Origin of the sequence: Neorhodopirellula pilleata, from assembly GCF_007859915.1 — a bacterium.
GTDB classification, from domain to species: domain Bacteria; phylum Planctomycetota; class Planctomycetia; order Pirellulales; family Pirellulaceae; genus Rhodopirellula; species Rhodopirellula pilleata.
In genome coordinates, this window is record NZ_SJPM01000001.1 from 1,311,442 (window position 1) to 1,426,784 (window position 115,343).

The 115,343-nt window shown below is 56.0% G+C and carries 82 protein-coding genes (1 of these 82 running past the window's edge); 36 read left to right on the forward strand and 46 right to left on the reverse strand.

From position 1 onward, the window contains the following. Window positions 1–97 precede the first annotated feature (97 nt). The 9 genes from Pla100_RS04185 to Pla100_RS04225 form a co-directional block, all read right to left on the reverse strand. A complete protein-coding gene (locus tag Pla100_RS04185; RefSeq protein WP_146576334.1) occupies window positions 98–652 on the reverse strand; it encodes a dihydrofolate reductase family protein in 555 nt (184 codons plus the stop codon). A gap of 5 nt (window positions 653–657) precedes the next feature. Further along, window positions 658–1,431, reverse strand: coding sequence for a YciI family protein (locus Pla100_RS04190; RefSeq protein ID WP_146576335.1), 774 nt, complete (start codon window positions 1,429–1,431; stop codon window positions 658–660). Continuing rightward, on the reverse strand, window positions 1,428–1,847 hold the full coding sequence (locus Pla100_RS04195) for a DoxX family protein (protein WP_146576336.1): 420 nt from the start codon (window positions 1,845–1,847) through the stop codon (window positions 1,428–1,430). The genes Pla100_RS04190 and Pla100_RS04195 overlap by 4 nt, the downstream gene beginning before the upstream one ends. Before the next feature lie 41 nt (window positions 1,848–1,888). Then, window positions 1,889–2,293, reverse strand: coding sequence for a VOC family protein (locus Pla100_RS04200; protein ID WP_146576337.1), 405 nt, complete (start codon window positions 2,291–2,293; stop codon window positions 1,889–1,891). A 252-nt stretch (window positions 2,294–2,545) separates the two neighbouring features. Further along, window positions 2,546–3,004 carry an SRPBCC family protein gene (locus Pla100_RS04205; protein WP_146576338.1) on the reverse strand — a complete coding sequence of 153 codons (459 nt, stop codon included), beginning with the start codon at window positions 3,002–3,004 and terminating at the stop codon, window positions 2,546–2,548. A gap of 147 nt (window positions 3,005–3,151) precedes the next feature. Then, a complete protein-coding gene (locus Pla100_RS04210; protein WP_231602680.1) occupies window positions 3,152–3,424 on the reverse strand; it encodes a YciI family protein in 273 nt (90 codons plus the stop codon). A 31-nt stretch (window positions 3,425–3,455) separates the two neighbouring features. Next, window positions 3,456–5,606, reverse strand: a complete 2,151-nt coding sequence (locus tag Pla100_RS04215) for an efflux RND transporter permease subunit (protein WP_197167682.1) — start codon at window positions 5,604–5,606, stop codon at window positions 3,456–3,458. Further along, the gene (locus Pla100_RS04220) at window positions 5,603–6,586 is read right to left on the reverse strand and encodes an HlyD family secretion protein (protein WP_146576341.1); all 984 of its coding nucleotides are present in this window, start codon (window positions 6,584–6,586) and stop codon (window positions 5,603–5,605) included. Before Pla100_RS04220 ends, Pla100_RS04215 begins: the two co-directional genes overlap by 4 nt. Before the next feature lie 113 nt (window positions 6,587–6,699). Continuing rightward, window positions 6,700–9,516, reverse strand: coding sequence for a sulfatase-like hydrolase/transferase (locus Pla100_RS04225; RefSeq protein ID WP_231602681.1), 2,817 nt, complete (start codon window positions 9,514–9,516; stop codon window positions 6,700–6,702). Between the two features lie 151 nt (window positions 9,517–9,667). On the opposite strand from Pla100_RS04225, the gene Pla100_RS04230 reads away from it, so the two are divergent. The 3 genes from Pla100_RS04230 (at window position 9,668) to Pla100_RS04240 (ending at window position 15,284) form a co-directional block, all read left to right on the forward strand. Further along, on the forward strand, window positions 9,668–10,213 hold the full coding sequence (locus tag Pla100_RS04230; RefSeq protein ID WP_231602683.1) for a sigma-70 family RNA polymerase sigma factor: 546 nt from the start codon (window positions 9,668–9,670) through the stop codon (window positions 10,211–10,213). A gap of 370 nt (window positions 10,214–10,583) precedes the next feature. Next, window positions 10,584–12,611: a redoxin family protein gene (locus tag Pla100_RS30330; RefSeq protein WP_197167683.1), complete on the forward strand. Its 2,028-nt coding sequence runs from the start codon at window positions 10,584–10,586 to the stop codon at window positions 12,609–12,611. A 147-nt stretch (window positions 12,612–12,758) separates the two neighbouring features. Further along, window positions 12,759–15,284, forward strand: a complete 2,526-nt coding sequence (locus Pla100_RS04240) for a serine/threonine-protein kinase (RefSeq protein ID WP_146576343.1) — start codon at window positions 12,759–12,761, stop codon at window positions 15,282–15,284. A gap of 167 nt (window positions 15,285–15,451) precedes the next feature. On the opposite strand, the gene Pla100_RS04245 is transcribed toward Pla100_RS04240, so the two are convergent. Further along, window positions 15,452–17,797: an FAD-dependent oxidoreductase gene (locus Pla100_RS04245; RefSeq protein WP_146576344.1), complete on the reverse strand. Its 2,346-nt coding sequence runs from the start codon at window positions 17,795–17,797 to the stop codon at window positions 15,452–15,454. A 321-nt stretch (window positions 17,798–18,118) separates the two neighbouring features. Between Pla100_RS04245 and Pla100_RS04250 the strand changes: the two genes are divergently transcribed. From Pla100_RS04250 to Pla100_RS04265, 4 genes are all read left to right on the forward strand, one after another. Beyond that, window positions 18,119–18,958, forward strand: coding sequence for a sulfatase-like hydrolase/transferase (locus Pla100_RS04250; protein ID WP_146576345.1), 840 nt, complete (start codon window positions 18,119–18,121; stop codon window positions 18,956–18,958). Continuing rightward, the gene (locus Pla100_RS04255; protein WP_146576346.1) at window positions 18,955–20,046 is read left to right on the forward strand and encodes a DUF5060 domain-containing protein; all 1,092 of its coding nucleotides are present in this window, start codon (window positions 18,955–18,957) and stop codon (window positions 20,044–20,046) included. Before Pla100_RS04250 ends, Pla100_RS04255 begins: the two co-directional genes overlap by 4 nt. 76 nt (window positions 20,047–20,122) lie before the next feature. Continuing rightward, on the forward strand, window positions 20,123–21,514 hold the full coding sequence (locus tag Pla100_RS04260; RefSeq protein WP_146576347.1) for a sulfatase family protein: 1,392 nt from the start codon (window positions 20,123–20,125) through the stop codon (window positions 21,512–21,514). Window positions 21,515–21,627: 113 nt separating this feature from the next. Continuing rightward, the gene (locus tag Pla100_RS04265; RefSeq protein WP_231602685.1) at window positions 21,628–24,912 is read left to right on the forward strand and encodes a family 16 glycoside hydrolase; all 3,285 of its coding nucleotides are present in this window, start codon (window positions 21,628–21,630) and stop codon (window positions 24,910–24,912) included. A 47-nt stretch (window positions 24,913–24,959) separates the two neighbouring features. Here Pla100_RS04265 and Pla100_RS04270 read toward each other — a convergent pair whose 3' ends face one another. From Pla100_RS04270 to Pla100_RS04280, 3 genes are all read right to left on the reverse strand, one after another. Beyond that, window positions 24,960–26,138: a hypothetical protein gene (locus Pla100_RS04270; RefSeq protein ID WP_146576349.1), complete on the reverse strand. Its 1,179-nt coding sequence runs from the start codon at window positions 26,136–26,138 to the stop codon at window positions 24,960–24,962. Window positions 26,139–26,218: 80 nt separating this feature from the next. After that, complete coding sequence (locus tag Pla100_RS04275; protein WP_231602687.1) at window positions 26,219–27,013, reverse strand: OB-fold-containig protein; 795 nt, start codon at window positions 27,011–27,013, stop codon at window positions 26,219–26,221. Window positions 27,014–27,162: 149 nt separating this feature from the next. Next, a complete protein-coding gene (locus Pla100_RS04280) occupies window positions 27,163–29,229 on the reverse strand; it encodes a prolyl oligopeptidase family serine peptidase (protein WP_146576350.1) in 2,067 nt (688 codons plus the stop codon). A 408-nt stretch (window positions 29,230–29,637) separates the two neighbouring features. Between Pla100_RS04280 and Pla100_RS04285 the strand changes: the two genes are divergently transcribed. Both Pla100_RS04285 and Pla100_RS04290 read left to right on the forward strand, forming a co-directional pair. After that, the gene (locus tag Pla100_RS04285) at window positions 29,638–30,318 is read left to right on the forward strand and encodes a glycine zipper domain-containing protein (RefSeq protein WP_146576351.1); all 681 of its coding nucleotides are present in this window, start codon (window positions 29,638–29,640) and stop codon (window positions 30,316–30,318) included. Between the two features lie 131 nt (window positions 30,319–30,449). Then, window positions 30,450–32,477: a hypothetical protein gene (locus Pla100_RS04290; protein WP_146576352.1), complete on the forward strand. Its 2,028-nt coding sequence runs from the start codon at window positions 30,450–30,452 to the stop codon at window positions 32,475–32,477. 926 nt (window positions 32,478–33,403) lie between these two features. On the opposite strand, the gene Pla100_RS04295 is transcribed toward Pla100_RS04290, so the two are convergent. Both Pla100_RS04295 and efp read right to left on the reverse strand, forming a co-directional pair. Beyond that, the gene (locus tag Pla100_RS04295; protein WP_146576353.1) at window positions 33,404–34,627 is read right to left on the reverse strand and encodes a DUF1559 domain-containing protein; all 1,224 of its coding nucleotides are present in this window, start codon (window positions 34,625–34,627) and stop codon (window positions 33,404–33,406) included. Between the two features lie 744 nt (window positions 34,628–35,371). Further along, entirely contained in the window at window positions 35,372–35,941 is a 570-nt protein-coding gene (gene efp / locus Pla100_RS04300; protein WP_231602689.1) for an elongation factor P, read from the reverse strand. 186 nt (window positions 35,942–36,127) lie between these two features. Here efp and epmB point away from each other — a divergent pair, with 186 nt between their 5' ends. After that, window positions 36,128–37,138: an EF-P beta-lysylation protein EpmB gene (epmB, locus tag Pla100_RS04305; protein ID WP_231602690.1), complete on the forward strand. Its 1,011-nt coding sequence runs from the start codon at window positions 36,128–36,130 to the stop codon at window positions 37,136–37,138. A gap of 35 nt (window positions 37,139–37,173) precedes the next feature. Here the strand turns inward: epmB and Pla100_RS04310 are convergent, their stop codons facing one another. Further along, a complete protein-coding gene (locus Pla100_RS04310) occupies window positions 37,174–37,980 on the reverse strand; it encodes a TIGR00266 family protein (protein ID WP_146576356.1) in 807 nt (268 codons plus the stop codon). Between the two features lie 514 nt (window positions 37,981–38,494). Here Pla100_RS04310 and Pla100_RS04315 point away from each other — a divergent pair. The 3 genes from Pla100_RS04315 to rsgA all read left to right on the forward strand — a co-directional run bounded on the left by Pla100_RS04315 (window position 38,495) and on the right by rsgA (window position 43,560). After that, on the forward strand, window positions 38,495–39,835 hold the full coding sequence (locus Pla100_RS04315; RefSeq protein ID WP_146576357.1) for an outer membrane protein assembly factor BamB family protein: 1,341 nt from the start codon (window positions 38,495–38,497) through the stop codon (window positions 39,833–39,835). A gap of 458 nt (window positions 39,836–40,293) precedes the next feature. Continuing rightward, on the forward strand, window positions 40,294–42,357 hold the full coding sequence (gene ftsH, locus Pla100_RS04320) for an ATP-dependent zinc metalloprotease FtsH (RefSeq protein ID WP_146576358.1): 2,064 nt from the start codon (window positions 40,294–40,296) through the stop codon (window positions 42,355–42,357). Between the two features lie 6 nt (window positions 42,358–42,363). Beyond that, window positions 42,364–43,560: a ribosome small subunit-dependent GTPase A gene (gene rsgA / locus Pla100_RS04325; protein WP_146576359.1), complete on the forward strand. Its 1,197-nt coding sequence runs from the start codon at window positions 42,364–42,366 to the stop codon at window positions 43,558–43,560. A 393-nt stretch (window positions 43,561–43,953) separates the two neighbouring features. Here rsgA and Pla100_RS04330 read toward each other — a convergent pair whose 3' ends face one another. The 4 genes from Pla100_RS04330 to nadC all read right to left on the reverse strand — a co-directional run bounded on the left by Pla100_RS04330 (window position 43,954) and on the right by nadC (window position 48,802). Next, window positions 43,954–44,781, reverse strand: a complete 828-nt coding sequence (locus tag Pla100_RS04330; RefSeq protein ID WP_146576360.1) for a DUF6690 family protein — start codon at window positions 44,779–44,781, stop codon at window positions 43,954–43,956. A 154-nt stretch (window positions 44,782–44,935) separates the two neighbouring features. Continuing rightward, window positions 44,936–45,991, reverse strand: coding sequence for an NAD-dependent epimerase/dehydratase family protein (locus tag Pla100_RS04335; RefSeq protein ID WP_146576361.1), 1,056 nt, complete (start codon window positions 45,989–45,991; stop codon window positions 44,936–44,938). 180 nt (window positions 45,992–46,171) lie between these two features. Next, on the reverse strand, window positions 46,172–47,665 hold the full coding sequence (locus Pla100_RS04340; RefSeq protein ID WP_231602692.1) for an undecaprenyl-phosphate glucose phosphotransferase: 1,494 nt from the start codon (window positions 47,663–47,665) through the stop codon (window positions 46,172–46,174). A 231-nt stretch (window positions 47,666–47,896) separates the two neighbouring features. Beyond that, window positions 47,897–48,802 (reverse strand): carboxylating nicotinate-nucleotide diphosphorylase, encoded by a 906-nt coding sequence (gene nadC, locus Pla100_RS04345; RefSeq protein WP_231602736.1) that lies wholly within the window; start codon window positions 48,800–48,802, stop codon window positions 47,897–47,899. A 100-nt stretch (window positions 48,803–48,902) separates the two neighbouring features. Here nadC and Pla100_RS04350 point away from each other — a divergent pair, with 100 nt between their 5' ends. Together Pla100_RS04350 and Pla100_RS04355 are read left to right on the forward strand one after the other, a co-directional pair. After that, window positions 48,903–49,460, forward strand: coding sequence for a hypothetical protein (locus Pla100_RS04350; protein ID WP_146576363.1), 558 nt, complete (start codon window positions 48,903–48,905; stop codon window positions 49,458–49,460). Between the two features lie 149 nt (window positions 49,461–49,609). After that, window positions 49,610–50,584 (forward strand): hypothetical protein, encoded by a 975-nt coding sequence (locus tag Pla100_RS04355; RefSeq protein WP_231602694.1) that lies wholly within the window; start codon window positions 49,610–49,612, stop codon window positions 50,582–50,584. 143 nt (window positions 50,585–50,727) lie between these two features. Here the strand turns inward: Pla100_RS04355 and Pla100_RS04360 are convergent, their stop codons facing one another. The 3 genes from Pla100_RS04360 to Pla100_RS04370 form a co-directional block, all read right to left on the reverse strand. Next, window positions 50,728–52,140 (reverse strand): MATE family efflux transporter, encoded by a 1,413-nt coding sequence (locus tag Pla100_RS04360; RefSeq protein WP_146576364.1) that lies wholly within the window; start codon window positions 52,138–52,140, stop codon window positions 50,728–50,730. Beyond that, complete coding sequence (gene nusB / locus Pla100_RS04365; RefSeq protein WP_146576365.1) at window positions 52,137–52,559, reverse strand: transcription antitermination factor NusB; 423 nt, start codon at window positions 52,557–52,559, stop codon at window positions 52,137–52,139. Before nusB ends, Pla100_RS04360 begins: the two co-directional genes overlap by 4 nt. Window positions 52,560–52,954: 395 nt before the next feature. Further along, window positions 52,955–53,287 carry a HesB/IscA family protein gene (locus tag Pla100_RS04370; RefSeq protein ID WP_146576366.1) on the reverse strand — a complete coding sequence of 111 codons (333 nt, stop codon included), beginning with the start codon at window positions 53,285–53,287 and terminating at the stop codon, window positions 52,955–52,957. A gap of 150 nt (window positions 53,288–53,437) precedes the next feature. On the opposite strand from Pla100_RS04370, the gene ribD reads away from it, so the two are divergent. Then, window positions 53,438–54,580, forward strand: coding sequence for a bifunctional diaminohydroxyphosphoribosylaminopyrimidine deaminase/5-amino-6-(5-phosphoribosylamino)uracil reductase RibD (ribD, locus tag Pla100_RS04375; protein WP_146576367.1), 1,143 nt, complete (start codon window positions 53,438–53,440; stop codon window positions 54,578–54,580). 119 nt (window positions 54,581–54,699) lie between these two features. Here ribD and Pla100_RS04380 read toward each other — a convergent pair whose 3' ends face one another. Together Pla100_RS04380 and Pla100_RS04385 are read right to left on the reverse strand one after the other, a co-directional pair. Further along, entirely contained in the window at window positions 54,700–59,328 is a 4,629-nt protein-coding gene (locus tag Pla100_RS04380) for a vWA domain-containing protein (RefSeq protein WP_146576368.1), read from the reverse strand. A gap of 354 nt (window positions 59,329–59,682) precedes the next feature. Beyond that, the gene (locus Pla100_RS04385; protein ID WP_231602695.1) at window positions 59,683–59,913 is read right to left on the reverse strand and encodes a DUF4339 domain-containing protein; all 231 of its coding nucleotides are present in this window, start codon (window positions 59,911–59,913) and stop codon (window positions 59,683–59,685) included. 584 nt (window positions 59,914–60,497) lie between these two features. On the opposite strand from Pla100_RS04385, the gene Pla100_RS04390 reads away from it, so the two are divergent. The 3 genes from Pla100_RS04390 (at window position 60,498) to Pla100_RS04400 (ending at window position 65,890) form a co-directional block, all read left to right on the forward strand. Next, complete coding sequence (locus Pla100_RS04390) at window positions 60,498–61,250, forward strand: HEAT repeat domain-containing protein (RefSeq protein WP_146576369.1); 753 nt, start codon at window positions 60,498–60,500, stop codon at window positions 61,248–61,250. Between the two features lie 108 nt (window positions 61,251–61,358). Beyond that, complete coding sequence (locus Pla100_RS04395) at window positions 61,359–64,436, forward strand: PSD1 and planctomycete cytochrome C domain-containing protein (protein ID WP_146576370.1); 3,078 nt, start codon at window positions 61,359–61,361, stop codon at window positions 64,434–64,436. Beyond that, window positions 64,433–65,890 carry a DUF1501 domain-containing protein gene (locus Pla100_RS04400; protein ID WP_146576371.1) on the forward strand — a complete coding sequence of 486 codons (1,458 nt, stop codon included), beginning with the start codon at window positions 64,433–64,435 and terminating at the stop codon, window positions 65,888–65,890. The genes Pla100_RS04395 and Pla100_RS04400 overlap by 4 nt, the downstream gene beginning before the upstream one ends. Window positions 65,891–65,940: 50 nt before the next feature. Here Pla100_RS04400 and Pla100_RS04405 read toward each other — a convergent pair whose 3' ends face one another. After that, window positions 65,941–67,188 carry a hypothetical protein gene (locus Pla100_RS04405; RefSeq protein ID WP_197167684.1) on the reverse strand — a complete coding sequence of 416 codons (1,248 nt, stop codon included), beginning with the start codon at window positions 67,186–67,188 and terminating at the stop codon, window positions 65,941–65,943. Between the two features lie 23 nt (window positions 67,189–67,211). Continuing rightward, window positions 67,212–68,141, reverse strand: a complete 930-nt coding sequence (locus Pla100_RS04410; protein ID WP_197167685.1) for a TIM barrel protein — start codon at window positions 68,139–68,141, stop codon at window positions 67,212–67,214. Between the two features lie 96 nt (window positions 68,142–68,237). Here Pla100_RS04410 and Pla100_RS04415 point away from each other — a divergent pair, with 96 nt between their 5' ends. Then, window positions 68,238–69,122, forward strand: coding sequence for an endonuclease/exonuclease/phosphatase family protein (locus tag Pla100_RS04415; RefSeq protein ID WP_197167686.1), 885 nt, complete (start codon window positions 68,238–68,240; stop codon window positions 69,120–69,122). A 39-nt stretch (window positions 69,123–69,161) separates the two neighbouring features. On the opposite strand, the gene rpoN is transcribed toward Pla100_RS04415, so the two are convergent. The 3 genes from rpoN to Pla100_RS04430 all read right to left on the reverse strand — a co-directional run bounded on the left by rpoN (window position 69,162) and on the right by Pla100_RS04430 (window position 71,725). Beyond that, entirely contained in the window at window positions 69,162–70,652 is a 1,491-nt protein-coding gene (gene rpoN, locus Pla100_RS04420) for an RNA polymerase factor sigma-54 (RefSeq protein ID WP_146576373.1), read from the reverse strand. A gap of 90 nt (window positions 70,653–70,742) precedes the next feature. Further along, the gene (recR, locus tag Pla100_RS04425) at window positions 70,743–71,342 is read right to left on the reverse strand and encodes a recombination mediator RecR (protein ID WP_146576374.1); all 600 of its coding nucleotides are present in this window, start codon (window positions 71,340–71,342) and stop codon (window positions 70,743–70,745) included. Then, complete coding sequence (locus Pla100_RS04430) at window positions 71,339–71,725, reverse strand: YbaB/EbfC family nucleoid-associated protein (protein ID WP_146576375.1); 387 nt, start codon at window positions 71,723–71,725, stop codon at window positions 71,339–71,341. The genes recR and Pla100_RS04430 overlap by 4 nt, the downstream gene beginning before the upstream one ends. 233 nt (window positions 71,726–71,958) lie before the next feature. Here Pla100_RS04430 and Pla100_RS04435 point away from each other — a divergent pair, with 233 nt between their 5' ends. The 8 genes from Pla100_RS04435 to Pla100_RS04470 all read left to right on the forward strand — a co-directional run bounded on the left by Pla100_RS04435 (window position 71,959) and on the right by Pla100_RS04470 (window position 82,391). Beyond that, the gene (locus tag Pla100_RS04435) at window positions 71,959–72,468 is read left to right on the forward strand and encodes an acetolactate synthase (RefSeq protein WP_146576376.1); all 510 of its coding nucleotides are present in this window, start codon (window positions 71,959–71,961) and stop codon (window positions 72,466–72,468) included. Between the two features lie 495 nt (window positions 72,469–72,963). Continuing rightward, window positions 72,964–74,001 carry a ferrochelatase gene (locus Pla100_RS04440; protein ID WP_146576377.1) on the forward strand — a complete coding sequence of 346 codons (1,038 nt, stop codon included), beginning with the start codon at window positions 72,964–72,966 and terminating at the stop codon, window positions 73,999–74,001. Window positions 74,002–74,187: 186 nt separating this feature from the next. Continuing rightward, on the forward strand, window positions 74,188–74,499 hold the full coding sequence (locus Pla100_RS04445) for a Dabb family protein (RefSeq protein ID WP_146576378.1): 312 nt from the start codon (window positions 74,188–74,190) through the stop codon (window positions 74,497–74,499). Between the two features lie 68 nt (window positions 74,500–74,567). Next, window positions 74,568–75,167 carry a peroxiredoxin gene (locus Pla100_RS04450; protein WP_146576379.1) on the forward strand — a complete coding sequence of 200 codons (600 nt, stop codon included), beginning with the start codon at window positions 74,568–74,570 and terminating at the stop codon, window positions 75,165–75,167. A gap of 2 nt (window positions 75,168–75,169) precedes the next feature. After that, window positions 75,170–75,877, forward strand: coding sequence for a hypothetical protein (locus Pla100_RS04455; protein WP_146576380.1), 708 nt, complete (start codon window positions 75,170–75,172; stop codon window positions 75,875–75,877). 204 nt (window positions 75,878–76,081) lie between these two features. Next, on the forward strand, window positions 76,082–78,601 hold the full coding sequence (locus Pla100_RS04460) for a YidC/Oxa1 family insertase periplasmic-domain containing protein (RefSeq protein ID WP_231602696.1): 2,520 nt from the start codon (window positions 76,082–76,084) through the stop codon (window positions 78,599–78,601). Window positions 78,602–79,036: 435 nt separating this feature from the next. After that, entirely contained in the window at window positions 79,037–80,815 is a 1,779-nt protein-coding gene (gene aspS / locus Pla100_RS04465; protein WP_146576382.1) for an aspartate--tRNA ligase, read from the forward strand. A 16-nt stretch (window positions 80,816–80,831) separates the two neighbouring features. Next, window positions 80,832–82,391: a cryptochrome/photolyase family protein gene (locus Pla100_RS04470; protein WP_146576383.1), complete on the forward strand. Its 1,560-nt coding sequence runs from the start codon at window positions 80,832–80,834 to the stop codon at window positions 82,389–82,391. A 254-nt stretch (window positions 82,392–82,645) separates the two neighbouring features. Here Pla100_RS04470 and ilvE read toward each other — a convergent pair whose 3' ends face one another. The 6 genes from ilvE to metG all read right to left on the reverse strand — a co-directional run bounded on the left by ilvE (window position 82,646) and on the right by metG (window position 91,662). Next, a complete protein-coding gene (gene ilvE, locus Pla100_RS04475; RefSeq protein WP_146576384.1) occupies window positions 82,646–83,521 on the reverse strand; it encodes a branched-chain-amino-acid transaminase in 876 nt (291 codons plus the stop codon). A gap of 186 nt (window positions 83,522–83,707) precedes the next feature. Continuing rightward, window positions 83,708–84,544: an enoyl-ACP reductase FabI gene (locus tag Pla100_RS04480; RefSeq protein WP_146576385.1), complete on the reverse strand. Its 837-nt coding sequence runs from the start codon at window positions 84,542–84,544 to the stop codon at window positions 83,708–83,710. Then, window positions 84,541–85,047 carry a 3-hydroxyacyl-ACP dehydratase FabZ family protein gene (locus Pla100_RS04485; RefSeq protein ID WP_146576386.1) on the reverse strand — a complete coding sequence of 169 codons (507 nt, stop codon included), beginning with the start codon at window positions 85,045–85,047 and terminating at the stop codon, window positions 84,541–84,543. The genes Pla100_RS04480 and Pla100_RS04485 overlap by 4 nt, the downstream gene beginning before the upstream one ends. 316 nt (window positions 85,048–85,363) lie before the next feature. Further along, window positions 85,364–87,922, reverse strand: coding sequence for a DEAD/DEAH box helicase (locus tag Pla100_RS04490; protein ID WP_146576387.1), 2,559 nt, complete (start codon window positions 87,920–87,922; stop codon window positions 85,364–85,366). After that, window positions 87,919–89,598: a glycosyltransferase family protein gene (locus tag Pla100_RS04495; RefSeq protein ID WP_146576388.1), complete on the reverse strand. Its 1,680-nt coding sequence runs from the start codon at window positions 89,596–89,598 to the stop codon at window positions 87,919–87,921. The genes Pla100_RS04490 and Pla100_RS04495 overlap by 4 nt, the downstream gene beginning before the upstream one ends. A 24-nt stretch (window positions 89,599–89,622) precedes the next feature. After that, window positions 89,623–91,662 carry a methionine--tRNA ligase gene (gene metG, locus Pla100_RS04500; protein ID WP_146576389.1) on the reverse strand — a complete coding sequence of 680 codons (2,040 nt, stop codon included), beginning with the start codon at window positions 91,660–91,662 and terminating at the stop codon, window positions 89,623–89,625. A 1,034-nt stretch (window positions 91,663–92,696) separates the two neighbouring features. On the opposite strand from metG, the gene Pla100_RS04505 reads away from it, so the two are divergent. Further along, window positions 92,697–93,950: a DUF1559 domain-containing protein gene (locus tag Pla100_RS04505; RefSeq protein ID WP_146576390.1), complete on the forward strand. Its 1,254-nt coding sequence runs from the start codon at window positions 92,697–92,699 to the stop codon at window positions 93,948–93,950. A 69-nt stretch (window positions 93,951–94,019) separates the two neighbouring features. On the opposite strand, the gene Pla100_RS04510 is transcribed toward Pla100_RS04505, so the two are convergent. Continuing rightward, entirely contained in the window at window positions 94,020–94,583 is a 564-nt protein-coding gene (locus Pla100_RS04510) for a GrpB family protein (RefSeq protein ID WP_231602697.1), read from the reverse strand. A 431-nt stretch (window positions 94,584–95,014) separates the two neighbouring features. On the opposite strand from Pla100_RS04510, the gene purE reads away from it, so the two are divergent. Next, on the forward strand, window positions 95,015–95,485 hold the full coding sequence (gene purE / locus Pla100_RS04515; RefSeq protein WP_146576649.1) for a 5-(carboxyamino)imidazole ribonucleotide mutase: 471 nt from the start codon (window positions 95,015–95,017) through the stop codon (window positions 95,483–95,485). Beyond that, entirely contained in the window at window positions 95,485–96,633 is a 1,149-nt protein-coding gene (locus tag Pla100_RS04520) for a 5-(carboxyamino)imidazole ribonucleotide synthase (RefSeq protein ID WP_146576391.1), read from the forward strand. Before purE ends, Pla100_RS04520 begins: the two co-directional genes overlap by 1 nt. Before the next feature lie 239 nt (window positions 96,634–96,872). Here Pla100_RS04520 and Pla100_RS04525 read toward each other — a convergent pair whose 3' ends face one another. The 5 genes from Pla100_RS04525 to Pla100_RS04545 form a co-directional block, all read right to left on the reverse strand. Beyond that, window positions 96,873–98,756, reverse strand: coding sequence for an ATP-binding cassette domain-containing protein (locus Pla100_RS04525; protein WP_146576392.1), 1,884 nt, complete (start codon window positions 98,754–98,756; stop codon window positions 96,873–96,875). Then, window positions 98,753–99,757, reverse strand: coding sequence for an ABC transporter ATP-binding protein (locus tag Pla100_RS04530; protein WP_146576393.1), 1,005 nt, complete (start codon window positions 99,755–99,757; stop codon window positions 98,753–98,755). The genes Pla100_RS04525 and Pla100_RS04530 overlap by 4 nt, the downstream gene beginning before the upstream one ends. Window positions 99,758–99,838: 81 nt before the next feature. Continuing rightward, entirely contained in the window at window positions 99,839–103,399 is a 3,561-nt protein-coding gene (locus Pla100_RS04535; RefSeq protein WP_146576394.1) for a family 16 glycoside hydrolase, read from the reverse strand. A 438-nt stretch (window positions 103,400–103,837) separates the two neighbouring features. Continuing rightward, window positions 103,838–105,358, reverse strand: a complete 1,521-nt coding sequence (locus tag Pla100_RS04540) for a sulfatase family protein (RefSeq protein WP_231602698.1) — start codon at window positions 105,356–105,358, stop codon at window positions 103,838–103,840. Further along, complete coding sequence (locus Pla100_RS04545) at window positions 105,280–106,830, reverse strand: arylsulfatase (RefSeq protein ID WP_390620558.1); 1,551 nt, start codon at window positions 106,828–106,830, stop codon at window positions 105,280–105,282. Before Pla100_RS04545 ends, Pla100_RS04540 begins: the two co-directional genes overlap by 79 nt. A 307-nt stretch (window positions 106,831–107,137) precedes the next feature. Here Pla100_RS04545 and Pla100_RS04550 point away from each other — a divergent pair, with 307 nt between their 5' ends. The 3 genes from Pla100_RS04550 (at window position 107,138) to Pla100_RS04560 (ending at window position 109,519) form a co-directional block, all read left to right on the forward strand. Continuing rightward, window positions 107,138–107,338, forward strand: coding sequence for a small basic protein (locus Pla100_RS04550; protein ID WP_146576395.1), 201 nt, complete (start codon window positions 107,138–107,140; stop codon window positions 107,336–107,338). Window positions 107,339–107,759: 421 nt separating this feature from the next. Next, entirely contained in the window at window positions 107,760–108,740 is a 981-nt protein-coding gene (locus Pla100_RS04555) for an acyl-CoA desaturase (protein WP_231602738.1), read from the forward strand. Then, a complete protein-coding gene (locus Pla100_RS04560) occupies window positions 108,740–109,519 on the forward strand; it encodes an SDR family NAD(P)-dependent oxidoreductase (RefSeq protein WP_146576397.1) in 780 nt (259 codons plus the stop codon). Before Pla100_RS04555 ends, Pla100_RS04560 begins: the two co-directional genes overlap by 1 nt. Before the next feature lie 55 nt (window positions 109,520–109,574). Here Pla100_RS04560 and Pla100_RS04565 read toward each other — a convergent pair whose 3' ends face one another. Both Pla100_RS04565 and Pla100_RS04570 read right to left on the reverse strand, forming a co-directional pair. After that, window positions 109,575–110,057: a dihydrofolate reductase gene (locus Pla100_RS04565; protein ID WP_146576398.1), complete on the reverse strand. Its 483-nt coding sequence runs from the start codon at window positions 110,055–110,057 to the stop codon at window positions 109,575–109,577. Window positions 110,058–110,060: 3 nt separating this feature from the next. Beyond that, entirely contained in the window at window positions 110,061–111,569 is a 1,509-nt protein-coding gene (locus Pla100_RS04570) for a sulfatase family protein (protein WP_146576399.1), read from the reverse strand. A 211-nt stretch (window positions 111,570–111,780) separates the two neighbouring features. On the opposite strand from Pla100_RS04570, the gene Pla100_RS04575 reads away from it, so the two are divergent. Further along, window positions 111,781–112,575: a DUF4058 family protein gene (locus Pla100_RS04575; RefSeq protein WP_146576400.1), complete on the forward strand. Its 795-nt coding sequence runs from the start codon at window positions 111,781–111,783 to the stop codon at window positions 112,573–112,575. Here the strand turns inward: Pla100_RS04575 and Pla100_RS04580 are convergent. Further along, on the reverse strand, window positions 112,511–112,999 hold the full coding sequence (locus Pla100_RS04580; RefSeq protein ID WP_146576401.1) for a hypothetical protein: 489 nt from the start codon (window positions 112,997–112,999) through the stop codon (window positions 112,511–112,513). The two genes, Pla100_RS04575 and Pla100_RS04580, sit on opposite strands and share 65 nt — an antisense overlap. A gap of 69 nt (window positions 113,000–113,068) precedes the next feature. Here Pla100_RS04580 and Pla100_RS04585 point away from each other — a divergent pair, with 69 nt between their 5' ends. Next, the gene (locus Pla100_RS04585; RefSeq protein WP_197167687.1) at window positions 113,069–114,199 is read left to right on the forward strand and encodes an acyltransferase family protein; all 1,131 of its coding nucleotides are present in this window, start codon (window positions 113,069–113,071) and stop codon (window positions 114,197–114,199) included. 6 nt (window positions 114,200–114,205) lie between these two features. Here the strand turns inward: Pla100_RS04585 and Pla100_RS04590 are convergent, their stop codons facing one another. Next, window positions 114,206–115,343, reverse strand: the 3' portion of a protein-coding gene (locus Pla100_RS04590; RefSeq protein WP_231602700.1) for an outer membrane protein assembly factor BamB family protein. Its footprint extends 149 nt past the window's final position; 1,138 of the gene's 1,287 nt are visible here — the last part of the coding sequence; its start codon lies beyond the right edge, outside the window; it ends in the stop codon at window positions 114,206–114,208.

The following is a 115,343-nucleotide window of genomic DNA, read 5'->3' on the forward strand; positions in this document are numbered from 1 at the left end:
ATGAACTGCGGCTAATCGTGGTTTGGAATGGCTCGCCAACGTAATGTGACAGCAACGAACGTTGGGGATCACGGCAGTCGCAGGACGCAATTGCATTTTAGTCGCGTCGGTAGTGCATGGCGACCGCGCCGTTTCGGAGCGGCGTCGCAGAGATTAACTCGAGCCGTCGCGTACTGGTTAGCCCGCTCTGATATAGGGTCGGGCCGTGGCCGGCGATCACAGGATGTACGAGGAATTTGTACTCGTCTATCAGTTCCAGACGGTCCAACTCCGTCGCAAGCTTGCCGCTGCCGAGAATCACGCCGGCTGGGGTTGCGTCCTTGAGTTTTTGCACGCCCATCCGCAGGTCGCCAGCGATGTGGTGGCTGTTGGTCCAAGGGAAGTCCTTTCGCGTCGATGACACAACATACTTCGGCTTGGCCTCCAGACTGACAGCCCACTCGCGGATTGCTGGCGGCACTTCCACGTCACCGCGGGCGACGGAGGGCCAGTAACTCTCCATCATCTCGTAGGTGACGCGGCCCCACAGCATTGCCCCGCCCTCCTCCAAAAGGCGAGTGAAGAAGCCATTTGTTTCGTCGTCAACGATTCCCTTTTGGTGGTCGACACAGCCGTCCAAGGTGACGTTGATGCTGAAGGTTAAGATGCCCACGGTAGCTAGTCTCCTCCGAATTTGTTTTGACGGCTTGAGGGCAAGGGAAAGAGCGGACGAATCTCAGCCGTCCCTCGTAGTGACCCCGGAATTCTGGCGGCGATGGCGATGGCCTCGTCGAGGTTTGCAACACGAATCAGGAAATAGCCGCCGAGTTGTTCTTTTGTTTCGGGAAAAGGACCATCGACAACCGCTCGACTTCCGTTGCGAATCCGCACACAGGTCGCGGTCTCTGGCGACTGAAGAGGCGCTGCCGAAACGAATTGCCCGTTCGCGTGCAGTTGATGGCAGAGGTCGACCGACTCCGCCAGTGCGGGTGCGTGTTCTTCGGGCGGCCAAGCCCCTTCCTCGGCATACATCAGCAGGATGTAGTCCTTCGGTTTTTCCGCATCGGATGGAGGACGTTGGCTTGCGTCTCCCTCCGGGAGCGACAACGAATCGGGTAACGAGAGAAGCGGTCTTATCTCGACTGTTCCTTTCATAGCTGGCGGCAACTTGCTGGCGATTTCGATCGCTTCGTCGCGGTCGCCAACGTCAATGATGTAATATCCGCCAAGTTGTTCGGTCGTTTCCGCATACGGGCCGTCAGTGATCTGACGTTGACCATTCCGAACACGAACACATGTCGCCGCCGTGACCGAATACAAGGGAGAAGAGGCAATGCACTTTCCTTGTACAGCCAAACCATCGCGAATGCTCATGGATTCGAGCATACACTCAGTGCGTTCGTCCTCGCTCCAACAATCCTCGGCTCCATACATAAGCAGCATGTATTTCATGTTTTGCTCACCACTGCTTCACTATTGGCCGCTGGGCGGGAGTCTGTTCCAAACGCCAACTTGAAAATTTCTGGTCGGCGTAATGCGAGTCCGACCCACGCAATTACCCCAACGATTACCGGAAAGTACCACGGTTCGCCAACGCGAAAGTGAGTGAGGACGGCTCCACCGAGGTACCCTGTCATCAAGATTGCTCCCAGAAACGAGGTACGCGGGATCAGGTAAATCAGAGTCACCGTGATCTCCAGCACTGCGATTGTGGGGAGCAAATCAAGTGGCAGCCCGAGTTTGGCCATCATCTCATTCTTACCGGGGAAGTCGGTGAACTTTGGAACGCCGCTGGCACCGATCATGAACAGACCGACAAGTGCGGTAAGCACCCAGCCAGTGATCCTCGCTTTTTTTGATTCACGCATATGATAGTTCCTTTGATTGTTTGTTAGGTTTCATGTCCTCGCTACTCCTGCATCCCGCTTAGATCCATCCACATCATTTCCCAAACGTGACCGTCCAAGTCAGCCAAATTACGGTTGTACATGAAGCCCAAATCCTGCGTTGGATTGATGTCGGCAGTGCCACCGTTCTTCGCCGCCAACTCGTTTAGTTTGTCCACCGCTTCCCGATCATCGCATGATAGAGCCAGCATCACTTCGCTGGAATCCGTTGAAGGGATTGGGCGACTGGTAAAAGTCCGCCATTTCTCGTGAGTCAACAACATGACGTGAATTGACTCGCTCCACACCATGCACGCGGCTGTTTCATCAGTGAACTGCGGATTATTCTCGAATCCCAGTGCCTCATAGAAGGCCATTGATGCCTTCAGGTCAGCGACAGGTAAATTTACGAAAATCATTTTTGACATTTGTTTCTCCCAAAAGATTAAGTTGTTCTGTTCTATTTAATCAGTAGTCGAATGGCCCACATACAAATCGACACAGAGTTGAGACTTTATTTGTCCCTGAAGCTTACACCGATATTGAGTTGACCGGCCTACCCTCGCAATCGGCTCTACTCTGTCGCTCTTGCAGAATGTTCGCAATTAGACAGCATCTTTCGCCGGTCGCTTTTCTGCATTCGGAAATAGCTTCAGGTAGTTGTGGCTCTCGTAAGAAGTTCAAGCACCTTCTGGAATTTCCGGCTCGACAAGATTCGCCAGTTGCAATAGCGACTCCTGCCACCCGAGGTAACACATCTCAGTCGGAATCACATCGGGAATTCCTTCCTGCACGACACTGATTTCGGTCCCGCATAACACCTCACGAAGAGTGATGGTGTTCGTCATTTCGCCGGGCAGTCCGGGAGCGTCGAACTTAGTCGTGTATCGGATCAATTCGCCCGGCGTGAGTTCGACGTAATTGGCAGTAAATGAGTGGGCATTGCCGGTTCCAAAATTTGTGAACGACATCCGATAGCCGCCTCCGACTTTCGCGTCTATTTCATGGACCTTGCCGGTGAATCCGTAAGGCGGGAGCCATCGAGCCAGCGCATCGGGGTCGAGGAAGGCCTTGTAAATTCGCTCCGCAGGGGCACGAAGAACTCGGTGAAGCTTGACGGTGTTTTTTGAATCGGTCATGGAGTGTTTTCCTCAAAGTAATAGTTGTTTATGGTTAGTCGAACGAACATCGCTGAAATCGACATCTCTGTCAAATTTTATGCCAAAATCAGTCTTCTGGGCCGATGAATGGCAATTTGAACCCTACCTCCATTCCTCTACAAGTCTTCATTTCCGCTCATCGTTAGCCGCTTGATGTTTCTCAAACATTCGGCTAACTCCTTCATCAGCGGCGCGAATTTCAAACGGCCCAGCTTTCAGACCAGGATGCGTCGACATCAGAGCAATCGCGTGGTTCAAATCGCGAGCTTCCAGTACGTTGAATCCGGCGAGGACTTCCTTTGTTTCGGCGTACGGACCGTCTTTGACATCGACCGCCCCGTCCTTCAGTCGCAGCGTGGCAGTATTGCGACTCGAATCGAGCGCTTCGCCACCTAACACGTGCCCACGACGATGCAGATCGTTGTGGTAGTTAACGCACTCGCAATTGCACTTCGTGGCGGCCTCGTTGAAGTCGCATGGCTTCTTCGCCGTAATAGGACGCTCGCACGGTACTGGAAAGTTCGGCCAGCGATACGCCCATCGCCTTGGCGTCTTCTTTGATTTGTAGGCGGTATTCCCATTTTCCGGGCCGTCCGCCTGCGGTTACGTCGTGAACGCCGGGGTACTTTTCTAGTTGCTCAACGCAGGCCGTGACGGCGGCTTCGAGTTGCGGAATGTCTTCGCTGCGAGCCAGCAGTGAGAATTCAATCGGCAACCCGGCCAGACCGCGTGGTCCGGAACCGAACGAGACAATATCGGCTCCCAGAAAGTCGCCCGCCTTCTTTCGCCAGCGTTGCACGAACTCCTGGCTGGTGAGTTGTCGATCGCCGACTTCGATCAACTGCACTGTCAAGCTGCCGACGTGGCTACCCGATGAAACATCGCCGTCGGTGCTGGCTCCGTAGCCGACCGTTCGATGCAGTGCGCTGACGACGCCATCGGGATTTTGTGTCAGTCCTTCGTCAATGGATTCCTGATTGATCTGCTGAACAGCTTTTTCGAGCCATCTGGTGGCTTCGTCCGCGATGCGTTCCGGAGTGCCGTCCGGGAAAGCGATCATGACGGTGCAGAAGTTGGAATCGATCTGCGGCAAAACGATGTAAGGAACGATACCGCTGCGAATTGTGCCGACGGTCACCATCAAAAGCGTGATCGCACAGCAAACGACGAGCGCCGGAAATCGCAGCGAGAGTCTGAGTGAGGGCAAATACAGTTTTTCGATAAACACATTCAGGACGGAGGAGACAACTCGATTGATGTATTGAATGCCGACCGCCAGAAACCGAAACGGACGGAACAACCATGTCGCCGTTCGCATTCCCGCTCCATCTTTGTGGGCGAGGTGCGAGGGCAGAACGGTGAGTGCTTCGGCGAGTGAAAACAGCAGGATCGCGATCATCGCGAACGGCAGGACTTCTGTAAATCTCGCCAGTCGTCCGGTCATGAACAGCATCGGCAGAAATGCGAGAATCGTGGTGAGTACGCTGGTGACTACCGATGGCATAACTTCGACAGTGCCGTCGATCGCCGCGTCGCGAAGTGACTTGCCCATTTGACGGTGCACGTAAATGTTCTCTCCGATCACGATCGCATCGTCGACCATGATGCCCAACGCAATCAGAAAGGCGAACATTGACGTCATGTTCAACGTTTGATCGGAAAAGTACATCACCGCCAATGCACCGGCGATGGATAATGGGATGCCCATCGACACCCATATCGCCAAACGCAATTCCAGGAACAGCGTCAGCAAAACGAACACCAGCAGCAAGCCCTGCCAGCCGTTTTTGACCAGCAGCAAGAGTCGAGCTTTCACGTCATCGGTGCGATCGCGGAAATAGATGAGTTCGTAACCAGGAGGTGCGTCGTAGTTGTCAACAAATTGTTTGACAGCGTCCCCCACATTGATGATGTCTTCTGTTTTGGCCGAGTCGATTTGCACGGCCAAGCCGGGGCGTCCGTTGATGCGACTGATCGCGGAATCGTCGGTGAATTCGTCACGGACCTCGCCAAGATCACCGATGGTCAGGACGACTCCGCCAGCGTCTTTGATCAGTGGAATCGCAGCGATCGTTGACCCGGTCGACTGCCGATTGCTGCCTCGCAGAAGAATGTCCTGCGATGACGTCTTCAGCGTTCCTCCCGGGACTTCGATGTTTTCGGAGCGGACGACTTCGGCAACCTGCGACAGCGTTAGGTTGTATTGGCGAAGCACGTCTTCATTGATTTCGACGTCGATTTGGTAGTCGGGAACTCCAACGACTTCCGCTTGCGAAACATCGTCTCTTAGAAGAACCTCATCGCGAACTTTTTCGGCCAGTTCACGCAGGGCCAGGCTTGCCTGAACGGAATCATCGTCTGGTCCCACGACGCCGATGCTGAGTGCGGTTGTGCGTGGTTGCTGACGCTGAACGACGGGTTGTTCGGCGAGTGCAGGGAAGCTCGGGATATTGTCGACTCGCGAACGGACTTCGCCGAGGATTTCCTGCACGTCCGCTTCGTCGACGCCAGAATCTAATTCGACCATGACATTGCCAGCGCCTTCGCGAGCAACCGACGTGATCCGGTAAACGCCGGTCACGCTGTCCGTGTCGATTGGTCCAGGCCGAGTCCGTCCTGACGACTTAGAACACCATCCCAGGCGTACGTGCGGCCACCTCGTTCGTATTCAATCGTCACCGGAACCGGTGGGAGTTCGTAGGCGTTCTCACTGGTTGAATCAGGAGCTTGCAGGAATGGCATATCTTCACTGCGAAGGCTGCACCGAACTTCGACGCTGGACGTATCTTCCAGCATTGCGACCATCGCCCCCGGAACAAGGTTCGCGTTTTGTTCAACACGCGCTGCAATCACGACACCTGAAAACGGAGCGACGATTTCCGTGCGATCAAGATCCAGTCTGGCTCTCTGAAGCTGCAGTGATGCGAGTTCGCGGGCCATCTTCAACGCCTTCGCACGCGTATCAAAACCGCGAATCTCATTTTCCTGAGTCGTGGTTTGTTGCATCGCCGTCAACAGCGCCAGTTCGACCGCATCCATTTCGGATGCCGATGTCGCACTATTTCTGCGCAGTTGGTCCATGCGGGCAACTTCGCGTTGTCGAACGGTTACGACATCGCGGCTGATCTTGATCAACCGCTCGGCATTTTCGATGTCGATTTTCAGGCGTTCGAGTTCGACGTCGGCACGTGCGACTTCCTGTTCAAGACGAGCAACTTCCAACCGGTAGTCGCTGTCGTCGATACGCAGAAGTATCTCGCCCTGGTTGACGTAGCGTCCGGGGCTGAGCGAGTTCGATTTGAAGACCACTTCACCGCCAACGCGAGCCGAAAGTTCGACTTCGCGATGCGGAATCACCACTCCGCTGGCAATGATGTTCAGAGCTCCGGTGTGAGGCCGGGCCTGGACCACTTCGACGGGCACCGACTTGCGGACTGGCGGCTTTTTTTGTTGCGGTTTGTCACGGAGACCCATTGCAAAAATAAACCAGCCACCACAAAGCAGCACCGCGATCGGTGCAACCCAATGGAAGAGGATGGTGTTTATGGCAGGCTGTTTCATTTGAAATTCTTTATCGCAATACGCTCTAAATGCCTGCCACGAATCTCACGAACTTTCACGAATCAAAACTCTTCCACATTCGTGTCGATTCGTGAAATTCGTGGCCTAAAACGTTACCTCGTCCGACGTCCGCGACCGTTCTTCGGATCAACTTCACCCCAGTAGCCGCCGATGATGTGCGGGAACTTACCTGGCGTGACGTGATAGTGTGGGCCACGCTCTTCGTCCGTGTGCAGGTTGAACTCGTTGAGCGGATTGTCTTTGTCGTCCTTCGCCAGCAATCCGTCCGCTTCGTACGGTCCGTAAACCGGAAAGCCGTCGAACGCGAACCCGATCACCGACGAGTGCATTCGGCCTTCGTCACTCCATGGCGTTTTCACGCAAACAGGATACTTGTGATAGTGATAGGCACTTTGCGGACTTGGGTGACCACAGCAGCGATCCAATCGCCACACGGCATCGGTCTCAAAGATGTGGTCAAACGGGTTGAAGAAGATCACGCCGTTAGTTGCCACACCGATTGGTCCCATGGGAAGTCCGCCGTTGGAATTCTGGGAGTCCATCGCGATCGGATCTTTTGCCAGCTTCGGATACTTTGGCAAATACCACGTGTTGGCCTTTTCCTGAATGTACGAAGGATTGCTGTCCAACATTCTCCACTTGTCAGGGAACGTCGCGGTGGGATGATTCGGCAAGTTGCGGCTTTGCATCACAATGTGATCATCGGTGACCGTAATCACGACCGAGTCTGGCTTGTACTCATCTTTCTCAACTAAGTTGCCATCAATATCCTTATAGCCGGCTCGCAACCACGAAGACATGTTGCCAACGAAAGGAGCTTCAAAGCGACCCGATTTGTAAAGCAGCTGATCAGAGTTCTTGTAGTTGAACTGCTTTGGGACGTCCTTGTTGCCGCCTTGCGGATCGTAGTACCAACGGCCACCGAGCGCGACGAGTGAGTCGATGTTCGGTTGCGGGAAATGACGGTCCGCGGCTGCCGGCGGTTGATAGTCGGTCGGCGTTGCGATCGAACGCAGGTTCATCGACTGCACCCAGAACTCCGCCTTCTTACCTTTGCCCTTCCCGTCAGAAAACCCGACGCTTAGTTTGACCGAATCGACTTCAGCAAACGGCGTGTGAAAATCCATCGCGTAGGTTCGCCAAATCGCATGACCGAGACTGTCGTTTGTCGATTCGTCTCGAAAGTCTTTTCGTTCTCGCTGAACCTGCGGGTAGATGCGAGTTTTGATCAGGTCCAGAGAATCAGTGCCATCCCTTTGAAAGAACTCGACCTTCAGATAAAGATTGTCGTTGTCGACATCAAAACCGTCTTGAGCCAGGCCAGTAATATCAAAGCGATACCAGCGGCTTTTCGGCGAGACTTCGGAGCTGACCATGGAAACCTGACCGGCCATTTCGCCATCACCGTTCTTGTCTGTGCCAGAGAACAGTCGCACTCTGCGGCCGTTGGATTCGACCAATCGGTCGCCAAGGATGTTGTATTCGGCATCGCCTAGAAGTTCCGCGTCGGCCAGCGACGAACCTTCTTGAGTAGCGACGTCGGCAGAGACAAGGATCATTGGCTGCGGTTGGGCACGGCTGTCGAACGGCTGGTCAGCCGCGACTCGTTGCTTGAACAAATTCAACTCGTCAGCAAGATGATTCGCGATCGCGTTGCGTTGTCCGGCAAGATTGTTTTCTTCGTTGGGGTCGTGAACGATGTCGTAGAGCTCCCGGTCGCCGTCATCAGATACAATCAGCTTCCACTGATCGCGGAAGATCGCGAAGTCTGCTTCAGCAATCACCAGTGTTCGCGATTTCACTACATCGTTAACAAGATTCCCCCAAACGTTTGCACCATCAAGCGGCTTGGTTGTTTTCAGTGAAACGCCTGCCGCTCCAGCGAGTGTGGGCAACAGATCATGAATTGCGACGAATTGCTGCGACTTCGTGCCAGCCTTTGTCGCGCCGGGAGCCTTCACGACACAGGGAACGCGAATTCCGCCTTCGTACACTTTACGCTTTTGGCCTCGAAGCGGTGCGTTGGTTCCCGTTCGTGCCGCGCCATTGTCTGAAGCAAAGACAACGATTGTTTCATGACTCATGCCCTGCTTCTCAATCGTTTCAAGAATTTCACCAATGCCTTGATCCAGAGAATCCACCATCGCGGCGTAAGTTGCGTTCCGCTCGTCCAGCTTGTTGCTGTATTTGGCGATCAGGTCTTCAGGAGCCTGAAACGGAGTGTGCGGTGCGTTGTAGGCAACGACCATGAACAGCGGCTTTCGCTTGTCGCGTTTCTCAATCAGTTCAACGGCTTCACGCGTCAAAAGGTCCGTTGCGTAGCCATCTTCCGTAACCGTTTTCCCATTGCGCTGCCAATCCGTTCGGTCGCGAATCCCTGTATGTTTGTAGTAGTCGATATGCGCATCCATGAACCCGTAGAAGTGATCGAACCCGCGGCGATTCGGATTGCGTGCCATATCGTCGGAGACACCAAGGTGCCACTTGCCGATCAGTGCCGTTTGATAGCCCGCATCCTGGAAGTCTGATACGAGCAAACGTTCTGTTAGTGGCAGGCCTTCGTCTCGAGGTCGCACGGGACCACTAATTCCGTAACGCCCGGGAAAACGCCCCGTCAACATCGCTGCGCGAGCCGGACTGCATGCGGGGTAGGCGTAAAAGCGTTCCAGTTCCAAACCCTCGTTTGCGAGCTTATCGATGTTGGGAGTCTCGGCGACTCCACCGTGAAACCCGACGTCCCCCCAGCCAAGGTCGTCCGCGAGCAGCACGACGATGTGCTTCAGTGGGCTCGTCGTTTTCGTGGCCTCCTGTTGAGCTCGCAGAGATGTGGCGTGCGAAAACAGGGTGCATAAGACTACCGACACCATCAGGAGTTGGCGGGGTTGAATAAAGAATGTGTTGATTCTCATAAGGAGTCTCGACTGATAAACTGTTGTTTGGATGGTCTTGCCTTAAGAAACCCGCCAATTCTCAGCAATCTACAGCCACGACAAAAAAAGTTTCATGCTTGATGACCTCCAACAACGACTGGCTGATGGCGACACAAGTGTATTCGGAGAATTGTTCACGATTCACCGTTCAAGGTTGTGGCAGATCGTCCACTTTAGACTCAGCGATAAAATCCGCGGGCGCGTTGACACGGACGATGTCGTACAGGAAATTTATCTAGAAGCGGAACAACGGCTGAGACATTACGTCGATGGCGACTTTCCATCCCTCTTTTTGTGGCTACGTCTCATCGTCGGCCAAACGCTCAGCAAGATTCACCGTACACACCTTAAAACCGAATCGCGATCTGTGCTGCGTGAAGCGAATTCCGGTCGTTCAGGCCTGTGGGGCAACACGTCGCTGTGCCTGTCTCAGCGTTTCATCGCCCATATCACATCGCCCAGCCAGGTCGCTGTCAAAGGTGAGCTGATTGACGAAGTGCGACAAGCTCTGGACGGCATGAGCGAAATGGATCAGGAAGTTCTCGCCCTGCGGCACTTCGAAGAACTGACCAACCAGGAAGTCGCCATCGAATTGGGTATCAAACCCAAAGCCGCCAGTATCCGCTACATGCGTGCGCTGGAACGGTTGCGAGGTGTGCTGGAAATGATTGAATGATTCGTGGCAAAAAACCTTCTCCCGTCTGTAGATTCGATTGCCCGCCGGGGTTTAAGACTAAGAACCTATCCGAAAACCTATTTGCCCTCGCGATGATTAAGAACTTTGACTTCGTCTCAAGGCACGACGACGAGGCAATGAACATTTATTGTCGAGAAGGAGTAACGAAGAGAGAAGTCAAAAGTCTAATCATCCCTTTGGGTTACGTAGACTGTCAGTTTTTCTCGTCGTCATTTCTCATCGACGATGAATGGTCATCGCCTCTTCGAAAAGTTCCTAGAGCCAAACTAACAGTCTTAACGTAACGCGAGTGAAGAGGTTTTTGGATAGGCTCTAAGAACCCATTCTCCAAACCCCGCGAGACCATCCAATGCGCCGCACTGCACTTTTAATCGCCGTTTATTGCCTGACGTTTTTTGTTGCCGATTCAATCGCGCAAGCTCAGCCACCCGGAAGACCAGGAGGTCCCAGTCAACAAGGGCGTGGCGCTGGCGGGCAGTTTGGTGGGCCCGGTGGAGGTCAGGGGGGACAGGCTGGGCAACAGGCTCCGCCGTGGCTGGCAATTTTTGATGCCGATTCCGATGGTGAAATTTCAGCCGATGAAATCAAAAACGCAACGGCTTCACTACTTAAGCTCGATCGCAATCGTGACGGCCGGTTAACAGGTGAAGAACTTCGTCCAAACGGAGGCTCAGGCGCACAAGGCCGACCCGGTGGTCCGGGCGGCGGACAGCAGATGCGGGAACAACAGGGGCAACGCGGCGGCCCCGGTGGCGCACGCCAGGGTTCAGGAAATGCCGGAGGTCCTGGTGGGCGTGGCCCGGGCAGTGGCGCCCCAGGAGGTGGCGGACGTGGCGGCGACCCTGCACAAGGGGATGCGGCATTTGCGGCTCAGGTCCTGACGCTTGATACGAACAAAGACGGGCTGATGACGCTTGACGAACTTCCCGGACACATGCACGACGCGTTCGAAATCGCCGACGCGGATAAGAACGGATCACTCAACGATAAAGAGCTGCTCGTACTTGCGTCACAGTTTCGCCGAGGCGCGCTGAACCCCGACGCTGACCAGGAAATGAAGAACCCACCGACTCAGGGCCGCCAACCAGCTCAGGGCGGTCGCGGGGCTGGACAAAGTCCAGGACGAGGTGGACAGGGCCAAAGTGGACAGGGCCAAAGTGGACAGGGCCAAAGTGGTGGACGAGGTGGTCAGCGCGGAGGTGCCGGCGGTGGTCAGGCGTCTCGTGGTGCTGAGCGCCAACGGCCTCGTGACAGAGTAAGTCCTCGTGACGCGCAATTCAATGAGAAGCTTCCGATCGGCTCAACGCTGCCGGACTCGTTGCAGCTTTACAATGTTGACCGCAAGTTGGTTGCTGCCAACAGCATCTTCGACGCTAAGTACACCGTCGTCGTCGGCGGGTGTCTAACATGTCCTGAATTTCGCAATTCCTATCCGGAGATCGAAGCGGTCGCCGCCGACTATCGCGACAAAGGTGTGCAGTTCTACTTTCTGTTTCAATCGCTCACTCACCCGGAAAACTGGGGCTATGTGCAGCCGACATCGATTCAGGAACGCTTCGCTCAGGTTGATCACGCGAAAGAGTTGCTCAAGACGTCGATTCCCTGGCTGACTGACACGATGAATGGCGAGATGAAGCAGCATTTCGGGATGACGCCAAATTCACAGTTCGTGTTCGATCGCGATGGCAAAATTGTGCATCGAGCTTCGTGGGGGCGAGGATCCAGTCTGCGTGAGTCACTTGAAGAACTGGTCGGACCGTCTGAAAAAGTCACAACAGTCGCTGAACTGAATCTGCCTCAGTTTACTTCACAACGAACCAACCCCAACGACATGCTTTTTGAACGCAAGACGCTCGAGGGCATTGCCGCTCCACTGAAGGTCGTGGCTGGTGGCGAAGAGATGCAAGCCGAAAGTTTGAAGTCGCTCGATTTCACAGAATCCAATCGCTACGCCAAGTTGCGTCCTGAAGCCGATCAGCAACTGCTGCGAACTGGAAGCGGGCAACTGTACCTCGGTTTCCGACAGGATCCGATTCTGGGAGCCGAATGGAACAACCTGGCAACTCCGCCAAAGTATCGCATCACGGCCGATGGCGTCACCATCACACCGGCGATGGCCGAAGCTGAAAAGCTCAGCGTTGAATCCGACACCGAACCGCGTGAGTTTCTGGTCGATGTTAAGAACTGGGAAGCTGGCAAGCCCATCAAGGTTGAGATTCAATACTTCGCCTGCAACAAGAAAAAGGGCTGGTGTAAACCCGTTACACAAGAGTTCACAGTGTGGCTGGAGCAAGATCGCACGGCTGGCATGGTCGCAGGTCGAAGCCATTTTCCAGGTGGCGGAGGACGAGGCGACGGTCAGCGTCGAGGTCAGTAAGTTCCCGCAGCGGAACTCGTCAGGAGTTTCGGCATTTCGCAATCTGTGCAGACCGACGGTCTCTGCGGCTTCTGATACGATGCAACCCCAATCATGATGGCTTCTGCATGCACCGCTCGATTGCAACCAACTGATGCAACCAACTGAATGAAAGTTTCCGAACCTACTGACGACGTTCTTGAGTTGGTCGATGTCCATGCAAGCGACTTTATTGCCCGCTACCGCAACGGTGATCGGCCGACGGTTGAGGAATACGCAAATCGGCATCCTGAGCTCAGCGATTCGATCCGTCGCATGTTCCCACTTGTCGCGTCCATCGAACGTATCAAGGTGAATGAGCAGGTCGAAGCAAGCGGCGGGGCGACTCTGGCCGGTCGTGAAATTTCGCAACTCGGCGACTACCGCATCATTCGCGAAATCGGGCGAGGCGGGATGGGGGTCGTCTTTGAAGCTCATCAGGAATCACTGGACCGAGTTGTCGCCATCAAGGTTCTGCCGAAGCAAAGCCTGTTGGACGACGAAGCACTGAAACGCTTTCGCAGGGAGGCGACAACGGCCGCGGCGATGCATCACACCAACATCGTGCCGATCTATGGAACCGGCGAATCGGATGGCTCGCACTATCTGGTGATGCAACTTATTGATGGAAAGTCACTGGACTCTGCGAACACTACCGACACAGAAACATCCTGCACCGACGTGGCTCGCATCGGCGAACAAGTTGCCGATGCGATTTCGTATGCTCATGCCAGCGGAGTGATCCACCGAGACATCAAGCCCGCCAACATTTTGATTGAAGCGAACGGAACCGCGCAAGTCACCGACTTTGGGCTCGCGAAGAACGTCAACAACGACATCACCAACACTCGCACGGTCAGCGGAAGCCTGCGGTATATGGCTCCCGAGCGATTCTCTGGAGTATCCAACAAAGCTGGCGATATCTATGGCATCGGAATCACGCTTTACGAATTGCTTGCCGGTCGACCAGCCTTCGACGCGACCGATGCCGAACACCTGATCAGCTCGATCACAGGTGCGAGCCTGAAGCCCATCCACGCCGTCCGACCAGACGTACCGACGGATCTCTCGACCATTGTTGGCAAGGCGATCCATGTCGACCCGTCGCAGCGCTACCAATCCGCCGCCGAACTGCGAGACGATCTGCAACGATTTCTTGCTGATGAACCCATCAAAGCCAGACGGATCTCACTTTGGGGCCGACTCGTTCGCTGGGTACGCCGCAATCCCAAGCTTGCCGCTGCGGTTGGAACGTCGGCTTTCGCGCTGATCGCCGCAACCATCGTTTCAACGATTGCCTTTCTCGTCACGTCAGAAGCGAATCAGCGTTCTGTCGATACTTTGCAAGCGTCTGAGCAAACTGTCGATCTCGCGCTGCAGTCACTCAATGGTGTGGTTGATGTCGTCTCGCAAACACCAAATTCTGCCGACCTTCCGCTTGGGGAAGTATTCGAAGACGACGACTTGTTGCCGAATGTCGGCATTGAACCTTCCCCCACTTCCGCCAAGATTCTGGAACGTCTCCAACCGATCTACGAACGACTGTCGCAGCAATCGCCCACTCGCAGCGACATCATTTTGCAAAGTGTCGATTCCAGTATTCAACTCGCGCGAATTCAGCATAGCCTGGGGCGAACGTCGGTCAGTATGGAGACGCTTAAATCCAGCATCACGTTGCTGAATGAACGTGGCAAGCCCGCGTCGATTCCGGCTGACGATTTGCAACTGCGACTTGCACGTTTGAACAACGAACTCGGAGCCTTGTACGCCACCGATTTCAATCGGACGGAGTCGATGCAATGTTTCGAAGTCGCAGTCGCCGCCGTGTCTCGGCTTGACGATTCCAACACAGCCGGACAGACGGAACTCGCCCGAGCCCACTTGAATCTGGGAAGCCGTCCGCCGCAGCTTCGTCGCGGCGAATCGCTTACGCCCGAGCAGCGAGCCGATGATCTTCAGCATATTCAAAGTGCTATTCAGATTCTTGAGGAATTGAAGAACTCTCAATCGCAAACCAGGACGACCAACATCTTGTATGCGAACTCGCTATTAGGTCGATCGCGTCTGGCAACGACTCCACGAAGTAGACACACAGACTTCCGAGCGGCAGTCTCAATTCTTCGCGATCAATTGCATGCAACGCCGGACGATGCCGTCGTGCGATTCGAACTTGTCGAAGCGCTTGCGGATGTTAATCTTCGAGGTCAGCGTTCGCCACGACAGTTCAACGAATCCGAAGGTCGCCTAAAAGACGCGTTAGCAGAAATCGCAACGCTTCGTGCGAGCAGCCCGGACAATGCGGTGTATCTCGCAACCGAAGTCCACCTACGTCACAAACTGTCGCGAATCGCCAGCATGCAATCGCGTTTGGATGATGCCGACGTTCAGTTGAGCGAAGCGATCCAGCTACAAACCAGGCTCATTCAGACGTGGCCCACCAGCGTTCGACATCGTTGCTGGCGGGCAATGCTGTATCGCAGTCAGTCGACGTTGTACCGACAATGGCAGAAGCCCGACGCGGCCAACGCAGCAATCGCCATGGCGCAGGCCGACATCGACGCGATCGACCCCCAATTCACAGACCACCCTCTCGTTGCCAACACACGCGACTTGATTCGCGAGTTTGCCAACACACAACCGGAGCTCAGGCAATAACCCAACATTGCACTCGCCCCATGTTCGCAGCCGCATCAACGTGGCTGCTGACTCAAGGCCGTTATTTGGCATCGCGATTCTGTCCGCATGTGACAACCCAAATCTTGCCAAACGACGCGAAAGTGGCTCGACGAGTGCAATGGTTCGACACTTCGCTGAAGCCGCGTTCAGGGCTTCAGCTTTTGACCATCGGCCACTAGCCGCTCGCGCAGTTGGGTATAGTCGACGTCCTGAACGGGAATATCCTGCTCGACCGCCACTGCGGCCGCAGCCCCTGCGGATTGCCCCAGAACCATGTAGACCGGCTCCATTCGGATCGATCCGTAGGCGGCATGAGAGGCCGACAGACAAACGGGCACCAATAGATTCTTGCATTCACTTTTGCGGGGCCGAATCGAGCGGTAACTGATCGGATAATTGAAACGCTTTTTCCAAAAGCCACCTTCCTCTCGAACCTTGCCGTCGGTGTCGACAAAGCGACTGACCAAGTGCGAATCAAACCAATAGCTCCCCACGCCAATGGGGTCGTCGCAAGTACGCTTGCCCCTGATGTCCTGTTCGATCATGACATAGTCGCTTTGCATGCGGCGAGCCTCGCGAACGTAGATCTGGTAGGGAAAGTTATCCGTATCGGTGAACTCATCTTTGGGCAATCCGTACTGTGACATCTTCTCGCGGAGGGACTCAGGTACGCGCGGGTCGTTCTGCAGAAACCAAACTTTTCCAAGTGCATAGTCCTTGTGCATTTGGGCGAGCTCGGCCCGCCGTTCGTAACCTGCTTCCGGCCACTCGAAGTTCGCTCCGACAAAATCGCAGTGATTGATATCGGTCTTTCGATTGGGCATCGGCGTTACGGTGATGATTCCCGTATTCACGCCGGCCTGAGGATTTAACGCCAGCGTGCGAGCGTAATGCTCGAACCAGAGCGGATTGTAATTGGCTGGCTTGAAGATCGGCCGCATGTTGTCTGGCGCATCAGTCAGCGTCATGCGGTAGCAGTACGCCTGAATTCGGTTGTCGCCTTCCCCGACCTTGCCAGGAACTTCGTGCAGCAGATATGGCAGGTAACCGGAATCGGGATCGTTTTCAATAACGTACGGACTGATAGAGACACCATCTTTGCCAACGACATCTCCGGGCACGATCCCGTTAAGCGTCTCGCCGTATTGACTGTTCGGTTCTCGACCAACCGTGTAGGACACCCCAGCCTTGGCCAACAAATCGCCTTCGTAAGTGGCGTCGATGAAAATGCGACCGGACACTTCGCGTCCGCTTTCCAGACGCACCGCGTGAATCGATCCGTCGACCATCCTGACCCCATCCGAAAGGTCCAGCCGTTCGTTGCGAATGATCTCGACGCCAGCTTCATCCAGCATGTTCTCGAACACAGATCGGGCCACGCTGGGCTCAAAGACCCACATCATCTTCAGTTTCAGATTGCGTCCGGTGAAGACTCGGCGCGTGATCGAATCGAAATAGGGCTCGGGCTTGTCTCGTGTCCATGCGGCTGGATCGGAATAGTGATTGAAGATGCGTTGGTAAAACTCACGCGAAATCCCACCAATCGATTCGTGATCGGGGATGTCCGTCGCGCTGAGCCCCGATCCAGTCATGCCGCCCACCTTCCCATGCGGGCAGATCATTTTGACCGTCAATCCCATCCGCGCCGCCTGCACCGCAGACGCGATGCCCGCAGACGTACCACCATAGACGACAACATCTGCCTCATTACTGTCGCCGCTGAGCAATCGGCTGAGTTTCGCCGGATAGGTTTGTCCCGTGGCAGTGCCCGCACCTTGAAGATGGCTGCCGAACGTAATGCTGTCTCCCAGGCATACGATCACGTCACCTTGCTTTACACGTGGCCGGATGACTTGCGCGATTTCTTTGGCAAGTTCCAAACCACCATGTGCAGTGAGGTGATTGCCGTCACGCGCCCCAGAATTGGCGACGCCTCGTATCAACGAGCCTTGGCGGTCCGAAACCGTTGACGCGACATCCTGGTTTGGGCTCAGAGCAATGATGCGGGCATTCCAGTCGACCAGCAATGCTTGTTCGCGTTCCGCAATTTCACGCACTGCGCTGTTGTATTTTTCGAGATGTGCCTGCAAGCTTTCACGAGCTGGATGTGTCGGATGCCTCTCCTTCAGATAATCGGTGTTCACGGGATGGTTCGTCACCAGCGCAACCGTCTGGGCTCCAACCCGGCGCCACTGCTTAATAAGCGCCGTTAAATTCTGCGAATACTTGTCAATGCTGACGAGTTTTCTTGAGTTCATCGCGTCATTCATGCCAAGCATGATCACGACATGGGTCGGCTGATCAGCTTCGAGGCGCCCGCTGCGAATCAGCGTTTCACTTGAGTTTTCGCCCGGAACGCCGCGATTAAGAACCGTGACCTCACGCGTTGACGATTTCTGGCCAGACACGGGATCCGCTGCGGCGACGTACAACTGCGCGCAGATAGCAATCCAAACGGCCAAGGCAAATCGAATCTTGTGGATAATTTCCATAATAGCAAGCTGCAGTAAGAATTGAGGAGGGTGTGGTTCGTCCAGGATAAGGCACAGATGAAGGGCAGAATCAATCCGTCCTGCGTTTTCGTGATGCAGGATTTTCTATGATACTAATCAAAGCGTCAGACTAGGTTTCGCGGAAACGAGCGAAAACGTAGTGGCACTCAAATCTGCGACTCTGCGTGCGATAAGCAGATGGATAGATTCCGATTCCGGCAACCGGTTCGTTTATGTTGGCGTTCTAAAGTTCTTTTGCGAGTGAGCAAGTGAAAAACCGAAAACCCAGCCTGACCTCGGCGCGAGCCCCTCCATACCGCACTGCAAGCCCGTCAAGAATCGTTAGACAAATTTGAAGCCAAGTCGGCTGGAAAGCAACATAAAGACCCTCTTTATGCCGGTTGTATGTACGACTTGGATGACAGTGTTGGCATTCTCCTTAAGAAATTAGATGAACTCGGCTTGGCCAGCAACACGCTGGTCGTCTTTACCAGCGACAATGGTGCCACCGGAGGTTCGCTTCAGGAACCGTTACGCGGTAACAAAGGATGCTATCACGAAGGAGGGATTCGTGAGCCGTTCATTGTTCGCTGGCCGGGCATGGTGAAACCGGGATCACGCTGTGACGTGCCCGTCATCAGCGTCGATCTATTTCCAACCTTTCTCGCAGCAGCTGGGGCCGACGTTCCTGAGGGCAAGGTTCTCGATGGCGAGAGCTTGTTACCGCTACTGAAGGAAACCGGGCCGCTTCAACGCCATTCCATCTTCTGGCACTTCCCAGGCTATCTCGACTCGCCAGTAACCCGGGGCCGCGATCCAGTCTTTCGCTCCCGTCCGGTGAGCGTAATCAATAAGGATCATTGGAAACTGTACCTCTACCACGAAGAATGGCAGCTCGACGGAGGAAGGGAGAAGCTGGCTACCAATCGCGCGGTCGAGTTGTACAACCTCAAAGAGGACATCGGCGAACGACAAGAGCTTGCGAATATTAAAACGGACAAGCGGGATGAGTTGTTGGACGAAATGCTCCAATGGTTCGACAAGACAGACGCGAAACTTCCAACCGAAGTCAACCCTGACTACGACCCAGGGACTGAATCACAAGGTAAGGGCAAGCGAAAGAAGCCCAAAGGCAATAGGACAAAGGGGAACAACGAATGATTGTTACTCTGATTTATAGTCGGACTTACGCGGTAGCGATCTCTGCCGTCGCTGCGTTACTGGCCTTGCCCAGCTTCGTCCATGGAACTGCACGAGCCGACGAAAATGTGTCCGCTATTTGTTGGCAGCCACATGACTTTGCCTTCACGGCAAACACTGCGATTGGCAATCCATTTCAGACTCAATTGACCGCATTGGTGAACGGCCCCAATGGAACGTCGTTCACGATACCAGGATTCTACGCCGGAGATGGCACATGGAAGATTCGTGTCGCACCTACTTCGGAAGGTAATTGGTCGCTTACGACAAAATCCGGCGTCTCTGAACTGAACGGAAGAACGGTATCGTTTTCGTGCATCAAGAATTCAAACCCGAACGTCAAAGGCGTTTTGCAGGTCGACAAAGCTTATCCACACCACTTTATTCTTGCCGACGGCACGCGTTTCTTCATGCAGGCATACGAGTACGACTGGCTGTGGGCTCTCGACATGGGCAAGCCTGACGTCCCCACGGTTGAGAAGTCGTTGGATTTGTTGGCTCGACACGGATTCATCTACGTCATTCTCAATACCTATGCTCATGACACGAAGTGGCGAAAGGGCAAGAGTGGTCCCGACGACTACGGTCCGCCAGAACTCTTTCCGTGGGAAGGAAGCAACGAGTCGCCCGATCATTCGCGGATGAACGTCGATTATTGGCAACACTACGATCGCGTAATGACGGCAATCATGGAGCGAGGCATCCAAGCCCACATTCTGATCAAGGTTTACAACAAGTCGGTGACATGGCCGGAGAAAGGCAGCCCGGAACTCGAACCCTCGGACACGCTCGTCAGCAACGGATATTGTCTGGCACAGCCTGGCCGTGAATACATCGCTTTCCGGGCCAATGCTCAGTCCTTCACCCTGAACATTGCCGGTGCACCCTCTACGTTGACCGGCGAATGGTTTCATCCACTGACAGGCAATCGCAGCTCTGCGGGAAAATTCGAGAACGGTCTCGCCAAGGTTGACCCACCGACCGATTCCGGCTCCGCTCCTCTCGTCCTGCATGTATTCACAACGCCAAAGAAAACCAGTGATCGATAGTTCCTTGTTGATCGAACTAACATCCATTTCTTCGCAATTACCAACGCCATCCAACTAAGAAGCGAAACATCCACCCATGATCCGAACACAAATTGTCGCTCTGGTGGCATTCGTCGCGTTCGCTTCTGTTGCAGGAGCAGATCAGCCACCCAACATCGTTTTGATTCTTTCCGATGATCAATCATGGACCGACTACGGCTTTATGGGGCATGACGCCATTCAGACCCCGAATCTGGACAAGCTGGCAAGGGACAGTGCCAGGTTCCGACGCGGCTATGTGCCAACTGCACTGTGTCGGCCGTCGTTGATGACGCTGATCACGGGGCTGTATTCGCATCAAAATCTCGTTACAGGAAACGATCCGGCTGCAACGGATGCTAATCGAGCACATGCCACTAAAGCAGGAGAAAGTGCTCGCGAATTGCTGATCTCCAACATCGACAAGCATCCGACCGTGCCGAGAATGCTGGCTGAAAAAGGCTACCTCAGCTTTCAGTCCGGTAAGTGGTGGGAAGGCAGCTTTCAACGAGGCGGGTTTACTCACGGAATGACTCGCGGCTACCCGGAAAAGGGCGGACGGCATGGCGACGACGGCTTGAAGATCGGTCGCGAAGGGATGCAGCCCGTTAACGATTTCATCGACACGGCCGTCGATATGAAGAAACCCTTCTTCCTATGGTACGCGCCGTTCCTGCCGCACACGCCTCACAACCCGCCGGAACGGATTCTGAAGAAGTACCAGCAGGAGGGGCGGACGGAATCTGTCGCGAAGTATTACGCCATGTGCGAATGGTTTGATGAAACCTGCGGTCAACTGCTGGGCCGGCTTGATGCAAAAGGCATCGCTGACAAAACGCTCGTCGTGTATGTCACTGATAATGGCTGGGTTCAGGATCCCAACTCGAAAGGCTACGCAGCGAGGTCCAAACGCAGTCCCTACGAAGCGGGAACTCGCACACCCATTATGTTTCGGTGGCCTGCACAAATCCATCCTGCCGATCGGCCGGAATTGTGTAGCAGCATTGATATCGTTCCCACGATGCTGGCCGCAGCCGGTGCAGACATACCGGCGAACCTGCCCGGTCTCAACCTGTTGCCCAACCTAAAATCGGAAACGCCGATCGCTCGAGATACCATCTTCGGTGAATCGTTTGCTCACGATATCGCGGACATCGAAAACCCGGAAGCATCGCTTCTGTACCGCTGGGTAATTGAAGATCAAACCAAGCTGCTGCTGACGTATGACGGTGCCCCGGGCAAGATGAAGTTTCCGCCGTCCGGTGGCGAGCCGCAGTTGTTCGACCTGAAGAACGATCCGCACGAAAAAGTGAATCTCGCGGCTCAACAACCTCAGGTTGTGAAGGAACTCAGAGGTCGGCTGATCGACTGGTATCCGGTAACGCAACGCAAGCAAGACACAGTTGCTTCGGCTGAGAAGGCGAACGAAAAGACACGTCGAGCAAAATAACCATTCACGATTCAGAATCGCAGGAAGAAAGCTTGGGGCCGGTTAATTTCCGAACGCAGTACTTCTGCCGCTAACCAATACACCCTATCCAACAACATTGAATGAAGACGACGATGAAACACACACTGTCACTGATCCTCTTTGCACTTCTCACAACCTCCACAGCGCGGGCTGCTGATTTGGAAACGCTGTTCAACGGCAAGGATCTGTCCAGCTGGAAAGGGCTGGCTGGTTTCTGGAGTGTTCAGGACGGCGTGATCGTTGGCGAGACAACTCGCGACAACACGATCGATGCCAACACATTCCTGGTATGGCAGGGCGGCGATGTCGCCGACTTTGAATTCACGGCGAAGGTTCGATTCAAGGGAAATAACTCGGGCGTCCAGTACCGCAGCCAATTCATCGACGAGCCAAACTTGGCGTTGATGGGGTACCAAATGGATTTGCACCCGGCCGAAAAGTTCTTCGGCATGTTGTATGGCGAGAAGTACGGAAGTCGAGGCAAGATTGCGACTCGTGGGCAGAAGGTCGAGATCGACGCGAACGCCGCAGTGAAGCAAACCGGCAAAATGGGTAACGAGCAGAAGTTCGCCGACTGGCAGTGGAACGAAATCCGTATCATCGCCGTCGGCAGCCGATTGATTCATCAAGTTGGCGGCGTGACGACCATTGATGTCACCGATCAGCATCCAGACGCGATGACCAGTGGCAAGCTGGGGCTTCAACTGCACAAGGGGCCGCCAATGCGAGTCGAATTCAAAGATCTGCGGTTGCGAAAGCTTGGTCTGCAAGAGGGCAAGCAGCTTATCGCGACAGTGTCTCCCCAAACCAGCGACAATACTGACACGAAGAAAGACGCCGCAGCTCCCGCCGCGACGCAGTCGCAAGCAGGAGGTGGATCAAGAAACCGAAAGACCGATGCCGGCAGTTTGCGTGTCGCGAAGGGATTCAAGGTGGAAACGGTGTACTCGGTCCCGCAGGAAACTGAGGGATCATGGGTTTCTATGACCATCGATGACCAAGGCCGGTTGATTGCATCCGATCAAGGCGGACTGGGTTTGTTCCGAGTCACAATCAAAGGCAACAGTGAACCACACGTCGAAAAGCTGCCAGTTGACTTGTCGAGCGCGCAGGGACTGCTGTGGAAGTCAGGGTGCTTGTACGCGTCGATCACAGGCAAAGGAATGTATCGCGTGACCGATTCGGACGGCGATGATTTGCCAGATCACGCCGAACTGCTATCGGAATATTTTGGCAAGGGCGAACATGGCAATCACGCGTTGGTCGACACGGAAGACGGCAATCAGATTTATGCGGTTTCCGGAAACCAGACTCCATTGCCGTCCGCGGATAGCATCGTTCGTCGACGCAATCCATCGCATCAGGAAGACTTGTTGCTGCCACGGCAGTGGGATCCGCGAGGCCACGCAGCCGGCATCCTGGCACCCGGCGGATGGATCACGCGATTTGATCCCGCCAGCAGAACACACGATCTGTTCTGTGCGGGTTTTCGCAACGAATACGATGCCGCTTTAAATGCCCACGGTGACTTGTTTACATACGATGCCGACATGGAATGGGATCTTGGTCTGCCGTGGTATCGACCGACTCGAATCTGCCACGCGGTCAGCGGAGGAGACTTCGGCTGGCGCAGTGGTTCGGGCAAGTGGAAGGAATACTACGAAGACAGCCTGCCCCCGTTGGTCAACATTGGCCCGGGGTCACCCACTGGAGTCGTCAGCGGTCGCGGCACGAAGTTTCCCGCGAAGTACCAGCACGCGGTGTTTGCGCTGGATTGGACGTACGGTCGCATCCTGGCAATTCACTTGACTCCTGATGGAGCAAGCTACGCAGCGGAATCCGAAGAGTTTGTTGCCGGGCCGGCTTTGCCTGTGACTGATGCTGTCGTGGGTGCCGACGGCGCACTTTACTTTGCAACTGGCGGGCGGGGAACGAAATCGGAACTGATGCGAGTGGTCTACACGGGGAAGGCTTCGACGGCCCCGGCAGCGCCCGCCGCGTTGCCGGAGGCTGCGAAGACGCGGCGAAAGCTGGAAGCATTTCATGGTATCAGTAATCCTGTCGCCGTCGAAATCGCTTGGCCCTATCTTGCCAGTGACGATCGTTTCCTGCGACATGCCGCAAGAATCGCGATCGAATCACAACCCGTTAATGAGTGGGCTGCCAAAGTTTTTCCCGAATCCTACCCGCAAGCAAGAATTACGTCCGCAGTGGCGCTGGCTCGCAGGGGTAATGGTGGTCATCGCGAGCCGTTGCTCGCGAGTTTGAATGAGCTGCCATTTGGTGAACTCGATGTTGCAAAACAACTCGGCCTACTGCGAGCCTACGCTCTCGTACTGGAGCGACTGGGCAGTCCGGCCAAAACACAACGCGAGCAGCTGATCGCGAGGCTCGATCCACTCTTGCCGTCATCGGACGCAGACGTCAATCATGAACTGCTACGACTACTGGTGTTCTTGCGGGCACCTACTGCGGCAGCGAAGGGCATGCAGTTGATTGCGAGTCGAGGTACCGGCCGACCGGTTTCTTGGAGTGGTGTGGAAAAATTGAATGCTCGCTATGGCAACACGTTGAAGCAGATCACAAAGAATCCGCCACCGACTGACGCAATCGACGTCGCTCTCACGCTTAGAAGTCTTCGCAACGGATGGACCCCCGAACTTAGGCGACAGTACTTTACGTTCCTGAACCTGGCGGCGAAAGCCAACGGAGGGGCCAGCTATCCCGGCTACCTGACCAATATTCGCGACGAAGCACTTTCGACATGCAGCGACACAGAACGTCTGGCGCTCACCGAACTGACAGGCGAAAACTTTAACCCGATTCCCGATTTCCCGATCGTTCCACCGACCGGGCCTGGCCGAGAATGGACTCTCGAAGCCGCAATCGCTGCCGTCGACACGAAAAACTCCAACAAGCTGGATTTCAATCGAGGGCGTAGTTTGTTCCACGCGGTTAATTGCGGAACATGCCATCGCTTTAGCGGTCTCGGCGGTGGTGTCGGACCCGATCTGACCAGCGTGCCCAACAAGTTTACCCGCAAATATCTATTGGAAGCCATCGTTGATCCCAGCAAGGACATCTCCGACCAGTATCAATCGTCGATGGTGTTGCTCGACAGCGGCAAAGTGCTCAATGGATTGGTCGTTGACAAGGACGACGAGACGATCATGGTCTATGGATCCGATCCCCGATCAGAACCGACGATGGTGAAACGATCCGAAATCGAAGACCTGAGCGTGTCTCAGATATCACAAATGCCCACAGGCTTACTGAACCAAATGAACCCTGACGAGATTCGAGACCTTGTCGCGTACATCATGTCAGGCGGAAACGATCACCACAAAGTTTATCTTGGCCGCGTTAGAAAGAAATAATCGCTGCTTTCACTCACAATGGCCGCAATCCACGGGAACAAAGCCTATTACGCGGCGTGGCGTTGGCGTTTTGAGGTTGGTTCTAGCCAGGTTTGCATCGATGATAGATCCTCTTGCCAATTCGAACCGGTTCGTCGGTCGCAGAACGAACGGAACATGCCGTCGACGGTATCACACAGCGTTCGGACGGCGTCGATTCGGTCTTCGGGGCCGAAGTCGTCGTCGTCTTCGTCTAAATGTATCTTCGCCCCGCTGATGCCGAAGGTTTCCGCTTGCAAGGTCAGATCAAATTGCTGCCCGTCGCGGACAATCGTCATGCCTGTTTTACGTGGTAGCTTGCCGCTTTGAATCGCTTGCATCGCTTCGGGCAACTTGTTCGGGCATTCAGCCGAGATGGTTTCTTTGCCGTTCTCGCCGACGGGGCATTCGAGCGACAAGGTCTTGGCCAACATCACCGTCACTTCGCCCTGCTCATCGGGTAACGCGATCGTGTCGGATTCGTTCTCGAGTTTCCACCATAACCACAACAAGAACTCATTACCCAAGAAATCTGGCGAGGCCGAATGCTCGTTCGCCCAGGCGACCATCGAATGCGATTGATGGGCGACAAAGTTGGCCGGGACAACATCGTCCATTTCGGCGTATCGCCCGGCGTCGGTGGCCCAGTCCAGGGCGATCGTTCCGGCGCTGACGTGGCCGAGTTGAACCTGAAAAACGAGTTCGATTAAGTCCGCACAGTGGCCACTGGCCGTTCCGGCGGTGCCGCCGAAGTACAGCATTTCGTAGCCGATGTCCCACAACAATGAGTACGGTTGGAACTTGCGATACTTGCCCGTCGCCGCTTCGACTTCGCATCGTTGCTCGACGGCTTCCTTGGCTTCCTTACGCTGTGCCTTTGTCGGCACGCCGCTGGGGTTGTCTTTGGCCAATGCTGCCAGCTCCATCGACAACCAGGCGTTCTTGATCGCCGAAGGGACTTGATTGGTGTCGATCCGAATCCCGAAATGGACGGCTTCATTGATGACGTTTTTATTCAAGTCAAAATCTTGATCGAAAAGGTGCGCACCGCCCAAGAATCCGGTGTGAATGTTCTCGGTCGAACTCGTTTCGGTTCTTCCGGCAACGTACTGTTGCATCCGCTCAAGGTGCTCTTGGTCAAACGTCTCTGACGCAAAATTCTCGACCCGAAAACGCTCGAACGATAGACTACCGGACAGGAACGGCATGAAAGCAACCTCAACAGAAACGACGAGATGAAACGCGTGTCGAGGGCTTATCGTCTCATCGCCGACCGAATATCCGGCCGTCAGTCGGGACTCGTCGCCGTCGTGATAACCGGTGCATCCTGCTCAACCAGATAAACCTTTTTCCCGGGGTCGTAGGCCAGTAGTTTCACGCGCGAACCTTTGGGAATCACTTCGCCGGCGGTGCGAATGTTAATCAATAACGGTGCCGCGTTGGTCGCATAGCGAGCCCGCCCGAACGATCCGTCGACTTGGCGGGTTTCCACCGAAGCGGTGCCGCCGACCAATGTCTCACGATGGTAGTGCGTCGGCGGGACCAACAAGCGATGCAGTGGCGATGTTAAGAATCGCGTCAACACGACCGCGATCACACCGTTGCGAATCGCCAGCAAAACACTGGGCAACCATATCGGGGCGTATCGCCGGGAATCAAATTCGAACCACATCACATACGTGACGACCCAAAACAGCAGACTGAAGACCGCCAGCCAAATCAACAACGGCACTCGATCCAGATGCACCGCTTTCAACGTCGCCGCGGCGAATCCGCCCAGGAAATCACCGTGAACATCGTGTCCCGGATCGACCGAAGCGTCGGTGTTCAACCCTGCATCCACCTCGACTCCAGGATCGATATCGACTCCAGTATCAACGTTGATATCGGGACCGCCGAAGCCGAAATCCGGAGTGAAGAACCCGAGCAACGAAATCAGCACGAACGCCCACACGAACATCGCCAGCAGCGTCGCCGGCCACATCGGACCGATGAAGAGGTGCTCGACAAAGCGGTCTGACCAATGCGAGGTCAGCAATGCATCGGCCAACGTCGGCGTTTGAACCGAAAACCAAGTCAACACGGAACTAATTCCTTGAGAGTAAGCATTCTAGTCCCGGCAATGCGGGAGTATTTCTCCAGGCCCGAGTCGAATGATCTCGGGGCGCAGCGACCTCGCATGATTCTAACAAGCTTTTCCGAATGCGGGTTAACGCATCGGGTTGCCCTCACTTAAGGAAGCCATGTTTCGTCGAAAAAACCGACCGCCGAGAGCACACCGGGTAGCTGCGTTGTCGCCCCGCCCCGCACATCGATCAAAGCCCAATCGGGAAGTTTGGGCGTTTGCCGAGCATTGTTGAGGTAGTCGTATTCTCGATACGTGAAACCACTATTAAGCACCACGTAGCGGTTCGGTGAGACCGGATTGGGGTAAATCATGGCCGCAACGTGGCCCGCGCTGGGGACCGAATGATCGCCGATTTGGATGGTTTCGCCGTCCCATCGGATCGGCATCAGATCGATCAAACGCTTGATCAACGTATTGGATTGATAGTCGCCGAACAGGATCAAGTGATTCGATTCCATCATCGCCGGGTCCACTTCCTCATCCTGGACTGCTCGTATGTCGCCACGAAAGTGTCTTTGCCATTGGTCCATTGCGTGGTGCGACTCGTCTTCGATCCACTTTTGAACGACAGGATCGTTGCTCTTGCCGCTCGGAAGGACGAACAAGAACGAGTCCATCAGCGCGTCATCGATCGGGCCCTGCAACCCCGGACGCTTCACCAAACCTGCGGGGGCGAACGCCTCGACGAGCGACCAATGGTCTTGATCACGCTGAAGATGAGCCTGCCATGATCGATCCGACCGGACGAGCGGTCCGTTCAATGTTTGTCCGCCGATCTGGATAAGGACCTCGCCTGATTTTTTTCCTGGCCAACGGCCCGGCTCAAATCGCAGCGACAATCGAGTGACATTGTTGGCTTGCACTTCGATGGTATCGTCCCTGATGATTCTTGCATCGATGTTAGCCATCTTCCAGTGTTGTTCTAAACCTTGGATGTCGATCCAGTGCATCTGGTGGTAGCGCAGCGTCGGGGTGGCGAAGCGGACACGTCGTGGTGTGGCATTGTCAGCCACGCGTGACAACGAATCCATTCGCCGCTCGATCTCGATCCGCGATTGCGGATGGATGCTGTGCCCGGTCTCCGGTCCGATGACGTGGACCATGTCGATGTCGAGTTCACGCAGCGCCGTCTCCATCGCGTCGGCGGCTTGTTTTTGTCGATCAATCGCGCCGCTGTAGGCGACCAACGGGCAGTTGGTTAGGTTCACTGCGAGTGGCGGGTTGTCGTAGAGCTGCCACAGTGTTTGCTGAAACAGCGGCATCGTTTCGCGAACATTCTCGCCCTGAAACGTCCGCAAGAACTCCGCCGTTTCAGAAAAACCCGCTCCAGGATTGGCGGCAAACCAACGATCGGCGTAGCGGGTCGCGAACTGCCAGCACCCCGCTCCGCCCATCGAGAACCCTCGGACACTAATGCGGTCGCCATCGACGGGTAAACGCGATTGAACGTGGGCGAGCGCTTCGAGCACGTCGATTTCGCCGGCGAATCGAAACGCGTTGCAGTACCGACCGTAGGGATGCAAGACGATCGTGTCGGAGGGCGTGAAGGACTGCCCGGGATGGAACTTGCCAACGAGTTCACTTTGTTTGGCCAAGAATGCGACCTCGCTCTGCGTTTCGCCACGGCCGTGAAACCAAACGTCCAGCCGACGGGGTCGAACGTCGTTCTGTCCTAATCCCTGAGGAATGATGACCGAGTAAGGCTGCAGCGAACCGTCGATCCGCGAACGATAGCCACCGATCAGCTCTCGTTGAGAGCTACCGTCACGAATCCCCATGACGGCCGCCCAATCGCCGCCACCACGCACGACGTCGATCCGGCGTTCGGCTTCGCCGAGCAACTTGGCCGCCCAATCGGCTTCGCGGACGTGATAGAACTGGTTGAACTCAATCGCCATTTCGACCGCGCGGGGTAACACGAGCACTTCGCTTTCTAAGTGGCGGCGACTTTCAGTCGCCGTTTCAGGACTTGGCGACTGAAAGTCGCCACCACCTGTTTTTCCCGCGATGCTCAACGAACGCCAATCCGACCGGATCGCTTCACATCGGCGTCGGAGTGATTCGATCACTGCGGGCTCGATCTTGATCCCCGGCGGCGGGATCGGGCGAACCTGATCGGCCTGATTATCAGCGGGTCCGTCGGAGAACGCGGGGGTAATCAAACTTGCCAAGAGGCAAAAAAATCCGAAAAAACGTGATGGGGAGAGCACGCTGGTGAGTTCCTTTGAGTGTGAATTTTTCCATTTGAGCTAAAGGGTAGCGAAACTCGCCAAGAATTGGGGCAGGGACCCGCAATCACCGAAAGTCTTGGCGTCTTTCGCTGCGCCCTAACCCTAAGAACGTATCCGAAAAGGGTTCTGACCCTTTGGAGGCGAGTCGTTATTCATTCGTTTGAGGGTATCGCCCGAGAGGGTCAGACCCCTTTTCGGATAGGTTCTTAAATCGAGGCCGTTCTGAACGGTATCTTCTGATTTTTTGGCGTTGATTCCCCGCCAACTGCCGATTTACAAGGAATACTTCTCGAACGGTTTTTCCGTTTTTCCAAATCAACCATCGCTTTGGTCCCGCAGGTAAATCCCATGTTGACCGTCTATCCGTTTCGTCGCTGCATGGCCCCCATCGTCGTCGTCGCCATCCTGGCGACGAACGCTACCCCCGCCAAAGCGCAGCACAACACCCAACGCGGGGCCACCTTCGGCGGCATCACCGGCGCGATCGCCGGTGCCATCATCGGCGAAAACAATAACGAAGCCGGCGCGGGAGCCGCGATCGGCGGCGCGATCGGTGCCGTCGCCGGCGGTTTGTTGGGTAACGCCGCTGATAAAGACAACGCACTGCGGCAACAACAATACTACCAGTCACGCCAACAATACGCCGCACCGGTCTATGCCGCACCGCAACCCGTCGGCGCGGTTTCCTTCACCGATGTAATCTCGATGAGCCGCAGTGGTGTGGGCGACAACGTGATCTTGAATCAAATCCAATCTCGTGGTGTGCAGCGACAACCGGTCGTTTCAGACATCATTTCGTTGCACCAACAGGGCGTCAGTGAAACGGTGATTGCGGCTATGCAACAAGCCCCCACGGGCAGCCAATTGGCGTCCGCGCCGCAAGTCGTCGCCCAGCCGACGATCGTCGAATCGCCCGTCATCGTACAGCCTCGCATCCACACTTACGGTGTGCCGGTTTATCACGGCTATCCGCATCGTGGACACGTCTACCGGGCCCGGCCGAGCTACCACATCCACTACGGTCACTGAGCCGGCGGATCGGTTTTTCCTATTTTCCGCTTCGATCAGCCTTTACCTGCCAACCCATCGGCCGATATTCTGACGCGTGAAACCCGATCTCTCGATCGGACAATGGAACCAACGCAGCAAAGGATTGTGCCATGGGTGGCGCTGTGATGTTATTGATCGCCGCGACCGTAGGAGTCACCTACGGCTGGACTCCCGACGGCGGCCGGGGGGTGAAGTACATCATCCAGATTCCGCCCGATCAAGTCGAACAAGTCGTCCGCAGCGGTGAAATCGCCAGCCGCATTCCGACGGAAATTCAGGGCCACGTCAGTGAAGTCGTCGTTCGGGTCGGTAACGGAACCTTGCCCCGCGTCACGCCCAGCAATCTGGCACGGGCAGATTTCCAGGCCGTCGAGCCCAACCAAATCAGCGGGCCCAATCAAGCTGGCGCGTCCCGGCATTCGGACGGAGGCCCGATCTCGTCGCTAGCGTCCGACGATTGCGCGCCATTGCCGATTCCGGCGATGAATAGCCCGATGGAGCTCTCGCCGATTCGCAATCCGGACGCCGCCACAGCGATGATGAAGCCCGCACCTCAAGGTGGTGGCATGAATTTGCCGGGTAGCCTCGGTGTTTCGCAATCGAATACGCCCCGACCGTCCACCAATCCGTTATCCAACCCATTAACCGGCCCCTCGACCACCTCCTTAGCCGCTCCGCCAACAATGAATTCGGCCGCCAGTGGGTTGGCTGGCAACGGATCAACGAGCAACCTGGCAACCGGCAACGGGATGAACTTCAATTTGCAACAGACCGCCCGGGACGTACTCGGAAATGCCACCGATGCGGCGCGCAGCACGATCAATAATGCCGTCGATCGTGCCACCGGCAACGACGACCCACGCAGTCGCTTGAGCCAACCTGTCACCTCAACGCGGAACCCCGCAGCCACTTCGCAGAGCGAACAAGATTGGTACGACTTGCGGAACGGTTCACGCCGTCGTCCGTCGACCGATCCGGTCGAAACCAACGTCGCATCCAACGGCCAGGACGCGTCTCGTAGCCCAAGCTTGTTAGAAAACTCCAACTTCGGACGTTTGCCCTCGGGCCTGGACAACTACAACGGCGCGGATGCGAACGCCTCGGCATCCAATCCCCGTTATTCGAATGATTCGCAAACGATCGATCCGAATCGCAACGTCAACACACAAAACGTTTCAACGCGTCAACCCAACACCCAAACCACCCCTCGCAGCGAATACAGCGATCCGTCTCGCAGCGGTGCCGATCGCAGTTCCAGTTACGATTACGATCCGAAACTGACGATTGCCCAAGCACAGCAACTACCAATCAACGGATACAGTTTCGACTCGCAAGGTTATCCGATCGATCGACAAGGCTATCGCCTGAATCGTTTCGGCCAACGACTCGACGATGCCAACCGAACGACGGTCGCGACCAACGAAAATTCCAGCGGGTACGACTCCACCAACCGATATCCGTCCGGTTCGAATCTAACCGATGTCAACCGCAACCAACCGGCTTACAACACGCAGACCGGCAACGGAACTCAGTACACGCAGAACGCGGGGAACCCGGCTCTGGTACAGCCGCCGTTGGCTCCAGCACCCGGGCAAACCGCCGCCACGGGAGCCTATCCACAGGGACCCTTTGCGCCGGGAACCTATCCGCAAGGTACCTACGGGCAGGGCAATCTTGCCAACGTGAATAACCCATACGGCTATCCCGCTAACAGCGGATCGGGTTTGATTCCTCAATACAGCGATCCGCAATACAGCGATCCTCGCTACAGTGATCCGAGATACACGCAGTTGGTCGGCAACCCCTCGACGACCGTGAACCCGAATCTGCCGTCCGGGCTGGCACCGATCGGTGACCCGACCACGCGTTCCGGTTCGCCTACGCGGACCACCGCCGACGATGAACCACGCTCCAGTTCTGATGCGACCGGCATCTCGACGGTCGATCGATATCGCGAAGCTTTGCAGAACCCCGAGCAAGTGGCCGCCCAACCGATCTTCAACGCGATGCTGTTACTGTCGGTGGTCACGAACGCATACTTGCTCTTCTGGCTAAAGAACTTACGTATGCAGTTCCGTGACACCGTGGCCGCCAAGCGTTCGTCCAACAGTGCCGGGTCCTTAGCGGCGAGCGTTTAGAACGTTCCCGTTGATGATGTCTCTCTGCGACCCTTTCAGGGTCGAGAGATCGCGCAGATCACTGACCGGAGGTGTTCGCTGCGCTCAAACCTCCGGCTAATGGCTATCATCCCTTCGGGATATAAACTTGCGCGAACCGAAACGCCCGCAACACCAACCTTTTGCTAGTCCAGTTAATATCGGCTAATTGCTGTAAATCGGCATGCGACTAAATCAACAGCCCTAGTGCTTCAACCACATTTGACTTTAGGGTGTCAGCAACGTGGCTCGACGGTCCTCCGTCGAGAATCACGGTGGGGACCACCGTGCCACGTTTTAAGCCAACCCTCATTTTAAATATTGACGACGGCACTGCCGGGGCTATCAAAAAGTTGGTGTTGGGGCGACTTCGGGTTGCGCAAGTTTGGTACCACGCCTTTCGGCGAAGCGAGCGGAGGTCAGTGCGGTTTTCGTGCCAACGGCCCATCCGTTTGCCTAGCCGAGTCCGAAGGGCTGGGTGATCGATGGCACGTTACCTGGTAGGACAACGGTCCGGCCGTTTGTTCACGTCACTAGCAAACGGCCGGACCTTCGGCCCTACATGGATCGCTCGCCCATTCAACCCAGCCCTGCGGGCTGGGCTAGGTAAACTGCCGGGCCTTTCGCCCTGAAAGACTGCCCCGACATTCGTTAGAGGTCGGAGCCAAGCCGGCATGCGGAACAGAAATAAATCTTGGAAAGCTCGTGTCGACACCAACCTTTTAGAGGGCAAGCATGGTGGGTGGCACCATTCGGCGATTCGCTAACGAATGTCGCAGCAGAATCTCAGGGCTAAACCAAGCCATTTGCCGAGCCCAGCCCGCAGGGCTGGGTCGACTGGGTGGGCACAAAAAAAGGCGGCATCCGAAGATGCCGCCTTTGGTTTAAGTATAGAGAATACGTTATTCTCAATAAGCGTCATCATCGAGAATAAATTCTGGCCAAGGCACATCGCTACTTTTCCCTCGCGGGGTGAGCAAGGCCTGATAAACACGGTAGTCAATTGAATCTGCGACGAAGCGAGTTCCCCCATCGGCCATTCCACAGTTGACTCCGTCGGTATGGGCCGATGAAGGTCTCGCAAGGTCTTCTGCATTTGCGGCGGTCATCTGCTCAACAAAGATGTCTTCAGCAACGCTATTTCCACCGCCATTAATTAGGTGTTTTTTATTGATCGCACTGGGCGAACCGTTCGACCAAGCGTATGTGGTCGAAGCGCTATCCTTGTCTTCATAATGCCACACCATGCCTTGAGTGAAGCTTGCATACGTGCCGCCATTACCCACCGAGAATGTAATGTCTTGGGACGGTGCGGCACCCGTTGGTGTTAGGTCAGTATCAGCTGCCGCATCGTACAGGAACCCAACACGGTGCCAAGGCATTGCCTGAACGTTCTCACTGAACAGGATCGTGTTTCCTTGACCGTCCTTGAAGTCATCTAATCGGACCTTAGGACCGATCGGTGCTCGTTCGATTGGAGGACCTACGGCGGTTACGCCAGCGAACTTGTTATTGAACGCACCATTCGCTCTATCCATTGCGTCTTCAAAATTTACCGTTCCACCGCCAGAGGATGCAGAGTTATTAAAGCTACGCAGCCCATTATTAGAGATGTAGCTGTTCCTGCCGTTCGCCGAATCATCATTGGGATTGCTGGGGCACTGCATGATGGCGAGGTTGGGTGACGCGAGTTGGTGAAAGCCTTCTCCAGCCTGTCCACTTGTAGCTTCAAACTCGCCGCCGGTGCTATCGAGGATCGGGTATCTGTCTTCGGTCCAATGCTCATAGGTTGGTTGAGCATCAAGCCATGGGAGCAGTGAGACGACCCAAGAGCCAAGCTTTACGTGCCTGGCTGCTCCAGCGGTTGCCGTTGGGTCAGTAGGATCGAATGGAGCTGCTGCTGGCGTTTCGTAGAAACCGAAAACCTGGGCATATCCTGGCAGTTCTCCCTTTGCATTCTCGAACTGAATTGCAGCCAAAGCCAAGTTTTTGACCTGCGTGCTGCACTGGTTCCGTCGTGCTGTTTCTCTCGCGGCGTTGACGGCGGGGATGAGGAGGCCCATCAGGATGCCGATGATCGTGATCACGACCAACAGCTCGACGAGCGTGAATCCGGAGCGTTGAGTTTTCATTGTTTTTCAATCCAGTGCAGAAGGTGGCCAATCCAGAAAAGTGGCGGCGATGCGGAGGTGAGAAGGACGGCGAATCGGGATGGTCCGATCCCCGTTGCCGCAGTTGCATGCTTGATTATTCCACAGACCTAACGAACATGCAACTCAAACCCGTGCTTTATTGGCCGGTGAAGGACGTTATTCTCACGTTAATCGCTGGCTCCTGAGCCCCCAGCCGGGTGGATCCGCAACGATGAAATCTCTGTTTTGATCACCCCAGGGTGCTCTCGAACGTCAGCTGGTTGAACCGGAACGGGCTGGACGCGGCCGCACGGCGAACTGGACAGCTGGGCAAGCCAGAGTGTTTGGCCACTTTCACATCGTGGGCCGCTCTCGGCCTGTTGATTGAATGATCCGACGGTGCTAACGGGCTGTTGATTTAGTTTGCATCGTAACCCGAAGCGTGAGCGAGGGATACATACAGAGGACTTAATGGCGTTTAATCCCTCGCTCACGCTTCGGGTTACGATTAAATCAACACGCCGTCATGCATCGGGTTACGATTAAATCAACAGTCCGCTTTTCGGCTCACAAAAACTGACGAACGCACTCAATCAACACGCCGCTGTGGGGGGCAGTGAAACTCGTCAAGAGTTTTCGCCCCGCCGGTAGATACCCGAAAGATTAGCCGGCTCCCGAAAGTCTTGGCGACTTTCACTACGGCGGAAAACGGCCGAGCCTAAACCTGGACAGCGGAATCTACGCCTAGTTACTGACCCGTTCGACGTAATCGCCGCTGATCGTGTTGATCTTGACCACGTTTCCTTCTTTGATGAATCCGGGCACGAGGAACTCGGCACCGGTTTCCATCTTGGCGGGCTTGGTGACGTTCGTCGCCGTGTCACCTTTGGTACCCGGTTGGGTTTCGACAACGAGCAACTCGACGTGCTGGGGCGGCTCGACGATGATGGCCACGCCGTTATAGAGCGTCATCGAACACTCCATGCCGTCTTTAATGTATTTCCAGATATCACCGGCAACGTCGCTGACCACTTCGTACTGTTCAAACGTCTTGCCGTCCATGAACACGTAATCTTCGCCCTGGCGGTAGAGGAACTGCACGGAAGTCGTTTCCACGTCTGCCGATTCGAGCGAATCGCCGCCTTTGTACGTGCGGTCGAGCGTCGTGCCGCGAATGAGATTCTTCATCTTGCATTTGTACAACGCATTGCCCTTGCCGGGCTTGACGAACATCATTTCGGTCATCAGGTAAGGTTCACCGTCAATTTGGACTTTCAGGCCTTTGCGAAAATCGCTGGTGTTGTACGTTGCCACGGCGGGCTTCACTCCATACGGAAAAGAAGAGGGTTAATCAGGGCGATGCGGAGAACCAGTTTAACGACCCGGCGGCATGTTGTCCCGCCCCACTGCGATAAAGAAATCAGACGCGGCCAAGAAATCAGACGCTCGGACATCGGTGGTGAGCCAGCATACGCCGACGAGCGGGCATGGTTGGACTCGATGAAAAACGCAATCCGGTCGGCCGGACTCTTACGAGAATGCTTAGGTCTGCCCCTCGAACAGACGGGTGAGTTGGTGCCGGGCGAGGTTTCTTCGACCACCGAAACTTGTTCGAACACGAATGCTTCCATCGCTGCGGCCGACTACGGTTTTCCGATCTTTGTTACCCGCGAGTTCGTTTCGCGAATGCGACCGGGCGACCCGAACGATCCGTTGCTGCGTCAGGTGCTGCCGGTTTCCGACGAAGCCGCCGTGGTCGACGGGTTCGGCAGCGACCCGGTCGGCGATTTGCACGCCAACGTGGCTCCCGGCGTACTACACAAGTATCACGGCCGGGCCCTCGTGGTAACGACGGGCGCGTGCGGAATTCATTGTCGGTACTGTTTTCGGCGCGAGTTCCCCTATGCGGCGGCGGGATCGCGGGGTCAAGCCTTCGAGCCCTCCCTGCAATACCTCCGCGAGCATGATGATATCGAGGAGGTCATCTTGAGCGGCGGTGATCCTTTGACGATGACGGACGCGGCGATCGATTCGCTTGTTGAACGAATCGAAGGCATCGATCATGTGACAAGATTGCGGATTCACACGCGAATGCCGATCGTCGTTCCGTCGCGGGTGACACTGGGTTTGATCGAGCGTCTACGCAGCTCACGCCTGAACGTTTGGGTGGTCGTCCATGTCAATCACGCGTCGGAAATCGACACACCAACCCAGGCGGCGTTGGAACGTTTCGTCGATGCGGGAATTCCGACGTTGAACCAATCGGTATTACTCGCGGGAGTCAACGACGATGCCGCGACGCTCGAACGTTTGTCACGACGGCTGATGGAATGTCGGGTGATGCCGTATTACCTTCACCAACTCGACCGGGTCACCGGTGCGGCTCATTTCGAAGTCTCGCCGGAGCGGGGCCGAGAGTTGATTGCGGAACTGGAAACCAGGCTGCCTGGGTTCGCGGTGCCACGTTACGTCGCGGAGTTGGCCGGGCGGGCATCGAAGACGCGGATCTAGGTAGCGAAACTCGCCAAGCGTTTCGGAAGTACGCTTCAATCCCCGTCCAACAGATTGCCGAGCGAACCGAGGATCGAACCTTCACCGCCGCTGCCACCGGTGCCGCCGGCGGTGCCGACGATCCGTTCGGCGAGTCGACGCATCGGCAGACTTTGCAACCAAACACGACCGGTGCCGCGCAGCGTCGCCAAAAACAATCCCTCTCCGCCGAGGAACATGCTTTTCAAGTTCCCGGCCCGTTCGATGTTGTATTCGATGTGCGGTTCGAAAGCGACCAAGCATCCCGTGTCGACCCGCAACGTTTCATTCTGCAGCGTTCGCTCGATGACGGTGCCGCCGGCGTGAATGCACGCCAAACCATCGCCGACAAGTTTTTGCAAAATGAACCCTTCGCCACCGAACAACCCGGTACCGAGTTTCCGCTGGAAAGCGATCGAGACCTGAGTCCCGAGCGCCGCACACAGGAATGCGTCCTTTTGGCACAACAGGTCATTGCCGGGGATCGTCGATAGATCAATGGGGATGATCTTGCCGGGATAGGGTGCCGCGAAAGCAACGTGACTCTTGCCATGCCCTTGATGCGTGAAGTGCGTCATGAACAAGGACTCGCCTGTGATCGCCCGTTTGCCCATCGACATGACTTTGCCGAAAAAACCTTTGTCCGGTTCCGAACCGTCGCCCATCTTGGCTTCGAAAGAGATGCCTTCTTCCATGTACAACATCGCGCCGGCTTCGGCGATCACCGTTTCACCGGGGTCCAATTCGATGATCACCATCTGCATGTCGTCGCCTACGATCTCATAGTCAACCTCGTGAGTGCGACGATTCGAATGAAGCGACATGGCGTATCCTTTCGTGATTGGCGAAAATATGAGTGGATGTTGGTCAACGAGCAGTTACAAATACCGAAGACATAAAATCCCGGCTACCCAAAAATCGTAGGCTGGGTCGCAGCGATAGCGGAGACCCGGCAACGGAGTGAGCTCATCGCTCTCAACTACAACTTAAACGTAAACTTAAACGTAAACTTAAACTTAAACTTAAACGTAAACCTCTACCTGTCCGCAGGACAGTCGGGACTCGGAGCTTCGCTCGCTGGGGTGACATTTAAGTTTAAGTTTAAGTTGAGGTTTAAGTTTAGATCTTCGCGAAAGTCGCCACGGGATTCGGCGATCGTCTGGCTAGGCCGAAACTCATGGTGGATTTCGCTACGCTTAGCTTCCCCCAATCGAAGGACGCGTGGTGGCAATCGGCGGCGAACTGCGTCACAATCGGGTGCCCGCTCGTTCCCGTGTCAGCGAAGGTCGCCAAGACCTTCGGCCGCTCCCCTCCACGTCTTCCTTCCCCCCGAGATGAATGATGTCGATCGATCGCATTTGCTTTTCCCATTGGTTGTTGACGGCTCTCTTGGTCGCCCCCGTCGTCGCCGACGACGTTCAGTTGACCGCCACCACGGCAACGGCTTCGGTCGACGAAGTGGCGACGTGGCCGCAATGGCGGGGCCCGTCCCAGCAAGGAATCGCGCCGAATGGTGACTTGCCGTCGAAGTGGTCGGAGGAGACGGCATCGAAAATTCAGATCCCCGGCAACGGAGGAAGCACACCCGTGGTCGCAGGCGACCGGGCCTACCTGACCAGTGGTGTCGAGGGCGCGAACACGCTGATGGCGATCGACTTGAACGAGAAAAAAATCGCTTGGCAGGTCACCTTGGGTGACGACCGCGGCAACAAACATCGCAAGGGCAGCGGCAGCAATCCCTCGCCGGTCACCGACGGTCGTTTTGTCGTGGCGTACTTCCGCAGTGGCGATTTAGCATGCGTCAATGCCGATGGTAAAAAAGTGTGGTCGGTGAATTTGCAGGAGAAATACGGCGAGGACACGCTATGGTGGGACCTCGGCTCGTCCCCGTTGCTGGTCAATTCGATGGTCGTCGTCCCGGTGATGCAGACCGGACCGAGCTATTTAGTGGCGTTGGACTTGGCGACCGGCGAGTTAAAGTGGAAAGCCGATCGCAATACGGGAGCCCCCGAGGAAGCGGCCCAGAGTTACTCAACGCCTTTGGCGGTGAACGTCGGCGGACGTGAGATGATCGCGGTGATGGGCGCCGATACCCTGACGCTCAACGATACGGCGACCGGCGAGGAGATTGCTCGCATGGGCGGATTCAATCCCGACGCCGAAAAGTATTTCCGTTCGATCGCCTCACCGGTCGCCGAAGGAAACCTGATCGTTTGCCCGTACTCGCGGGGTGCGACGTTGACGGCGGTCGATATGGAAAAACTCGCCGCCGGCGCGGGGCGTGATGCGATCGTTTGGCATCGAGATGACATCGGCAGCGACGTGCCGACCCCGGCGATGCGAGACGGCATCGTTTATTTGATTTCCGATTCCAAGAACAACAAGGGTACGGTCTCGGCTTTGGCGGGTCAGACGGGCAAGACCCTGTGGGAAGTTTCGCTGCCGCGGTCGCGGGTCAGCTACAGCAGTTCGCCGTTGATTGCGGGCGATCAGTTGATGGTCACCGGTGAAGACGCGGTCACCGCCGTGGTCGGTCCGATCGGGGCAGAAGCGAACGCCCAGGTCGTTTCGGTCAACGAAGTCGCCGATTCAGACCAATATACCGTCGCCAGCCCCACGCCTGCGGACGGCCGATTGCTGTTGCGGACAAAGAGTTTCCTGTACGTCATCGGTGAATAAAACGCTGCTAGCGGCGTGTTGATTTGATCGCATCCCGACGCATGACGACGAGTTGATTTAATCGTACCCCGAAGCGTGAGCGAGGGATTGAACGCCATTCATTCTCTTTGAAGTATCCCTCGCTCACGCATCGGGTTTCGATGAGAACTAAATCAACACGCCGGTGAGCGAGGGATTTAACGCCATCAGATCCTCTGTATGTATCCCTCGCTCACGCGTCGGGTTACGATGCAGACTGAATCAATAGCCTGCGACCGCTGAAACGGCTATGTGAGGCGCCGTCGCTCGGCGGTGGATTGGGTGATCCCCTTGGTCGTTTTCGGGCGGTTTCGGGCTGCATGATGCGAACTGATGGCGACCAGCGGTACACCGCTTGCTACAATCTGCGGTGCTCAATCCACGCCGAATCTCTGCCGTTTTGGCAAAAATCTGATCGAAATCGCCTTCAGGATGAAAAGATGACAAAGGACTCTGGGTCCGACTCCAAAGAACCGTCCAAGAATAAGCTGCCCTCCGGTTCGAACCCGAAAGTTCCTAACGACGGTGATGGCTCGCGTCGTAGCGGGAATCCTGTGCTGATCGCGATCGTGATCGCCGGTTTGGCGGCGATGCTGTTTCTTAACCGCACCGAGCCGCGGGCCGAGATCACGGCCAGTTTTTTCCAAAAGGAACTCGCCAAGGACAACATCGAACAGGTCCGCATCGGCGATCTGGAGGTGACCGGGACGTTCAAGGTTCGTCCTGAAAAACCGGTGACCGATGACGACGATGCGGCCAAGGACAAAAAAGCCGAACCGCTCTTGAAAAAATTTGTTTTCACCCGCCCGGCGGGTGAAGAGTACGCCAACTCGTTGGCGAAACAACTGCAGGCCGAAGGTATCACCGACTACGCGTTCTTGAAGCCCGATTCGACGGCCGCCTTCATTCAGATTTTGCTGATGTTGGCGTTGCCACTGGGGATCTTGTTCCTCGTCTTCACCATGATCCGTCGCTCACGCAATGAAATGATGGGCGGGGGATTCCTGTCCGGTTTCAGCAAGAGTCCGGCGAAACGCTTCGAGGCGACCGACAAGGTTATCACGTTTGGTGATGTGGCGGGGCTCGACGGCGTGAAAGCCGACCTGCAAGAAATCGTGGACTATTTGAAAACGCCTGAGAAGTTTCAAAAGCTCGGAGGTCAGGTACCCAAGGGCGTCTTGCTCAACGGGCCTCCGGGAACGGGAAAGACGTTACTCGCACGGGCCGTGGCCGGCGAAGCGGACGTGCCGTTTTTTAGCGTCAACGGTAGCGAATTCATTCAGATGTTCGTGGGCGTGGGAGCGAGCCGCGTGCGAGACTTGTTCCGCACGGCCAAGGATCAATCCCCGGCGATCATCTTCATCGACGAGATCGACGCGGTCGGTCGTCAACGCGGCGCCGGTCTGGGCGGCGGTCACGACGAACGCGAACAAACACTCAACCAAATCCTGGGCGAAATGGACGGGTTCTCGGGAACGCATGCGGTCATCGTGATTGCGGCGACGAACCGACCCGACGTGCTCGACCCTGCATTGTTGCGACCGGGCCGTTTCGACCGACACATCACGGTGGGACGCCCGACGATGAAGGGCCGCGAAGAGATTTTCAAGGTCCACGTTCGCGACGTGCCGCTCGGTGACGACGTGGACTTGCGTCGCTTGGCCGCCGGAACCGTGGGCTTAACCGGGGCGGACATCAAGAACATGGTCAACGAATCGGCTCTGTGGGCCGCCCGCAACGATAAGAAAGTCGTCGAGATGGTCGATTTCGACTACGCCCGCGACAAAATCTTGATGGGGGCCAAACGCGAAGAAATTTTGCAAGAAGACGAGAAGGAGAAAACCGCCTACCACGAAGCCGGTCACACGTTGACCGCGTGGCACTTGGAAGGCTCTCACATCGTCCACAAGGTCACGATCATTCCTCGAGGACGAGCGTTGGGCGTCACGCAGTACGTGCCCAACGAAGACCGTCTCAGCATGAGCAAGAAGGAACTCGAACATCAATTGATTGTCTTGCTCGGCGGCCGCGCGGCCGAAGCGATCGTGTACAACGAGACCTGTGTCGGTGCCGAAAACGATCTCGAGCGGGCGACCAGTATCGCGCGGCGGATGGTCACGCACTGGGGCATGAGCGCCAAGATCGGTCCGGTCAGCTACAAGACCAGCGATGAGGATCCGTTCCTGGGCCGCGAGATCCATCAATCGCGTCAATTCAGCGAACACACCCAGGAGCTGATCGACGAAGAGGTCGCCCGGATTCTCTTGGAAGCCGATCAGAAAGCCGAGCAATTACTCCGTGAACATCGCGGCCAATTGGAAACGATCACTCGTGCGCTACTCGAACGGGAAGAACTCAACGAAGTCGAATTGACCGAACTGATCGGCCCCTCGATTCACAAACGCAAGGGCGATACCGAGGGCAAGGTCGAACAGATCATGGCTCCCGAAGGTGCCGCCGAGCGAGCCGACGCGTCCGCCCCTATTTCTCGCGTCGATCGCTAGTCCGCAATGGCGAAAAAGAAAGGCAAGATGCGGGCGGAGTTCCGCAAAAAGCATCAAGGCCGAGTACGCGACGCGGACCTAACGCGTCAATTTCGTCAACGCGATCATGAACACACGATCGAAGATGTTGTGCAGGCCGAACGACTCAGCGGGAAGGGCGACCTGACCCGCAAGCGCACCGTCGCGGGGTCTCAACGTGATGAAGAGGACGATGGCGGACTGCAAGTTGATCTCAAGGTCGATCAGACCTCGCTGATCCATGGACGCGTGCTCAGTGTTCATGGATGGCAAAGCAAAGTGCTATCGGACGATGGTAGGCTGTATGCTTGTGCGACGCGGCAGGTTTTGAAGTCGCTTGCAACGGATCAACGTGGCGTTGTCGTCGCCGGTGACCGCGTATGGTTTCGATCCCAAAGTCGCGAAGGGGCGAGCATCCGAGCGGCCGAACGCGCCGACGAGACGGTGGTGGCCGACGGCATGATCGAGCGGATCGAACCACGGCACGGAATCATCTGTCGAACCAGTCGCGGGAAACAACATGTCATTGCGGCCAATGTCGATGCGATGCTGATCATCGCCAGCGCTGCCGAACCAGGCATCAAGCCAGCGCTGATCGATCGGATGCTCTTAACGGCGGAGCAGTATCGGATTGAACCGGTCGTCGTGATCAACAAGATCGACTTGGTCGACGCCTTGTCGTTGCAAGCGATGATCGGTGTTTACGCATCGATCGGATATCGAGTCTTGCCGACATCCGCGTCATCGGGCCAGAACCTCAGTTACTTGCGAGCGTTCCTGCAAGATCGGCAAACGGCGTTGGCGGGCCAAAGTGGTGTCGGCAAGAGCAGCTTACTCAACGCGATCCAGCCGGGACTTGGCTTGGCCGTTTCCCATGTGAGTTCGGAAAATCAAAAAGGCCGACACACAACGACGGCATCTAAATTGATCCCGCTCGCCGGTGGGGGCGCGGTATTCGATACGCCCGGCATTCGCCAATTCCAACTGTGGGATATCGAGGCGACCGAGGTAGCCGGGTTGATGCCGGATCTACGACCGTACGTGAGTTTGTGTCGTTACCCGGATTGTTTGCATCTGCACGAAGACGACTGCGCGGTTAAGAACGCGGTCGCTGATGGTCGAATCGATGCCCGCCGCTATGACTCGTATTGCCACCTGCTCGAAGACGACCTATTGCCCCAGTAATCCTGCCAAGACCATCGCCAGTTCAACTTAAACTTAAACTTAAACTTAAACTTAAACTTAAACTTAAACTTAAACTTAAACTTAAACTTAAACTTAAACTTAAACTTAAACTTAAACTTAAACTTAAACTTAAACCTAAACCTAAACCTAAACCGTCAGCTTCTTCCTAGCTATCATACAGACCATCAGGTATCTCGCAGGCGTTACTCTCGAACTGACTGGGAGAGTCCAAGCATCGCGGGATCAATCAGTGAAACATTTGTAGTGGATCTTGTTAAAGATCCTCCTGCAAAGGGATCTTTAACAAGATCCACTACGTCAGTTGATGATCCCGCGATGCTAAGTTTAAGTTGACGTTTAAGTTTAAGTTTAAGTTTGTTAATGCGAGTCGAGCTACCAACGTCCGGTCCAACGGTCTGTTTGCACGATCCGGCGGGCTTCTTCGCTAATGCCGTATTGCAGGTTGGGTTGATTCAGTTCTAGGAACACGGTGTATTTTTGGTGAACCGCATCGCTGAAGACGACCGGCGCATGCGATATTTTCAAAAGGTGAACCGGGATGCCGTTCCAACGTCGGGTGAAGACGCCCGCATCGAGGCTCGCTTCGCCCTGCAGGCCGTAGTGTGTTGTGAGGGTCGAAACGATCCGCTGTGTGTCGCCGGTGAACCCATGCAAATTGATGCGTTGAATCTTACCGGACTTATCGAAGTAGTAGGTCAGCGTCCCAGCCAGATCATCGGCGCGGATGCCGGTGACGACCGGCACGCGCAAGCCTTCGAGCTGTAAATCGGCCAACACCGTACTGACCCGCGAAAAGCGATTCAGGATTGCCGGCGATGTCAAGTCGAAACGCAACGCTTCGCGGATGTCTTCGACGTTGTTGCCCGCTAATGAGGGTGCGGTTTCGGTGTCCGAGGGCATCGCGCCGAGTTTACGTGCCAGGTCTTCCTCATAACGATAGCGCACCGAAGATACCGGTCGTAACGTTTCAACTTGATGGTGCGCGTTGACCGGATAGCGATCCGATCCGAGCGGTTGAGTCATGCCTCCGGGCTGAGGTTCGCCGCCGGCTTGCCCCCACAACGAGGTCGCCCCGGTTGATTGAAAGGTTTGCGAGATGGACGACGTCGCGTCTCGTCCCCACTGGGTTTCATTAGCGACGTAGGGAGTCCCCGCAGCGACTGCCAAGACGGCTATCTTTCCCACTCGTGAGCCGATCATCTTCGCCACCACCGGGCCGTTGTTGTTTTGAATTCGGTTCGATCCGTTATCGAACGCCGCAATTCAAATCATCGTCTAATCGCAAGGCCAAGCCGATCGAATCAGTCGATGATGGATTGATCGATAGGACCGCGACAACCGTATCGGGTTTGGGTTAACGGGCAGCGAGTTTCGCTTCTTCGGACGCGATCATCTGCTTTAGGATTTCGTCGAGCGAGATGCGGATATCCCAATCGGGATAGTCGCGGCGGAGCTTCGTCAGGTCGCTGATGTAACAGATATGATCGCCCTTCCGGTTGTCTTCGCCGAGCGACCATTGGACTTGATGCCCAGAGATTTCCGCGATCTTGTCGATACATTCGAGAACGCTGGCCGCGTTGCCGCGTCCGCCGCCGATGTTGTAGACCTCACCTGGGCGAGGGCTCTTGGCGAACGCTTCGAACGCTTTGACCACGTCGCTGCATTCGATCTGATCGCGAACCTGTTTGCCTTTGTAGCCAAAGATCGTGTACGGCTTACCCGTCACGGCGACGTGAACGAGATAACTAAGAAACCCATGCAGCTCCACACCGCTGTGGCTGGCACCGGTCAAACAACCGCCGCGGAAGATCCCGGTTTTGATTCCGAAGTACTTTCCGTACTCCTGAGCCAGGACATCGGCGGCAGTTTTCGAGGCACCAAAGAGCGAGTGCATCGTTTGATCGATTCGGCAATTTTCATCGATGCCGCTGTAATCCTTCTCGTCGGCATATTCCCAACGTCGGTCGAGTTCCTTCAGCGGTAGCTCGTTGGGGGCGTCGCCGTAAACCTTGTTGGTGCTCATGTGGCAGAAGACGGCACCGGGTGCGAACTTCCGGGTCGCCTCGAGCAGGTTGAGCGTCCCATTCGCGTTGACTTCAAAGTCCAAGAACGGAATCGCGGCGGCTTTGTCATGCGACGGCTGGGCGGCGCAGTGAATGATCAAGTCGGGCTGTTCTTTTTCAAACAACCGCAACACGCCTTCCCGATCGCGGATATCCAAAACCACCGTGCGAAAATGGTTCGTTTCCTTCTCCAATCGGCTTTGATTCCACTTCGTACTGCCTTCGGGGCCGAAGAACGTTGCACGCATGTCGTTATCGATGCCGATCACTTCGTCGCCTAGAGCGTCCCAATGACGCACTGCCGCCGAACCGATCAAACCGCTGGAACCCGTCACAATCACGCGCATGGCGAATCATCATTTATGAAGTGGAAAACATTTGGCCGGATAAGGCTTCCCCAAGCCGGCTGTTAGTGTAATCAACCTTTGCCAAGACGAAACCTAAGTGACTGAAAAACCTAGGCGACGGATCGATTCAGGAGCTCGGGTATCGGTCGAACATCCAATTTCGATCGGGCCATTGATCTTTCAGTAGGCTTCGGGTTGTTTCCAAACGACCAGTAACGTTCGGAATAAAATCCGTAGGTCGAGTGCCAGCGACCACGTTCGAATGTATTGATGATCGAACTCGACCCGACGCTGCATCTTTTCGATCGTTTCGGTTTCGCCCCGACATCCACTGACTTGGGCCAATCCGGTGATTCCGGGCTTGACCTTATGTCGCATCATGTAGCCACGAATCAGTCCGCGATATTGTTCGTTATGAGCCGTCGCATGCGGTCGCGGCCCGACCAAACTCATGGTGCCTTCGATCACATTGAACAGTTGGGGCAGTTCGTCCAAGCTGGTGCGTCGCAGAATCCGCCCCAACGGCGTGATGCGGGGATCGTCTTGGGTGGCTTGCTTGACCACGGGACCATCATCGCATACTCGCATCGTTCGGAATTTCCAAACGCGAATCTCTTGTCCATCAAGACCATATCGTCGCTGCCGAAAGAATACTGGGCCGGGCGAGGTCAGCTTGACCGCAGTCGCGATCATGCACAGGGGGACAGAGATAACGGCGAGGCCGACCGCAGCAATGGCCAAATCGGCGATGCGTTTTGCCGCGCCATCGATGCCGAACAGCGGATTTTCGAAAACGCTCACGGCGGGCAATCCACCAACTTGCGTCCATCGAGAGTGAAGTAATTCAAAGACGAAGAAGTCAGGGACGATGTAAACCGACGCCGTCGTGTCGCTCAGTTCATCCAGCAATGACCGGATTCGCTTTTCGGCACGCATCGGCAAAGTCACCAAGACGGTCGAGACTTCGCCAGCGCGAGCGGCATCGACCAAGTCGTTCAAGTCCCCAAGCAGCGCGGACGAATCGCAGTCGAGCTTACTTGCCACGGTCGCGTCGTGTCCCTTGTTTTCATTCCCGTTCTGATCGTTGGCCACGTCCGCCATCAGTCGATCAGCATTTCGGTCGTCATAAAAGCCGGTGAACGTGAACCCGAGTTCTGGTTCCCGTTGGATGTTCACTCGGGTGCGCTCGCCCAACGGGTTCCATCCGGCGATCGCGACGGTTCGCGATCCGATCCCCCGTCGAAACATGCCCACCTGAATGATTCGAAGGCACATCCGCGTCAGCCCGATCATCGCGGGGCTCATCCCGACCCAAGCAAAGATAATGCTGCGGGCGAACAGATCTCCGTAACGGGTCGCGAATAAAATCAGCATCAAGACCAATACCGTCAGCGACCAGGTCGCGACTAAATGAATGATCTCGTTGTCGACACTCGGGCCGCGATCGCGTCGATGCAATCCGGTGAACTGCGAGCACAAAAAGAAAGCGATGACCGCCATCAAACCCAGCGGCCAAGCGGTGTCGTCGACGTATCCACGCGCGACCAGTTTAACCGTAACAAGCGAAGTCATGATCGACGCGGCGTCCAAGCACGGTTGAACAAACTCATACCAGTGCCGGTCGCCAAAAATTGCATTGGGCTGTCGGGAGATAACGTGAGGTGACGACGACATGGCAAACCGAAAAGACGACAAGAAAAGGCGAGTGCATTCACCCAAACTTAGGTCGCAAAGCGATGTCGAAAAGATAAAAACAGGGCGATTCCCACATGAAATCCCATGGAAGCATAAGCATCGCGGGATCATCAACCGACGTAGTGGATCTTGTTAAAGATCCCTTTGCAGGAGGATCTTTAACAAGATCCACTACAAATACTTCACTTGTTGATCCCGCGATGCAAAACGCTAAGTTTGAACCCAGTCCATACCCAAGTCCAACCACGTTGCTTGATGCGTCAGTGCCCCGCTGCTGATGCGGTCCACGCCGGTTGCAGCGACCGCAGCGATCGTATCGATATTAACGTTTCCGGACGCTTCCAACTCCACGCTCACGCCCGCCGCGTCACGGGCCGCTACGGCCGCTCGCAAGTCTTCGAGCGAGAAATTATCGAGCAAGATAATATCGATGCCGGTCTCGAGAACCTGCTCGAATTGGTCGAGACCGTCGACTTCGATTTCCACCATTCGCGGCGCAAGGAGCTGGTTCACTTGCCCGCCCCGCATCGCGACAGCTCGTGTCGCCGCCTCCAGCGCCGAAAGCGGTTGGTCCGGCGATTGACTTGATCGGCCTAGCGCCAAGTGGTTATCCTTGATCAGGAACCCATCGTACAAGCCCGTGCGGTGGTTGTGTCCGCCTCCGCAAGTGACGGCGTACTTTTCCAAACGCCGCCACCCGGGTGTCGTCTTGCGGGTGTCGTAAAGTCTCGCATTGGTGCCCTCGATACGATCGACATAATGCCGTGTTAACGTGGCCACACCACACATACGCGATAGCAAATTGAGAGTAACCCGTTCACTCGTCAAGAGATCCCTCGCGGAACCCGAAAGCTGAACTAACGGCGTTCCAGGCTCAAACCGAACCCCTTCGCCGACAAGCACCTCGACCTCCAGGTCGGCATCGAACTCGTCGATGATCCACGGTGTCAATGCGATCCCGGCCGAAACGCCCGCACCGCGTGCAACAATTTGACACGCTCCCCGACGTTCGCTATCGATCATCGCGACGGTCGTCCAATCCAACGCCACATCGAGATCCTCGGCGATCGACAAGCGGACCAATTGCCGCAGGTCGTTCTCGAGCAACTCGTCCATTACGACGGGTGAGTAATCGGGACGTTTTGTTGATGAATCTTCGGGTAAGCTGGTCAACTCTGTCTTTCCTTGTACGCGAACGCTGTGATAACGTGACCTCATGATAGGCGAATACAAGATCAACCGAACCACCCGAAGGTGCCACGTCAGCAACCGACCGCTGGAGCCTGGGGAAACCTATTATTCCGTCGTGACCGAACACGACGAAGATTTCAAACGGATCGACATTGCCGCCGATGCGTGGACCGGCCCGCCTGAGAATTGCGTCGGATACTGGAAAAACCGCGTCCCCCGGCCTGAAGAAAAAAAACGCGAACTGGCCCCGCCGGAAGTTCTAATCGAGATATTACGATCCATGACGGAGCCGTACCAAGCAAAAATGCGGTATCTGCTGGCGTTGATGTTGATGCGAAAACGGCATCTGCGCCCCGTCGAATCCGCCGCCTTGATTCGGTCCGAAAGCGACGCCAACGAACGGGCACCGAGCCCCAACGACGTCGCACAGGAGTCCGCCGAAGCCGACACGAGCGAGCAGATGGAGCTGGAGTCCAATTTGGACGGTTCGACCGTATCGGTGGTCGTATGTGACATTGCCGCGAGCGAAGCGGAAAGCCTACAAGCACAATTGGTCGATCTGCTTTATCGCGAAGTGGAATAAGACAGTTCAAGCCAAACGATTTTGGGAAGGACCCCGCATTCGTGTTCCGCTGCTTTTATTCGACCGTAGTGAATCTTGTTAAAGATCCCGTGCCGGATCGATCTCTAACGAGATCCACTATCCGAACATGGAGATGCGTCGGTCTACTGGTGACGCGAGTGGTCCTGACGTTGGTGGCATTGGCGTGGACCAATGGTTGCTCCCGATCGGTCCCCGTTTCGACCGCACCACCACCACCGCCGATCTTCGACACCACCCCGGACATCAACGCCTTAGCAGCCGCGATCAATCGCACCGATGCGATTCGCGAACTTTCGACGAACTCCGCATCGCTGGACGTGCTGAGCATGACCGCCGTCCCCAAGCTGACGGCCAACATGCACCTGCAACGCGAACGCAACTTTCGACTCAAGGCCAGCATCCCGATCATCATGGGCAGCGGCATTGATTTGGGAAGTAACAACAATGAGTTTTGGTTCGAAGTCCCCGAAGGCATGACCCAAACGCTTTACTATGCCAACCACCAACAATACGCCAGCCAACTCAATCGGGCGATTCTGCCGGTCGACCCGAGTTGGATGATCGAGGCGATCGGTCTGGCGAGACTCGATCCACAAACCGTGTTATCCGGACCGGTAACCCGTACCGACGGATTGATCGAAGTCCGCAGCGCCATTGCCACCCCGGCGGGCACCTATCAGCGGGTCTGTTTCATCGAACCGCAGGCCGGCTACATCACCCACTTGTTTCTTTACGCCCCCGATCAACGATTGGTCGCCAAGAGTCACGCGACGAAGCACCAATACTACGAATCGGTCAACAGTGTCTTGCCGCACGCGGTTAAGATGGAACTGTACCCGTCGACCGGCCCGCCACTGGCGATCCAGCTCGACGTGGCATCCTACAGCGTCAATCAATTGCTCTCCGGCGATCCACAATTGTTTGCCATGCCCGAGACCCGCAACCGCGTCGATCTGTTGCAAATCAGCGGACTGGCCATGACCCCCAATGCCGCCGCCGGATCACCATGGGCCCAACCGATCACGAACGCATCGGGCCCCCCCACCGCCTACACCGCCAACGGTCCGACCGGCCCACCGATGCGAGGAATTCGTTACGAGTAACAACCTCCGACATTAGCTATCAAACCTAAACCTAAACTTAAACTTAAACTTAAACCGGCTGTCACCCTGTCCGCAGGACAGAGACGCCTAGCAATCGCGGATTGTCGGAGAAGTTTAGGTTTAAGTTGACAAGCAGAACCAACTCACACCATTCGCATTTTCTGCCAACTGCCTTGTAGGTATCGAGCGGCCATCGCGACGGCCAGCGAGATCACCCAGCACGTCAACACCCACCACCACCAATTCAGCGCGACATCGACGCTGGGGGTGCCAAGCTCCCAATCCGGCTCCAACGCGATCCCGATGGCCAAGGCGATGATCGATACGGATAAACCGGCAAGCAATACGAACCACGTGTCACCGGCCCCTCGCAGGACCCCCGCCAAGATCAACTGGGTCGCGTCGAGCAAAACGTAGATCGCGACGAATCCCAATAAACCTTCGGCGATTCGCAGTGACATTGTCGGGTCGGACGCAACTCCATCGGACGTCAATGCCGGCGGACTGAGTTCATACAGTGAAATCAACAACTCGGCACCGAACCAATACGCCAGCGCCCAAGCGGCCGCGTATGCCCATGCGATCAACAATGCCGCGTGAACCCTGGCAATCGCGAAACGCGGACCGCTGCGGACCAAATGCTGTCCGACTAAAACCGACGCGGCGATCGACATACCAACGAGCGGGATGAACGCGATCATATTGAAGTTGATTGCCATCGTCGTCGCTTGCAACGGAACATCACCGAGTCGTCCGATCATCAACACGATCACCGTGAACGCACCGGCCTCGGTCGTGTACATCAACCCGGCCGGGAAGCCGAAGTAGATCAAACGCGACATCATCCGGCGGTCCCAGCACAAACCGCGAAGGATTCCATAGGTGTGACGGAAACGCGGGCGCAGCAAGATCGCGCCATAACAAATCGGCTTGAACCAAAACGCGATCACGCTGGCGATCCCAGCCCCCACGATTCCCAACTCTCCGATCCGGTCACCTTGACCACCCCACCATGCCGGGTCGAGTCCGAAGATCAAGATCGCATCGAGGACCAGATTCAATAAACCAGAAAAGACACTAACGATCGCGATCGTTCGTGTGCGGTGGGTGCCGGAAAAGAAACCCGACAGCGCGGTTTGCATCACCTCGGCGGCTCCGCCCCACATCAGCACACGAAAATAGACCGCTTCCATTGGGATCAACTTCGGTGTTTGGCCGGTCCACTGAAACAGTCGTTCGGCGTTCCATCCGAGGATCAAGAACAGCGGCATCGTGGCGAGCGAAAACCAAATCGACTGCCATAGCAAACGCCCGATCCGACTGCGTTGCCCGGCCCCGACGTATTGACTGGCGATCGCGCCGGTCATTGAGGCGATACCGACGAACACGCAGATGCAGACCCAGAACAAATTGCCCGCCGCCATCGCCGCTCCCATCTGCGACGGTTCATGCCACAACAAAAACGTTCGGTCGACAAAGAGTACTAGCGAGAACATGCCGGTGCTGATCATCAGCGGGACCGCCACCCGCAGGACCTCGGCGATCGCCTGCTTCATACCGTCGTCACGGCACCGGACGCTTTCTTAAACAACCGATCCAGGACGCCGTTGATGAACCGTGGGCTGTTCTCGCCGCCGTAACGACGCGCCAACGTCAACGCTTCACTGATCGCGACCTGGCCGGGCGTTTCGGCGAACAGAATTTCATAGGCACCTAATCGCAACACATTACGATCGGTCACCGGCATTCGGTTGAGCGCCCAATTGGTCGATAGCTTTTTCAACTCAACGTCGATCGAGTCGCGATGCTGCAACGTACCTTCGAGCAGTTCGGTCGCAAAGGTCGAAAGCAATTTCCGACCCTGTAAACGCGAACGAATGAACCGGCTCCGCGCATCAACATCTCGCCAATCATTCAGATCGGCTTCATAGAGAAGTTGCAAGACAATTTCGCGGGCGCGTCGACGTGTAGCCATGAAGATAACATGCCTTGCCGACCCTAGAATTGTCAACGGGTGCTCAGTGGCTATTGGCTATTGGCTATTGGCTATTGGCTATTGGCTATTGGCTCAACTGACTTAAACCTAAACCTAAACTTAAACCTAAACTCGCCTGCAACATGTCCGCAGGACCTACACGCCGTGCGAGCTTCGCTCGGTGGGGTTTAAGTTTAAGTTTAGGTTTAGGTTTAGGTTTAAGTTTTCAAAACACTGATAGTGGGCTGGGTCGCAGCGATAGTGGAGCCCCGGCAGGCTGTTGTTCGATCGCAAAAAGCTAATCGCCAACAGCCAATTCGCCCACTGCCGGGTGTGCGTCGCAGAGCCTCCTTCACCCAGCCTACTCAACCGCCAGCCTACTCAACCTCAGGCGGCTAGGCTTGGAACGAGCTTCCGCATCCGCAGCTCTTCACTGCGTTGGGGTTATTGAACGTGAAGCCTTGCTTTTCCAAACTGTCGAACCAATCGACTTCGGTGCCGTCGAGATACAGCGCACTCTTCTTGTCGACCACGACGCTGACGCCGTGATGTTCGTATTTTGAATCCGTCTTTTCGTCGTAGCTGTCGTCGAAGTTCAACGTGTAATTGAATCCGCTGCAACCTCCGCCGGCGACGCCGATACGAAGCAGCATCGAGTCATCAAAATTGTGTTCTTTGCGGAAACGAATGACTTCTTCAGCGGCACGTTCGGTCAGTTTGATGGCCATCTTGGGGGTGAACCTCCGGAAGGATGGAAATAGATGTGTTGGTGAGAACCGTTCTCATTGTACCCACGGTCAAGCCTTCACGGCAAGTCAATGTGGAATTCACTTGGTAAACTGATCAAAACGAACATAACCCTTTCCGAGTTTGCATTGATGACGCATCCAAACGCCCCCGATCCGGACGAACTTTGGATGAACGAAGCGTTGGAACTCGCCGCTTTGGGGCAGGGATATGTTGAGCCAAACCCGATGGTGGGGTGTGTCCTCGTACGCGACGGATGCATGATCGGGAGGGGTTACCACCAGATCTACGGCGGTGCACACGCGGAAGTCAACGCGTTGGAGGACTGCTCGAGTTCCGGTGAGGTTCCCCAAGGTTCGACCGCTTACGTGACGCTGGAACCGTGTTGCCATTTCGGCAAAACACCGCCTTGCGCCGATGCCCTGATTCGTGCCCGCGTCGCTCGGGTCGTTGTCGCGGTCACCGATCCGTTTCCTGCCGTCGACGGAGGCGGGATAAAGCGACTTCGAGAATCCGGGATCGAAGTCATCACCGGCGTCGGCGCCGACAAATCCGAGCGATTGTTGGCTCCCTATTTGAAACGCGTGCGAACCGGTCGGCCATGGGTGATCGCCAAATGGGCGATGAGCATGGACGGTCGGATCGCAACATCGACCGGGGAGAGCCAATGGATCACCGGGAACGAGTCTCGTTATGAGGTCCATCAACTTCGCGGACGGGTCGACGCGATCGCCGTGGGCATGGGAACAGTGATCGCCGATGACCCTCTGTTGACGGCCCGCCACGGCGGACCGCGGACTCCGATTCGGATCGTCTTTGCCCGTCACCGCGTGCCGGACTTGAAGAGTCAACTCGTGCGGACCGGTTCGGAAACGCCGACCTGGATCGTCGCGGGACCTGCCATCGCCGATAGTGACCTGGCACTACTGGCCGATCATGATGTCGAGACGATGCGTTGCGACAGCGAGAACTCGGTCGATATGGTCGACGAAGTCCTTCAGCGGTTAGCACGCGAGGACAATCTATCGGGGCGTCCGATCTCGAACCTAATGATCGAAGGCGGTGGCGGGTTATTAGGTAGCTTTGCTGCAGCCCATCAGATCGACGAAGCCCACGTTTATTTAGGCGCCAAGTTGATCGGCGGACTGAAGTCACTTGGTCCCTTCGGCGATCCCGGATTCCCTCGCCTTGCCGACGCCACACGCTTTGAAATTCAAAGCGTCCAAACGTTCGGGCCTGATGTCCGGGCGATCTACCGTCGGATCAAAGATTGAACCTTGAGTCCATCGTGAGGCTCACCGTCGCGAAACTCGCCAAGAGTTTCGGCGATCGGCACTCCAGGCCGAAACTCTTAGCGAGTTTCGCTCCCCTAAGATTCAATCTTGATGACGCCTTAGTTACCGAAACCGCCGCCACCACCACCAGCGCCGGCACCAACTCCGGCACCGGCACCGGCACCACCAGCTCCACCGGCTCCACCTCCTCCGCCTCCGGTATCACCGGTGACGAAGTTGAACGTGGTGACGTCGCCGATCTGCGAGAACAACGGCGCGGGACTGATCCGAACATACCGACGGTCGGCCGAAATGATCGCCAACGCCAAGAGCGAAGCCCCCTCCGGGATCGTAGTGATTTCAGGCCGGTAACCGACAGCTCCCTGTGGGAAGAAACCGCGCCCGTTGTTGCCGATCGGTCCGGTCAATCGCGGATCGTTACCGCCCGATGAACTCAGTGACGGGAAGTCCCGAAGGAAGTCTTGCAGGATCTCTTGATTGCCGATCCCAGGTCCGGCCGCCGGACCGGCAAATTGACCGAGCACTTCCCGGCCGGCTTGTCGCCCGAATTCTTGCAGGTGCGCCAATTGTGCCTCGGCGAGTTCCTCTTTGCGCTGACCGGATCGGACTTCGAAGACAACCAGTGCGTTTTTCTCCATCAATGGAATCTCTTGGCGGATGAATTTTTGTGTCTCGCGTCCGATGTCGGTGAGAATCTCGACGGTGACTTTCCCCGTCGAAACGTTCCCCCAGACCCGGCGCAACAACACACGGTACTCGCCGCTGAATCCTTTCGGGCAAATGTAGGTTTCGCAAATTTGACCGGCCGGATCATCACCGGCACCGGGGAACGCATCGGCGAGCAGGCTTCCACCTCCGGCGCTCGTCGGTGTCTCCAACGAGCAGACCGTTCCGGCGGGTTCTTCAACTGCCAAGTCAATGTCCGCGTCGCCTGTCCAACAGACGCGAACGATCGCGTCGTGCGATGCGGCCCGACGGAGCGCTTCGCTGAAACTTGCCGCTGCCTCGGTGTTGCCCTTGGCGAGTAAATCTTGGTGCGTCGCGCGGGCGACCAAGCGAGCCTCTTCGACGAGCGGTTGCATTTTTTCAGGCCAAGCTTGACTGAGCACGCCTTCGCAGGCCCAAGCCAGGTCGTCGGGGCTTCCGAGTCGCTGCGCCAATCGCAAACCGGTTACATAAGGTTCGCGGCGGTTCGGATCGATGTTGGCGAATTGGCGGCACAACCTCATCGCCGCTGCATCACGACCGATCGCTTCGAGGCGCCCGATCACATTCAATACATCGTCAGGGGTTTCTGCAAAATCGACGGCCGACAAGAGTGCACGTTCGACTTCGCTATCTTCCGCACCGGTCGCTGCTAAGGCGATCGCGTACGCTTGATACATCCAAGGTTGGATATGTCCGGCCGAGATCGCTCCCGCGATGACGGCGCGGATGTCGTCGAAACGTTCTTTCGCTTCGTCTTCCTTGCCCGCCTCTTGAGACGACGCCACTTTCACGTTGAGTTCGCCGACGGTGGCTTTGACGCGACGATCGAGCACGGTCAAGGCTTCAGCCGAATCGATCTTTAGTCCAACGAAATACTGTCTCCATAAGTCGTCCTTGGATTGGCCTTCGACGGCTTTCAACCGAATCGGTCCGAAGTCATTAGCACTCGGTTTGGTAGAAGTCGACGTGGCCGATGTCTCCGATGCCGAGCGGATATCTGATGAGGGTGTCGATGTTGCGGTATCGCGCACCGGAGTCGAGCCGGCCGAAGCTTTTTGGCTCTGTGGAATGTCATCGGGAACGACAAACATGCCACCTCCGCCGCCCATTCCGCCTCCGCCCATGCCACCGCCACCCATGCCACCGCCGCCCATGCCGCCACCCATACCACCACCCATGCCGCCGCCCATACCACCGCCCATGCCACCACCGCCACCGAGGGCGATGACGGGAACGACGAGGTCGCCGACGGGATAGACCTTCGTGACCAAGTTGGTTTCGGCGTCTTCTTGAGTCGTGATGTTGAGCACTTCGTCCTGGATCATGTAGGTCAATTCCAAGTCACGCAGCATCAAACGCAAGAACGATCGCAACGACACGTTCTCGAGTGAAACGTCCACCGGTGTATCTTCGGTCAGACCAATCCCTTCAAGAGCGGCCCGGTTGATGATGATCGGAATGTCGTGCTGTTCGGCCAACACACGAACCGCTTCGTTGAGTGGTGTTTCGAGAAACTGGTTGGATGTTTCGTCATCCAAGGTCGCTTCGATCCGTCGTTCCGTTTCGCTGTCACCGACCAGTTCGATCGCACCGTATTTCTCAATACGTCGACGGCTGAGTCGTTGCCAAACGTCCGCATCGGGATAAATGATCGGAGGATCATCGACGAACGGAATCGCGGACTTAAGCACCAACGAGAACGCGTCGATGAAGTTGCGTTCTCGAATTTGTTTGTAGCGACGGTCACGTGCGTACGTTTGCAACGCCAATGTCTGCTCGGGGGCTTGGTGTCCGATGACGCTGTCGAAGGTGATGGTATCGCCCGCCATGCGAGCGATTTCGAGCGCCACGCCACTGTCCGCTTCGACATAACGACCTTCGTCGATGAGCGCGTTCATTTGCGCCGAGAGGGTCTTGATCCGGGCTTCACGCCGGAAGGTTTCTTCAAGTAATCGAGCCGACGCGGTTGCCCCTGCTGCGATTTGTTCGAGGTTGGCTTGCTGTTCCAAGAAAGCGGCTTCGCGGGCGGACGCGATTTGGATCGATGCGCGAACTTCGCCGATCAATTCACGACGCAATTGCGGATCGATATCTGGTGTTGTTTCCACGCGGGCGAGCAGACTCTTCAGACTACCTGCCACGCCGAGCGGATCTTGGCGAATCAAACGACGAGCTTCTCGAAGCTGTGCCCGTACTTCGGCACGCAACCGTCCTTCCTCTCGGCTTCGCAATCCCTCGACGCGTTGCATCAACTCACCGCCCGATTCGAGCAACTCGTCGTCACCAGCGGGCATTCCGAAGCCGCCATCAAGACCACCACCGAACTGGTTCGGTGCGGCAGGCGGACGGACCGCCGGCGGGGCCACGTTGCGTGGAGGGGCGATTCCTGGTTGCGGAACAATCGGTTCGTCGACCATCGGAGCGTCGCCGACGTTACCAAAGGGGGCATCGGCCCCGAACGGATCATCGGCTGCGGGCGCGACGGGTTCGGTCGCAGGTGCAGGCGGGGTAGGTTGAGCGGGAGGTGTGGGCTCGGCAGCCGGGGCAGGTGCCGGCTCAGGAGCACCGAACGGATCGTCGGTCCCGGCGGCACCGAACGGGTCGTCCGCCGCGCCGCCTTCCATCGCGTCTCCGCCACCGCCGAACAAGTCGTCGAACGGATTCTTATCGTCCCCGTTTTGGATGATAAGCGTTTGTCCGGAAGGGTCCGAAAGTTTCAACAGTGCTTTGGCGTCTTGGTTGTTCGGATCGTCTTGCAAGGCTTTCTCAGCAACCGCCTTGGCACCGCGAAGGTTCCCTTGCTGCAACGCCATGCTGCCCGCTTCGGCCAGAGCCTCGGAGCGGCGCACCATCCACTGCGCCGTCTCGCGAAGCATCGGCGAGCCGGCCGTCGGCAACATCAAGCCAAGGTTGTCTTGGTGTTGAGCGATCAGTCCGGGCAAGAAGGCCATGTCAGGATTGCTCGCCTCGATCTCGGCGTCCGCGGTCAATGTAACTTTCTCGTCCGAACGCACCGTCGAACCGCTGATAACGAAATCCAGTTCAGACATTTGCGACGGTGCTTGGCCGATCAAAATGGTGTCTCGGTCTAAACGCAGCGGTGGCAATCGTTTGCCGTGGACCCATGAGACGGAATCGCTTGACGCCTCTTTCAATTCGATACTCGATAACCAGATCGGGCTGATGCGGGCTGATCCCGCCACGCTGGCTGCGATCACACCTGGACCGCCGACGGCCGGATCGCTGCCGACGACGCCGATCACGCCACCGGTTTGGTTGGCCAGGATCGCCATCGTTTCAATGTTCTTGGTCGGACCCACGGCGATGCTGTGGACGCTGATTCGCTCGCTTCGCAATTGATCGACCAACCCTGCGAATCGGCTTTCGTTTTGGACCGCGTCGATCGACGTGCCATCCCCGATGTAGACGATCGAACGGATCGTCCCGTCCGGACGAGCGGCAAACTGCGAGACGGCGTGTTCGATCACGCTGACGAGGTTGGTGTTACCAAGCGGTAAGCGGCGGTCGAGTTGTTTCACCGCAGTAATGACTTCAGGAGCCAACGCGGTCGTGAATTGTTCTGTCAACGCGGTCGCTCGCACGTCGGCGGCGAACAGGCGGACTCGAATCGATTCATCATCGAGTCGACGCAGCAACATTTTGACGGCGGCCATCGCTTCTTGGCGAAACGCACCGACTTGGCTGGCCGAGGTGTCAACCAACACGACGATGTCGGCCGGTAATTCCGAGACGGTTTTCATCAATTCGACGTCGGCCGAAGGCTGAATCGAAACCGCGATCGCTCGGTCGGAACGAGTCTGGTCTGCTGATTCCTGACTCGCTACCGCCGTGGGCTGATAACTGACCACGCGGACGGCGGCCTCGGCGGTCGCGGACGAGTCCGCAGCATTCGCAGGAAGGGTGCCGGCATACCCCAACGCCAAAGCAAGGACGACGGACGCCGTCGCTAAGTTGGTCGGACGGCGGTGAAAAACCGATTCGGGACGGAACATCTTCATCAGAGGCTCGAGATGGAGAAGAGAGGAGGCGATCACTCGCAGATTCACACGAATCACTCAAAAGCTGGAAAAGTCGACGTCGAAAGCAAAACTTCCGACCGATACGATTTCCCAGTCTATTTGTGCGATCTTCAGAATCCACGAAAAAAACGAGGTTTCAGGGGGCCGGATCGGGAAAAGGTCGGATTGTAGGGTGTAGCATTCTGCAACACATGTTTCAAAACGCCACAACACTTCACCGCAATCAGGTCGAATTCCGATCCGCACGCACTGTAATGCGATTCCAGGGCCAAAGGTGAGTCGACGACTGACCTGCCGGGTCTCCGCTATCCCTGCGACCAAGTCTACGTGTGCCTACGAAAGTCGTTTTTCCTCGCTCGGATGCGATTCCAACCAGCGGGCCATCGCGGGGCCGACGGTGCTCATGGGGACCCATCGGTCCCTTGTTTTATGGCTTTGTAACAGAGTCTCGGGCTGAATCTTGCCCTGGTCGATTCGCAGCAACAAATCTTGTTCGGTGATCGGTCCGACGCGTTTTCCGCGCTGAAACCAACCTTCGCTCATGTAGAACCAATCTGCGGTCATTGTCCAATTTCCTAAAAAATGAAGGAGCTGCGAAAAACGCTGGAACTCCGTCGGATGGAACGCCCTGGTTGAGATGAGAGAAAAAACGGCAATAAGTGAGAATCGGCGTCAATAAACGCCATCTACGCGATTTTAACTAACTTTGCAAGACAAGGTGGCGGGGGTCAGGCCATTCTGCGAGAAAAAAACCGATCGCGCGTCGTCCAACTTTCAGCAGAGGCGGCAAGCGGGCGTGTTGATTTAATCGTAACCCGAAGCGTGAGCGAGGGATCGAACGCGCTCAATTCTCTTTTTTGTATCCCTCGCTCACCGGGCTGTTGATTTAGTCCTCATCGAAACCCGAAGCGTGAGCGAGGGATACATACAGAGGCCTTAATGGCGATGAATCCCTCGCTCACGCTTCGGGTTACGATTAAATCAATAAGCCCTCACGCGTCGGGTTTCGATGAGGACTGAATCAACAGCCCACAAGCGAAAGGTTCGTTAAATTGCGGATTGACCTTCAGTCGCGGAACGCCGATTTGGTACCCCGGACGTTCTCGAATTCACTGATCGACCTGATCCTCCCGTCTCGGAATTCCGACATGGCGTCCGAAAATCGCTATCGCACCCCAACTCATTCGCAATTCCATAGAAAACCGCGTTGGTATTGGTTGCTTGTTCCCACGGTCTGTTTGGCCGGAGGATCATTCGCCGGTTGTCACGACGGGCCACTGTATGCGCTCAAACACACCAATCCTTATTTCACGATGCAGCAGTGGAAATCGGATGAACAAATCGGTGTGACCGACCATCGCCGTCGCGAAGAATTGATATCACTGGCCGAGTCGATGCCCACCCTCCCTCAGGATCGCCAGCAATACTGGTCGAATCACTTAACGGAAATCTACAACAACGATGAAAGTGCCGAGATGCGTCGCTTGGCCGTGCTAGCGGCGGGCAAATCATCTGATGGTGCGATGATGGGTTTGATTGAAAAGGCTCTCGACGACGAGAACCTAAAAGTGCGGATGGAATCGTGCCGAGCGTTGGGCAACCGACAAGACGAACAAGCCGCTCGGCTACTGGCGGCTACGGTAGGCAAGTCGCAAGACAAAGACGTCCGGCACGCTGCCATCGCGGCGCTGGCTCAACATTCCGGACCGATCGCCGCCGATTCGCTGAAGCTCGCCTTGAAAGACCGCAATCCGGCGACTCAGGCGTTGGTAATCGGTTCGCTCCGACAAAGCACCGGCAAAGACTACGGCAACGACCCGGAAACGTGGATCGCCGCATTGGAAGGAAAAGACGTCCCGTCCCAGCCCAGTCGGGGAACCGGCTTAGGCTCGTTTTTCTAGCCCAGATGTTGCGTGCCAACGGTGCACGTCATCGCCACACAGTGGGATATCATCTCAGCAATTGAACGAGGGGCTGATGTCGCATAGCGGGGCGATTAAAATGGCAGGATGAAAATCTGCTCAAGCACCAACGTCTTTTTGTTCACAATCGTTCTGACCTGGTCGTCCCTTTCCGTTTCGGAAGAGAGTAGACCGCTCGAAAAAATCCAGTTCAGCCGCGACATCCTTCCGATTCTGTCGGATCGCTGCTTTCACTGCCATGGGCCGGACGCGGTGAACCGCGAGGCTGGTTTACGGCTCGATCAACGCGATTCGACTGTTGATGAAATGGCTGTCATCGTGCCCGGCCATCCTGACGACAGCGAACTGCTGACGCGAATCACAACCGAAGATCTCGATCAGTTGATGCCGCCGCCGGATTCACATCGAAAGCCACTTTCGGTTGCCGAGATCGACCTGTTGCGTCAGTGGATCGCCGAAGGTGCCCGTTGGGGCAAACACTGGGCATTCGAGAAACCGGTTCGGCCGAGCGTCCCGGACGTTAGCATCCATCCGATCGACGCATTCGTCCGGCGTCGCCTTCAAGACGCAAGTTTGGAACCTTCGCCGGAGGCGGACCGACGGACTTTGATCCGCCGCGTCACGTTGGACTTGATCGGAATGCCGCCTTCGATTGCGGAAGTCGATGCGTTTGTTGCTGACGATTCCCCGCTCGCATACGAGAATCTTGTGGATCGCTTGTTGGCAAGCCAACACTACGGCGAGCGAATGGCTTGGCCGTGGCTCGACGCCGCGCGGTACGCAGACACAAGTGGCTTTCAGGGTGATCCCGAACGTTCGATGTGGCCTTGGCGTGATTGGGTCGTCGATGCGTTGAACAATAACATGCCGTTCGATCAATTCACGATCGAACAACTTGCCGGCGATCTGCTCGAAAACGCGACGCCGGAACAGCGGCTTGCTACGGGGTTCAATCGCAACCACATGCACAACGGTGAAGGCGGTCGCATCGCAGAAGAAACACGCATTGAGAATGTGTTCGACCGTACGGAGACAACAGGAACGGTATGGTTGGGTCTCACGTTGCAGTGTGCTCGCTGTCACGACCACAAGTTTGATCCGACATCGAATGAGGATTACTTTGCGTTCTTCGATTTCTTCAACCAGACGTCGGAGTCTGGTGGCGGCAACCGAAGCTTAGCCGTTCCACCATCGATGGACTACGTTGCCCCCGAGCGTCGCGAAATGTTGGATACGATGCGAGAGAAGGTTGCCGAGTTAAAATCAAAATGGACAGTTGCGTCGGAAGCTGCCGAGACTGCCCAGCGGACTTGGGAGTCGGGCCATCTCGAACACCGTGATTCGGATTGGCATGTGCTCAATGCAAACTCAGTCACCTCAACAGGCGGTGCGACGATCACCGCCGACGAAGACAGCATCATTCATGTCACTGGCGAACGACCCGAAAAGGATGTCTACGAAATCAAAGCCGTTAGTGAAATCGGGAAGATCACCGCTGTTCGGCTCGAAGCACTCCTTGATCCCGAGTCGCCCGCCAAGAGTACCGGTCGGGACGTCAACGGCAACTTTGTGTTAAGCGAAATTGAGTTTTTCGCAAATCCCGATCACTCACCGCCAAGCGAAGCATCACGACTCAAGTTCGCCCGTGCGGAGGCGTCTCACGAACAGAACCAATACTTCGTCCGTTATGCCATCGACGGCGAACGGGCAGGTAAGAATGGTTGGGCGCCAGGGGCACACACGCACAAGGAACCGAGTCAAGCCACTTTCATTCTCGAGAATCCCTTGAACCTTGACCGAGAGACAACTCTTCAGTTTCGGCTTCGGTTCGAGTCCTCTCACCAGCAACACACGCTCGCCAAGTTTCGTTTGCTCGTCACCGATTCGAATCAACCTGCGGCCGAGGATGTTGCGGTCAGCCCCATTCTTTCGAAGCCTTCTGGCGAGCGAAGTGAGCAAGAAAAGATTCAATTGCGAGAACATTTTCTCATCCATCATTGGCCAGACGTTGCCGAATCCGTCAATCGATGGAAGAAAGCAAAAACGGAACTGGAGAGACTGGAAGAAAAGAACAAGCCGGTTCCCGTGATGGTCATGGATACCGTCAAGAGTCCACGCGAGACGCTGGTGCTACTCAAAGGAATTTACAATAGCACGACCGACCAAAAAATCGTCGCCAACGTTCCGGGGATGTTGCCTCCGCTACCACCCAAGGAGGGCGACGCTCGATATTCGCGTCTCGATCTGGCTCGCTGGATTGTCTCTCCGGAGAATCCATTGACCGCTCGGGTGATGGTGAACCGTTATTGGCAGCTCTTCTTTGGACGCGGCATCGTCGCGACGCCCTCGGATTTTGGTTTGCAAGGTGCTCAGCCAACCCATCCAGACTTACTCGACTGGCTCGCCGTTGAATTGGTTGAATCTGGCTGGGACGTCAAGCAGATGCATCGACTGATCGTTACCAGCGAAACGTATCGACAATCGGCACGCGTCAGCGAAGAGATGCTCGAGCGTGATCCGCTCAATGAAAAATTAGCCCGGGCATCTCGCTATCGAATGCCGTCGTGGATGATTCGAGATGCTTCGCTTGCCGCCTCCGGATTACTTGTCGATCGACTCGGTGGTCCGTCGGTGAAGTCGTATCAACCTGACGGGATTTGGGCGGAAGCCACTTTTGGAAAGATTCGGTACAACCAAGATTCCGACGAGAATCTCTACCGTCGATCACTGTACTCTTTCTGGCGAAGAATTGTGGGGCCCACTGTGTTCTTCGATTCTTCGAAGCGACAAACCTGCGAGGTGCAGCCGAACTTAACGAACACGCCTTTGCATGCATTGACGACGCTCAATGACATCACCTTCGTGGAAGCCGCCCGCGTGATGGCGGAGCGAATGATTCAGAAACACGATTCGGACCGCGATCAAATCGTCGAAGCGTTCACAAGCTTGACGTCCAGAAACCCGGTGACGGACGAACTTGATCTACTAGAAGATCGATTGGTCACCACCCGTGACCAATTTCGCGGCGACTTAGATAACGCGGCGGCTTTATTGTCCGTCGGTGAATCATCGCGTGACGAAACGATTGATGTTGCTCATCACGCCGCACTGACCGCCCTCATCAATACATTGATGAACCTCGACGAATTTTTGGTGAAACCATGAATCCATTGCAAGAACATTCTCGTGTGCTCACTCGTCGGCAATTGCTGGGACAATCCGGCCTCGGGATCGGTGCCGCGGCGATGAGCACATTGATCTCTGGAGCCGAGCGAAATTTACATGCCTCGTCGCCTGATCCGACGGCAATGCGGCTTCCACACTTTGCTCCCAAAGCCAAACGCGTCATCTATCTGTTTCAAAACGGGGGACCATCTCACGTTGATTTATTTGACTATAAACCCAAACTCACCGAACTGGCCGGCCAAGGGTTACCCGCTGAGTTGACCGACGGAAAACGGTTCAGCACGATGACGGCGAGTCAGGAAAAGAATTTCGCGCCGGAGATTACCAAGTTTGCCCAGCGCGGTGAGTGTGGGAAATGGATTGCGGACGACTTCCTTCCTCACACCGCAGAAATTGTCGACAAGCTGTGCTTCGTGTCTTCGATGCAAACGACGCAGGTCAACCATGCACCGGCAATCACGTATTTCATGACGGGATCCGAGATACCCGGCAAACCAAGCATGGGTGCCTGGTTGACGTATGGACTCGGAAGCGAGACGGAGAATCTGCCGGCTTTCGTGGTGATGACCAGTCGTGACAAACAAGCGTCATGTGGCCAGATCTTTTATGACTTCTATTGGGGCAACGGTTTCTTGCCAAGCAAGTATCAGGGCGTGAAGTTTCGCGGTGCCGGTGACCCAGTTCTCTATTTGTCCAATCCGGCGGGAATCAGCCGTCAGTTGCGTCGCGGGCAACTCGATGACTTGGCCGCCCTGAACGAGATGAACCTGGCACGCTTAGGGGATCCTGAAATCGCGGCAAGAATTGCTCAGTACGAAATGGCTTACAAGATGCAAGCCTCTGTTCCTGAGCTAACGGATCTTTCCGACGAACCACAACATGTGCTGGAGATGTACGGTCCACAAGTCCGCGAAAAGGGAAGCTTCGCGTACAACTGTCTGATGGCGCGGCGTTTGGCCGAACGCGGTTGCCGGTTCATTCAATTGATGCACGCCGGTTGGGACCAGCACGCCAACCTGGACACCCAACTGAAGATCCAATGCGAGGATACCGATGCTCCATCGGCGGCATTGGTCAAAGACCTCGAGCAAAGCGGATTGTTGGAAGACACCCTGGTGATCTGGGGAGGCGAGTTTGGTCGCACGCCTTTCCAACAACAGCGTCCCAATCAACCGCGCGGACGCGATCATCATCCTTACGCGTTCTCGGTATGGATGGCCGGCGGCGGAATCAAGCCCGGCATCTCGTACGGACTGTCCGATGATTTCGGATTCAACGTTGCCGAGAATCCCGTCGAGGTTCACGACTTGCAAGCGACGATCTTGCATCAACTGGGGATCGATCACGAGCGATTCACCCACCGTTTCCAAGGTCTCGATCAACGTCTCACGGGGGTGGAATCGGCGCGAGTGGTCCACGAAATCGTTTCTTGAAAACACCCTCAATCAGGATCGAAAAGGAGTCCGAAAACCATTTTTTCTGTTCAAGTCTGCCCACTCTCAATCGACTGTCTTGATTTGGCCGGTTCCGTTTCGGCTGCCATAGTGGTCCTCTTTCTGACTGCCATCGCCACGCATCCTAATAGAAGCAAAGGGGTGCCAAAGACAACGACCAAGAACAGCGTTTCGCGTCGATCCCGCCAAGCGTGGTAGGCGTCCGGCACGGAGATCGACGGCAATTTTGGCGAGGGTCGTTCGGTATAGCCGTCCCAAAAGCTCGGGTCTGTGTCGGGGTGTCGTCCCGCTTCCAGTCGCTGCGACATGAATGCGAGTCGTTCAGCATGCCAATCGTCAGCTTCGCTGCGAAGCTGTCGGTAGGTGGGATCAAGAAGGAGTTCGGCCTTCACAAAACCGGGTTGTGGCAGTAACGCCTTCAAGCTTTCTCCTTGCGGCGAATCAGGGAAGAACGAGCCTCGGCCCGAGTCGACCAACTCAATACAGCGTAGCCAGGCGAGATAGGCGAGCGAATTTCTTCCGCCATCACGGCCGGGCGAAAAACCCACCGAATCACGTTGCAGGGCGACATTCAATGCGTGAAAGACGTCGATACTCTCCCACGCGTTACCGAGCGAGATCAGACCAACGAGACCCCGCACCGCCTGATCGGCCTCCTCCGGATCGGTTCGTTCGCCATAAATGTCCTGAAAACTCCAATCGAGAAAATTGGGAAGCTCCTGCCATGTGTGCGTTTGCGGCGGATCGACGATCCATCTCATCGCCTGGAGCTGATACTTTTCACGCCCGTAATGCGCGTCGGGGTTGATCTCGAGAGCCTTGGCGATCTCGTCGCACGCGGACTTGACTTCGTCGATCCGTGCTCGATCGGCTCCTTGAACGATCCAGCGGTGGACGAGAAACGTACCAAGATTCGCGTGATACCGGTAAAGATGCTCTCGGACCTCAGGTTGTGACTGGTCGAGCTTATCGAGTTCGCCTCGCTTTTTGTCCATCCAGGAGATCGCGTCGTCATTGCGGCCGAGACGGTCGCAAGCGACCCCGGCATCGTCGTAAGCGATGAGATCGCCGGGAATACTCTCGAGATGAAGAGTCACTCGGTCCAGTCGCATTCGGTAATACAGTGGCGGATTCCGCGGAAACCGGCCGGTCACCACAGCAACCACCTCGGGCATTCCGCTGGCCTCCTCGGTGGGAGTATCCCGATCCCAAAGGCAGGCGAAAGCTGCAGTGGGCAGACCCATGAATAAGGCAATGACAAAAGCGTAATTTTTCATGGGGTCCCCATTGCTAAAAGCGATCATTCACTCGTCGTTGTCGGTTTGGGCCCGCCGGTGCCGGGCTGGTGGAGTTCGTTTCGAATCCATCGCAATCCGTCGCGGTTTTCCAACAACGATTCGTAGGCGTCGAGTTCATTGCGGTGGTCGAGGATCCCGATCGGTCCGTCATATCCGCTGTCGACGACCGTTCGAATCATTTCCAGTTCGTATTCTCCTTTTCCGATGCCGAGAATTTTGGGTTGTTCTTGACGGTTCATCCCGTTCAGGTTCAAGCACAAAACATAGGACTTCATGAGTTTCCAGTTGGCCGCCCATTCGTCGATCTGAGAATGACCGTGATGAAAATTGTAAACGATTCCAACATGAGCCATACCAAGCTCCCTTAAACGCTCACATACCGCGACTAGGTTCGTCGGTTGTCCGCCCCAGCCGCCATGGTTGTAAAGTCCCAATTTGCAACCCATCGACCGGGTCCGCTCGGCAAGCGGCAACATCTCGCGAACCGCCGATTCGACTTTCTCGGCCTGCGACGTGCCAGCATTGTCGGGAAGCGTCTGCCAAATTTGCGGGTGCAGATCATATTTCTCGAACAGCTCAAACGCGGCTTCGTGGACGCTCCAGAATGCAAAGAACTCGATACCGTGTTTTCGATATTCCAGAATCTCTTGTTCGAACGTAGGCACATGTTGCGCGCGCCAGTCGTAGGCACACCGATCAATGCCCAAGGACACGAGCATCTCTGCTCGAGCGGCAGGATCACGTTGTTTGGCATCGAACGGGACGATGCACCATGCCACCAAGTTCTCCCGGCGAAGGACATCGGGATCGCCCTCGGCCGCGGTGGCCAAGGCTGGAAACCAAGCTAGACCGAACGAAGAGATCGCCAAAAAACAAGAAGCGATCACGGAAGAAGTCGCGATCCGAATCGATGGGGTGGGTGTATTTTTCATTCTGGTATGATAACCGTTCACGTCCGCGTGCGCTGCGAAAGCACCGCGTCGTGATGCTTCGAGTTCCGATCTGCGATTTTCCTTGCGGAGATGTATATGACAAGACTGATCTTGCTGCTTTGCTTGATCGTTGCCAGTTCGAGTCGTTTGGTATCCGCCGACGAGCCGACTGAAACAATGAAGGTCATCACTCACAACGTTTGGTACGGCTTCACCCAACGTGGCGAGCCGCGTCGCTCACAGTGGTTGAATTGGATGGCCGAACAGGCCCCGGATGTGGTCGCTCTTCAGGAGCTTAACGGCTACACGCCCGATCGTCTCGCTGCCGATGCCAGACAATGGGGGCACTTGCATTCGGTGCTACTCAAAGAAGAAGGGTTTCCGACCGGCATCACTTCGCGCTTCCCGATCAGCGACGTCCGACGGATTCGCGAGGGAATGCATCACGGTCTGCTGCGTTGCCGGATTCGAGGAATTTGGTTTTACGTGATTCATTTTCACCCATCCAACTTCGCAAGTCGCATTGAAGAAGCTGGACATTTGCAAGCCGATGTTGCGACGCTGCCGGAATTGAATCCGAAAGTGATCCTGGCTGGTGACTTCAATGGATTCTCGCCAGCGGACCGGTCACATTACGATACCGATCTCGAGCTTGAACCGTTCTTCGAGATGCTCGACCGTCACAATCCGGGGGCACGGAACCTGAACGAAGGCAAATTAGATTACGGCGGTTTAGAAGCCATCCTGTCGCAAGGATATGTTGATCTGGTCGACCGTTTTCGCGGTCGAAGTCAACCGTTTGTGGGCACATTTCCAACGTCATTGGTCGGCGATCAAAACCATGGGACCGATCGACGACTCGACTATCTCTTCGTCAGTCCGAACCTACTGCCCCAGGTTGAATCGGCATGGATATTGAAGGACGAGATAACACGGCGACTATCTGATCACCTGCCCGTCACCGCGACGCTGCGTCTGTGAACAATATCGTAGCGACTCGTTTGCGGTTGCTTGCGACTTTCAAGTCAACGACCAATCGCGTCGTTTACGACTGCTGGGGATGCCCATTTTCTTGCGGTACTTGGTTACCGTTCGGCGGGCGACCGTCATGCCGGCGCCGCGTAGTTCGTCGACTAAGGCTTCGTCGCTGTAGGGTTTGCTTTTGTCTTCCTTGTCAATCAAATCTTGCAGCTTCAATCGAATCGTATCCCATGCGACGTCTTCGCCATCGTCGGTTTGAGTGCCACCGACGAAGAACCGACGCAGTGGCAAAATCCCACGCGGCGTTTGAATCCATTTATCGTCAACGGCGCGACTGACCGTCGTGACGTGGACCCCGACCTTATCGGCGATCTGTTGCATCTTGAGCGGTTCGATCGCTTCGGGGCCTTCGTCGAGGAAACGCTTTTGATGTTCGACGATCGCTTCGGCTACTTTTGTCAGCGTGCTGCGACGTTGTTCGATCGAATCGATCAGCCACTGGGCACCGCTGATTTTCTGTTTGATGAATTCGCGTTCTTCGGCCGAACAATCGCTCGCTTGCAAACGTTTGCGGTAGTACTCGCTGATGAACAAGTTCGGAACGCGATCATCGTCCAAACGAACGCGATACTCTCCGTCCTCGTCGACTTCGAGAATAATATCTGGGGTCACGTTGGGGACGTAGGTTTCCATGAACGCCGCCCCCGGCTTCGGGTTGAGCAGGTGCAGATCCTCACGCAGTTCTTGAATTTCTTCGATCGTGAAGTTGGTCTTTTTTGAGATTTGCGGCAAACGATTTTCGGCGAGGTCGTTCAAGTGATGCTTGATCAACGTTTGCAATTTTTCGAAGTGCGGCAACGACGGATCGAGTTGCAAGATCAAACATTCGCTTAAGTCGCGGGCGGCGATGCCGGTCGGTTCGAGCGATTGAACGATTCTTAAAGCCTCTTCGGCTTGGGCTAAGTCTTCCTTGGAGTGACCGGGCGGTAACATGTCCGCGATAGGAGTCCGCAAGTATCCGCCGTCGGACGCGTTGAGCGTGCTGATGATCCGCTCGGCGATTTGCTCGACGTCATCGTCGATATCCAGTTCGGCTAACTGGTGCAACAAAAAGTCATTGAGTGATTCTGGTCGCGACTGCGCATTGGCCATCATGTCGTGACGACGGTCAGCTTCTTCGGACATGCGGTTGGCGCTGCGACGGAACGAGTCGTCGAACGTGCTAGGCAGTTCGGAGTCCATGTTCAGCAAACGCTCGAAGTCATCTTTGTTGTCGTGGTCGTTGTCGACCACCAACTCCTTTTCGTCCTCGCTCCGAATGTCCTTGCTCGGGGAATCGTCGTCGCCATCGTCGGGTGATAACGGATCTCCACTGAGTTGTTCGAGCAACGGATTCTCGTTCATCTCTTGCTCGATTCGTTCCTGCAAGGCGAGCGCATGCATCTGCAGGATTTCCATCGACTGAATCATCCGTGGCGCCAGTTTCTGAACCTGGCTTTGTCGGGCGTGCAGCCCCACTGACATCCGCATGGGAGTATTTCTTATTTCGAAAAGACTAGTTGAGACGCGTCGAATTGAAGTATACAGCGAATTCAATGCCAACCGCAGAAGTTTTCTCGGTTATAGCTTTTGACGCCCGGTTAACGCATCGGCAATTATCTCACGATTGGCATATTCCAACACGCTTCCGGCGGTAATCCCGCGGGCCAAACGGGTGATCTGGATCGGGAATTCGCTGAGCTGGTTGGACAAGTACAGCGACGTGCCATCTCCCTCGACGGTCGGGTTAGTCGCCATGATGATCTCCACAAAGTTTCCTTCGCGGACTCGATCGACCAAGGCATCGATGGTCAGCTGGTCGGGCGTGATCCCGTCTAACGGCGCGATCCGCCCCAACAGGACATGATAAAGCCCTTGATAGGCACCCGACGCCTCGAGGCTGAGCAGATCTCGGGGTTGCTCGACGACGCACAACCGCGTCGCATCGCGTTTGGGGTCCGAACAGATTTGACAAAGTTCATGTTCAGAGAGGTTGTAGCACGCGGCGCAGTACCGCACGTCGGTGCGCACGCGACGGATCGCATCGGCCAGCGCCAGTGCGTCTTCTTCACGTACTCGCAATAAGTGAAACGCCAATCGCTCGGCGCTTTTGCGACCGATTCCCGGTAGTTGGCTGAGCCGATCGACGAGTTGCGAAACCGCTCCGGCGTGTTTGCTCATCCGTTGCCGCCGGTCAGACTCGACAGCAAACCGTCCATGCCGGGCAGGTTGAGATCCAGCTCCTTGGCCAAATCGCTGACGGCGGTGGCATACATTTGTTTGGCTTCGGCTCCGGCGGAATTCGTCGCGTCTTGAATCGCTCGACCAAGCGTTTCCGGCGGGACGGAACTGCCGCCTTCGCCACCGAGGACCTTGGGATCGACGTCGACCGATTGGACTTCGCCGACCCCGTTCATGGTAACGGTCACGTGCCCGCATGACGAACTTGCGGTCACGCGTTCGGATTTCATCCGTGCGTTGAGGGCCTGCATCTTATCAGGCAAATCTTGCAATTTGCCGAAAATCGAAGCGATGTTCCCGAGGTTACCTAGCCCTTTGAACATAAAATTCTTTCTAGTGTGAGTGTGAACGAGACACGAGATGGGATGATGATGAAGTCGACACCAGCGATCGCCGACGAAGCTCCACGGTTGGGTTTGCCGACTCGATCTTAAAGAGAAGGCGATCAACGAGCGATCCCCGATTGTCGCATGCGATCCCTGTTTGCCAGAAAAAGCGTGCGGCGGTACACTCCCGCATTGCCAGCAACCGCCGCATTACATGAAAGAACGGCTCGATGAGTTACGGCTCCGACGTGGAAACCCCTTATGAAACGATGAGGGGCCGAGAATTCCCCGCAATCCGACAGTTCACCATTTTTCTTGAGAACCGCGTCGGCCAATTGCTCGAAGTCGTTCGGCGATTCGAGGGCACCGGCATCCGGATTGTCGCTCTTTCGATCAACGACGCAGCCGAGTGCGCTTTCGTTCGATTTTTAATCAGTGACCCCGATCGAGGTCGCGAAATTTTGGAACGTTCGGGGCTCGCGATCATCGAAACCGACCTGATCGGGGTCGAGCTACCCGAGGGTCCCCAACCGTTGCTGCGGGTTTGTACGGCGCTCTTGCAAGCCGAACTGAATATCATCCAAGCCTACCCGTTGATCGTTCGTCCGCACGGCAAGCCTGCGGTGGCGATCATGGTCGAAGGCATCGACTTGGCGATGAAGACGCTTCATGAAAAAGGGTTTCGCATCATTACCGAAGCGGATTTGGACGGCGATGACGTTACAGGCGATGGTGTTTGAACGGTCAAACGCATACAAACCCGACGCGCAACGGCGTGTTGATTGAGTGAGCCGACGGCGCTAGCCGCGGGCTTTACGGCAATCAAGCCACCATTCGGAACCCGTGGCTAGCGGGTTGTTGATTTAGTTTGCATCGTAACCCGAAGCGTGAGCGAGGGATACATACAAAGGATTTAATAGCGTTCAATCCCTCGCTGACGCTTCGGGTTACGATTAAAACAACACGCCGCTAGCGGGCTGTTGATTTAGTCCTCATCGAAACCCGAAGCGTGAGCGAGGGATACATACAAAGGACTTAATGGTGATGAATCCCTCGCTGACGCTTCGGGTTACGATTAAAACAACACGCCGCTAGCGCCATCGGCTCACAAAAACTGACGAACGCACTAAATCAACACGCCGGTAAGCGTCGGGCTTGTATTCGTCGCGTTCAAAAACAAAACGAACGCGGCGATAACTGATGTAATGCCTCCTTTTCTCGTAGCAAATCGTTGAATGTCTGAACCTATCCCCTACGATTCATTCTTGTTGGTTTCTTTCGGCGGTCCCGAAGGGCAAGATCAAGTCATGCCGTTCTTGGAAAACGTCTTGCGAGGCAAGAACGTGCCTCGCGAGCGGATGCTGGAAGTCGCCGAGCATTACAAGCATTACGGCGGCGTCAGCCCGATCAACGAACACAACCGCCAACTGATGGCGGCGATTCAAAACGAGTTCGCCGCCCACGATGTCAAGCTTCCGGTGTATTGGGGCAATCGTAACTGGGATCCGTATTTTGCCGACACTCTCGAGCAAATGAAGGCGGACGGTTGTCGGCGGGCATTGGCGTTCTTCACCAGCATGTTCAGTTGCTACAGCGGATGCCGCCAATATCGCGAGAATATCATCGAGGCTCGCGAGAAAGTCGGCGACGGGGCGCCCCTGGTCGAGAAAGTCCGAATGGGATTCAACCACCCCGGATTCATCGCCGCGATGGCCGAAAGTGTCACCGAAGCGGCCGCCAACATCCAAAAGACTCCGGGCGACGTGAAATTGCTGTTCACCGCTCACAGCATCCCGATGGGGATGGCGGACAATTGCGATTATGAAAAACAGCTCAAAGAATCGTGCCGTTTGGTCGCCGAGGCGGCCGGTTCGAATGATTACGAGTTGGTTTACCAAAGTCGCAGTGGCCCGCCGAGCCAACCTTGGCTGGAACCCGACGTTTTGGACTGGATCGCTGCGGCCGACAACGCGTCAAAGTTATCCGCGCTGGTGATTTTGCCGATCGGTTTCGTCAGCGACCACATGGAAGTCATGTTCGATTTGGATGAAGAGGCGGCGGACCTTTGCCGAGCACGGGGCATCGCGATGGCCCGAGGCAAAACGGCGGGCACGCATCCAAAATTTGTCGCCATGATCCGCGAACTGGTCCAGGAACGCTTGGGTATCCAAGCCGACAAAGCGGCACTCGGGGACCTAGGGCCGTGGCACGACGTTTGTCCGCAAGATTGTTGCCTGTATACCCCGCGTCGCCCTCCGGTCGCGGCGAATTAGCATCGTGTGGACGATAAGTGGTGGCGACTTTCAGTCGCCAGGTCATGTAACGGCGACTAAAAGTCGCCGCCACTTGCGCAATGCCACACTTGCGAACACGTTTGTCCGGTTGGGCGGAAGTCATCGAATCGCTAAACTGCCCGCTGCGATCTCCCGCTTCCTCACCTTCAGTTCGTTGATTGAGTCATGCCGCGTCTTGCCCACCAAGTTTTTTTTACCCTGAAGAACCGCGATGACGCCGCCGTCGACGAGCTGGTCGCGGCCTGTCATGAGTTCCTCAATGGCCACGATGGGTTGATCGATTTCGCGGTGGGACGCCGCGAACCGCGATACCAACGACCGGTCAACGCCGACTACGACGTTGCCTTGCACACGGTATTTCAGGACCAAGCCTCGCACGACGCCTACCAAACGGCTCCTCGGCACTTGACGTTCATCGAACAACAGAAAGAAAACTGGGCGAGCGTCCAGGTCTTCGATAGCAATCTGACGGATTGATTCAACCGGACGTCCGTTCGCAAACCGTTCATTTCCACCCAACCAACCTAACCAACTCAGAGGCTTCCATGAGCGTTCTCGTTACCCAACCGGCTCCCAATTTCACCGCCACCGCCGTCATGCCCGACGGCACTTTCAAAAACGACTTTTCGCTAGCCGATTACAAAGGACAATACGTCCTGCTGTTTTTCTGGCCGTTGGATTTTACGTTCGTTTGTCCGACCGAAATCATCGCGTTTAGCGACCGGGCAAAGGACTTTTCGGATCTCGGCGTGCAGATCATCGGTGTTTCAGTGGACAGCCATTTCACGCACTTGGCATGGACCAACACGCCTCGCAATCAAGGCGGCATCGGCAAGACCGAATACCCGTTGGTCGCCGACATGAACAAGCAAATCTCCCGCGACTACGACGTGCTGCTCGATGGCGGCGTGGCTCTTCGAGGCTTGTTCTTGATCGACAAAGAGGGCACTGTTCGTCATCAGGTCGTCAATGACTTGCCGCTCGGACGCAGCGTTGACGAAGCCTTGCGGATGGTTCAGGCGTTACAATACTTTGAAAAGAACGGCGAAGTCTGTCCGGCCAACTGGCAGGAAGGCTCGCGAACGATCAAGGCCGACGTCGAAGGCAGCAAAGAGTTCTTCGGCGCCGAATACTCAGGCAGCTAAACATGTGGACCGTCCGAAATCGAGGCGAGTTGGAAGCGGTTAACGAAAGTGAACTGCTCGTCGGTCACGTCACCGAAGGTGGTCACGACTGGGTTTGTCGCGCCACCGGAGGAACCGACGGCATCTCGTTGGGCGATCCGGACGGATTGTTGCATGTGTCGGTGCGTGGATCGGGCACTCCGGGTTCGGGCAGCGACTTGCTGCCGGTGGCGGGCGAGCATTATGTCAAATTCGATCAATGGAAGATCGATTTCCCGCAAACAACCGGCGAGTTTTCACTACGGCTTTCGATTCGGGTCGTCGCATCGACGACGACTCGATGCGTGCTCGAGCCGACTTTTTCGATCCAAACTTCGTTGCTCGATACTCATCCGACGTTGGATTTGAAATCGGTCGGCGGAACGGTCGATCGTCGCGTCTTGACCGCTGCAACGACGGGGGACTCGGTCTCCGTTTGGACGATCAACTTCGCGGGAAACGCTGGAATGATTGCCGTGCTGCTCGGGCCACATGACGCTCCGTTCACGACCGATCAGTCATCCGAAGACAAAATTCGGTTGCAGCTTTTCGGCGAATTTCTTGAAAAGGGTGTGATCCGAAAGGCTCGCCCTTGGGTCGTATTGGACCGATCTGAAGCCGGCATTAAGGATGACGAATTGGCCGGGCTGGCCGATGCGTTGTGCCAAACACCCCTGCCGTTGGTGTTTTAACCGGTTCGATTTCGGTTAATTCCCGGTTCTGATTGTGTTCTTGCCCGGTTTGGCTTTTCAAGAATTGCTCCAGCGGCAAGAATGCCGGTTTGGTCTTGTCCCCCCGTTCCCATTCGATCGGCCAGCAATTTCGTGGATCGCCGCTTTTCTTCCTTCGTGCTCTTTTCGACCGCGTTTTTTCTTATTTACATGTCGTTGCGGGTGATGTTTGTCCCGCCTCCGGCACCTCCCGTCCCGGTCGCTGCGGTCGAGGATGTGGCTCCCGAAGACGAAACCGGTCCCGAAATCTCCTCAATCGCCGATCTGGATGACCCGGACGCGAAACCCGCTGAAGAAGAGAACATCGAGCGACCCGAGCAGCCCGAATGGCGAACGCTCGGCTCGATGGACCCGACCACGGGACATTTCATGCTCGTCACCCTCAACAGTCGTGGTGCGGGCATCGAACGGATCGAATTGACCCAGCGAAAAGAGAACGGCCGACTGAAGTATCGCCGCGTCGACGTCCGCAGCGGATACATGGGCTACTTCGCCGCCAACCCGCTGTCGACGATCAACGGCGTCCGCGTCAACGTCGTCGGCCCTGGAACGCCGGCGGCTTTGGCGGAGTGTGAGGACGAATCCGTCGCCGATGGATTGCGGGCCGGTGACGTTATCGTTTCGATCAATGGCGATCTGATCAGCAATTCAGTCGCGATGGACGAGTGGATGCATGGTACCGAACCGGGCGATCGCATCCTCGTCGAAGTCATCCGAGGCGATGACACCGACGGTGCCGGCGAAGCCGACGTTTCAAGTAAAGGGCGTTCATTGAAGTTCGCGATCGTTTTAAGCGAACACCCGCTCGACCTCGTTCGCATGGCCGACATCGCGGGCGAGGACCAGATCCCCGGCAACCTGTCACGTCTATCGGCATTGATGACGGTCGGCAAAGTCGGGCGTCGTGAGATCGCACCGGGTGAGAAAACGTTGACGGCGCTCAATGACCCAGGCGAATTGATCTGGTCGGTCGCCGAAACTCAAGACAACGATCCGGCCGGCAAAGTCCCCGGAGAGGAAGGGCCCAGCGACGAAGGCCCCGGAGACGTAGCCCCCGGCGACGAAGCCCCTGGCGATGCGAGTGAAACGATCGAATTCGAGGTCCGCTTGAGCGAATCGGAGATGAAGGCCGCTGGCGGCCGCGCGATCGGGATGCGTCGTTCCTACTCGCTGCAACCGGGCAGTTTCGTGTTGGACATGGATGTGCAAATCGACAACCGGTCGGACGAACCGCAAGAACTCGCCTATCGCCTCGAAGGCGTCAACGGCATTACCTTGGAAGGCTGGTGGTACAGCAACAAAATCAGCCCGAACTGGGGCGGATCGGCGGCCCGCGACGTGGTATACCGAACCACCACCGAAGGACACGAACTGGTGTCCGGATATGGTCTGCTCAAACGGGCTCGCGCGGCCGCGACGCCGGACGACCAAAACCTTTTCGCACCTGATTCGCCGGCACCGGACCGGGCGCTGAAGTATATCGGCGTCGACGCTCAGTACTTTACCGTTGCGTATTTGCCGCCCGAAGGCCAGGACGAGTTCACCTCTTTCCGTCGCGCGACGGCAGCTCTTGCCGTTGACGCATCTGCGATCCCTGAAAGCCAAGAGCGAGCGGTCAACACAACGTTCTATCTCGACAGTGCCGTGGCCATGGTGCCGCCGGGATCGAGTTTGAAACAGAGCTTGCGAGTATTTGCCGGCCCGAAGCAGCCGGAATTGTTCGCCAAGTACGGGCTGGACGACTGCATCTATTACGGTTGGTTCTCTTGGCCCGCGAAGCTGCTCGGCCATTTATTGCACTTGCTCTCCGGCGTGGGGAACTATGCGTTGGCGATCGTGTTGTTGACCGTTTGCGTGCGGGGTGCGATGTACCCGTTGTCGAAAAAAGCTGCCGTGAACGCTCAGCGGATGCAGGAACTGGCTCCGGAACTGAAAAAGATCACCGAAAAGTACAAAGACGACATGGAGGCTCGCGTGCGAGCCCAGCGTGAACTGCAACAGCGAGTCGGCTTCAATCCGTTGTCGGGTTGTTTGCCGATGTTCGTTCAACTTCCCATCTTCATCGGCTTGTATCGAACCTTGTCGGTCGACATTGAATTACGGCAAGCCGCGTTCGCATCGTGGACCACGTGGGCATCGAACTTGGCGGCTCCCGACATGCTGTCCTATTGGGGCGATTGGTTGTGGGAGTACTTATCCGGTCGCGGCACCGGATGGCTCGGCCCGTATTTCAACATTCTGCCGGTCTTGGTCATGTTGTTGTTCTTGGTCCAGCAAAAGATGTTCATGCCTCCGGCGACGGACGAGCAAACCGCGATGACGCAAAAGATGATGTCGTACATGACATTGGTCATGGGACTGTTCTTCTTCCGCGTACCGGCGGGGCTGTGCATCTACTTCATCACCAGCAGTCTGTGGGGCATCGGCGAACGGATCTACGTCAAACGAACGCTGCCGACTTCACCCCACTTCGACAAGGCGATCCTCGAGGGCACGGTCAACCACCGGGGCGGATCGGGCGAATCTGGAGGCGAACTGGTGGTTCCCAAATCGCCAAGTCCGTCCGGCGGCGAAGGGACGTCTTGGGCGGATCGCTTGCGTCAGAAGATGAATCCGGAAGAGCCTACCGCTCCGTTGCCCCGAGACCGAAAACGCCCCCCGGCGGCAAAGAAGAAACGGCGATAGGTGCCTGTTCGAATATGAATTGCCTAATAAATCAGCCGCAACTCGCTAGCGGGCTGTTGATTTAATCGCAACCCGATGCGTCAGCGAGGGATGAGTCAATATCATTTAACCCTCGCTGACGGGCTTGTTGATTTAATCGTAACCCGAAGCGTGAGCGAGGGATTCAGCGTCATTAAGGCCTCTGTATGTATCCCTCGCTCACGCTTCGGGTTTCGATGAGGACTCAATCAACAGCCCGTTACGCGTCGGGGTTCTATTAGGACTGAATCTTCAGGCCGTTTTGCTGCGGTGCCGCTGATAACTGGCCAGGTAAGTTTACGTCCATCCCGACCGCCCGTTTTCGGTTTCCGCCTTTGCGATTATCCTATCGCCGGTCGCGAACTGTTCGCTTCGACCCTTCCCACCGATCCCACTCCATCCACTCTCGGTTCATTCGTGCTTCGCTCTCACACCTGCGGTCAACTCCGTAAATCCGATGTCGGTTCGCCTGTCACTCTTTGTGGTTGGGTTGAAAACAAACGCGACCACGGCGGAGCGGTCTTTATCGACTTGCGTGACCGCTATGGTTTGACCCAAGTCGTCGTCGGGCCGCCCGAAGCGGGCGCTGCGATCATCGACGCGGCCGGACACGTGCCTGCCGAAAGCGTTGTGCTGATCCGAGGTGTTGTCGCCGATCGTCTCGAAGGGAAAATCAATGCGAAACTCGCCACCGGTGAAATCGAAGTTCGAACGGAACACTTTGAGATTCTGTCGGTCGCCCAAACTCCACCCTTCACGCCCGGCCAAAGCGATCTGCCGGGCGAAGACCTGCGGCTGAAGTATCGTTACTTGGATCTTCGTCGCAAAGAGATGCAGCAAGCCTTGATCCGCCGCAGCGAGATCATTAAGTGCATGCGTGATTACTTCGCCGAGCACGATTTCATCGACGTCGAAACACCGATCCTCGGACGCAGCACGCCGGAAGGGGCTCGCGATTATCTCGTCCCGAGTCGCGTTCATCCGGGCAACTTCTACGCGCTGCCCCAGTCCCCGCAGTTGTACAAACAAATTCTCATGGTCGCCGGTTTCGATCGATATGTCCAAGTCGCCAAGTGTTTCCGCGACGAAGACCTGCGAGCCGACCGCCAACCCGAGTTCACGCAATTGGACTTGGAGATGTCGTTCATCGATGCCGACGACATCATGGCGTTGATCGACGGTTTAGTCGCCCGAACCGCCAAGCAAGTCCTCGGCAAAGATATCCAGCTTCCGTTGCCACGGATGACGTGGGACGAAGCGATGCGCCGCTTCGGCAGCGACGCGCCCGATTTGCGTTTCGGCTTGGAGATCGTCGACGTAACCTCGGTGGCGGCGAAGACCGACTTCCGCGTGTTCCGAGGCACCGCCGACGCCGGAAATTATGTGCGTGGCATCCGTGTTCCCAATGCAGCTACCGCGTATTCACGTCGTCAGATCGATGATCTGACCGCGTACGTGCAACAAGATTTCGGTGCCAAGGGTTTGGCGTGGTTCCGGGTCGAAGACGACAAGACGTTGTGGAGTCCGATCGCAAAGAACTTCGAGGCCGAACATCTCGAAGAAATCCGCACGATGCTCGGTGGCGAACCGGGCGACCTGCTGATGTTCTTGGCCGATACTTGGGAGGTGACCTGCAAGGGACTATCGGGCCTGCGCAAACGACTTGCCGCCGAGTTGAAGCTGTACCAACCCGGTGAGCTGAACTGCAGTTGGGTGACCGAGTTCCCGATGTTCGAACGGGATGAAGAATCCGGTCGTTACGTGGCGATGCACCATCCGTTCACCGCGCCGCTCAAGGAAGACCTTCCCAACCTGAAGGAATCTCCGGAAAAATGCCGCGCTCAAGCCTACGACTTGGTCATCAACGGTTCCGAGGCGGGCGGCGGCACGATCCGAATCCACGACAGTGCGGTGCAATCGCAGGTATTCGAATTGCTCGGCATGGACGAAGAAACGGCCAAGGACCGGTTCGGGTTCCTGCTCGATGCGCTGCGTTTCGGAGCCCCGCCGCACGGCGGAATCGCGTTGGGGGTAGACCGATGGGTAATGTTGTTTGCGGGACTCGATAACATCCGCGAGGTGATCGCGTTCCCGAAAACCCAGAAAGCTACCGACATGATGACCCAGGCCCCCGGCGAAGTCGACGCGGCCCAGCTCAACGAACTGCAGTTGAGAACGGTGGCGGTTAAGACCTAACACCGATCAACCGAGCATGCCCAAGATCCGCAACCTCGTCCTCGTCTTGGGCGACCAACTCAATCACGACTCGGCCGCGTTTGCCGGATTTGATTCCAAACGCGATCGAGTCTGGATGGCTGAGAACGATCAAGAGGCCACACACGTTTGGTGCCACAAGGCCAGGTTGGTCGCGTTCTTTTCACCGATGCGGCACTTCCGCGACGAATTGATCGCCGACGGCAAGCAAGTCCTCTATCACGAATTGACGGGCGATCGCCGCAAGCGCCGTGGATCGAGCTTTCAATCGATCCTCGACAAAACTCTTGGCGAACATGAGGTCGAAAACGTCCGTTTCGTTCACCCCGGCGACTATCGAGTTCGCGAGCAACTTCGCAGCACGCTCGAACAAGCCGGCGTGACTTTCGACGAGTTACCCGACGAGCACTTCTATTGCTCGCCCGAACGTTTCAATGAATGGGCGACGAACCGCAAGTCGATGATCTTGGAACAGTTCTATCGTGTAATGCGAACCGAACATTCTGTCTTGGTCGATTCGAAAGGCGATCCTGAAGGCGGGCAATGGAACTACGACAAGGATAACCGCGGCAAGTTCGGTAAGGCCGGACCCGCGAACCTGTTTCAGCCGATCTCGTTCAAACCAGACGAAACCACACGCGCCGTCATTGCGATGGTCGAAGATCGATTCGCCGACCATCCGGGCACGCTCGATGCATTCGATCTCCCGGTGTGTCGCGCCGATGCGTTGGCATACCTGGACGATTTCATCGAGAATCGCTTGCCTGATTTCGGCGACTTCCAAGACGCGATGTGGGGCGGGGAGAAATTCCTGTATCACTCGCGACTATCCAACGCGATTAACCTGCACCTGCTGTCGCCTCGCGAGGTTGTCGACGCCGCCGTCAAGGCGTACCACGAGGACCGCGCACCGCTTAACAGCGTCGAAGGTTTTGTTCGGCAAATTCTAGGTTGGCGGGAATACGTTCGAGGAATCTACTGGAACAAGATGCCCGAGTACGAAGGTCTCAATTCACTCCGATGCGACCCGGACCAAGATGTGCCCGCGTTTTTTTGGGATGGTAAGACGGACATGGCGTGTGTCGCCGACGCGATGCGATTGCTAATCGATACAGCCTACGCACATCATATTCAACGACTGATGGTCTTAGGCCTCTACGCTCAGCTCCACGGAACCCACCCCGCCAAGTTTCACCAATGGCACATGGCCATGTATGCCGACGCGATCGATTGGGTCAGTTTGCCCAACGCGTTGGGCATGAGCCAATACGGCGATCACGGCTTGATGGCGACCAAACCGTACTGTGCCACCGGGAAACATATCCAACGCATGAGCAATCATTGCAAGTCATGTCGCTACGATCCCGCCAAATCCACCGGCGATGACGCATGCCCGTTCACAACGCTGTATTGGGATTTTCTGGATCGCCACCAAGACACGTTCCGGGGCAACAACCGCATGACGCTGCAACTCAAGAACGTGGAAAAGAAATCAGACGATGAAATGCAAGCGATCCGCCAACGTGCCAAGCAACTCCGAGAATTTTGGTCCTCTTAGCTGCGCCGAACCCTCGTTCCCAGGCTCCCGCTCTCTTGATAGGCCACAAGTGCTCATGGATTGCTCCCCTGCCAGCTCGTCTGGCAGGAAGCCGAGGTTGGCAAGCTAGACACAAGCCGCTATTCGCCGAACCTTCCGATTTTCACTTGTGCTCGCCACTTGAAGCGGCGAGCACAAGTGAAAATCGGAAGGTTGGGAGGGCGTCGTTGTCTAGCTGGCGAACCTAGTTCACCCACGAGACGAGCTCGTGGGGGTCAAGAAAGATGTGCCCTATCATCGCGGACGTGTTTCTTGAAGACTTCGTTGAGTCGCTTGGTGATCGGGCCGACTTTTCCGTCGGCGATCAAGCGACCATCCAACTTCACCGCCGGAATCACTTCGGCTGCGCTGCCGGTTAAGAAACATTCATCGGCAACGAACAGGTCGTGACGCGTCAAGGTTTCCTCAGCGACTTCGATGCCTTCTTTTCGGGCTAGCTCGATCACGGTGTTGCGCGTGATGCCTTCCAGAATTCCGGCGTGTATCGGCGGTGTCAACAATCGACCGCGACGAACGATGAAGATGTTGTCACCGGTGCATTCGGCAACTTCGCCCTTATGGTTGAGCATCACCGCTTCGACACAACCGGCCCGGATCGCTTCGATCTTGGCCATGATGTTGTTGAGGTAATTGAGCGACTTGATCCGCGGGCTCAGTGCCGCCGGATGGTTGCGGATCGTCGAAGCGGTCACAAGATCCAAACCTTCGGTGTAATACTTTTCAGGATACAACGAAATCGAATCGACGATGATGATCACTTGCGGGTCATCGCATCGAAAAGGATCGAGTCCCAACTGGTTACCACCGCGAGTCACCACCAATCGGATGTAGCCTTCCTTCAGGCCGTTCTTGGCGACGGTCGTGTTGACGGCTTCTCGCATCGCATCGATGTCGATCGGAATGTTCAACGCGATCGCGCGAGCCGACTCATAAAGTCGGACTAAATGATCTTCGAGGGCGAAGACTTTATCGGCGTAGATTCGCATGCCTTCAAAAACACCATCGCCATAGAGCAGGCCGTGATCGTAGACACTGATTTTGGCGTCTTCGCGCGAGAAGTATTCGCCGTTGATATAAATCGCTTGAGCCATAAATTCAAACCTAGAGGCTAAGAGCCTAACCGAAAAGGGGAGCCTAACCGAAAAGGGGTCTGACCCTCTCCGGCGATATTAGAAAAACAAGGAATATTGAATCGCCTCCAAAGGGTCAGACCCCTTTTCGGATAGGCTCTAAAAGTAACGGTGGGGAACGCCGGAAACCTATCGACGAACGCGTACTCAATCGACCGATGCGGCGGTCACCGCGCCCACCACGTGGGCGTCAAAATAATTGGTGGACATGCCGGCGTCGACCACCACCGACTGCGAAACGATGCCGCTCGATCGCGGCGATAACAAAAACGTTGCCGTCGACGCGACTTCCTGTGTGGTCACGGCGCGACCGCGCGGGATGACTTTTTCCGCGAACAGATAGGAATCGACGTATCCAGGAATTCCCGCCGACGCACTCGTTTTCAATAGACCAGCCGAAACGGCGTTGAAACGCACTTCGCTGAACCTGCTAAAGGATTTCGTCAGGAACGCGATCGATGATTCCAACGCCGCCTTGATGGGTGCCATGAACCCGTAACTCTCGCTGGCCATTCGCGTCGTGCTGATTCCAATCGTGACTACCGACGCGTCGCGTTCGAATCGCTCTCGAACCGCGTTGCAAACCGCGGTCAGCGAAAACGCGGAGATATCGATCGCCTGTAAAAATTGCCGGCGAGTCGTCTCGTGGAACGGTCGCATCCCGTCGCTGTAATCGGCGAAGGCGATCGCGTGGACCAAGCCGGACAATCGAATATTCTCGTCGGCCAAAACTTGAGCGAGCGAGTCGATCTCGGATTGCTGCTCGACATCGCAAACGATCACGCGGCGATCCTTGAGCAGTTTTTGCGTGCTCTCGCGGCGAGCGTCGCTGCGGACGGTGTAGATGACTTCGCCACCGGCTTGTTCGATTTGCTCCGCGATCGCCCACGCAACGCTTTTTCGATTGGCCACCCCCATCACCAGGTATGTTTTACCGGCCAGTCCGAGAAAGTCGGCGATCGGACGATTGGCATCGTCGCTCATGATTGATCACCGTCGGAGGAATCACCACCGCGAGGGCTGGTGATGCTGCACGCAAATTCCAAACGACACGTCGTCTTGCCACCGAGCAGCATTTTGCCGGACAAGAAAAAGGCGTTGGACAATCGCTCTTTGAGCGTCACGTGAATGTCCACGGTATCCCCGGGGCGGACCATGCTCTTGAACTTCACGCTATCCATGCGGGTCGCCACGGGAACGAACTCGCCGACTTCAGGCGTGTGATCACGTAATAGGATCGCACCGGCCTGCAGACAGCACTCGCACTGGATCACGCCTGGCACGAGCGGGTAGCCCGGGAAGTGACCTTGAACAAAAAAATCGTCCGCCGAAAACGTCTTGCGGGCGTGAATCGTTGTCTCGGTCATTTCGACGACTTCATCGAGCAAACGCATCGGTTGCCGATGGGGGATCATCGCTTCAATTTGCTCCGGCCCGAACGATCGGGAGAGCGAGGAAGTTTCGGTGTTCTCAGGCGTGGTCGACATGAATTTCGAATCGGATTACGAGGAAACGGGCGAGCAGTATAAGACGCACCCCGCCGATCGCACAACGTCGCCCCGATCCGTGGCCAGCGAGGATGAAGACGACGGTAAAAACGAAACTTCTTGCTGATCGCCACCAGGACAGACTCCACCGAGCTTGCGGGACGTTGATTGCAGCGGTATTGAGCATTTTCGTTTAACGGCGAGCCGCAGGCGTAGGCAAAACAGGGCAACGACGCCTACGGCTTGCCGTTAAACGACCACATCAACAACCCACAAAGTTGGTGGCGTTTGCCAAGAAGTGTCTTAAAAAGCAGGGTTAGGATGTTGGATTGCGCCGACCGGTCGGCACTGTCAATTCTGCCGCGGCGGCGGAGTTCTGTAAAATCTCGTCGGTGCTCTGCGGATCGATGTTTCGACACGTTTCGGTCAAACGATCGGCGAGGTCATCGAGCCAGTCTTCCCAAGTGTCTACCGTCGTGCCTTCGGGCGGGATGTTCGCCATCTCGTCGAGCAATAAGATCATACGCAAGCAATGACGAAATAAAATCCCCTCCTCCTTCTGCAGTTTGCGGGTGACGACGTAGCGGTCAAAGTTACCATCGAACTGCATCAATTCGCCGACGATCCATACCGGACGAACCCGGATATCATCGACCTGCGGAAAATCGTCTCGGAACAAACGCAAACATTTTTCGCCAATTGTTAATGGCCAGACCTTCGGTTCGTCGAACATCACCCGACCGAAGCCTTTGTTCTCGATCTCTTCCTCTTCCTCCTTCTTACCACCACCAAGTTCTTCGATCGTCGCCAAACCACGCTGCAGAAGCAGCGGATCCAAACGCGTGGTCGCGAGCGTGCCCGGCGGCATGTCTTCGATCCGAGGCAAGCGAGTGAATCTTGCGACCGTTCCGGGGACGTCCAACACGCTTTCCAAGACCGCGATCCTTTCGTCGTGATCGGCGATTGCCAAATGATCGGCCAGGAACACACCAAACAACGGGTTGATGCTCTTGAGCTGGACCAATCGGCTCAACCGATTCTTCGCGACCGCAGTTTCAGGACGATAATCTTCTAATTCATAGCCGCGCGTTTCGATCAACTTCGCTTGGCTGGATTCTTCGTCGGCGTTCGACTCGGGCGCATCTTTTGGTAACCCGATCGCAGGCGCGGGTTCTTGGTCTCGCAAGTTGTCGAGAATCTCACCGAATAAACCGCCGGTGGCCGGTGGGGACTCATTAGCCTTGGCGGCGTCGGCTTCGAGCCCACGTACGATCTCGCCCGGAGTGGGCGCCTTCTTGTCTCCGGGTGCCGGCGGGGCCTTCGCAGCGGCCGCCTTGGGCGGAGGAGATAATTCGATGCAGCCGGATCGGTGCAGCGTTATCAACATCCGATTCAGGTCACGCTGAGCCGTCTCGATCCCTTTGGGCGGCATCAAACGTCGTCCAACGAGGTCGCGGATCGGCTGGATGTGAGGGTCTTTTGAAATCAGATAAGCCAACAGACGCCACGGCAAACGACCTCGGCTGATCAGATCGGCCGACTTGGCCGTTTGCAGTTGTTCGAACTGGGCCGGTGTCCAATACGTTTCGCCCGCCCGTCGTTTGGGCATTTTTTTCTTGAGCTGTTTCCGCGCCTTCATCAACCCAGGATCTTTTGTGTCCTCGGGGATCTGGTCGAACTTTTCTCGCCACCGATGTAGCTTCACATCGTCTTCGTGGGCGAGCGCATAAACGTAACCGCGATCGTCAAACTGAGGACGTCCCGCTCGTCCAAAGATCTGCTGCGCCGATGCGGTTTCGACGAGCGTTTTCTTGTCTTTGGGCCCCTTGAGCAAACTCGGCAACACGACGCTACGGGCGGGAAGGTTGATCCCTGCGGCGAGCGTTTCGGTGCAGACGCAAATGCTGAGCAGTTTTCGTTGGAAGAGTTCTTCAACGATTCGCCGGTATCGCGGCAGCACCCCGGCGTGGTGCACGCCCACGCCTCGCATCAAGATTTGCTTGAGCTTCGGACCGACGCCCGTTGAAAAATCGGTTTCGTTGAGGATATCGGCCAGTTCGGCTTGACGGGACTTGTCGATCAGCGACTTGCCTTTGAGCATTTCGGCCGTCGTCCAGCATTGGGACCGGCTAAAACAAAACATGAGCGCCGGCGTGCGACGTGATGCATCGTCTCCCTCGGCGATTTTCTCCGCGAAATCATTCAGCAGTTCGTCTTCGACCCACTCGTATTGCAATGGAACTTTCCGCTCGGTGCCCTGGACGAGTTGCAGGTTTTTGCCGTGAGCGTTGCGCAACCATGTCGTGAACGCGAGCGAATTGCCGACCGTGGCGGATAATAACAACAAGCGGACATGCTTGGGCAATTGTCCCAACGTCAACTCCCAAACGATTCCACGTTCGTAATCGTTGAAGGAATGGAATTCATCCATCACCACACACGACACATCGTCGAACGAAAAGTTCTCGGGGTTGAGCAACCGGTTCAGCAAAATCTCCGCGACGACGACGAGCACCGGAGCATCCGGATTGACGGTTCGGTTCCCGGTCACCAACCCCACTTGATCAGCGGAAAACCCCCAACGCACGGCGGATTCTCGCAGTTCGTCGAGTTTCTGGTCGGTCAATGCGATCAGCGGCGTTGTGTAGTACATTCGCGAGCCGCTGCGTAGAGCTTCATAAACTGCGGCTTCGGCGATCAACGTCTTGCCCGTCCCCGTCGGCGCGCACACCAATACTCCGTGACCATTGGTCTTTATCGGGTCGCCGGTGAAGTACGCCAACAACGCCTCTTCCTGAACCGGATAAGGGGCATAAGGCAGCTTGTCAAAGTATTCCGTGGCGAGTGTGTCGCGATCGATTTCAGACGGGTTCATAATGATTCGACGCGGCAGGGATAAAATGGATGAGAACGATTGACCAAGTCAATCACTCGCGGGCGAAATGGGGGATCGACAAGTGACGCATTTTCAACGTGGCATCGACTTTCAGTCGACGTTTGTCGATAGGCACAATGCAGTTGTTCTCGCTGAACGTCGGCCTGGTAGCGAGACTCAACGATCATTCGATTGTGAGCGATGTTGGCATCATCGCCTACCGACTCGATCGCATCGAGGACCGCTTGATTCATGGCGGCGACCGCTAGGGCGAATGCGTCGTCCTTCGAAACACGTCGGATCACGTCGATTTGATCGACCGGGTGCAACCGGGCGAAGTCGATCCGATCGGTCAACAATTCCGATTCCTCGGGCGATCCGTGGAGAAACGTCATATCGGGACGCATCGTGTCGGGAACACTCGCCCATGCTTGAATCGCCTGTTCTCGCCATCTTCGATTCATTCGCGTTATCCAATCGGCCGGGCCGGGGATCCACAGCGAACCGTACAGGTTTGTCAAGCGCAATCCCTCGCGGGCGAAGCCACCGGTCACCGCCGGCAAATCGCGAGCGATCACCCTTCGATCAACCAACCACGGTTCCAGAAACGCCATCCCGAACCCTTCGGCGACGCTGGTGGATACAACGCAGTGGCACGCGGCGAGGTTTTCGATGAACGAAACATCGGGATGTTCACCGGCATCGAAAACCACGTTGGGTACCAAGTCGTGAGCGACTTGGTGCCAACGATCGTAGGATGCCGCTTCGACCGGAGTCGTCGGGCGTAGTGTCAACGCTCCGACGCAGGGTTCGATGACATCGGTTGGATGAGCGGCCGCAACGTTTGTCCGGTGCAGCAACTGGCACCACAGCAAGAACTCACCGATGTTTTTTCGGCGAATACCGCGTACCGGATAAAGCAACCAGCGAGACTCGGCACTCACTCCGAACGCGTCACTGATCTTTCGCATCGCGGTCGGGCGATCCAGTTGACATCCCGGAAGATCGACCGAGTTGGGAATCAAGTGAACCCGCGTCGCGTCGATCCCCGAATCAATCAAGACATCGGCATCACCAACCGTCAAGACCGCGTAATGGATACGGGGATGGCGTGGATAGAGGAGTCGGTCGAGCCTATCTCGCTGAAGATCACTTGTTTCGGCCGGAAGGAGTTGCTCGATCAAATGCCGATAGTTGGTCGGCCGCTGATCCTCGGCGAAGTCGTGAATCTGCAACAGTATTTGCCAACCCGCTTGAGCCAACCTGGCAATCACCAACGGGGACGCGGCGTTCTTTCCTAGGCTGTGGTTGTGCCAATGGATGATGCTGTCACTTGGATCCAAACCGTGCTCGCGTAAGCCACGATCCAAGGCGTTGAACATTTCGGTCGCCGCCAAGTCGGTGAACTCGTGACCCTGCGACTCCTGAACTCGATGCGAGTCATATTCGAGTGAATCAAGGATGAACGCTGCGACGTTCTCGTTAGCGAACCGCCGCAACCCGGACGTTCGCGGTCCGGAAACCAAAACCACGCGAGTATCTTGAACCAAGCACTTCACATGGTTTTGAACGACTTGAGTTACGCCACCGGGTTCGAAATGGCAATGAACGATCGCGACCGCGCGAATCGGAGATTCGTCGGAGTTCGGAACATCAACTGTGTCAAGGATCGGCATTGCCCAAATAATAACATCCGGAATCTAGTGAACTCGTTGTCCCGGCAATGCTCCCTCATCGACACCGAGGATAAAGACTTCAGCGCCACCGGGACCGGCTGCGGTGACCATTCCCTCGCTCAGTCCGAAACGCATTTTGCGAGGCTGAAGATTGGCCACCATCACGACCAATCGACCAACAAGTTTTTCAGGTTCGTAAGCCGCCTTGATGCCTGCGAAGACCTGCCGAGTCTCGTCGCCGCCTAAACCCAAGGTGAGCTTGAGCAACTTGTTTGCTTCGGGGACGTGTTCGGCCGATAGCACGCGTGCGACTCGCAAGTCGACCTTCATGAAATCTTCGATCGTGATTTCGTCGGCGAGCGGTTCGGCCTGGAGCGGCTCGGGGCTATCGTTGAACGTTGGCACCGGTGTCGCGTCGGATTCGGCGGCAGCTTCTTCTTTGCTTTCTTCGATCATCTTTTCAAGGTCTTCCAGTTGGACTCGGTCCATCATTCGGTTGAATTTTGCCACACCGCGACCGACTAACGGTGTTTGGCTTTGTTCCCACGACACGATGGGATCATTCAAAAGTTCACCGCAATCTTTGGCCAACGAAGGCAAGACAGGGGCGAGGTAAACGGCCAGTTGCCGGAACAGATTCAACGCAACCGTACAAACGTCGCGTAGTTCGTCTTGCCGCTCGGCGTCTTTCTTCATTTCCCAGGGCTTGGCGTGTTCGACGAATGGGTTTGCGGCATCGGCCAATTCCATGATCAGCCGCATCGCCTTGGCGTACTCACCCTGTTCGTAAGCTTCCGCGATCGCATCTCCCTTCGCGGCGGCGGCGGCAAACAATCCACCATCGTCGGGATAGGATTCCGATAGACCGGTTGAATGTGCGAACTTGCCGACCCGGCTGGCCAAGTTGACGACCTTGCCGACCAAGTCGGAGTTGACTTTCTCGGTGAACTCGGCCAATCCTAAATCCAAGTCTTCGACCCGAGCGGAAAGCTTTGTCGCGTAGAAATATCGCAGTGCCGCCGGGTCAACATATTTGAGAAACGTTTCCGCTTTGACCAACGTGCCGTCACGTTTGGACATCTTCTTGCCGTCGACGTTGAGGAACCCATGAATGTGAACTTTGGTGGGCAACGAATACCCGGCCGTCTTGAGCATGCCCGGCCAAAACAGCGTATGGAAATACGTGATGTCCTTGCCGATGAAATGGTGAACTTCGCACTGATCGCTCTGCCACCAATCCGAGAGTTTTTCGCCATGGAGGTCGCACCACTGTTGCGTGCTGGCGATGTAACCGATCGGCGCGTCGAACCACACGTACCAGTAGTTACCCGGTGCATCGGGGATTTCGAATCCGAAGTAAGGAGCCGGACGGCTAACGTCCCAGTCGCGGAGTTCGTCGGCTAAAAAATGTCCTTGAAGATAGTTTGCGGTTTCGCTTTGCAAGGCACCTGATTTCGCCACCCAATCACTCAAGAAGCTATGAAGCTTTTCGAGTTGAACGAACAGGTGCGGTGATTCTTTCAGAACGGGTGTTGCACCACTGAGCGTGCTGACCGGGTTGATCAGATCGGTCGGGCTGTAAGTGTGGCCGCAGGTGCAGTTATCGCCGGCTTGGTCTTCGCGACCACATTTCGGGCAAGTCCCGCGAACGAAACGGTCTGCCAAGAAGGTTTCGGCTTCCGGATCGAAGAGTTGTTCGACGCTCCGCTCGGCAATCAAGTCTTGTTCGCGCAGGGCGTTCCAAAAGTGATGACAGATCGTGCGATTTTCTTCGCTATGGGTGCTTCCATAATGATCGAATTCGATTCCAAAGCCGGCAAAATCACGCTGGTGCGAAAGGCTCATTTCACCGATCAGCTCCAGTTCGCTGCGTCCCTCCTTGCGTGCTCTGATCATGATCGCGGTACCGTGGGTGTCGTCGGCACAGATATACAGGCACCGATTGCCAGCCAATTTTTGGAACCGCACCCAAATATCGGTTTGCAGGTATTCGACCAAATGCCCGATATGAATCGGTCCGTTGGCGTAGGGCAGTGCGGCAGTAACGAGCAGGCGACGCGACATAGGGCTCAGGTCAGGAAACGAAGGGCGGGATCATCCAAAGAACAGCGGCGGCGATCAAACACTTCGCCAGACCCGTCGAGGAAGATTCTTGCAAAGTCGGCTCGCCACCACCACCACGGGCGAAAGTCTTGGCGTCTTTCGCGAGCGGACTGTTGTTTTAGTCCTCATCGAAACCCGATGCCTGAGGGCGTGTTGACTTAATCGAAACCCGAAGCGTGAGCGAGGGATCCAACGCCATTAAATCCTTTGTATGTATCCCTCGCTCACGCTTCGGGTTTCGATGAGGACTAAATCAACAGCCCGGTGAGCGAGGGATACTTGCGAAGAGAATGACTGGCATTGGATCCCTCGCTTACGCATCGGGTTACGATTACATCAACAGCCCAGGGGCTGTGCCGGCTTAAAAAAATAAAACGACTCACTTTTTGTGGTCGACTTTCAAAAAAAGCATCAGTGCCAACCCCCCAAACGGGAGCCTGGCGTTAATTTTGCAGATTTTTTGACGGACAACTCTGGACATCCATCCACACGAGGTGATAATCGAAGCCACAAGAGCATCCTTGAGCTACCCCCACACCCCCAATTCCTGTCCAAGATGTGACTGCCCCCCCGCCTTCAAAACCCACGTTGCCCGCCTGTGGCTCCTAAGCATCGCGTGAACATTAAGTGGTGGCGACTTTCAGTCGCCAAACCCTGAAACGTCGACTGAAAGTCGACGCCACGTTAAGAATCCATCACTTATTGTTCACGCGATGCTAAGCTAAAGGCCTAGGGCGTACTGGCCACGAACAGTCGCTCCCAAAAGCGATTGATGATATCGACGTTCCAGATCGGATGGTCGCGTGCCGCAAGCCTAGTGCCTGCCGAGCGAACAGAAGAGACGGAGACGTCACGGTACTTCACAAGAAATGAAACTTTGACATTTTTTCGGGAAGTTTGGTTACTAGTTACTCGATCCGGTGTTTTTCGTAGGCGGCTCGTGCAGTGCTTGCCGAATCGCCTTTACTACTTTTTGTTTCTTGAAGGAAATGCAGATGAAGAAAGTTCATGTGCGACGTGGCTTTACGCTCGTCGAACTGTTGGTCGTGATCGCGATCATCGGAGTTTTGGTTGGCTTGTTATTGCCAGCCGTCCAAGCGGCCCGCGAAGCGGCCCGTCGAATGAGTTGCAGCAATAATTTCAAACAACTCGGCTTGGGCGTGCATAACTATCACGCCGCCTATAACCAAATCCCGACTCAGAAATCAGGCACGGGTCGTAACGGAGTGGCGACTTGGGATGTGAGTAACCCTAATGGCAATTGTGAAGAACTGAGTGCTTTGGTTGGATTGCTACCATTCATTGAGGCGCAGGCTTCATGGGAGCAAATCAGCAATCCAAACGCCCCTAACACCGATGGATCCGCAGCTGTTAGGCCCGCAATGGGGCCAACTCCGGATAATGGAACAGGGGCTGCGAACTACGGTCCATGGAATACAGAGCATCCTTTCTTGCGATGCCCTAGTGATCCTGGTGCCGGTTTGCCTGCTGCTGGACGTACTAACTACGCCGTCTGCCTTGGGGATAGCCCGATGTCCTCAACTGATGGACCGACCACTTCAACACTGGCAAAGAACAATTCCAACGCTGGCCAAATGGGTCGGGCAAACTGTCGTGGAGCGTTCGTCCCTCGTCAAAAGGCTGCGTTCCGTGACATTCTCGATGGTCTGGCCAACACCATTATCATGGGCGAAATCGTCACGGACCTCGGCGACCGCGATGCTCGCACGAACCCGCGTGCCGCTGGTGCGATCGCTACGACGTTGCTGTTGAATCCGTCACTGTGTGGTGTCGCACCGAACGTCGATCCCGCTCGTCCTCAGTTCTGGAATCCAACCGGCGTGACGTTGATCAATACCGGCTCAATTGGTCGTGGATATCGCTGGGCGGACGGCAATCCCGTTTACACCGGCATGATGACAATCTCGCCACCAAACACGCCTGCATGTGTTACCACCGAGGGCATGAACGACGGAACGACTACTCTACTGACGACTTTAACGGCGGATAAGAGGTATGGATTGATGCCTCCGGGCAGCCGCCACCAAGGCGGGTGCCATGTGCTTATGGGTGACGGTGCCGTGAAGTTCATCACCGACTCGATCGAAGCTGGCACCCAAACCGGAAACACGGTCGGTCATATCGGCAATGCGAACGCATTCCGTCCTGCCGGCTCGCAATCCCAATACGGATTGTGGGGTAAACTCGGTACGAAGGCTTCTAAAGAAGTGATCGATGCGGAGTTCTAGTCGAAGAGCTCTGGTTGAATGAACGAATTGCCGGCTCGACTGGGTTTTCCCAGCCGGGCCGGTTTCTTTTTACTCCAATCGAAGTAGCCTCCGCTGGAACTCTTCGTTCATTGCGGCGTGATACCGTGCCGGTTCCCCAATGATTCGTTTCCAGACCTCAACCTTTTGCGATTCGAAATCGATCGCCGCTTCGGGTGACGAGCGAAAATGCTCACGCAAGCGGACTGATTGGCCGAGCAACCGGGAACCTTGGCTGACCACGTAGACCCGGTGGGTCGTTTCGCCGTGACGCGGCTTCTCTAGTAAACGAACGGGAACTGTCCCACACAATTCGCCTACCCAATCTGGCTGGTCCGTTTCTCGAAAATTCAAACCTTCGATCAACATCGCCGCGTCGGACAGGTCGACCGGATCGGCCACGACGGCTACCGCGTCGATGATCGGCCGGGCGATCAAACCGCTGATCGCGGTCGAACCAATGTGCTCGACCGCGACGACGCGACCGTCACACGACTGCAGAATACTGCTGCGAGTTTGCTCGAATTCCTGTCGCCACCTAGGATCGTGGTACATCAATCGAATTCGATCGGGATCGTCGTTATCGCAACCGTCGAGCCATTGTCCGGGATTCACAAGCGGGGTTCCGTGGTGCAAGAGTCAAGCGTAATTGGTTCAAGAAGCGTCTATGAGCCCAGTGGTCTGTTACAGCTAAAAATTAGGATTGGCTGTAGTGGATCTTGTTAAAGATCCGACCGCTACAGGATCTTTAACAAGATCCACTACCCAAAATTTCTGCTACAGGATCTTTAACAAGATCCACTACCCAAAATTTCTGCTGTCCCAGACCACGAGTCGCCGCAGAGGGTCAGACCCCTTTTCGGATAGGCTCTAATTTCAGAATGCGGATCTTTGGGCTATAACCTAGCCGGCTCATGTCGGGTACGACATTTGCTTTCCGATCCTCAATCGCCTCTGCATCTTAGACGACCGTGAATTCATCTGACGAGCTACCTGATCGCCTACGATCGGAATCCAATTCCGCCCCCCCGCTTGTCGGTGTGATCATGGGCAGCCGCAGTGATTGGGCGACGATGACTCATGCCTGTGAGATGCTCGACAAACTCGGCGTCGCCTACGAGAAATCGGTCGTTTCGGCGCACCGTACGCCTGAGCGGATGTTCCAGTACGCTCGTTCGGCCGCCGGTCGTGGTTTGCGGATCATCATCGCCGGCGCGGGCGGGGCGGCTCACTTGCCCGGCATGGTGGCTTCGGAAACGATTCTGCCGGTGATCGGTGTGCCGATTCAAAGCCGGGCGTTGCAGGGTCTCGATTCGTTGCTCTCGATCGTACAAATGCCCGGTGGCATTCCCGTCGCGACGATGGCGATCGGCAATGCCGGTGCCAAAAACGCGGGTATCATGGCCGCTCGCATTTTGGCGATCTCCGACGCGGATCTGGCAACTCGTTTGGAGACGTTCGTGAAGCAACAACACGACGAAGTGATTGCATCGGCCGACCTGAGTGATTTATCGTGATGCTCCCAAACCCAATCATTCCCCCCGGTTCAACAATCGGGATGGTCGGTGGCGGTCAGCTCGGCCGGATGTTCGCCGTCGCGGCTGCGAAACTCGGTTACCGAGTCGGCGTGTTCTGCGGCAGCAGTGACGAACCGGCCGCCGCCGTGGCGTCGTTCACGGTTTGTGGTCCGCTCGAAGATCACTCGGCGATCGAGGATTTCGCCCGGCGTTGCGACGTGATCACGTTAGAGTTTGAAAACATTCCCGCTGAAACGATCGCAGTTTGCTCGCGTTATGCGCCCACCTATCCGGATGCGTCGGTGCTCGCGACGGCGCAGGATCGTCTGATCGAGAAGACAACGCTTCGCGATGCGGGCTTGCCCGTCACCCCGTTCGCGGCGGTTCGTGATGCGGTCGAAGCCATCGCCACCGCAGCAACACTCGGTTGGCCGATGATCGTCAAAACACAGCGCAGCGGTTACGACGGCAAAGGCCAGCACCGGCTGAACACCGCCGACGATGCCGCCGAGGTTGATTGGCAGGCCGGAGGTGAATGGGTTGCCGAAGCGATGATTACATTTGACCGCGAAGTGTCGGTGATCGTGGCCCGGACCGCCGACGGTCGATCCTCCACGTTTCCGGTATTCGAGAATGAACATCGCAATCATGTCTTGGATCTAACGACGCTCCCCGCGTCGATTCCAGCGAGTGTGGAAACGGAAGCCCGCCGCATCGCCATCGCAGCGACCGAGTGTCTCGATGTCGTCGGTTTGCTGTGTGTCGAGATGTTTGTTCGCGGTGACGAGGTCATGATTAATGAAGTCGCGCCGCGGCCTCATAACTCCGGTCACATCACGATGGAAGCGTGCGCAACCAGTCAGTTTGAACAACACGTCCGGGCGATCTGCGGTCTGCCGCTCGGGGACACTTCGATGATCGTTCCCACCGCAGCAATGATGAATTTGCTGGGCGACTTATGGGTCGAGGATTCGCCACCGAACTGGCCCGCATTGCTAAGCATCGACGGCGTGTCATTGCATCTGTACGGCAAACACGCCGCCCGGCCTGGTCGCAAGATGGGTCACATCACCGGCGTCGGAAATCAAAAAGAAGCAATCGCCGAAAGATTGAAAAAGGCAAGAGCTCAATTGAGCCAAAAAACCTAAACCTAAACCTAAACCTAAACCTAAACCTAAACCTAAACTTAAACTTAAACTTAAACTGACACGCCGCGGTAAACCGTGGCTTACCCTCGCTCCGATCATTGGCGATGGGGGTATTGGCTAGCTATTGCTGTTGCGGTTTGAGGTCGGAGTTTAGGTTTAAGTTTAAGTTTAGGTTTAAGTTTTTTGGGAGGCTTTTGTATGGAAGCGATCCCTTCTCTATTAGCCATCGTCTCGTCCGCTTACGTCGAGGAAGTGGCGATCGAACGGGCTTCGAGTTCTTCCCAACGACCGAATTTGGTTTCCAATTCGGTTTCAAGCGAGGTGAGTTCTTGAGCCTTTTTGGCGATCACATCGCCGCCGGATTGATAGAAACCCGGATCGGCCATCTCTTCGTGCATTTTTGCGATCTTCGCTTCCAACTTCTCGATCTCTTGAGGCAACGATTTAAGTTCTCGCTGTTCGTTGTACGACAATCGTTCCGCCTTCGGGGCCTGGTTTTCTTTCGTGGTCTTCTGCTGCTGGGCGGCTTGAGTCTTGGCGATCGTGCCGCGGGCGTCACCGAGTGAACGCGATTCGTCGTCGCGTCGCAGTTTGGCGGCTTCCCATTCGTCGTAGCCACCGACGTACTCGTTGACGGTGCCTTCGGCTTGGTCGTTCTCGAAAACGATCGTACTGGTGACGACGTTATTGAGAAACGTTCGGTCGTGGCTAACCATCAACAGCGTGCCATCGAAGTTGGCAAGTTGTTCTTCGAGCATCTCCAACGTCTCGGCGTCGAGATCGTTGGTTGGTTCGTCCAAGACGATCACGTTGGCGGGTTGGGTCATCAGCTTGGCAAGCAACGCACGGTTGCGTTCGCCGCCGGACAGGTGTTTGACCAACGTGCGAGCTCGTTCCGGTGTAAACAAATAGTCTTGCAAGTATCCCAAGATGTGTTTGGTTTTGTCACCGACGAGGATCTTGTCACTGCCCTCGCCGATGTTGTCTTGGACGGTCGCTTCGGGATCGAGTTTGTCTCGCAACTGATCGAAATAAGCCACCTTCAAATTGGTGCCCAGTTTGATCTCACCGTCGGTGGGTTCCAAACGACCGAGGATCAACTTCAAGAGCGTCGTTTTGCCGGCACCGTTGGGACCGATGATGCCGATCTTGTCGCCACGCATCACCAAGGTGCTGAAGTCACGGACGATCACGCGGTCATCGCCGTAGGAAAACGAGACGTTATCGAGCTTGGCAACGAGCGCACCGCCGCGGGCGGCGACTTGTAAATTGAGTTTCGCGGTGCCTTCTTGGGATCGCCGTTCGGTTCGCTCGACGCGCAACGCCTTGAGCGCTTTAACGCGGCCTTCGTTGCGAGTCCGGCGGGCTTTGATGCCTTTGCGGATCCAGATTTCTTCTTCGGCGAGTCGCTTGTCGAACAATGCGTTCTGTTTTTCCTCGGCTTCGAGGGCTTCCGCCTTGCGTCGCAAGAATGTCGGGTAATCGCACGTCCAATCGAACAAACGTCCACGGTCGATTTCCCAAATCCGATCGGCAAGGGACTGCAAAAACGAACGATCGTGGGTAATGAACATCAACGTGCCCGACCATCCCTTCAAGAACTTCTCCAACCATAGAATCGAATGAATGTCCAAGTGGTTGGTCGGTTCGTCGAGCAACAGCATGTCCGGCTTGGCGGCGATCGTTCGGGCTAAAAGCACCCGGCGTTTCATTCCGCTGGATAGATCCTGGAACATCGAGTCGCCGGACAAGTCCATCCGCGAGAGCGTTTCCTCGATCAATTGTTCGACTTCCCACGGCTCGCGGGTCTCGTGATCGGCCGGACCGAGCGATGAGCTCATGCCCTCGATGTCCGTCGATCGTGCGGCCATCACATCATGGACAGGCATTTCGATATGGCGTGGGACGTCTTGCAACAGCCGAGCGATGCGAATGCCCGCATCGGCGGTGATTTCGCCGTGGTCGGGTGTGAGGTCGCCGGCCAACATTTTCAGCAGCGTCGTCTTGCCGGCTCCGTTGCGACCGAGCAAACCGATCCGGTCGCCTCGGTTGATGCGGGCGGAGACGCCGTCGAGCAATTGAGGACCGCGAAATCCGATCGAGATGTTATCTAAGGTGATCATGCGTGAGTGGGTTCGTCCGAGTTTTCCATTGACTCGCGGAACAATCCCGCGATGACATCTTCGAGGGGCGGGTCTTCGACGACGACGTCTTCGATCGAATGATCGCGGAGCGTCTCGGCGAGCAATCGCGGCACGTCGCCACGAGGGACTTTGTATTGAATCTTTGGCCAGTTTTCGTTGACGACTTCGCCGAGTGACTTCGGCAAGGACAATGATTCGGATGCGGCGAACTGCAACGTGACTAACTTATCGCCGCTGAACTTGTCGATGATTCCCGATAACGATCCGTCGTACTGGATCGTGCCCCGGGCGATCACAACGACGCGTTGGCACAGCGCGGCGATGTCTTTCATGTAGTGACTGGTCAACAGGATCGTGATCCGACGTTTCTCCTGGTAATACTTCAAAAACTTTTGAATGTTGTGTTGAGCGATCACGTCCAATCCGATCGTCGGCTCGTCAAGAAACAAGACCTCGGGGCTGTGCAGCAGCGCCGCGATTAATTCCATCTTCATCCGCTCGCCCAACGATAACTCACGAACGGGTTGGTCGAGTAATCGAGTCACGTCGAGTAGGACGCTCAGTTCGTCCAGTCGGGCCTCGAATTCTTTCGCGTCGACGGCATAAATGTGTTGGTGCAAGCGATACGATTCGCGAGCGGGCAGATCCCACCACAATTGGTTCTTTTGGCCCATCACGAGGGCGAAGCGGCGGCGGTAGTCGTTCTGCCTCAACCAGGGGACATAGCCCATCACCGTCGCCGTTCCGCCGGTGGGCTGGATCACACCCGACAAGAGTTTCAGCGTCGTCGTCTTGCCGGCTCCGTTGGGGCCAAGGAAGGCGACGAACTCGCCCTGCTCGACGGTTAGGTTGATCCCCTTAACGGCTTGGACTTCACGGAACTCGCGATGAAACAACCCCCGGATGCTGCCGCCGATGCCCTCTTGTTTTTGATAGACGCGATAATGCTTCGATAGATCGTTGACTTCAATAATCGGCATCAAACTCGCCCGGCCTCAAGAATTCACGGAAAGCCGTGCATTGTAGAGGCCCGAGCGGTTTGTTCGCAGTGGGGGCGAACCTTACAGTCGGCGGATCATCACGTCCTTGAATTCCACCCCGTCGCCATGTCCGGCGAAACCGAAGTGACCGGTCTTGCGGTCTTTACCAGGATGCGGTTGGTCGCCCATCGTTTCGGTGACATTACTGAGGTCGGCGTTCAGGATCACGTTGCCGTTGAGTTCGACTTCGATCGTCGATCCGACCACGCGAACCTGCTGGAAATTCCATTGACCGGCCGGACGTAGATAACCTCGGGTCGCGGCAACCATCCCGTACGCCGAACCGTGAGCTTGTCGCGGGTCGATGTTCTTGTAGGCGGGGTGATCGTGGTCAAGTACTTGCAATTCCGTCATCGCGACGTACGCCGGGTTGCCTTCGATCGGGGCGCGAATGGCCAAACCATTGTTCCCCTTGGGTGGCAACTTGATGAACAACCGGACGACAAAATCGCCGTACTCTTCGGCGGTTAACAGATTCCCGCCGCGTCCCGGTTTGCACCGGATCGTTCCTTCGGGGGTGACCTCGTAGTCGTCGACCGCACCAACCCAACCGTCGAGCGTCTTGCCGTCGGTCAGTGGTTGAAAGTCGCCATCCTGGCCGTCGGAGAGGTAAGCGTTGGCGGCGTCGGCACCGAGCGGCTTGAGCCACACGTCACGCCAACGGATCTCGCCGCCATGGGTTTGCAATTGGATCGGCCCACGACGACGCAGCGGTTTGCCGCGGTCCCAGAAGTTATCCATAATCGCCCGATCGACGACCATTTGATCGTTCAACCAAACGCTCGTTCGTGAACCGACCTGAACGACACGCAAGTCGTTCCACTGACCGAACGGGCGATCGGCGAGCACCAATGGATCTTTACCGGGAGCCCCCGCGGGATTGTTCCACAAGCCGCCACTGCCGAGGTTGGCACCGAGTTTGAATTTGGCCTCGTCGGTCGAGTCCCAAATCTGAACTTGCGGGCTGCCTTTGAGATACACGCCACTGTCGGCACCGGCGATCGTTTTGTACTGCAGGTTCAATTCGTAATCTTCGTACTCGTCGTTGGTCGTGAGGTACGGGCCTTGTCCGTCGTTGACCAGTTCACCGTTCTCGACACTCCAGTGCTTGCGAGCCTCCTCGTCCCACTGGGACAATTGTTTCGCACGTTCTTCGGTGGACATCGCGTCGAGTTTCGCCGGATCGAAGTGTGTTCGACCGTGCCAACCGTCCAAGTTCACTCCGTTGAACAAGCGAACGTTGCCGGTGTTGTCGTCGGCGTGCAAAGTCACTGGCCAACCGGGAAATTCATTTTCGGGATTGCCGTCGGTGGCATCGATTAGAAATCGAAAACTGTGACATTCGTAGGTTTGCGTCTTCGGATCGATCAAGATCCAACCAAACCCGCTGCCTTTCTCGTGAGCCTTGACGTACCGATTGTTTGCCTTGCCGACGAGTGGGTTACCAACCGCGTACACGTAGACGTGGTTACCTAGACCATCGAGGTACTCGCCCGTTTGAGGCAGACCGTGATGGGGCCGGTTCGCGTGCGGCATACCGACTTCATCGGGACGCCACCAACGCGGATACCCGGCTGAAATCGCGGGCACACAAAAAGACCAATTCGAATCGCGCTGTCGCTCGACGCCGTATTGGCAAAGCGACGTGAGGTGTTGGTCGCCATTGACGTGCAGTGCTTTGGATTTTCGGATGATGTCGATCGCTCGATTGCGAGCCGTTTGAGGCCACCCTCCCGAATCCAAGTCCGCCTTGAGGTATCCGTCGTATCCGCCGTGGTGCGTCGCGACGCCCGCGAAGACCGTTTGAGACAACAGCACTTTGATGCTCGCATTTCGCCAATCGTCGGCCCATGCTTTGAGAAATGTTTCTTGTCGTTCACCGAGCAACTCCAAGCCTGGTTTGTCCAAGGCTGAGGTATCGAAGTTCCGATCAAGCACATGGTCGGCCCGGCCAGAACCGGTTTCGACTCGTTCGGGACCGCTCTTCCATTGTCGATCGCCCAGAATCGCGAAGCTGACGCCGCCGTAAACCATGTCGCCGTAATAGACGCTCATTCCCTGTTTTGCTGGCGTGGGATCGAACGGGTCGGGGTGATGACCCGCGCAGGTTTTGTGAACGGCATTAACCATCCGCACCGGTTCGCGGTAGCCGCCTTTGGACGACGCGCCCGGATCGCCCTGGTCCATCGCCGCGCCACCTTCACCCCAGATGTTTCCTTGAAAGACATCGTGGTCGTCGGGGATGCACAACGTGGGACTGTGCCGCATCGGTTCGCGGAACGCCCAACCGAATTGATAGTACTTACGCAAGTAGTTGACGATGGCGTCCTCGGCCGGTTCGCGGATGATTCCGAAACCACCGTGGCCCTCATAGATTTGATCGCCTGAAAAATAAAGCAGATCGGGATCGAGTCGCAACAGGTTCTCCGCGACCGGGGCGTAGGGGAATCCATAATCGTTTTGGCAAGTCAGCGGAGCAAATTTGACCGGGCGACCTTCCGGGTTGGCTTTGATCGTTCCGGTCCAATCATGAAACGTTTCGTTGCCGTCCTTGTGTCGTTGCCCGTAGACGACTTGAAACGAGACGTCTTCGGACGCGTCCCAGTTGGGAATGCGAAACGTCGCCGTCCAGGCATCGTGATCCAGCTTCGCTTTGCCGAGCGACTGCCAAACTTCGCCACGTCGGACCTGCAACTGAATTTCATCATTGTCGTCGTTGCCCATCGGCGGCGTTAGCGCCGACAGTTTCAAAACAAAACCTTCGTCGCTGCGGGAATCACTCAGCGAATACATCGTCCACAAGATTGGGCCAAAGACCGCATCGGGGTCGACCGTGAACGCTTCACCCGAAACGTTCCAATCAGCAAACCGATAGCGGGCACCGCCGAAACGCGGCAACGGTTTCATTTGGAAATTGTTGACGATCGCGACATTGCCCAAAACCGCATCGGCGGCGACTTCGTGAGTAAACGAACCGAGTGACTCGCCCTTGGAATCGGAAACGGTCAACGTCAATTCGACATTGTTTCCCGATGGCTTGCCGGTGACAGCAATCTTCACATCGGTAGGGTCGATCTCGCGATCGGGCGCTTTGGTCTTGGCGCCGATCGTGAGCTTTCCGTCGCTGATGCCGACCGGAACTCCGTTGCCTGCAAAAGCGTTGCTCTTCGTTTCGTTCAGTTCGCTGTGAACACCGATCAAGAATCCGACGCTGTCGTCTTGCTTGCCCTCTTGGACGCGTGACACCGAGACCGACATGGCGAACGGCTTTTGGGCATCGGTCAATTGATGGGTAATCAAATGGACGTTGCGACGTCCACCCGGCGTCACGCATTCAGCGGCACCGTCGATGACTTTCCAATCTTCCATCGGGTTGGCCCAGTACTCCTTGCCCAGCCAAATCCGGTCGTGGTCGTTGTCCCATGAGGATTGATGATGATTGGCGGGTACGCCGGATTGGCTCACAGCGTTTTCGGCGGTTTCATTCTCGGCGGCAAAGCCGTTGACAGTCGAACCGGCAACGGAAGCGGCGGGCAAGACGCCCAAAAGTTTGATCGAATCGCGACGTGAGTATCGAGACATGGTGAGGTTTTGTTTGGTGGGAGTGGGATGGAGGGCAAATGTCTCGTCACACGATTTTTGAGACATTTAGGATCGGCTAAAGCTTAACAAAGCCACACGGCGTCGTGTTCCCGCTTCATCATCGGTAGCCGTGTTTGGTCCGTAGCGAAAGTCGCCAAGACTTTCGGTGATTGCCAAACGCTTTCGAAACTCTTGGCTAGCGGCTTGTTGACTTAATCGTAACCCGATGCGTTAGTTTTGAAGTTGCGATTTTGCCTGTGGCATTGGTTTATCGTAACCCGACGCGTTAGCGAGGGATGAGTCAATATCAATTATCCCTCGCTCACGCATCGGGTTTCGATGAGAACTAAATCAACAGCCCGCTAACGGCTAGACGTGACTTTTTAATCGTCTGCGTTTCGGGATGTATCGTTGTAACTTTGTCGTCTGAAAAAAACGCTATTTGGCAACCGTGGTGATCGTCTTGCGCTGCTCGACGGGGTACCAATCGGCAATCGCCGCAGCCAATTCGGCGACGACTTCGGGATGATCCTTGGCCACGTTGTTTTGCTCGGTGGGATCGGCGATCAAGTCGAACAATTGTGGACCTTTCTCAGTGCGTGGGTGAGTCGACGCGTAGCGATTCGTTTCGCCATCATAGGTCAACAACAGTTTCCATTTGCCTTTGATCGCCCAGCGGAACAACAACGAGGCTTCCGGGTTCTCGATATCGGCGATGTCATGGGCAAAGGACTCACCAAAGATGATGTCACGGTCGATCGGGTCGCCGGAAGTCAGGTTGGGGATCAAGTTCAGCCCCGGTAAACCATCTGGAATCGGGGCGTCGGCGGCGGCCAACATCGTCGGAACGATGTCGATGCTCGATGCCAACTCGGGACGGTCACCGGGGACAATGCGACCGGGCAACCGGTACATGATCGGTGTTCGCACGCCGCCCTCGTAGGGAGTTTGCTTCGACCGCGGTGCGTACTTGCTGCTATTGGGATCTTGAATCCAACCGTTGTCGGTTACATAAACGACCAACGTGTTTTCGGCCAACTTGCGATCGTCGAGCATCGTCAACAGTTCGCCGCAGGTTTCATCAAACCATTCACACATCGCGTAATAACGGGCGACCGTGATCGGATGGTTGCCCTTGTACTTGTCGAGCAACCGTTGCGGTGGAGTGTGAGGCGTGTGCGGCAGGAAGGGAGCGTACCAAACAAAAAATGGTTTGTTTTGTTCGGTCGCCATATCGAGAAACTCTTCAACCGGTTCCATGCCCTGGCGTCCGATCTGCAGCCCGTCGTCGCCATGACGTCCGCCGGGTTCCGGAAACCCGCGTGTCATCCCGTGAGTGAAGCCGGCATTGCGATAACTGCCCTCCCACAACTTGCCACTTTGATGGCTCAAGTAGCCCTGGCGTCCCAGGATTTCCGGAACGGTATCGAACCGATCCAAGTAGGAAACCAATTGGGCGCGTCGTTGTCGATCAAGTTCAGAGCCGGGTTTGGCGTACTTAGGCGACGGGTCGTTTCCGGTCACGCCGTGAACCGACGCATAATGTCCGGTCAACAGCGTCACCAACGATGGACGACACAGCGCGGTGGGAACATAACCGCGACGGAAGACAGCGCTCTCCTTGGCGAGGCGATCTAAATGCGGCGTTTGAATGTCGGGATGCCCCATGAAGCCGTAGTCGGTCCAGGCTTGATCGTCGGAGATCAACATCACGACGTTGGTCGGACGCGACGAACGTTCATCGGCCTCCGTGGTGATCGCGTGAGTAAAAAAAACTCCGATCGAGAGCAAAAACAAACCGATTCGATTGAGACTAATCATGAATTGAAGATCGTAAGTAGGCTGGGTCGAAGCCGCTTCGGCGTAGACCCGGCAGGAAGTTAAGATTTCTTGTTTCGCTTTTTCTTGAGAGTATCCGGCTTGGGCAGCACATCGGCCGACTTCGCCCATCGCGTCCATTGCTGCATCATCGCCTGCTTCAGCTTCGGATCATCGATCGGATTCTGTTCGGTTCGATCTTTGGCGAGGTCAAACAATTCCCACTTCCCGTTGCCTCCCTCGCGAACCAACTTCATATCGCCGATCCGGACCGCCGCGTTGCCTTCGTGTTCCCAATAAAGCGGCCGATCGGAAAACTCGCCCTCGCCGTTCAACAGCGGCAAGAGACTTTGTCCCTGCATCGGTGTCACAGCGACGCCACCATGTTGTTCGGGATATTCCGCCTTGCCGATGTCGACGCAAGTCGCCATCAGGTCGATCAGGTGGGTCGGCGTTTTGATCCAGTCCGATTTCGGCGAAATCCGGTCGGGCCAATGCGCGATCAGCGGCGTGGCGATGCCGCCCTCGTGATTGAAATGTTTGTACTTGCGAAACGGCGTGTTGTTCAAATGAGCCCAGCATTGGCCGATGAACACATTCGAGTGCGGATCACCGGGATGGTCGCCGTCATATCGGCCAGAGATGCCCGCCTCCGCGTTCCCGCCGTTGTCGGACAGGAACAGGATCAAGGTATTTTCAAGCTGCCCCTTTGATTTCAAACCCGCGACCAACTTGCCGACGCTGTTGTCGATCTCCTCGATCATCGCGGCGTAGATCGCCATCATGTCGTCGTAGCGAACTTTCTGCTCGTGTGACAACGAATCCCAGGCCGGGATGACATCCGGGCGAGGTTCCATTTCCCACGACGGGTCGATCAATCCCGATTCGATTTGGCGGGCGTGCCGCTCGATTCGCATTTGATCCCAGCCCTTCATGTATTTGCCACGGTACTTCGCGATCGTCGATTCAGGTGCCATGCAAGGAAAATGCGGTGCGATGTGGGCGCAGTACCAGAAGAACGGCTTTCCCTTTTGGCTCGCCTCGTCCACAAACTTCAATCCCTGCCGCACCCACAAATCGGTTCCGTACCAAGGTGGGGCGAACATGGGGTCGTCTTTGGCGACCTCTTCACCGTCCAAAAACAATTTCGTGTTGCCCTTGCTGCCGGTCTGATTCGAAAAGTGCACGCCACCAGCGGGCAGGTTCAAACTGCGGTCAAAGCCGCGATCTTTTGGCATTCCGCCTTCGTCATGACCGACGTGCCACTTTCCCGTCATGGCGGTGAAATAGCCGGCTTGTTGCAAGACTTCGGCGATCGTGACGCAGTCATCACTGAGCCGGCCGAGGTAGCCCGGTGTGCCCTGGTCCGTTGTCATCCATCCAACGCCGGCTTGGTGGGAATACAGCCCTGTCAGCAAGGATGCCCGAGTCGGACAACATCGCCCGGTATTGTAAAACTGCGAAAAACGCACTCCGCCGGCGGCCAACGCGTCCAGGTTCGGAGTCGGGATTTCGCTGCCGTACGGCCCGATGTCGCTCAACCCCATGTCATCGACCATCATCACGACGACATTCGGGCGATCGTCTTCATCCCCGAACGACTCGGCCGCCATTGATTTTTCCGCAAATGCAAGCCAGCCCGCGTTCACCAAGAGCATGAGCACGATCAGCACTGGGCAACGAAAGACGGCGAATCGGTCGGGTCGTGGATGCATCAGCGGCGTCTTGGTGGGAGGGCAGGTTGCGAGTCAGCTTACGTTCGCTCCGTTGTATCATAATCGTGCGCATTGGACAGGAAATACCGTTGTTGATTGCCCCCGTGATCGCCGGTCGGGTGAGGTTGCCAGCGATTCGGTTTTCCGCTATCATGCGGGGCCTGAATTTCAAACCATCCAATTTCCCTCGATTTAGATTCGTCCCATGACCATGGACCGAAGCCTCAAGGTGCAAGCCGGGGCCATCAAAAGCCGTAATGTCCTCACCCGCGCCGAACGAGTGGCCCGACTGAAGGAAATCGACCGTTTCGACGAAAATGCGGACATCATTGGAATGGCGAAAACCCGCGTCCAGAAGATTTCGTTGAAGAAAAAGAAGAAGGTCAAGAAGGCCGACGAGAAATAATCGTCAGCTAACTTCCCGCCCATTTAGGCGCAACCGAGGTTGCCATCGACTCCACGCAGCGGTCAAGCGAACAGCTTGGCCGTTTTTGCTGCGCGATGAAGTTTTGTCGCAATTAAACTGTCGAGCCTAAGAATGGTCTTGCCATCGAGCGGCCAAGAACCGAACCTAGGGGTCGGTTCCAATCAGAGTTTAGGACTAGCCGCAGAGCGTTAGCTCACGGTTACCAGCGAAAACCGGACTCCAGCGGCGTGTTGATTTAATCGTAACGCGATGCGTGAGCGAGGGATGCCTCGCCATTAACCAGATTCCATCCACTCAAGTCCCGATCAATCTCATGTCGACTTCCGAAGTGATGCCTAACGATACCCGTACCCACGGCAATTCGTCTTTCGGTGACCAAGCGGCCGCCCAATACGATCCGATGGGCGACGAACTGTTGCATCAAGATGACGAACCGACTCGCGACCCGCAGCGAATTCCGAAGCCGGAGGAGGTACAACCGATTCAGGTGATGTGGCGATATGTGATCGTGCTGTCACTCGTCCATGTGGTGGCTGCTTTGGCATTCGTCCCCGGCTTGGCGGGCTACCTGTTTACTTGGCCGGCTCTGATCGCCGCCATCGCCGGGCATTTTGTGTTCGGCATGATGGGAATTACGATCGGCTACCACCGCTTGCTAACTCACCGAGGCTTCACTTGCCCGAAATGGCTCGAACATACCCTCGCGATTTTAGGAATGTGCAATCTTCAAGACAGCCCCGCACGCTGGGTTGCGATCCATCGTATGCACCATCAGCACTCCGACCACCAACCCGACCCGCATTCACCTTTGGCGAGTTTCCTGTGGGGGCACATGGGATGGGTTGTTTGTCGCCACCGTGACTTAGATCGAACGAGTCGTTACGAGCGTTATGTCCGCGACCTATTAAGAGACCCGTTCTATCTCAAACTCGAACGCAAGGACGGATGGTTTTTCGTGTTTCTCGGACACGCGATCGTGATCTCGATGATCGGTGGACTCGTCGGGCTCGCCGTCAGCGGCGGAGATTGGTCGATCGCGCTGCAGCACTATTGCAGTTGGGCGGTGTGGGCCGTCGCCGTGCGTACGGTGTTCGTGTTGCACGGGACTTGGTCGGTCAATTCGCTCGGCCACGTCTTTGGTTACCGCAATTACGAAACCCGTGACAACAGCATGAACAATTGGCTCGTCGCCTTGATCAGCCACGGCGAAGGCTGGCACAACAATCACCACGCCGCGCCACGGGCGGCCGCTCACGGCCACAAGTGGTACGAGTTCGACATGTCGTGGCGAGTGATTCAATTCTTTGAATTGGTCGGATTGGCCAAGAACGTGCAACGTCCCAAAGCGGTCAGCGTCGCCGGCAAAACGCTCTCGTCGTAATGCCCAACTCCGTCGTCACGGGAGCCTCCAGCGGTATCGGTCGCGCGATCGCGATCCGCTTGGCACGCGACCCATTGAGCCAAACCGTTGTTCATTACCGAGGAAATCTCGAGGGAGCCCGGCAAACGGCAGCAACGATCGAAGCATCCGGCGGGATGTGCCATTTGATTCAGGCCGACCTGAGCCAAGCGGATGACATCAGCCGTCTAGCCGATCAAGCGTTCAAGCAACTCGGCACGATCGACGCTTGGGTCAACAACGCCGGTTTGGACGTGCTCACCGGAGAGGCGTCGGGCTGGACCTTCGATCAGAAGCTGCGGGCGTTATTGGACGTCGATTTGTGCGGCACGATTTCGCTATCTCGAATCGTCGGCGATCGATTGATCGAACAATCCCAAGCCTCCGGCGCACAAACTGGTGCGCCGTCGATGGTTTTCATCGGATGGGACCAAGCCCCCGAGGGAATGGAGGGCGACGCGGGAATGATGTTCGGGCCGGTGAAGGCCGCTGTGATGGCGTTCGCCAATAGCCTAGCCCAAACGCTCGCCCCGCACGTCCGTGTTAACACCGTCGCGCCAGGATGGATCCAAACCGCGTGGGGCGAAACCACGCAAGGATACTGGGACGAACGGGCGCGATCGCAAGCGTTGATGCACCGCTGGGGACGCCCCGAAGATATCGCCGAAGCGGTCTCCTATTTAACGTCCGAGGCAGCGTCGTTCGTTACCGGACAAACAATCAACATCAACGGCGGCTTCAACCGCCGCTTTGAGTTGTAATTGTAGGCTGGGTCGCAGCCGCTTCGGCGAAGACCCGGCATGAGCCGGGGTTCAATCACGCATTCACCCGTTTCATCCTCAGCCAATCGGTCGGGTATTCATCCTTTGCCGTCATCGGGACGCTGAGTTGCGAGACGACTCGGAATTGATCAAGCGGCAGGTCCACTCGCGTGTCGCCTTCCAGGTTCGCCCACACTCGAGTCCACCACAATTGATCACATGCGGGCAACCATTGCCGATAAATCTCGCCGCCACCGACGACATACACGTCGCGTTGTCGTGACTCGGCGAGAATCGCGTCGGCATCGCTGACAGTCGTGACGCCTTCGGCGGACCAGTCCGGGTTGCGGGTCAGCACCCAGGTTCGGCGTCCCGGCAACGCGCGTCCGATCGAATCAAACGTCTTGCGTCCCATCAGCAACGTTCCGCCCATCGTCAACGCTTTGAAACGTTTCAAATCGGACGACAACCGCCAAGGCATGTCTTGATCCAAACCAATGATCCCGTCGGGGGTGGAAGCGACAATCGCGATCAACATCGGTTAGAGCTTACCTGGTCCACGAATGTCTTGACCGACACGCTTTTGCAACGAGTCACCCAATTGAACTCGATACTGCTCCGCTGCGGCTTGCAACTCGACAACAACGTCGGGGTATTGATCCATCACGTTGGTTGTTTCGCTCACATCGTTCTCAAGATCGTACAGTTCGAATCCGCTGGATTGTTGCGAGTAATCGGTCGGCATCCCGCCGGTTCCGCCGGGCCGACCGTTCAGCGTTCGATAACGATGCGGGAACACCAGCTTGAATCGTTCGTTGCGGACGATCTGCAACTGCCCGCCACCGTAGTATCCGGCGAAACTGGTATGCGGTGAAACGGCACCGGGAACATCCAGCATCAGATCGACGATCGGCTTGCCATCGATCGTTCGCTCAGGAAGTTCCGCGCCGGCCAATCGAGCAATCGTCGGCAAGAGATCGATCGTTGAGGCGAGCTTGTCGCAGGTCGTTCCCGCAGGGATGGTACCCGGCCAATGCATCAGGCAAGGTTCTCGATAGCCGCCCTCCCACATCGTTCCTTTGCCTTCACGCAGTCCGCGTGTGCTGCCCGCATGATCGCCGTAGGATAGCCACGGTCCGTTGTCGCTGGTAAAGACAACCAGCGTGTTTTCTTCTTGCCCGGCATTTTTGATCGCGGACATGATCTGCCCGATCGACCAATCGACTTCCATCATCACATCACCGAACAAACCCACGCCGCTTTTGCCTCGAAAGCGATCTGACACATACAAAGGAACATGAACCATCGGATGCGGCAGATACAAAAAGAACGGATCGTCACTCGATTTGTCTTCAATGAACTCCACACTTCGCCGGGTCAGCTCGACGGTCATCTGTTCCTGATCGGCCGGCTGGACATTATCATTGACGATCTTCACCGGTGAACCGGCGACGGCTTCCATGATCGGCAGCGGTGGCCAGTTGCCGGGATCGGTGGGGTCTTTCTTTTGCCGCCGAATGGTGTCGGGATGCAACGGCCACATGTCGTTGCTGTAGGGGATGCCATAGAACTGATCGAACCCTTGGTTGTGAGGCAAGAACTTCTCGTGATGCCCCAAGTGCCATTTACCGAAACAGGCCGTTCGATAGCCGACGGATTTGCAAACCTCCGCGATCGTCGTTTCGGCCGGATCCAATCCGATATTTGATTTCGGACCGAGCGCTCCCGACAGCCCAACTCGACGGTGATAGCAACCAGTCATCAATGCCGAACGCGACGCACTGCATACCGCCGACGAGACGACAAAGTCGGTAAACCGCCGACCACCTTGGGCCAACGCGTCCAGGTTCGGTGTCGGGTATTCGGTCGCCCCAAACGCGCCGATGTCACCATACGCCATGTCATCCATGAACACGACGACGACATTAGGCCGGCTGCCAATGACTTCCGATACGGCCGAAGTTTTTTGTGCGGCGGCGGGTGAACAGATAAAAGAAACAAGCACGCCGGCAAAGCAAGCAAATGTCGTCAAGGTCGATGGGGATGTCATGATGAAACTCGGGCGGGGAAGGCAATTCAAAAACCGAAAACAGGATAGCTCAGCGGCTCATCAGCCGATCATCCTACCACAATCCCGGCGTCTTTCACTCCTTCTGGGAATCGCGAAACAGAGCCGCTTCAGGGTGCTGCATTGGCTTGGCGATTGAAGCGCGACTACAATAGATCGGATTGTTGTCGCTTCGAACGGAAGGATTGAAACCATGAAGAAAAGTCCGTTTCCGGGGATGGACCCCTTCCTTGAATCTCGGTGGCCTGAAGTCCACGCGAGATTGATCGTCTATGCAGCCAACCAACTCAACCAGCGACTGCCCAATGTATTGCAGGCTAATATCGAAGAGAGTTTGGCCGTCTATGAGCAAGACGAGGTCCGCTGGATTCGACCAGATATTCACGTTGCAGAGGATATCTCTACTGAGACCACCGAAGCGGAGACAGGTACCGCAGTCCTCTCTCAGCCCGTCGTCGCCCAAGCCATTATCGTCAAGCAGTCTCCCTACAAAACGCGTCACATCGAAATCGTAGACCGGGGCGGGCGGGTCGTCACGGCGATCGAGTTTGTCAGTCCGTGGAACAAAGTCGGGACGAAGAATCGGGAGCAGTACGCCAAGAAACAACTCGACTACATGAATTCCAAGATCAACTTAGTGGAGATTGATCTGGTTCGTCAGGGCAAGTATGTTTTGGGTGCCCCGATCGAAGAACTGACAGAAGCTCAATTGTCAGCCTACATGGTTTGTGTCTATCGATTTTTGAATCCGAACCAGTTTGAAGTTTACCCCGCGCCTCTCGACCAAGCGTTGCCGAACATCCCGGTCCCGTTGCGATCCCAAGATCGCGATGTCGTTTTAGAGTTGCAGCCCTTGTTGGATCAGTGTTATCAAGACGGACGCTACTATCGAATCGACTACACTGGTGAAATCAAAGGCAAGTTCAATTCGGAACTGACCGACTGGATGAGCCGACGACTACGAGAAATACTAGGCCGTCATAGTTGAGATCGACTTGAGCGGCCGCCGGGATCAGCAAGTTCAAGGCGCCCTCTTCGGTTAACGAATCGACACGGATCGGGTCGGCGAGCCAATTCGCATTTTGGATCGTTTCAAGTTCGTCCGCCGAGAGACCTTTCAGGAATGGAACAGGGGCGGCGTAGGCACCTTCACTGTACGCTTTTTGTAGGACATCGCCGTACGTAGTACCCAAGTCGGCCGGTGCCTCGGGACTCGCGTAACGCCCGAGTCTCGCGATCTGGAACCAGTGGTTCCAAGACTCGTCGATCCGCTCGGGCATGGGCGTTTGCGACTCGACAATCGTTGCCGATGCATAACTTAATTCAACTTGTAACGATTCTGCGGAATACCGGGGCCCGCACCGAACCCATATGCGAGATGCCAGTATCTTGCTTGGGATCATGCGTTCCATTGGTGATCTAAAGTTCAAAACAGGCACCCAATTGCTCGGGTTCCGTTTTTCCCAACGATCGACCGCGCCGTGTCCAAAGAACTATCTGTCCAAGCTCAACAAGCCTTTCAAGTCGTCGCATTGTTGGCCACCGTGTGCGTCGTGGGCATTCATTACAAGTCCGACATCCCCGATAGTCCGGCGATCGAACTTGCGACTTGGAATCAATTGACCCAAGAGTTTCTATTCGGGGCGGTCGCACGGGTCGCGGTGCCCTTATTCGCATTCGCAGCCGGACTGTTTTATTTCCGCAGCGATGACGGAAGCTGGGCGTCGTATCGAAAGAAACTAAGGCAGCGAACACGTACCGTCGCGATTCCCTATCTCCTCATCGGAGCGATTGCCATAGCGACTTGGTTGATCGTGAGGGTTCTCGAAAAAGAAGCCATCGACTTGTCGACCGGTGAGCTGCTAGCGATGTGGGTGTTGCGTCCGCCCGCCGAACAGCTCTGGTTTCTCCGCGATCTGATGGTCTTGGTAATCGTCGCTCCGGTCATCCGCCGTTGCGTCGACCATCCTCGATGGGGACGCGTGGCGTTGACAACTCTGCTCATCCTTTGGGTCGGAAATTACCAATGCTTTCCGGTTTTGCATGGTTGGTACGTGCTCAACCTGGAAACGCTTTTGTTTTTTTCAATGGGATGCATGGCGGTCCAAAAAATCTCTTGGTTGGAAACGCTCGGCCGAAGCTCGGATCGAGTCGTGGCGATGACGTTTTTGACTTGGATGATGCTAGCGGCGTGTCGTGTCTATTTAAGGCCCGATTTCGATATCTGGTACACGTCGCAGCACGGCGTACTCGACCTCCTGTTACATCAATCGTCCATTTTGGTAGGAATGGTCGCGTTGTTTATGATCGCATGGCGGCTCCGTTATCAAGCCTTCATCGGGTTGTCGGGAGCTTCCTTTTTTGTCTACCTCGTTCACGAATTTCCGCTCCGCGCGGTCGTCTCGAAGATCGCTGACAAATTGGTCGATCCAACGACGTCGTGTTGGCTTGCTTTTCCGCTTGTCACCGTCGGGTGCTACGCAGCGGCATTGATATTCGCGGCGGTCTGTCCCAAGGGTTATGCTTGGTTAACGGGAGGTCGTTTGCCTGGGAACGTATTGCACGGCTGGTCTAGCAAGAAGGTTCGTCCGGCGATCAAGGGTTCGCTCTGATTCGGGCTACTGTCGGGCTTCCACGCAGAACAAATGACGGGCGCCTCGGACAAACAATTGGTTGTCCACCGGCGCAGGAGTCGCGTCGACCGTTTCGTTCATGGAATTGGTGGAAACGATTTCAAGCTCGTTGCTCTCACGTATCACGACGATCGTACCTGAACGATCGGTCAGGTAGACGTATCCTCCGGCCGCGACGGGAGACGCATAAATGGACCCTAACCCGTCGATGCGAGCGGTAACATAATGCGGCTCGCCGGTGGCAGCGTCAACGCAGGTCAACAACCCCGTCTTGCCTTTGTAGAAGTACAAACGGCTATTCGATAAGAGCGGCGAGCCGATATCAGGGGTATCGCGGTCGCGGGTCCAAACGACGTGAGAGGTGTCCTCAATGTCGCCGCGACCGTCGGGACGAAATGCTCCGAGGAACGAACCTCGAAAACCGCTGCCGACAAACACCAAGCCGTCGCCGGCAACGGGTGAAGCTGCGGGGCGTTGAGTTTGACCTCCTACGTACCAAAGGAGTGCACCGGAGTCAAAGTCGTAAGATCGGACCAGATTCTCACCGGTGGTGATGATTTGCTTCTTGCCGTCGTGCTCGATGATCAGCGGCGTTCCCCAGTTGGAAACCTCGTCACGGGCGACCTGCCAAACGATTTCGCCCGTGGCGGTATCGAGCGAATATAGCTGCGAGGGACCTTCGTGGTCCCAGGGAACGATCAATCGGTTGCCCGAAATCGTTGGCGAACTTCCTTCACCGAACCCGTTACGCATTTGCATGTTGCCGAAGTTACGCTTCCAAACCAGTTCACCGTCGAACGTGTAGGCGTACAGACCGCGCGACCCGAATGAGGCATAAACACGAACACCGTCGGTACACGGTGATGCGGATGCGTAGGTATTGGTTTCATGAGTTCCCTCATGGGGTGTCCCTTCGGCAGCCACGCGTTGCCACACGATCTTGCCCGTCTTGCGATCGATGCAATACAAAACGAAACGATGCGATCCGTTCGGGTTGTCACGTTGCTCGATCGCCGACGTCACAAAAACGACGTCTTGCCAAATCACCGGCGATCCCGATCCAGAGCCCTCGATGGGGGTTTTCCAAGCGATGTTCTCGGTGCTGCTGAAGCTGACCGGAGGG

What these genes read in the sequence shown, in the direction of transcription:
- Pla100_RS04190 (WP_146576335.1), bottom strand. Translation starts at nt 1,431, where the DNA reads ATGAAATACATGCTGCTTATGTATGGAGCCGAGGATTGTTGGAGCGAG.
- Pla100_RS04195 (WP_146576336.1), bottom strand. Translation starts at nt 1,847, where the DNA reads ATGCGTGAATCAAAAAAAGCGAGGATCACTGGCTGGGTGCTTACCGCA.
- Pla100_RS04200 (WP_146576337.1), bottom strand. Translation starts at nt 2,293, where the DNA reads ATGTCAAAAATGATTTTCGTAAATTTACCTGTCGCTGACCTGAAGGCA.
- Pla100_RS04205 (WP_146576338.1), bottom strand. Translation starts at nt 3,004, where the DNA reads ATGACCGATTCAAAAAACACCGTCAAGCTTCACCGAGTTCTTCGTGCC.
- Pla100_RS04220 (WP_146576341.1), bottom strand. Translation starts at nt 6,586, where the DNA reads ATGAAACAGCCTGCCATAAACACCATCCTCTTCCATTGGGTTGCACCG.
- Pla100_RS04225 (WP_231602681.1), bottom strand. Translation starts at nt 9,516, where the DNA reads ATGAGAATCAACACATTCTTTATTCAACCCCGCCAACTCCTGATGGTG.
- Pla100_RS30330 (WP_197167683.1), top strand. Translation starts at nt 10,584, where the DNA reads ATGCGCCGCACTGCACTTTTAATCGCCGTTTATTGCCTGACGTTTTTT.
- Pla100_RS04240 (WP_146576343.1), top strand. Translation starts at nt 12,759, where the DNA reads ATGAAAGTTTCCGAACCTACTGACGACGTTCTTGAGTTGGTCGATGTC.
- Pla100_RS04245 (WP_146576344.1), bottom strand. Translation starts at nt 17,797, where the DNA reads ATGGAAATTATCCACAAGATTCGATTTGCCTTGGCCGTTTGGATTGCT.
- Pla100_RS04255 (WP_146576346.1), top strand. Translation starts at nt 18,955, where the DNA reads ATGATTGTTACTCTGATTTATAGTCGGACTTACGCGGTAGCGATCTCT.
- Pla100_RS04260 (WP_146576347.1), top strand. Translation starts at nt 20,123, where the DNA reads ATGATCCGAACACAAATTGTCGCTCTGGTGGCATTCGTCGCGTTCGCT.
- Pla100_RS04265 (WP_231602685.1), top strand. Translation starts at nt 21,628, where the DNA reads ATGAAACACACACTGTCACTGATCCTCTTTGCACTTCTCACAACCTCC.
- Pla100_RS04270 (WP_146576349.1), bottom strand. Translation starts at nt 26,138, where the DNA reads ATGCCGTTCCTGTCCGGTAGTCTATCGTTCGAGCGTTTTCGGGTCGAG.
- Pla100_RS04285 (WP_146576351.1), top strand. Translation starts at nt 29,638, where the DNA reads ATGTTGACCGTCTATCCGTTTCGTCGCTGCATGGCCCCCATCGTCGTC.
- Pla100_RS04290 (WP_146576352.1), top strand. Translation starts at nt 30,450, where the DNA reads ATGGGTGGCGCTGTGATGTTATTGATCGCCGCGACCGTAGGAGTCACC.
- Pla100_RS04295 (WP_146576353.1), bottom strand. Translation starts at nt 34,627, where the DNA reads ATGAAAACTCAACGCTCCGGATTCACGCTCGTCGAGCTGTTGGTCGTG.
- epmB (WP_231602690.1), top strand. Translation starts at nt 36,128, where the DNA reads ATGAAAAACGCAATCCGGTCGGCCGGACTCTTACGAGAATGCTTAGGT.
- Pla100_RS04310 (WP_146576356.1), bottom strand. Translation starts at nt 37,980, where the DNA reads ATGTCGCTTCATTCGAATCGTCGCACTCACGAGGTTGACTATGAGATC.
- Pla100_RS04315 (WP_146576357.1), top strand. Translation starts at nt 38,495, where the DNA reads ATGATGTCGATCGATCGCATTTGCTTTTCCCATTGGTTGTTGACGGCT.
- ftsH (WP_146576358.1), top strand. Translation starts at nt 40,294, where the DNA reads ATGACAAAGGACTCTGGGTCCGACTCCAAAGAACCGTCCAAGAATAAG.
- rsgA (WP_146576359.1), top strand. Translation starts at nt 42,364, where the DNA reads ATGGCGAAAAAGAAAGGCAAGATGCGGGCGGAGTTCCGCAAAAAGCAT.
- Pla100_RS04330 (WP_146576360.1), bottom strand. Translation starts at nt 44,781, where the DNA reads ATGATCGGCTCACGAGTGGGAAAGATAGCCGTCTTGGCAGTCGCTGCG.
- Pla100_RS04335 (WP_146576361.1), bottom strand. Translation starts at nt 45,991, where the DNA reads ATGCGCGTGATTGTGACGGGTTCCAGCGGTTTGATCGGTTCGGCGGCA.
- Pla100_RS04340 (WP_231602692.1), bottom strand. Translation starts at nt 47,665, where the DNA reads ATGTCGTCGTCACCTCACGTTATCTCCCGACAGCCCAATGCAATTTTT.
- nadC (WP_231602736.1), bottom strand. Translation starts at nt 48,802, where the DNA reads ATGGACGAGTTGCTCGAGAACGACCTGCGGCAATTGGTCCGCTTGTCG.
- Pla100_RS04350 (WP_146576363.1), top strand. Translation starts at nt 48,903, where the DNA reads ATGATAGGCGAATACAAGATCAACCGAACCACCCGAAGGTGCCACGTC.
- Pla100_RS04360 (WP_146576364.1), bottom strand. Translation starts at nt 52,140, where the DNA reads ATGAAGCAGGCGATCGCCGAGGTCCTGCGGGTGGCGGTCCCGCTGATG.
- nusB (WP_146576365.1), bottom strand. Translation starts at nt 52,559, where the DNA reads ATGGCTACACGTCGACGCGCCCGCGAAATTGTCTTGCAACTTCTCTAT.
- Pla100_RS04370 (WP_146576366.1), bottom strand. Translation starts at nt 53,287, where the DNA reads ATGGCCATCAAACTGACCGAACGTGCCGCTGAAGAAGTCATTCGTTTC.
- ribD (WP_146576367.1), top strand. Translation starts at nt 53,438, where the DNA reads ATGACGCATCCAAACGCCCCCGATCCGGACGAACTTTGGATGAACGAA.
- Pla100_RS04380 (WP_146576368.1), bottom strand. Translation starts at nt 59,328, where the DNA reads ATGAAGATGTTCCGTCCCGAATCGGTTTTTCACCGCCGTCCGACCAAC.
- Pla100_RS04385 (WP_231602695.1), bottom strand. Translation starts at nt 59,913, where the DNA reads ATGACCGCAGATTGGTTCTACATGAGCGAAGGTTGGTTTCAGCGCGGA.
- Pla100_RS04390 (WP_146576369.1), top strand. Translation starts at nt 60,498, where the DNA reads ATGGCGTCCGAAAATCGCTATCGCACCCCAACTCATTCGCAATTCCAT.
- Pla100_RS04395 (WP_146576370.1), top strand. Translation starts at nt 61,359, where the DNA reads ATGAAAATCTGCTCAAGCACCAACGTCTTTTTGTTCACAATCGTTCTG.
- Pla100_RS04400 (WP_146576371.1), top strand. Translation starts at nt 64,433, where the DNA reads ATGAATCCATTGCAAGAACATTCTCGTGTGCTCACTCGTCGGCAATTG.
- Pla100_RS04405 (WP_197167684.1), bottom strand. Translation starts at nt 67,188, where the DNA reads ATGAAAAATTACGCTTTTGTCATTGCCTTATTCATGGGTCTGCCCACT.
- Pla100_RS04410 (WP_197167685.1), bottom strand. Translation starts at nt 68,141, where the DNA reads ATGAAAAATACACCCACCCCATCGATTCGGATCGCGACTTCTTCCGTG.
- Pla100_RS04415 (WP_197167686.1), top strand. Translation starts at nt 68,238, where the DNA reads ATGACAAGACTGATCTTGCTGCTTTGCTTGATCGTTGCCAGTTCGAGT.
- rpoN (WP_146576373.1), bottom strand. Translation starts at nt 70,652, where the DNA reads ATGCGGATGTCAGTGGGGCTGCACGCCCGACAAAGCCAGGTTCAGAAA.
- recR (WP_146576374.1), bottom strand. Translation starts at nt 71,342, where the DNA reads ATGAGCAAACACGCCGGAGCGGTTTCGCAACTCGTCGATCGGCTCAGC.
- Pla100_RS04430 (WP_146576375.1), bottom strand. Translation starts at nt 71,725, where the DNA reads ATGTTCAAAGGGCTAGGTAACCTCGGGAACATCGCTTCGATTTTCGGC.
- Pla100_RS04435 (WP_146576376.1), top strand. Translation starts at nt 71,959, where the DNA reads ATGAGTTACGGCTCCGACGTGGAAACCCCTTATGAAACGATGAGGGGC.
- Pla100_RS04440 (WP_146576377.1), top strand. Translation starts at nt 72,964, where the DNA reads ATGTCTGAACCTATCCCCTACGATTCATTCTTGTTGGTTTCTTTCGGC.
- Pla100_RS04445 (WP_146576378.1), top strand. Translation starts at nt 74,188, where the DNA reads ATGCCGCGTCTTGCCCACCAAGTTTTTTTTACCCTGAAGAACCGCGAT.
- Pla100_RS04450 (WP_146576379.1), top strand. Translation starts at nt 74,568, where the DNA reads ATGAGCGTTCTCGTTACCCAACCGGCTCCCAATTTCACCGCCACCGCC.
- Pla100_RS04455 (WP_146576380.1), top strand. Translation starts at nt 75,170, where the DNA reads ATGTGGACCGTCCGAAATCGAGGCGAGTTGGAAGCGGTTAACGAAAGT.
- Pla100_RS04460 (WP_231602696.1), top strand. Translation starts at nt 76,082, where the DNA reads ATGTTTGTCCCGCCTCCGGCACCTCCCGTCCCGGTCGCTGCGGTCGAG.
- Pla100_RS04470 (WP_146576383.1), top strand. Translation starts at nt 80,832, where the DNA reads ATGCCCAAGATCCGCAACCTCGTCCTCGTCTTGGGCGACCAACTCAAT.
- ilvE (WP_146576384.1), bottom strand. Translation starts at nt 83,521, where the DNA reads ATGGCTCAAGCGATTTATATCAACGGCGAATACTTCTCGCGCGAAGAC.
- Pla100_RS04480 (WP_146576385.1), bottom strand. Translation starts at nt 84,544, where the DNA reads ATGAGCGACGATGCCAATCGTCCGATCGCCGACTTTCTCGGACTGGCC.
- Pla100_RS04485 (WP_146576386.1), bottom strand. Translation starts at nt 85,047, where the DNA reads ATGTCGACCACGCCTGAGAACACCGAAACTTCCTCGCTCTCCCGATCG.
- Pla100_RS04490 (WP_146576387.1), bottom strand. Translation starts at nt 87,922, where the DNA reads ATGAACCCGTCTGAAATCGATCGCGACACACTCGCCACGGAATACTTT.
- Pla100_RS04495 (WP_146576388.1), bottom strand. Translation starts at nt 89,598, where the DNA reads ATGCCGATCCTTGACACAGTTGATGTTCCGAACTCCGACGAATCTCCG.
- metG (WP_146576389.1), bottom strand. Translation starts at nt 91,662, where the DNA reads ATGTCGCGTCGCCTGCTCGTTACTGCCGCACTGCCCTACGCCAACGGA.
- Pla100_RS04505 (WP_146576390.1), top strand. Translation starts at nt 92,697, where the DNA reads ATGAAGAAAGTTCATGTGCGACGTGGCTTTACGCTCGTCGAACTGTTG.
- purE (WP_146576649.1), top strand. Translation starts at nt 95,015, where the DNA reads ATGGGCAGCCGCAGTGATTGGGCGACGATGACTCATGCCTGTGAGATG.
- Pla100_RS04520 (WP_146576391.1), top strand. Translation starts at nt 95,485, where the DNA reads ATGCTCCCAAACCCAATCATTCCCCCCGGTTCAACAATCGGGATGGTC.
- Pla100_RS04525 (WP_146576392.1), bottom strand. Translation starts at nt 98,756, where the DNA reads ATGATCACCTTAGATAACATCTCGATCGGATTTCGCGGTCCTCAATTG.
- Pla100_RS04530 (WP_146576393.1), bottom strand. Translation starts at nt 99,757, where the DNA reads ATGCCGATTATTGAAGTCAACGATCTATCGAAGCATTATCGCGTCTAT.
- Pla100_RS04535 (WP_146576394.1), bottom strand. Translation starts at nt 103,399, where the DNA reads ATGTCTCGATACTCACGTCGCGATTCGATCAAACTTTTGGGCGTCTTG.
- Pla100_RS04540 (WP_231602698.1), bottom strand. Translation starts at nt 105,358, where the DNA reads ATGGACGCGATGGGCGAAGTCGGCCGATGTGCTGCCCAAGCCGGATAC.
- Pla100_RS04545 (WP_390620558.1), bottom strand. Translation starts at nt 106,830, where the DNA reads ATGGCGGCCGAGTCGTTCGGGGATGAAGACGATCGCCCGAATGTCGTC.
- Pla100_RS04550 (WP_146576395.1), top strand. Translation starts at nt 107,138, where the DNA reads ATGACCATGGACCGAAGCCTCAAGGTGCAAGCCGGGGCCATCAAAAGC.
- Pla100_RS04555 (WP_231602738.1), top strand. Translation starts at nt 107,760, where the DNA reads ATGGGCGACGAACTGTTGCATCAAGATGACGAACCGACTCGCGACCCG.
- Pla100_RS04560 (WP_146576397.1), top strand. Translation starts at nt 108,740, where the DNA reads ATGCCCAACTCCGTCGTCACGGGAGCCTCCAGCGGTATCGGTCGCGCG.
- Pla100_RS04565 (WP_146576398.1), bottom strand. Translation starts at nt 110,057, where the DNA reads ATGTTGATCGCGATTGTCGCTTCCACCCCCGACGGGATCATTGGTTTG.
- Pla100_RS04570 (WP_146576399.1), bottom strand. Translation starts at nt 111,569, where the DNA reads ATGACATCCCCATCGACCTTGACGACATTTGCTTGCTTTGCCGGCGTG.
- Pla100_RS04575 (WP_146576400.1), top strand. Translation starts at nt 111,781, where the DNA reads ATGAAGAAAAGTCCGTTTCCGGGGATGGACCCCTTCCTTGAATCTCGG.
- Pla100_RS04580 (WP_146576401.1), bottom strand. Translation starts at nt 112,999, where the DNA reads ATGGAACGCATGATCCCAAGCAAGATACTGGCATCTCGCATATGGGTT.